We start from the raw sequence: 87,528 nt of genomic DNA on the forward strand, positions 1-87,528 counted from the left end.
CCAGCTGTCGGCGCCCACGAGCGCCGCCGTGGAGGCCGGCGGGCTGCACCGGGCCGACCCGGACTACGCGATCGAACTGGCCGCCTGGAGCGGACGGCACTATTCCCCGGACGGCGTGCCCGCACAGAACACGATCCAGTCGCCTCCGGCTGTCCGCGAGCTGCGTGTCCGCGAATTCGCCGGCGCGCGGCCGGACGACACCGAGGGTCGCGACGGTGCTGTGCTGACTGTGCTGGCCACCGCGGGCGACAGCGCGCTCGATCGCCTTCGGGCGGGCGAAGCCGCCAGCGCGGTCCTGCTGACCGCTACCCGGCTGAACCTCGCGACGTGCGTGTACACCGAACCGATCGAGCTGACCTGCACCCGCGGCCTGATCCGCGACTGCGTCCTCGACGGCCACAGCGAGCCGCAGCTCGTCATGCGCATCGGCTACCTCCCCGAGGGGGCAGCGCCGCTCCCGGCGACACCGCGGCGTCCGCTCGGCGAGGTCGTGCGGCCGTTGGCCCACCCGTACGGCGTCGGTCTCCCGGTACCGGCACAGCTGCGCGGCCGGTGAAGGGCTCGTTACGTTTGCTTCGCGAAGCTTCCCCCACGAATAAGGCCTCCACCCGGATCCGGGTGGAGGCCTTATTCGTGGGCCGTTCAGGCGACGTCGTTCCAGACGTAGTCCAGGCGGTTGCGGACCTCCACCACTCCGGACAGCTCGTGGATCAGCCGCGTCACCGGGGCGATGTCGCTGCGCCGTTCCACGCGCCCCACGACCATCACGACTCCGGCCCGGACCTGCACGCGCACCCGGTCGGGCCCGAGGTTGAGCCGGTCACGCAGCACGCGGTCGGTGATCTCGCGCTCGAGGTCGGCGTCGCCGCGGGTGAAGACCGCCACCAGGTCGCGGCGGGCCAGCACGCCCGCCACCTTCCCGTTGCGCAGCACGAACAACCGGCGGACGCCGGTGCGCGCGAACTCCGCCGCGGCGGCGGCGAGCGTGGCCTCGGCGTCGATCGTGACGGCCGGGCTGGTCATCAGGTCCTTCGCCACGCACGCCGTCGCCTTCCGCGCCAGCCTGCGGTCACGCCACCGGGGCTTGCGGTCCTCCCACAGGTGCGGCAGCAGGTCGGCTTCCGAAACGACACCGACCAGCGCACCCGTCTTGTCGAGGACGCCGACCGCGCTGATCTCATTGCCGGTGAGCAGCTGGGCGATGTCCTTGAACGGCGTGTTCGTGGACACGGTGATCGGGCCGGCGGTCATCACCGCGGATACCATTCCGGTGTTCATGTTCACTTCTCCTTCTCGGTACGGACCACCATGACCGGGCACGACGCGTGGTGCAGCAGGGCCTGGCTCGTCGAGCCCAGCACCAGCCCGGTGAAACCACCGCGGCCGCGGCTGCCGACCACGACCAGCTGCGCGCCGTGGCTCGCCGACAGCAACCGGGAGCGCGGCTTGTCGTGTTCGACCCGGCGCTCGACGTGGACGTCCGGGTACTTTTCCTGCCAGCCGGCGAGCCGCTGGGCCAGCAGCCGCCGACCGGAGTCCTGCAGATCTTCGCCCTGGAAGGCGACGTTGCCGTCGCTGAACAGGCCGGCGGTGTCCCCGTCGTGCCAGGTGTACAGGGCGACGAGCGGGGCACTGCGGAGCGAGGCTTCCTCGTAGGCCCAGGCGATCGCGGCTTCGCTCAGCGGGCTTCCATCGGTGCCGACGACCACCGGGCCGTCGACGGATTCGTTCCCGCGCACCACGACGACCGGGCAATGCGCCTTCGCGGCGAGATCGACATCGGGCGAGCCACTGAACAGGCCCGCCAGCACGCCGACAGGCTCACCGGTGATGAGGATCCGCGCACGCGCCGAAACCTCCAGCAGGCCGGGTATCGGTCCGCGGCCACTGGCCTCAGTGGACACGTTCAGCCCGGGGACGGCGGCTTCGAGGGTCGCCCGCGTCGTGCGCAGCAGCTCGTCGGCGTCGGCCTCCTTGATCCTGAGCCAGTCGGACGGCAGGTACATCTTCCCGCCGAACGCGGCGTCCTCGTAGCCGTAGGCGGTGAAGACGAGCAGCGGCGCGTGCCGGCGGGCGGCTTCCCCAGCGGCCCACAACGCGGCCGCCGCCGCGGTCTCCGAACCGTCCACGGCGACGACGACCGGCGGGTTTCCGGTTGCGCTCATGACCTGTTTCCTCCGGGTTCCGGTGCGTGGATCACGCATCCGACTCGAAGGTAGGCCTCGCCGGCACGCGCACGATGCGGCCGTTCGTCCTCGCCCGCGAGGACCTTTGGCCGCTTCGGCCCGACCGGCCGGAAGCGCACCGTGAACCTGGCGACCGATGGCCTTACGGTCGCGACCCGACAACTACGTCAGGAGCCGCCGATGACCGCACCAACCGGACAGCCGATCGTCGTCGGAATCGACGGGTCGGCCGAGTCCCTCGACGCCGTCCGCTGGGCAGCCCGCACCGCTAGCCGGCGCGGCGCGCCATTGGAGATCGTGCACGCCCTCGACTTCTCGGCCTTGCTCGCCGGCGGGGTGGTGCCGCCGCCCGAGGAGATGAAGGACGTCCTGCGCGACCGCGGCGGCCGGTCCCTGCGCACCGCGGCGGAGCTCGCGTCCGCCCAGGGCGTTCCGGGCGCGACGACCCGGCTCGACCCCGGCCGCGCCGCCCACGCTCTCGTCGACGCGTCCAAGACGGCCGCCCTGCTCGTGGTCGGCTCGTCCGGCAAGGGCCGGCTCACCGGTCTCCTCGCCGGGTCGGTCGCCTCGGCCGTCAGCGCACACGCCTCGTGCGACACGGTCATCGTGCGCGGCGACGCCTGGGACGAGGCCGAAACCGCCGGGCGTCCGGTTCTCGCCGGCATCGACGGCGGCAAGGCAAGCAGCCGCATCCTCGCCGTCGCCCTCGACGAAGCCAAGTCCCGTCACGTCCCGCTGGTCGTCGTGCACGCGTGGGCCGACGACCCGCCACCGCACGAACCCGATCACCCGGAGAACCACGAATCGGTGGCCGGCGCCGGCCACCGGCTGCTGGCCGACCGGCTCGGTGACCACGGCACCGGCGACGTGGAAGTCGACCGGGTCGTCGTCCGGTCGCACCCGCGGCGCGAGCTGATCGAGCGCAGCGACGCCGCCCAGATCGTCGTGCTCGGCGACCGCGGCCGCGGCGGGTTCCCCGACCTGCTGCTCGGCTCCACCGGCCAGGCTCTGCTGCACAACGCGGCCTGCCCGGTGTACCTCGTGCGAACCGCCTGAGGGAGGCGAAAGTCCTCGCGCCCGTGGGCCTTCGGCCCACCGCAACCGGTGTCCGTGGGCCCCCGGAGCGAGGACGATACGGCCCTCGTCGTCCGGCCCGGACCGGCGGAGTCTGGGACCAGACGAAAGTGAGGCACATCATGGACACACACCGCGGATTCGCCCCGGCGGCCACAGCCGAGCCGACGTCCGCCCGCCGCAACCGCCGTGACCGGCTCGCCCTGCGGCCCGCCGGCTGCATCGATCCCCGCTACGCCGATGTCGCCGACCGGCACCTGGCACGCACACTGACCGCGGAAGACCAGTCCGAAGAGGACGGCCTGGACCCGCTGGAGCGCGTCACCTGCCGCACCCACCGCCGCTGGCTGCACGACTGCGTCGCCTCGCCGCTGCACGTCGTCATCATCACCGGCACCCGCTGGTGCCGCGCCTGCGAATGCGCGCTGAACGTCGCGATCGACCAGCTGGCCGGCGACGTCACGGTCCGCTGCCCGTCCTGCGGCGACACGCCCGCCACCCGTGCCACCCGCCAGCTGGTCCGCGCCTGCCGCACCAGCCTCGCCGCGGCGTACGACCGCTGAGCCCGCGATGACGCGCAACCGGTTATACCGCAGCGGTGTCCTGGAGCGGGAGGACTTCCCCGCCGCCGAGGCCGCCCAGCACCTCGCCGACCCCTCGGTGACCCTGTGGCTCGACCTCGACGCGCCCACCGCGGCGGACCTGACGACGCTCGCCGACGAACTCGGTCTGCACCCGCTCGCCGTCGCCTCCGTACTCGACGACGACCACCAGCGACCCAAGCTCGTCCGCTACGACCGGCACTCGTTCCTCGCCGCGTACTCCGTGCGCGTGACCGACGGCGTCCTCACGGCCTCGGAGCTCGACGCGTTCATCACCGACCGCGTGCTGATCACCGTGCACCGGAACGGCACCACCGATATCGACGCGCTCACCGCACGCTGGGACACCACGCCGGACCTGGCCAAGAACGGCACCGCATTCCTGCTCCACGGCCTGCTCGACCACCTCGTCGACGGCCACCTCGACGCCGTCCAGGAACTCGACGAGCAGGTCGAGGAACTCGAAGACCTCGTGTTCGCCGACCGCGTCGACCACATCGACCTGCAGCGCCAGTCCCTGCTGCTGCGCCGGAGCCTCGGCCGCCTGCGGCACCTGGCCGTGCCGATGCGGGAGATCGTCGCCTCCCTGATGCGCCGCGACGACACGCTCCTGCCCTACTTCCAGGACGTCTACGACCACGTCCTGCGGGTGACGGAGTGGACGGAGTCCCTGCGCGAGATGGTCGCCACGATCCGCGAGACGCAGCTGAGCATCCAGGGCAACCGGCTCAACACGATCATGAAGAAGGTCACCAGCTGGGCGGCGATCATCGCGGTCCCGACCGCGATCACCGGGTTCTACGGCCAGAACATCCCGTACCCCGGGTTCGGGCAGGCGTCCGGGGTCTGGGTCTCCACGCTCGCCATCCTGGTCATCTCCGCGACGCTGTACGCATCGTTCAAACGCCGCGACTGGCTCTGAACCCGCCGGGGTGGCCAAAGTCCCCCGGCCGGGGTTCGATCGGCCCTGTCGCCGCCCTCCGCCGCCGCCTGTACTGACGGGATGACGACTGGCACTGCGAAACCGATCCGCCCCGGCCTAGCGAACCGGCTGCTCCTGCGGCTACTCGGCTCCTGGCCGGCGCCGCTGCTGAACGGAACGCTCACCGCCCTGCGGTACCGGCCCGTCACCGCGCCGACGCCGGTCGTGCTCCCGGTGCAGTACGCCCGCGCCGGTGAGGAGATCCTGGTCGCCGCCGGATACCCCGATCACAAGCGCTGGTGGCGGCACTTCCGCCACGGCGCCGGAGCCGATGTCCTGCTCGACGGCCGCTGGGTGGCGGCCGAAGGGCGGCTGCTCGGCGGGGCGGAGCGCGACGCCGGAGCCGAGGCCTATCGCCGCTGCTTTCCCCGCGTCCCGCTGACCGCGGACACGTCGATAGTGGCTTTCACCGCCCCGCCGGTGCCCCTTTTGCGGGGCAGACGCCTGGCTTGGACGTGGTTCCTGGTCGTCATGGCCGCCGAGTTCCTCGGCTTCGCGATCCCGGCCGTCATCGGAGCCGTGACCGCGGGCAGTCCCGCCGCCGTTGCCCTACCCGCCCTCCTGCTGGCCGGCGCGGCCGAAGGAGCCGCACTCGGCACCGGGCAGGCGCTCGTCCTCCGGCGCGCGCTGCCGGCCCTGAACACCCGGCGGTGGGTGGCGGCCACGGCCGGGGCGGCGTCCTTCGCCTACCTCGCGGGTCTCGCCCCGAGCACGTGGGCGGCCGACCTCGTATCCTGGCCGCCGCTGGTGCTCTGGCCGGTGGCCGCCGTTCTCGGCACCGCCCTGCTGCTGTCCATCGGGTTCGCCCAGTGGCTGGTCCTGCGTCGCCACCTCGCCCGGTCGGCCCGCTGGATCTTCACCACCGCCGGTGCCTGGCTACTCGGCCTGGCCGTCTTCCTGGGCGTCACGATGCCGTTGTGGCAGCCCGGCCAGCACCTGGCGTTGATCATGCTGATCGGCATCCTCGGCGGCTGGGTGATGGCGGCGACCACGTCGGCGGTCACCGGCATTGCCCTTCGCCGCCTGCTGGACTGAAGTGAACCGGTGCTCCCGAACGGCCGGCCGCGAGACCGGCCGTTCAGACCATGGTCCGGCGCACGGCCGCACCGAGCGCCGCACCCCACGCCTCGGCCCGGGCCAGCTCGCCGGGCTCCGGGCCGACGTCGATCGGATCCGTGCCGACGAAGAAGCTCTCCGCGGGCGCCACCTCCCGGCACCCGAGCCGGCGCAGCCGCTTGGCCGCCCCCAGCGAAGCCGCTCCGGTGAACACGCGCGGCTTGTCGATCCGGGTGTCGAACGTCGCCACCGAGAGCCCGTCCGGCACCGAGTCGAGCGAGTCCAGCCACTCGCGCACCCCGGTGCGCGAGTGCATCTCGTAGTCCACCTGGTCGGCGGCCGACTTCCGGGTGGCGGCCTGGCTCATGCCGTGCACGTGGGTGGGCGCGCCGACGACGAGCAGTTCGACCCCGGTGAGGTCCGCCGGCGCATCGTCGACGTTCACCACCTCGGCCCCGGCCGACGGGGACAGACCGTCGGCGATGGCCCTGGCCACCTTCTCGGTGGCGCCGAACATCGACTCGAACACGATCACGGTGCGCATCTCCGCCTCCTCAGCGTTCCAGCCGGACCGGCTGGTGGGTCAGTTCTTCGATGTCCCCCGCCGCGCATTCGAACAAGTTGTGCGCCAAGTCGCTCAGCGCGCGGGACGCGGCGAGTTCGTCGCCGACCTCGGGCACGTTCCGGTCGGCCGGGTTGAGCCGGGCGGTCCCGGTTCCGGACACGCGAGTGTCGTCGGCGGTGTGCAGCCGGGCTGTGGCCCGGGTCCGTCCCTCGTCCTCGTCGATGATGATCTCCACTTGCCAGCGCTTCTCGCGCACGAGTCCTCCTCAGGTTTCTTCGGGCACCATTTCGATGGCGCCGCTGGGGCATTCGGCCACGCAGATCCCGCAGCCCTTGCAGTAGTCGAGGTCGATCGCGTACTTCTCTCTCCCCCGGTTCGAGCTTGATCACCGCGTTGTCCGGGCACCGGGTGCCCGGTCGTCAGGTCCGCGCCGACCCGCACGACCCCGTCCGCGCGCTCGACGTCCGGGAGCTTGTCCACAAGAAACAGATCGCTGTCCTGGCCGAAGGCCAGCACGACGCTGTCGGCGGCCAGGCGTTCGAACTCCCCGGTCGGCTGCGGGAACCCGGACTCGTCGAGCCGCATCTTCTCGACCGTGATGCCTTCGGCGTCGGTCGGGATCTCGGTCTTGCCGTTGAGCTTGAGCACCAGCGGCAGCTCGCCCGCGTAGTCCCAGTAGAACTTCTCGGCCAAGCCGATCTGGATGGCGATCCCGTTGAAGCCCCCTTCGAGCGCCAGCTTGAGGATGTGCTTGCGGTGCAGCCGCGTCTTCTTACCGGTGTTCAGCCCGAGCTCGGCCAGTGCGGGTCGGTGAGCCATGACGGCCTCCGGAGTCGCGGATTCGTGGTGTACTCAGCAAATCGGGCCGAGTTCACCACCGCCGCTGGCGAACGCCATCGGTGCCGGGGACGTCGGTCACCGGAGGAAGGGACCATCGGCTCTGCCACTCTCGCACCGACGCGCCGAGACTTCGCGGCATGAAGGTCGACGAACTGCTCACGAAGGCGAAGGACGGGCTGGAGACCAAGATGGTCTACGGCGCGCCGTACGAGGTCGACGGCGTCACGGTGATCGTGGCCTCGGCCGTCGGCACCGGCGGAGGTGGCGGCGACAGCCGCGACGAGAAAGGCCGTTCCGGCGAAGGCGGCGGCTTCGGGCTGTCGGCCAAACCGGTCGAGGCCTACGTCATCAAGGACGGCAAGCTCCGCTGGGAACCGGCCGTCGACGTGAACCGCCTCGTGGCGACGCTGGGCGCGATCGCCGTCGCAGCGCTCTTCGCCGCGACGCGGCTGGCCAAGCTCAAGTACCGCGCCGAGACCGATGAGCGTCCCTGAGCTGGTCCAGCTGGGCCCGGCCCGCTGCCACGCGCTGCTCGCCTCCGTCCCGCTCGGCCGGTTGGCTTTCGTCCGCGACGGGCGGCCGGCGATCCGGCCGGTCAACTTCACCGTGGCGGGCGAAGCGATTTGGCTGCGGTCGGGCCGGAATTCCTGGGCCGACCGGCTCGACGGGCAGCCGGTCACCTTCGAGGCCGACGCCTACGACCCGGCCGGCCACACCGGCTGGAGCGTGATCGTCAGCGGGATCGCCACCCTCACCACCGACGTCGAAACCGTGGCCGCCCAGCTCGGCGCCGACCTGCGCTCGTGGGCTCCCCCACCGCGCGACCGACTGCTGCGAATCAGCGTCGACCGGATCGAGGGCCGCCGGCTCGCCCTCCGGCCGGATGCGGACGACGCGACCGAATCGGCGCCGTCATGACCACCCGGAAGCCGCGCTTTACCGACCGCTAACTCTCCGCTGGCACCCCGGAAACCCGGCAGGACGCGAAGCCCACGCGCGGGCATCATGGCGGCCATGCCGCACCGCGTCCTGCTCGCCGACGACGACCGCGCCATCCGCGAGTCCCTCGTCCGGGCCCTCGACCTCGAGGGCTACCACGTCACCGAGGTCACCGACGGCGTCAGCGCCCTGGCCGCCGCCCGGCGCGACGACTTCGACGTGCTGATCCTCGACGTGATGATGCCCGGCGTCGACGGCCTCGGTGTCTGCCGAGTGCTGCGCGCCGAAGACGACCGGACTCCGATCCTCATGCTCACCGCCCGCGTCGAAACCCCCGACCGGGTGGCCGGGCTGGACGCCGGAGCCGACGACTACCTGCCCAAGCCGTTCGACCTCGACGAACTGCTGGCCCGGCTGCGCGCCCTGTTGCGCCGCACCTCACCCGAGCCGGACGCGCGCCGCACGCTGCGGCTCGGCGAGCTCACGGTCGACCCGGCCGCCCGGCGAGTGTGGTGGCAGGGCACCGAGATCACGTGTTCGAAAACGGAATTCGACCTGCTGGAACTGCTGGTGCGCAACGCCGGGATCGTGCTCGATCGCGCCACGATCTACCAGCGGATCTGGGGTTACGAGTTCGGTTCGGAGTCGAAGAACCTCGCCGTCTACATCGGCTACCTGCGGCGCAAGCTGGAGCAGGCCGGCGCGGCGGAGCTGATCCACACCGTACGTGGTGTGGGCTATTCGGTGCGGCCGGCGTGAACCTGCGCAGCAAGCTCGCGATCGCCTTCGCCGGCGTCGGCGCGTCGGCGGCGATCCTGGTCGGCGTCTTCAGCTACCAGGCCGCTTCCCAACGGATCGACGCCGAACTCGACCGGTCGCTGCTGACGACGTCGGCGGAGGTCGCGGCCGGCGCGACGCAGGTGCTCGCGCCGAGCCCGGTCACCCGCGGCCCCGATGACGACGACCACGACGAGGCCCAGCCGATGGTGGCCCAGGCGATCGCCCCGGACGGCACCACCCGCCCGCTCGGCGGCCGCCCGGTGCGCCTCGACGTCGGCGACGAAGACCGGACACTGGCCGCGACCGGCTCCCTCGGTGACCACCGCTACCGCGACTTCACCGCCGGCCGCGACGACTACCGGGTGACTACCGTCGCCCTGGGACCGGGCCGCGGCGCCGTCCAGCTCGGCATCGACGTCGACGAGTCCCGGCACGTCCTCAAGGGTCTCGCCGCTCGGATCACCGGCGTCAGCGCGCTCGTGCTGGCCGGGGCGGCGCTGGCCGGGTGGTTGCTGGCCCGGCAGATCACCCGGCGGCTGGTCCGGCTGACCGACGTGACCGAGCAGGTCAGCGACGGCCGCCTCGACGACGTCGCCGTGCCCACCGGCGGCCGCGACGAGGTCGGCCGGCTCGCGACCTCGTTCGACCGGATGCTCGGCCGGCTCGCCGACGCCCGCGCCGACCAGGAACGCCTGGTCCAGGACGCCGCCCACGAACTACGCACGCCCCTGACCAGCCTCCGCACCAACGCCAGCGTCCTGCGCCGGTTCGCCGAACTCAGCCCGAAATCCCGCGCACGCCTGCTCGACGACGTCGACGGCGAGACCCGCGAACTGACTCACCTGGTCGACGAACTCGTCGAACTGGCCACCCGCCGCTACGAAGCCGAAGAGCCGGCGCCGGTCGAGCTGCACGAGGTGGCCGAGCGCGCCGCCGAGCGCGTCCGGCGCCGGTCCGGACGGGCCATCACCGTCGAGACCGACGCGTCCGCACTGACCGGCCAGGCGAAGGCCCTGGAACGCGCGATCGCGAACCTGCTGGAAAACGCCGTGAAGTTCGCTCCCGAAGGCCCGATCGAAGTCGACGTCCACAACGGCCGGGTCCGGGTGCTCGACCGCGGCCCCGGCATCGGCGAAGACGACGCGGCCCGCGTGTTCGACCGCTTCCACCGCACCGACGGCGCCCGCGGCCTGCCGGGCTCCGGCCTCGGGCTGGCCATTGTGCGCGAGATCGCGCTGGCCCACGGCGGCAGCGTGTTCGCCGAGCCGCGCCCCGGCGGCGGTGCCGTGGTCGGGTTCACCGTCGGAGCGGATCTTCTCTTACCGAACTCTCACCCCGATCACGTCGACGGCTAACCGGGCTCGGGAAGGGTGGATCTCACCGAGATCATCCCGAGGAGCCCGATGTCCGCCACTCTCGCCGCCCGCATCGCGCGGCCCGCGGTCCACGCGTGGTGGCGGGATGTCGCCGGGCTGACGGCCTGGCTGAGCGTGCTGTTCGTGGCGGCGCTCTGGGTGTCCGGGCGCGGCCTGCAGGACCTCGGCGCCGACTTCTTCACCTCGACCGGACGGCTCACCGGGCTGCTGTCGGCGGACCTCCTGCTGCTGCAACTGCTGCTGATGGCCCGCATCCCGTGGGTGGAGCGCAGCTACGGCCAGGATGAACTGGCCCGCCGGCACCGGCTCGTGGGATTCACCTCGATCACGCTGCTGGCCGCGCACCTAATGCTCATCACCCTGGGCTACGCGGCGACCGACCGTTCCGGCGTCCTGGCCGAGGCGTGGGCGCTGGTGACGACCTACCCGGGCATGCTCCTGGCCGCCGCTGGGACGGTCGCGCTGGGCCTGGTCGCTGTGACGTCGGTGCGCGCGGCCCGGCGGCGGCTGCGCTACGAATCCTGGCACCTGCTGCACCTCTACGCCTACCTCGGCGCCGCCCTCGCCCTGCCGCACCAGCTGTGGACCGGCGCCGACTTCACCGCTTCCCCGGTCGCCACCGCGTTCTGGTGGACCGCCTACGCGGCCGCAGCCGGCGCCGTGCTCGTGTTCCGCGTCGGCCGGCCGGTGTGGCTCAACGCCCGGCACCGGCTGGTCGTCGAGCAGGTCGTGCCCGAAGGCCCCGGCGTCGTCTCGGTGTACCTGACCGGCCGGTGGCTTGAGAAGCTTCCCGTGGCGGCGGGCCAGTTCTTCGTCTGGCGGTTCGCCGGGCCCGGCTGGTCGCGGGGCAAGCCGTTCTCGCTCTCGGCCGCCCCGGACGGGCAGCGGCTGCGGATCACGGCGAAGGACCTCGGCGAGGGCAGCCGCCGGCTTGCCACCCTGCGGCCCGGCACCCCCGCGTGGTTCGAAGGCCCGTACGGCCGGTTGACCGCGAACGTCCGGAAAGGACGGAAGCTCGCGCTGTTCGCGTCCGGCATCGGGATCACCCCGCTGCGCGCCCTGCTGGAGGAGCTGCCCTACCGGTCCGGCGATGCCGTGCTGTTCCTCCGCACCGGCCGGCAGGCGGACCTGCTGTTCCGGCGCGAGATCGAGGACCTCGCCGCCCGCCGCGGGGTGCGCATCCACTACCTGCTGGGCCGGCGCTCGCGCGACCGCGCGTCGTGGCTGCCCGCCGGATACGCCCCCGTGCCCGACGAGCAGGTGCTGCGCCACCTCGTGCTCGACATCGCCGACCACGACGTCTACGTCTGCGGCCCCGATGCGTGGACCGCCGCCGTTCTCGACAGCGCGCGCCACGCCGGCGTCCCCGGCGACCGCATCCACGCCGAACGGTTCGCCTGGTAGGAAAGGACTCTCCCGATGCGCAGGATCGCCATTGCCGTCGCAGCGAAGGTGTCCGTCGTCGTGCTGCTGTTCAGCTACCGCACCAGCACCGACCAGACGCCGGTCGCCACCGGGCGCCCGCTCGGCGGCGGCTCGCAGCCGACCCGCACCACGAGCCCGGCCACACCGGCTTCAGGCGACGGGAACGGCACGTTCACCGGCGACGCCGCCGATACCCGCTACGGGCCGGTCCAGGTGCGGATCACCGTCGCCGGCGGCCGGATCACCGATGCGCAGGCGGTCGAGTACCCCCGGGAAAGCGGCCGGGACGTCCGGATCAACTCCGCCGCGGTGCCCGCGCTGAACGAAGAGGCACTGCAGGCGCAGAGCGCACAGATCGATACCGTCAGCGGTGCCACCTATACCTCCGAGGGCTACCAGCAGTCCTTGCAGTCCGCGATCGACGCGGCCCACCGGTGAGGGCCGCCCACCGGGCACGCCGCTCCTGGACCCGGCCGGTCATGGGCACCCAGGTCAGCCTGCACCTACGAGGCCCCCGCGTGGACACCGATCCCGCGGTCGAACCGGCCTCGGCCGCGGTGTTCGGCCACCTGCGTGCCGCCGACGAGCTGTTCAGCACCTACCGGCCCGACAGCCAGGTCAGCGCACTCCGGCGGAGAGATCTCCCCCGCGATCTCTGGCATCCGTGGGTCACGGAAGTCGTGGCGCTCTGCGAAGAAGCCCGGCAACGCACCGACGGCTACTTCGACCCGTGGCGGCTGCCCGGCGGCTTCGACCCGTCCGGGCTGGTGAAGGGCTGGGCGGCCGAGAACGCCGCGGCCCACGTCACCCGGCTGCCCGGGTTCGACCACTACCTCAACGCCGGCGGCGACATCACCGCCGGCGTCCGCGGTTCCCAAGCTCCGGCGTGGCGGGTCGGTGTCGAAGACCCGGCCGACCCCAGCACCTTCCTCGCCGTGCTGGAGCTGCGTACCGGGGCCCTGGCGACGTCCGGCTCGGCCGCCCGCGGCCCGCACATCGTCGACCCGCACACCGGCCTGCACACCGCCGAGCTGCTTTCGGTGACGGTCACGGGGCCGGCCCTGCTGTGGGCCGACGTCTTCGCCACCGCCGCTTTCGCCCGTGGGGGCGACGACATCGAGCAGTGGGTTTCGGCGCGGGCACCGGGATACGAGGTCGCCGCGCTCGCTCGTGCGCCCTGAACCGGCACCCGCACCGACCATTCCGACACCATCCACAAAGGACATCATGACCACCGTCAACGGCCTGCCCGCCCACATCCTGCTCGTGCACGCCATCGTCGTCTTGCTCCCCCTCGCCGCGCTGCTGCTGGTGCTCAGCGCGCTCTGGCCCGCCGTCCGCCGCAAGGTCGCCGGTCCGAACGCGATCCTGTCCGTCCTCGTCGTGGTGCTCGTTCCGATCACCACCGAAGCAGGCGAATGGCTGGAACGCCGGATCGCTTCGACACCGCTCGTGCGCACCCACACGGAACTGGGCGACACCGCCGTCTACGTCGCGATCCCGGTAGCCGTGCTCGCCCTCGTCGTCTGGTGGCGCCACCGCGAAAGCCTGCAGGGCCCGACGTCCGGCACGCCGAGCGCCGGCTCGACCGCGGTCGCCACCCGCCGGCGCACGTTCCTCGCCCCGGCCTCGACCGCGGTGACGGTGGTGATCGCGGTCCTGTCCATCGCGGCCGCGGGCGCCGCGTGGTACGACGTCTACCGCATCGGGGACTCTGGCGCCCAGGCCACCTGGCAAGGCCAATTCAGCTCGGCCCCGGCACCTCACGGCTTCGAGCGCTGACAGCGCACAACCCCGGCGCCGTTCACCTCTCGAGATCGCGCGCCCCTTGTAGAACCGTCCGCAGCGCCAGCGAGTCGTCGAGGACGACGACGTCCGCGCAGTCTCCCGGCCGCAGCAACCCCAGGCCGCTGCGCGGGAAGAGCTCGGCCGGCGTGCGAGTCGCCGCGTTGACCGCGGCTTCCAGCGGTATCCCTGCCGCGCACGCGTCGCGGATGGCGTCGAGCAGGGTGATCGTGGTTCCGACGAGGGTGCCGTCGGCGCGCCGGGCGGTACCGCCGGACACGGTGAACTCGACGTCGCCGAGCCGGTAGTGGCCATCCGGGCAGCCGCCGGCGGCCAGCGCGTCGGTGACCAGCACGACCCGGTCACGAGCGGCGTGGAAGGCCAGCTGGATCGTCTCGGGCGCCAGGTGGCTCGGATCAGCGATCAACCCGACGATGACGTCGTCGCGGGTCAGCGCGGCACCGGCGATGCCGGGATCACGATGAGTGAAGGGGCGCATTGCGTCGAACAGGTGCGTGACCGACCGCGCGCCGCGGTCGAAGGCTGCGTGTGCCTCGGCTGCCGTCGCGTCGCTGTGACCGCAGGCCACGAGCACACCCGCTTGGACACAGGCACCGACGACCTCCAGCGCGCCGGGAAGTTCCGGTGCCAATGTCACCTGCGTGACCGGCCCCGCCGTGAGCAGCCGCTTCAGCAGCTCGACATCCGGTGCTCTCAGCAGATCGACCGGGTGGGTCCCCGGCCGCGCGAGCGACAGGAACGGTCCCTCCAGGTGTACGCCGAGGATTCGCGCCCCACCCGGAGCCGCCTGCGCCTTGGCCGCCGTCTCGATGGCCTCCACGGTCTGTTCGGGACGGCTGGTGATCAGCGTGGGCTGGTACGCGAGCACACCGGTGCGCGCCAGCTCCCCGCCAGCGCGGGCGTAGCCGTCGACATCGGCGTTCAGGAAGTCGACCCCGGCGAACCCGTTGACCTGCAGATCGACCAGGCCGGGCACGGCAAGCCCGGTCCCGGCCCCGGGAAGGCCGACCGCACTCACCCGCCCGTTCTCGCGATCCACATCGACGTCACCACGCCGGTACACGCCACCGACCAGGGCACCCGCCACACCCAATCGCACGACACGCCTCCCGCCCGGGCACCGTGGGGGGTGCCCCGCTTCGAGCACACTCTCGCCGTCCACCACGGATGCTCGACAGTGCCGGGAGACCTCGTGTGGGAGGACCTACGACATCGGACGTCCACGCTGCCTTCGGCGACGCCATGCGATCCCTCTACGGTGTATCTCGGTAGTCCCTGCTAGGTAGCCGAATTGCACGTAGGCACGAATCCCGAAGACGCCATCGGCTCATTTTCCTTCAGCGGACGGCATCGTGCTCCGCCAGGACGGCGACGCCCTCCAGGCCGCGGGCACCCATCCCCGTCGCGTTCTCCGACTGGGCGATTCCCAGTTCCACCGGCTACGGTCCCTTCGGCTCACTGGCCGACCACGGCACCGTCGAGTTCCTCCTGTCCTTCACCGCCATTGAGTCACAAGCAATGCAGGGCCATGAGGGTGCGGCCGTGGCTGCGCTCGGCGTTGCGGGCCAGCTCGCGTCCGATCCTGGTCGCCATCGCCGCGGTCACGCCGGTGATCCGCTCCTGCCAGGCCGGCGTGTGCGGCGCGTCGGCGTCGTCGCACCCGGTCGGCTGCTCGCCCGGGGTCAATGTCGCCGAGGTCGGCGGCGGTGAGGAACCGGTCCGTGGTGTAGACGCCCGGCTCGCGCTCCCGCAGCGTCACCAGGAACGGCAGATCGGTGTAAGACCGCAGTCGCCGGAGTCGATCTGGTGCGGGGGGCGGCCGTGATCGCCGACCGTCTCCTTCGTCAGGAAGCGGCGGACGCCGAGCAGGGGGCCGTGCCCGGGAACGTGGTCGTTCGCCGGTGCCGCGGGATCTGGATGGCTGAACACGATGACGCGGTCCCCTCAGGCGGGACGGCGACACCACCTGGTGCCCGTCGGACACTGCTCAGCTTCGAGGACGGCGCCGGATCGATCACCAGGCGAATGTCACGCCTCGAATGGACTCTCGTCCTTGGCTCGCCCCGCGCACGACGGCCCGGATCCACCGCGGATTGATGGATTGATAGAATCATCAATCCAGGAGGTGCTCATGCCCGCGAGGTCCCGCACGACGGAGCCGCTGTACCGGATCAAAGCCGACCTGTTCAAGTGCCTCGCGCACCCGACGCGGATCCAGGTCCTCGAGGTGCTGGCCGCCGCCGGTGACGAGGGTGCGCCGGTGACGCGGCTGCTCGAAGTGACCGGCTGCGAAGCTTCCCAGCTGTCCCAGCACCTCGCGGTGCTGCGTCGCACCCGGGTCGTCACCTCGTCGCGGACCGGTAACGCCGTCGAGTACTGGCTCGCCGAACCGCTCGTCGCCGAGCTCCTCGTGGTCGCCCGCGCTTTCCTGATGGCCGGGCTGCGCCCCGGCTCGGAGCAGGTGCGCGCCGCGCGCGAGCTGCCGCCGCTGCCCGGCGCGAGCCCCCAAGCGGTCCTGGACGCGATCGCGGCACGGGTGTGAGCGCCCTCGCGACGGCCCGGGACCTGCTCCCGGGCCGCGGCGACTACGACCTGCAGCCGCGCGTGGTGCGCGCGGACCTGCTCGCCGGGGTCACCGTCGGCGTCGTGGCCCTCCCGCTGGCCCTGGCCTTCGGGGTCAGCTCGGGCGCGGGACCGGCAGCGGGGCTCGTCACGGCCGTCGTGGCGGGGATCGTGGCCGCGGTGTTCGGCGGATCCCCGGTGCAGGTGTCCGGGCCGACCGGCGCGATGGCCGTCGTCCTGGCCCCGATCGTCGCCGCCCACGGGCCGTCCTCGATCGCCCTGGTCTCCGTCCTCGGCGGCCTGGTCGTGCTGGTCGCCGGAGCCGCGCGGCTGGGCCGGCTGGTCGGGTACCTCCCCTGGCCGGTCGTCGAGGGCTTCACGCTCGGGATCGCCTGCATCATCTTCCTGCAGCAGGTCCCCGCGGCCGTCGGCACGAAAGCGCCGGCGGGACAGAACCCGTTCCTGGCCGCGGCGAACGCCGTCGCCCACGCCGTGACCGGTGGAGGCACGGCCGTCTGGACGATCGCCACCGTGGCGCTGGTCGCGGTCATCATGCTGGTGCTGCCCAAGCTGCACCGCGGGATACCGGCGTCCCTGCTCGCGGTCGCCGCGGCGACCGTCGCCGCCGAACTCGTCCACGCGCCCCTGCCGCGGATCGGCGGCCTGCCGAGCACCCTGACCCCCGCGCTGCCGTCTTTCACTCTCGGCGCGGTCGGCGACCTCACCGGGGCCGTCGTCGCGGTCGCCGCGCTGGCGGCCATCGAATCCCTGCTCTCCGCACGCGTCGCCGTGACGATGACCCGCGGCGGGCCGTCGGTCGGGCCGACCCGCCCGGACCGCGAACTCGTCGGCCAGGGACTGGCCTCGATCGCCAGTGGCCTCTTCGGCGGCATGCCTGCCACCGGCGCGATCGCCCGCACCGCGGTCAACGTCCGCTCCGGCGCCCGGACCCGGCTGGCGGCCATCACGCACGCGCTGGTGATCCTCGCGGTGATCTACGCCGCCACCGGGCTCGTGTCGCGGATCCCGCTGGCCGCGCTGGCCGGGGTCCTCATGGTCACCAGCCTGCGCATGGTGCCGTTCGGCACGATCCGCGAAGTCCTCCACGCGAGCCGCTCCAGCGCGGCCACCTTCGCCGTGACCGCACTCGTGACCGTCGCGGCGGACCTCATCCTCGCCGTCGAGATCGGCCTGCTCGTCGCCGCGTTCTTCGCCCTGCGCCACCTCGCCGGCGCCGCCCACACCCGCCGCGACCCGCTGCCCGGCCCCACCACCCCCGGCGACGAGCACATCGCGGTGTTCGGCTTCGAAGGCGCGATGTTCTGGGGCGCCTCGGAACGCATCATCGCCGACATCGCCGACACCGCCGACGACGTCCTCGTCGTCATCCTGCGCCTGTCCCGCCTGCACCTCCTCGATGCCACCGGCGCCAAAGCACTGGGCGAAGCGATCGAAGAACTCGAAGCCCGCGGGATCACGGTGCTGGTCAAGGGCATCCGCCCGCACCACCGGCAGGTGCTGACCGCGACCGGCGCCCTCGGCAAACTCCGGCACGAGAACCACCTGTTCACCGACTTCGCCGAAGCGGCCGCCCACGCCCGGTCACACGTACGACGCGCCCGCACGCCCGATGTCACAGCCGGTACGCCGGGGAAATCCAGGCTGCGCTGACCATCGGCTTCGCCGGGTCCTGGGCTCCACCCCGCGCCGAACCCGTGGCGCTCTCCGGCAGGCGGCGGCCCTGCTCCCGCCGACGGCCGCGGAACGCGTCGCGGCCATCACCCGCTGACCGGGCCCAGCAGGTAGATTTGTCCGGCCGATAAGTAGTTGGCTGCGCGCCAGAAGCTGTCAATCCGGCGGAATTCGTCTTGCTGCAACGTTGTCGAATCTCGGTCGTTCGAGGCGGAGTGCCCGACATTGACAGCCATACACAGTGGTGCGCACCTCTGACGTCCGTGGGTCGTCACCGTTATGGGTGGTCTTCACCGGGAGGCGGTTTTCGTTCGCCCTGGTAGAGAGCCCGGCGTTCACTGCCGATGGTGACCATGGTCCGCTGACCACTGCAGTGTGAACGAGGTCGTCGTACTCTCGCGAGGCAGCGGTTCAGCCTCGTAGCCGGCGCACTCTGCCCCAACGGCCACCGGCCGACGTGGGGCTGGAAGGGTGCACGACCGGTTCGACCTGACGGCCGCGAAGGAGATGTCGAAAATGGCGCTGCCCCGCCCCAGGGAGCCTGACGCGCTCAGGCCCAGGGCCACCGTCGAGGTGTCCCGAGCCGACGCGGTCACCGTCCTGACCGCGCGCGGTGAACTCGACTCCGCGATCACCGGCCCGCTGGCCGATCTCCTCACCGGCGAATTCGAACGTCGGCCACAAGGGTTGATACTGGACGCGTCGGCGGTGACGTTCTGTTCGGCGCGAGCGCTGGCCATCCTGGTCAACGCGGGAGCCGAAGCCCACGCAGCCGGGGTGCCCTTAGCGATCGTCACTCGCCAGCGAGCGATCTTGCGTCCTGCGACGGCGTTGGGGCTGGAGCGCGTCCTGCCGGTACACGGCGATCTGGCCGACGCGTTGGAGCATCTGGCCCGCGTCTCTCCCTAGCACCCGACCGCTGGATCAGTGCGCGGCCGCGGCCGACCGCTCGGCGGCAAAAGGAGCGAACAGCTCGAGCAGCTCGGCGGCCGATAGGGCACCGTGGGACCGCGGTGTCGGCATGGGGGTCTCGCCCCGGTCCAAGCCGAGCATTTCCAGCAACGCGGCCTGGTCCTGGTCGTCAAGAGCGTGCCGCTGCACCACCCGGATCGCACGGTCACGCTCGTGAGCCGTCGGCTGGGTGGTGACAACAAGGTCGAGCATGTCGGTCCTGACGTGGCGATGGGCGCCGGTTCGCGGTATCCGCAGAAGGCTTAGACAGTGGTCAGCGCGGCGTGCCGGTCGAGTTGCCCGCCGAGCCGTGCGAGTGCCTGATCCAGTGCAGCGTCGAAAGTGAGAGCGACGGCGCGGGTGTCGACGTGCCGGCCCCGTACCGAGGCGTGGACATCGGCGAGCACAGCGTCGGGCATTGCCGGGTGCCCGGTCTTCCGGGCCACGATGGTGAGGGCACCGAGCGGGTGCGTTGCACAGAATGCCCGCGCCTGCAGAAGCGCGTCGTCAAGGAGAGTGGGATCGACAACCGGGGCCGATCTCGGCGGAGACCTTCGCGGATGAACTGTTCACCCCTTCACCATGCCTGTCCTCCCCATCGTTACCGCAGGGCCCTTGGTCACCAACCGGCACCGCGGAAGACCCCGTCCGGAATTCCCGCCCCGCCGGCGTGTACTGCACCGGGCGCGGGAACAACGACTCCATCCGAACGGGCAGAACGGCCCGCCGGGTCTTGGCCTTCTCCCCTGCCCCCACCTGCCTGCCGAACGGCACCATCGAGACGCGGGCAGAAGACCAAGGCCCTTTCACCGAACAGGAGGCCGACATGCGGCTCGCCCACCGCACCGAACACCTCGGGCCGGCCCGGGCGGGCGGATTCCCCACCGGGCTGCGTGTGCGTGCACACAGCGGTCAGTTCGACGGCCAGACCGGAGTCGTGGTCGACCACGCACCCGACCTCCGCCCCGGCTCGGTGTGGATCGAATTCACCCCGGGCCACGCACGGCTGGTGCCCGGCTACCGGCTCGACGTCGCCGACAACCCGGAGAACTGACCGGAGAACCTCTGCGTGAGGTCCCGGAGCCGTTCCACCGCCTCGGCCACCTGGTCACCACTGACGTTCACGCCGGACAACGTACTGGCGCGCCCCCAGCACTCGAACTGCTCCGGCCTCCACCATGTCGATGTTCTCGCGCCGGCTCTGCCCACGGAACCCAGACCACGCGTCGGTCCTGGTCATCGAACCGACCACGGGGGCCGCCATTACAGAGCCACCTTCCGTTTTTCCTGGTCTCCCAACACGATGCTCCGTCCGAGCACGACGGCACCGGGAAGACCGGTTGAAATCCCGGGCCTGGTCCTCCACGGCCGGCCCGACGGCCCTTTGCGCACCGCCGCCCACCGCCCGTTCGGGCGGTGGGCGGCAAACGTGCTCTCAGCGGTTGTCGACCGCGCTGTCGGCCTGACCGACGGCAGTGCGGCCGGCTTCGAGCCGGGCGACCGGCACGCGGAAGGGCGAGCAGGACACGTAGTCGAGGCCCACCTCGTGGAAGAACTCGATCGACGCGGGATCTCCCCCGTGTTCCCCGCACACACCCATGACCAGACCCGGGCGTGCGGCCCGGCCCGCTTCCACGGCAGCGGAGATGAGCTTGCCGACGCCGTCCCGGTCGATCGTCTCGAACGGGGACACCGCGAAGATGCCCTCGGCGAGATACGTGGGGAAGAACGACGCCTCGACGTCGTCGCGGGAGAAGCCCCACACGGTCTGGGTCAGGTCGTTGGTGCCGAAGGAGAAGAACTCGGCCGACCCGGCGATGCGGCCCGCGGTCAGGGCGGCCCGGGGCAGCTCGATCATGGTGCCGATCTCGTACGGGAACCTCTCCCCGGCGGTGACCTCGTCCAGGATCCGCCGGGCGCGTCCGGCCATGATGTCCAGCTCCCGCACATCGGCCACCAGCGGAATCATGATCTCCACGAGTGGTTTCCCACCCGCACGGACCCGAGCCGCGGCGGCTTCGGCGATGGCGCGCACCTGCATCTCGTAGAGACCGGGCACGACCAGGCCGAGCCGGACCCCGCGGGTACCCAGCATCGGGTTCTCCTCGTGCAACCGGTCGACCGCGCGCAGCAGGGCTTTCGGCGCGCCCAGCCGGTCGAGTGCCTTGGCCACGGCCACTTCGGCGGTCAACGCGGTGCGGTCGGGCAGGAACTCGTGCAGCGGTGGGTCCAGCAGCCGGATGGTCACCGGCAGCCCGTCCATCTCCTCGAGGATCTGCACGAAGTCTTCGCGTTGCAGCGGAAGCAGTGCCGCCAGCGCGGCTTCACGCTCGGCGTCGGTCTCGGCGACGATCAGCCGTTCGACGAGCACCCGCCGTTCGCCGAGGAACATGTGCTCGGTGCGACACAGCCCGACACCGGTCGCCCCGAGGCGCCGGGCCCGCCGCGCGTCTGCCGCGGTGTCGGCGTTCGCCCGCACCTCCAGCCGCCGCCGGGCGTCGGCTTGCGCGATGATCCGGTCGACCGCCTGCAGCAACGTGTCGCTACCCGGTTCGCGTCGGCCTTCGAAGTAGTCGACGACCGGGGACGGCATTACGGCCAGCTCGCCGAGATAGACCTCACCCGCGGTGCCGTCGATCGAGATCACGTCGCCCTCGGCGACGACCGTGCCGTCCGCGGTCGTGAACCGGCGGTTCGCGACGTCGACGTCCAGGGACTCGGCCCCGCACACGCAGGTGCGCCCCAGCCCGCGTGCCACGACGGCGGCGTGCGACGTCTTGCCGCCGCGGCTGGTGAGCACGCCCCGGGCGTGGATGAGCCCATCGAGATCGTCCGGATTGGTTTCCTTCCGTACCAGGATCACGGCCGCGCCTTCCTCGGCCCGGCGGACCGCATTGGCCGAGTCGAACACGACCTCACCGACCGCCGCCCCCGGTGACGCCGCGACGCCGGTGGCGACGGGCGCGGTCTCGGTGCCGGCGAAGCGCGGGAACATCAGCTGGGCCAGCTGCGCGCCGGTGACCCGCCGCAGCGCCTCATCGGCGTCGATCACACCCTCCTCTCGCAAGGCCTCGGCGATGCGGAACGCGGCGGCCGCGGTGCGCTTGCCGACCCGGGTCTGCAGCATCCACAGCCTGCCCCGCTCGATCGTGAACTCGATGTCGCACAGGTCGCGGTAGTGCTCCTCCAGCGTCCGCATGATCCCCAGAAGCTGCTCGTACGGCCCGGGGTGCAGGTCGGCGAGCCGGTGCAGGGGCAGGGTGTTGCGAATGCCGGCCACGACATCCTCACCCTGGGCGTCGGCCAGGTAGTCGCCGTACACGCCGGGCGTCCCGGTGGCCGGGTCGCGGGTGAACGCGACGCCCGTGCCGGAGTCCTCGCCGAGGTTGCCGAACACCATCGCGCACACGTTCACCGCGGTCCCCAGGTCCTCGGGGATGTGCTCGGCCCGGCGGTACACGTGGGCACGGTCGGTGTTCCACGACTCGAACACCGAGTTGATCGCAAGGTCCAGCTGCTCGCTCGGGTCCTGCGGAAACTCCCGACCCGCCTGTTCGCGCACGATGTCCTTGAACCTGGCGGTCAGCGCCCGCAGATCGGCCGCGTCCAGGCCGAGATCACCGGCGACGCCCTTGGCCTGCTTCGCCGCCCGCAGGGCATCGGTGAAGCAAGCGATGTCGACGCCGAGCACGGTCGTGCCGAACATCTGCACCAGCCGCCGGTAGGAGTCCCACGCCAGCCGCTCGTCCCCCGACCACGCGGCGAGCCCGCCCACCGATTCGTCGGTCAGCCCGATGTCGAGGACGGTGTCCATCATCCCCGGCATCGAGAACCGTGCCCCGGAGCGGACCGAGACCAGCAACGGCTCGTCCACCTGCCCGAGCTTGCGGCCCATCGCCCGTTCCAGGGCGTGCAGGTGCTCCCCCACCTCCTCGGCCAGTCCCTCGGGTGCCGCTCCGGTGGCCAAGTACGCCCGGCACGCCTCGGTGGTGATCGTGAACCCCGGCGGCACCGGCAATCCCATCACGGTCATCTCGGCGAGGTTGGCGCCCTTGCCGCCGAGCAGGTCCGCCATGGACCGGTTGCCCTCGGCGAAGTCGTACACGTACTTGCGCATCGTCATCTCCTGGTCGATGTCCGAAGTAGACCGCTCCCGGCGGCCAGACGGTGAAGTCCGTGCTCCGCCTTTCTCTCCATCGCACCAGGCCAAGGCCGTGCCCGAACACCGCACAACGGTCCACCGCCGGGTGCCGTAGGTCACCGCTCGGAAGGGCTTTGGTCCTCGCCGGTGTGCTCGTCAGCGTGCGCCGGCGGCGGGGGTACCGGCCTGGCTCGGGTCGGCCGGTACTCCCGGGTGACGGATGGACTCCCCGCCCTTGTGCTGGTACAGCCGACCGAACTTGCTCTCCAGCACGCTCTCGAGCTTGCGGATCGCGCCGTGGCACGCGTCGATCACCGAGCCGGCATGATGAGTCACCGAAACAGCGCCATGCCCGGCGAGACGAGCTTCGAGCACGCAACGCCGATCCACCCCGGCGCCGCGAGCAGAGATTTCGTCGCCGAGGTGAACTTCCAAGCGCGTGATCCGGTCGGAGGACCGGGAAAATGCGGACTCGAATTCCTGCTCGACGCGTCGCATCAGGGCATCACTGCCGTGCACGTTCTTGTCGGTGCTGATGTGAATCTGCATGCCCTGATCGTCTTCGCCCCGCGCGAGCCCACCCAGAACCACAGGTCCCCTGCCCGAAGGACCAAAGGCTCCCGATGACCAGCCACCACCACAGGCATTCGGTCCGCTGGACGTGGAATCGTCCACATCACCTGGCCAACCGGCGCGTCGTGCTCACGGCGGTTCGCGCCGGTCATCGCATCGCGAAAAGCGTGCTCACCACTGGTGACCTTGTGCCCTTTCCAGTCCTGGCAACCCGAGGGGATCCTCACAATGAACCTTCTGCTGCACAGTGCGCTCGGGGCGCACCAGTGGCGTGGACGGCCGTGTGGCTTTCCGGCTGACGAATATTCGAACACGACCTTCAAAAGGACTGACGATGGTGGAAGCAGACGTCCGGCCGATCGTGGTGGGGGTGGACGGTTCGACCGCCGCGACCCACGCCGTGAGCTGGGCAGCGCAGGAGGCGGTCCGGCGAGATCTGCCGCTGGTGATCGTCCACGCCTGCGCGCTGGTGCCGGTGGCCGTGCCCTATGCGGAAGCGCTGGTGCCCGCCTACCACCGCGCGCAGCTCGAGTACGGCCGCGAGTGGCTCGATGCGGCGGAGTCGGCGGCGCGGGAGGCCGCGCCGGACGTGCATGCGAGCACGGATCTGGCCCGCGGCTGGGCGGCCGAGCAGCTGATCGCCCGCTCGGCGTCGGCGGAGCTCGTCGTACTGGGGTCACGGGGCCTGGGCGGGTTCACCGGCTTGGTGGTGGGGTCGATCGCCGTGGCGGTGGCCACCTACGGCCATTGCCCGATCGTGGTGGTCCGCGGCGCCGACGCCCGGACCGAGCCGCGGCACGAGGGGCCGGTGGTCGTCGGCGTGGACGGGTCACCCACCAGCGCGGCGGCGATCCCGTTCGCGTTCCGCGCCGCCGCCTCGCGTGGCGTGCCGCTGGTCGCGGTGCACACCTGCCTGGACCTGCCACTGGGCGGCTTCGGGGAGATCGGCGTGGACGTGGACTGGGACGTCATCGAACGCGAGCAACGGGCGCTGGTCGGCGAGTGGCTCGCCCCTGCCCAAGCCGAGTACCCGGACGTGCCGGTGGAGCTGGTCGTCGCCCGGTACCGGCCCGCTCACACACTGCTCGAACAAGCCGAGAACGCCCAGCTGGTCGTGGTCGGCTCCCGCGGCCGGGGTGGCTTCCGCGGTCTGCTGTTGGGTTCCACCAGCCACGCCCTCATCTACCACGCCGCCTGCCCGGTGGCCGTCGTCCCACCCCGACCGTGACCGGCCGGGAACGCGGTGCCGGAGAAGGCCCTTTGCTGACCGGTGACCGCACTGCGCCGCCGGCGGTTTCGCAGCCGTGGCGGCTGGAAACGACCGAAATCTCGGCGCGGCTCGGCGTGGACCCCGCCCAAGGCCTGGACGCAGCGGAGGCGGCACGCCGGCTCGCGGCCGCCGGACCGAACCGGCTGGCCGAGCCGGCGGCCCGGCCGTGGTGGCAGGCGCTGGTCGCACAGGTCGCCAATCCGCTGAGCGTGGTACTGGTGCTCGCCGCCGTGCTGGCCGGCGTGGTCGAACGTTCGTTCCGGGAAGCCCTGGTCATCGGGCTGGTCCTGGGTCTCAACGGCGTGCTGGGGTTCTTCCAGGAACGCCGCGCCGACCAGTCCGTGGCCGCCCTGCGGGAGATGTTGAGCCCCTCAGCGCGGGTTCGTCGCGACGGACGTGTCGTGGAGGTACCCGCCACCGACCTCGTTCCCGGCGACGTCGTGCTGGTCGAAGCGGGTGACCGGATCCCCGCCGACGGACGGGTGCTCGCCCAGGTCACCCTCGAGACCGACGAGTCCGGCCTGACCGGCGAGTCCGTCCCGGTCGCCAAGACCGGCAAGGCTCTGCCCGGCGACGTCGGTCTGCCCGACCGTGCCTGCATGGCCCACATGACGAGCATCGTCACCCGAGGCCGCGGCGAAGTGCTGGTCACGGCCACCGGCATGACCACCGAGATCGGCAAGGTCGCCGGTCTGCTGCAGCGCACCGAAGCCGTCCGCACCCCGCTGCAGCGGCAGCTGGACAAGCTCGGGGTACGGCTGGCCTACCTCGCCGGGATCGCGGTCATCCTGGTCGCGGTGATGCAGTTCGTCACCGGCAGCGGCTTGGGCGAAGTGATCACCCTCGCCGTCGCACTGGGGGTGGCGGCCATCCCGGAGGGCCTGCCCGCGGTCGTCACGGTCACCCTCGCCCTGGGAATGCGTCGGATGGCCCGGCGGCAGGCCATCGTCAAACGCCTCACCGCCGTGGAAACCCTCGGCTCGACCACGGTGATCTGCACCGACAAGACCGGCACGCTCACCCTCAACCAGATGACCGCCCGCTCGTTGTGGCACGCCGGCCGCCGGTACCGGATCGGCGGCGAGGGCTACCGCCCCGACGGCACGATCACCGCTGAAGACGACGGGCCGGTGCCCGATCTGCGCGATGTGCTGGTGCCTGCCGCCTTGTGCAACGACTCCGTCGTCCACGACGGCACGCTCGTCGGCGACCCCACCGAGGGTGCCCTGGTCACCCTCGCCGGCAAAGCCGGGCTGGACGTCACCGCACTGCGCCAGGCCGCCCCTCGCGTCGCCGAGATCCCGTTCGACTCCGGCCGCAAGTACATGGCCACCTTCCACCGCCACGGATCCGGCGTGCGGGTGTGCGTCAAGGGCGCCCCGGACGTCCTGCTCCGCCGCGCCACCCACGTCCGCTGCGCCGACGGCGACCGCCCGCTGGACGAGCAGCGGTACCGCGAAATCTCCGCGGTGCTCGAGGAACTCGCCGGCCGCGGCGAGCGCGTGCTGGCCATCGCCGTCGCGGACATCGACCACGCCGACACCGACGCCACCGCGACTCCGGAGCTCCCTGAAGAGCTCGTTCTCGTGGGCCTGATCGGCATCCTCGACCCGCCCCGCCCAGAGGCCGCCGACGCGGTCGCCGAGTGCCACACCGCCGGCATCGACGTCAAGATGATCACCGGCGACCACCTCGCCACCGCGACCTCGATCGCCCGCGCCCTCGGCATCACCGGCCGCGGCATCACCGGCGAGGACATCGACCGGCTCGACGACGACGCCCTCGAACAGGAGGCACCCGGCGTCGGCGTGTTCGCCCGCGTCGCCCCCGAACACAAGATCCGCATCGTGCAGACGCTGCGACGCCACCACGAGACCGTCGCCATGACCGGAGACGGCGTCAACGACGCTCCCGCCCTCAAAGGCGCCGACATCGGCGTGGCGATGGGCATCACCGGCTCCGACGTGTCCAAAGAGGCCGCCTCGATGGTCCTCACCGACGACAACTTCGCCACCATCGTCGGCGCGGTCCGCCAAGGCCGCACCATCTACGACAACATCGTCAAGTTCGTCCGCTTCCAGATCAGCACCAACCTCGCCGCGATCCTCACCATGGTCGCCGGATCCGTGGTCTTCCTGTCCGAACCCGCGGTGCTCACCCCGCTGATGTTGTTGTGGGTCAACGTCATCGCCGACGGACCACCGGCACTGGCCCTCGGCCTCGAACCCGCCCGCCGGGCCGTCATGCACGAACCACCCCGGCCGCCGGGCGCGCACATCCTCACCGGAAGCCGTCTCGCCCGTATCGCCGGCACCGGCGTGCTCATGACCGCCGGCACCCTCTACGCCTACTGGCTCGGCCTCGACCGCGGCACCGGCACCGCGCAAACCTTGGCCTTCACGACCTTCGTGCTCTATCAGGTCTTCAATCTCTTCAACGTCCGCGACGAAAACGCCACGGTGTTCGGCCCGCTGCTGCTGCGGAACTGGCGCCTCTGGGCCGCCCTCGCCGCTGTGCTGGTCCTGCAGATCTGCGCGGTCTACGTTCCGGCCGCGCAGGAACTGGTCGGCACGACCGCCCTCACCGCCACCGATTGGGTCATCGCCACCACGCTGGCGGCCACCGTGCTCGGCTTCGAAGAACTCCGCAAAGCGCTACGTCGCCGCCGTACCCCGATTACTCCCAACGATCGTGGTCCCGGCGAAAGCGCGCCGCCGGTACGAGTTTGACGAGCTGGACCACCACCGCAATGGACACCACTGCTACAACGGAGATCAGTTGCACGGCGATGCTGCCGCCGGTGGAGACGCCGACGATGTCGACGGGGCAGCTGACGCGGACTGCCCCTCGCCGGCACCGAAGTGCCGGTAATCGAAGACCAGGACCGCCACGCCTCGGGCGGCGAACCGTCGCGCGGAGTCCGGCGGCCCAGCCGGCGGCCGGCCGCACATCGCGAACCGGCGACCAGGAACGGCACCTCCTCCGTCCGCACCACCACAGCTTCCCGCTCGAGGGTCATGACCGCTTCCCCAGTTCCTCGGGCTCCGCCGCCAACGCGAAGTAGCTCTCTTCCTCCTGGACGAAGTGCAGACTCAGCACGGCGGACAGGCCATACAGGCCCGACAGCAGGTCGTCGACCTGGCCGGGGCCGATCCGGCCGGCGGATCCGGCCAGTTGCAGGTGGTGGCCGAGGCGGTGGGTGAGCCGCTCGATCTCCGCGTGCGCCCGGCTCATCGTCGCGGTCGCTTCCGGCCCGCCCAGCGGACCCGCGAGAGCTGGGTAGAGCTGGGTTTCTTCGGCCCGTTCGTGCGGCAACACCCGCTCGCACAGCAGCGTGTGCACGCGCTGCAGCTCACGCAACGCTTCCGGAGTCGGGCCGGCGGCCAGCAGGTCGGCGGCGTCGCGTACCGCCGGGATGATGCCGCGCAACTCGTCGTGCTCGGCGGCGAACCGGTGCAGCAGCTGCTCGGTGGCCGGGGCGAGCGCAAGCCCACCGGCAGGCTTGCCACGCAAGGCCCGCAGCGCGTTGAGGATCACCGCGACGTCGATGCCTTCCTGCAGCAACGCGCCGGCGGCGGGTGGCAGCCATCCCACGGCGGCGACGGCCATCGCCGCGAGCGACAGTGCCATGCCGGTCATGGCGCTCTGCACGGCGATGCGGCGGGCGCGGCGGGCGATGTCCATCGCGTCGGCCAGCCGGTCCAGCCGGTCGGTGGTCAGGACGATGTCGGCGGCCTCCGACGACGCCGTGGAGCCGCGCGCGCCCATGGCCACGCCCACGTCGGCCGCGGCGAGCGCGGGCGCGTCGTTGACGCCGTCACCCACCATCACCGTCACCTCACGCGCGCGTTCCTCGCGGACGGCGCCGACCTTGTCGGCGGGCGTCTGGTCCGCACGCACTTCGTCCAGGCCCAGCACGGTGCCGATCTCCTGTGCCGGTTCGCGGCGGTCCCCGGTCAGCATGACCAGCCTGCGCAACCCCGCGCCGCGCAGCCGCCGCAGGGTGCGAGGAGCGTCGCGCCGCAACGGGTCACGCAGCAGTACCGCCCCGACCACCGCGCCGTCGATCGTCAGCCATGCGACCGCGGCCCCGTCCAGCCTTGCCCGGCTCTGCACCGCCACCGTCCACGGCTCCTCGCCGAGCGGTCGTCCCGGCTTGCCGACCTCGATCCTGCGGCCATCGACCGTCGCGCGTGCACCCCGACCGGGCTCTTCGACCACGTCCTGGGGCAGCGACAGCGCCAGGGTGCGGGCGCGGGCTTCGGCCGTGATCGCTTCCGCCAGCACGTGCGGGGACAGCTGGTCCACCGACGCGGCCAGCCGCAGTACCTCGTCCGGCTGCCAGTCCGGTGCGGCCGCGATCTCCACGACGGCGGGCCGCCCGGTGGTGAGCGTGCCGGTCTTGTCCATCACCAGCGTCCGTGCGCGTCCGAGCGTCTCCAGGGCTCCGCCACCGCGGATGATCACCCCGAGCCGGGAGGAGCGGGACAGCCCCGACACGATCGCGACCGGCGCGGCCAGCAACAGCGGACACGGCGTGGCGACCACCAGCACGGCCACCGCGCGCTCCGCGGAGCCACTGACCAGCCACGCCAGCCCCGCCACCACGAGCGACAACGGCAGGAACCAGGCGGCGTACCGGTCGGCCCACCGCACCACCGGGGCGCTCTCCGCGCCCGCCTGCCGCGCCAGCCGCACGATGCCCGCGTACGTGCTCTCCTCCGCAGTGGCAGTGGCCCGTAGCTCGAACGCCGCTCCGGCGTTGACCACCCCACTGCGCACCGGATCGCCTGCGGACCGCTCCACCTGCAGCGGCTCGCCGGTCAACACCGACTCGTCCAGAACCGCGAACCCACTGTCGACGACGCCGTCGGCCGGAACGACCTCGCCCGGGCCGACGACCAGCAGATCCCCGGCCGCCACTTCCGACAACGCCACCAGGGTGACCGTGTCGCCACGCCGCCGACGCGCCGACCGGGGCGCGTGCTCCAGCAACGCCCGCAAATCGTGCGACGCCCGTCGCTCCGCCGCGGCGTCCAGCGCCCGGCCGGTCGCCAGCATCACCGCGATCAGCGCCCCGGCCACGTACTCACCGACCGCCAGGGTGCCTACCAACGCCAGCACCGCGATCAGGTCCACCCCGGCCTGCTTCCGCCGCAGCGCCGCAACCACCCACCACACCGCAGGCAGCACCGCCATCAGCGTCCCGGCCGCCCAGCACACGTCGGCGACCACGTCCGCGCCCACCAACCAGGCCACCCCGCCGGCAAGCAGCGCGCCCACCGTGGCAACCAGCAGCGCTGGCTCCGCCCACCTGCGCACCCATCGCGCTGACTCGCCGACTTCGATCACCGAAGGCCTCCCGTGCTCTTGACCGACCGCGGTCTCCATCCGACCGCGCGAGGCCACGAGCAGCTAGGGCAACAAACCACCGATCCGAAGGTCCTTCGCCCGACCCGGGCGGCGCGCGTCAGGGCCGTGATGAGGGTTTCGGGCGGCCGATCGAATATCTGACGTTCACCACGGAAGACTCCCGCCGAGGCCTGACGGGCGTCAGCTGACCGGGCTGCGGCGCTCTCTCCCGCAGCGCGGAGTTTTGCCCTCCGGACCGTGAAACACCGGAGATCCCCGCTGCAGGCCAGCCTGGTCACGCACATATGGGCGGCACATCCACACCATCGCACCCGGCAGCCGAAAGGAACACCGTGAGCAGACGCAGGTTCGACATCCGCCCAATTTTCCTCAGCACCGGCGCGCTCCTGGCCGTCACCGCATGCGACCCAGGAGCCGGCACCACCAGCCCTTGCACCACCACGGGGTCCCGTGTCAACACCACTGGCAACGTCATCGGCTCCGACAACCGCATCGCCACCGACGCCGACCCACACCTCAGGCCCCGCGACCGCGGCCCCGGTCAAGCAGTGCACGACCGCCACGCTGAACTGGGGCAAGGCGACATGGGCGCCGGGAACTACGTCGCCCCCGTCCTCCTCACCAATACCGGCGAGCCCTGCCGGATCACCGGCTTCCCCGGGGTTGTCCTACGACGCCGAACCCTGCGAGCCGACCCCCGTGACCGGCCCGCGGGTGTACCTGCCGGGCAACACCGTGCTGCTGCCCGAACCCGACGCTCACGCCTGCGCCAAGCACATGCCGGACCAGCGGCCACTTTGGTGTCCGCCCGGTGGAGCGCGCTACCGGCGCGAATTGAGAACGAAGGGTGATCGCCGATCAGCCGGCTGCGACGCCACCACTCCCGCTACGGCCGCAACCGTTGCCCAGCGCCACCGCCACACCGACGGCGAGGGGTCGGTCCTCGCCCTCGCGCCGCGGTACGGGAACGGTCCAGGTCAGGTGGGTGCTGCCATCCGCGCCGGTGCTGCGCCCGAGCGTGCCCGCACCGCTGCGGCACCCGTTCGACGCCGGCGTAGCCGGGCAGCCCGCAGCAGCCATTGTGACGCCGTTGTCGACGACATCGAGGGTGAGCAGTTCCGACAGGATGCTGATCTGGATCTCGACAGCGGTGGCGTCGGCCTGCCGCGTGATCGCCGACAGCGCGTCCTCGACGATCGCCACCGCGTCGTCGGTGACACCGAGCGGAACAGCTGCCAGGCTCCCGGTGAAACTGGTCTCCACCTCGAACCCGAGCACCGACGACGCGGTGTCGATCACGGTCATCAGCCGCTCGCCCAAGTTCTCCGTCTTCTGCGAGCGGGGATCGAAGTCGTAGACGGTGGACTGGATGCGCCCGATCGTGTCGTCGAGGACGGCGATGTAGGACTTGAGCCGGTCCCGCACCGCCGGGCGGGTACTCGCGCTGGCCAGGCCCTGCAAGCCGGTCGCGACAGCGTGAAGTTTCCCGCTCACGTGCTCGTTGAGCGAGGACCCGATCCGATCGTGCTCGTCGACGATGCGCACCGCCTGCTTCTCGACGCGGGCGCGCTGGAGCTCGATCGCGACCCCGGCGTGGCTGGCGAACCCGGCGAGATGCGCCATGTCCGCTTCGGTGAGCCCGCGCCGCCCGGCCAGCCGGGCCACGCTCAGCGCGCCGATAGCGTGTTCGCCGGCGGACAGCGGAACCACGACGACCGAGCCGATCGGTACCGGAAGGTCGGCGAAGCCGGCGGCGGCGTAGTCGTCGGTCAGGCTGGGGACCCCGGACCGCACGACCTGCCCGGCGAGGCTGCCGTCCAGCTCCACCCCGGTGCCGAGCACGCACCCGGCCAGCACCCCGATCGCCGCGGTCACCTCCAACCGCCCGGACTCCGAGAGCAGGGCGAGCGTCGCGAAATCGGCGGACGCGCCGTCCTGGGCATGACGCAGAACCATGTCGAGCGGATGCTCGTCGTTCCCGGCGAACAGGCGCTGCGTGATCTCCGTCGAAGCGGCCAGCCACCTGCGGCGTTGCTCGGATTCGTCGAACCGGCGCGCGTTGTCGATCGCCACCCCGGCCGTCGCCGCCAGCGCCACGGCCAGTTGCTCGTCCTCGTCGCTGAATTCACCGTTCGCGCTGCCGGTGAGGTAGAGGTTGCCGAAGATCCGGTCACGGATCCGGATCGGCACCCCGAGGAAACTGTCCATCGGGGGATGGCCCGGCGGGAACCCTGCCGCGTCGGGATGGCTGTTGAGATCGGTCAACCGGATCGGCTCCGGCCGTCGGGTCAGCAGCCCCAGGATCCCCCGGCCCTGCGGCAGTTCACCGATGCGGTCGATCACCTCGGCGTCCATCCCGGTGTGGACGAACTCGTCCAGCAGCCCGTGCTCACCGATCACACCCAACGCCGCGTAACGGGACTCCACCAGCTCACTCGCCGCGGTCACGATGTGCTGCAGCACGACCTGCAGGCTCAGATCACTGGCGACCATGGCATGGGCGCGCAACAACGCCCGCAGCCGCCCCTGTGTCGCCAGCACGTCCTGCGCACGGGCCGCGACCTCGCCGAGGAGCTTCTCCAGCTCCATCCGCGGCAAATCCGGGAACGGCAACGCCAGCGGACCGAAATCGTCCAGCCGCTGACCATCCTGAAATCCAGCGCCGGGAATTCTGCTCATGTCCTGCTCGCATCCCGTTGACCGATCTTGCGTCAGCGGGGTCTGGACCGACGTCACCAGCACTGATGAGGCCGGAGGACCGGCCACCCTTTCAACCTACGCCCCTTCACCAGGCAAGGGAACTCCACTGTGACGACAGGGCCGGCTGGGTGTGAGTAGGCAGTGGTTCCCAGCCGACGAGCGCGGCGACAACCGGACCATGGCCGGAAGCCGAGGGACACGACCTCTTCGGTGAGCGGCCGACCTTCCGCACAGAATCGACGATGGCGTTTCGCCCGCAGACGGGCGAGGCTCTGCTCATGCATCCAGACACCGCACGACGAGCCCCGCCCAGCCGTCTAGCCCGACTCCGGACAGGTGAGGCCTATGACCGCTTCATCCGGTGGGGCGAACTGCCGATGCTCGCCCTCTCACTCGTCTTCCTCGCCGTGCTCGTCATCCCGGTACTCGACGAGACACTGCCGACCGGCTGGCTGACCGCGCTTGCCCTGACCGACACCGTCATCTGGGTAACCTTCGCAGTCGAGTACCTGGTTCGACTCTTCCTCGCGCCCCGGCCGGGACGGTTCTTGGTACGCCACATCCCGGACCTGATCGTCATCGTCGTACCGGTCTTGCGGACGCTGCGGATAGCCCGACTCGCGCGACTGGTTCGGTTCACTCGCTCGGGCGCCATCGCCCTGCACGCCACCCAGCGCGCCCGATCCCACCTCCACGTCAGAACAGCGATTCAGATCACCGCGACCGCGATCATCGTCATGTTCGTCGGCGCGGTCGGCATGCTGGATGTCGAACGGCACGCCACCGGCGCCAACATTCACACCTTCGGCGACGCCGCGTGGTGGGCTTTGACCACCCTCACGACGGTCGGCTACGGCGACCGCTACCCGGTCACCACCGACGGCCGATCGATCGCCGCTGTCGTCATGCTGACCGGGATCGCCGTATTGGGAGTGGTCACCGCGTCGATTGCCGCCTGGTTCGTGGACAGACTGCAAACCGTCGAGCAAACAGAAGCAGACCAGTCCAAGCACGACCAACGTGTCGAGGCAACCCTCGCCGAGGTGCTGGAAAAGCTTGCCGTTCTGGAGAACCGTTTGAACGCCGGCCACCTGCCATCCGACGCCCAGCCAAGCAGGCGATCAAGTCTTTCAGAGCACCTCCATGACTAGGTCGAACGTCGGGAGGGGTACGTCGATGCCATCGCACCGCAATTGCTCGAACGTACAGCAAGATCGCTTTGTTAGATTCCTTCGCGCGACGATGGGTCGACGTGGACGCCCTCCTGGGGCTATTGCGCCAAGCGTGCGAAACTACGCCCACCGCGGCGAGGTCCGAGAAGTCCCCCAAACCGCTGGCCGGAGGCGGCTCCTCAAGGACCTCTTCCACGAGCTCATCCATCGTCGGCCGCCTGTAGGGACCTTGCCCGGCGGCGGCTTCATCTTCTACCAAACGAACCTCGTCTCAAGCGAACGACGTCAGCTGGTGACGGTGGGACAACGGTGGCTGTCGCCGCCAGCGCTGCGATACGCTCGTTCGCCATTGCCAGCCGGGCTACGCCTCCGCCCGGTGAGTCCGACGCCGGTCATGCAGCCCAGTGCCCTGGTCCGATCGCGCCGTACTCGTCGCGCACTTCGATCGGCCGGCTCGCATCACCAACCTCAGCACGCAAGACAATGACGTCCTCATGGGCGATCAGGTGCAACGGCATACCGGCCTCGCGCTGTTTGCGGATGAAGTCGCGCTGGAAAAAGCTGCCTCGTGCGACCAGCTCGGCGTCGGCCAAGCGGGCGAGCAGGGCGACGCACCGCTCGACCGGCACGAGTCCAGCCGCGACGCCGCAGGCGATGACCTGGGAAGGTAGATCGATCAGCTCAGCGTGCTCGCGCCACGGCCGGACCGTGATCGCCACATGGCCGCCCGGGCGCAGGACGCGGGCGCAGCCGGTGAGGATGCGGGTGAAACCGGCGAGCAGGCGGTGGTGGCCGATGTTGGCGAGGTTGCCGCGGTCGAGTGCGCTGCCGTATCGGTAGTGGCGCTTGCTGACCTTGTCGACGCCGGCATCCCGGTTCGTGCTGACCAGGCCGTGCACCGACGGGCCGTACGGCGGCGAGGTCACGACCAGAGCGACCTGACCGGCGTACTCGCCGGGCAGGAGGGCTTCGAGCTGGCGGGCGTCGCCGCGGACGACCCGGCCGTCGTGGTCGTGGCCGCGCTTGCGGGCGAAGCGGAGGTTCGCGCGGGCGATGTCGGCCCAGTGCGGCTCGTACTCGACGCCGACGGCGCGCCGGCCGAGATCGATCGCCTCGACCAGCGTGGTGCCGATCCCGCACATCGGGTCCAGCACCACCTCGCCAGGTTTGGTGTAGTGCTCGATGGCGTGCGCGGCGACGGCGGGCAGCATCTTGGCCGGGTGCGCGGTCGACTCCGGCACGTACCGGTCCTTGCGCTGCGCGGCCGGCGAGGCCTGCGCGGTCGCCCACACCGACACCGGCAACCTCCCGAAGTCCGTCGGAGCGTCGGTGGGCGGCGTGGTGTCGAGGGCGTCGATGAACGCGCGGGACAACGGCATGGTCGGCTCGTCGGCCGAGGACGTCGGGGTGGTCGGCGGTGTGGTGGTCACGGCGGTGCACCTGCCTTTCGGTCGGCTGGTCATCGGAGGTCTTCCGGCTGTGCGGCATCGGCGTGAGCTTGGGCGAAGACGAGGACGTCGCCGTGCGCCCGCGAGTGCGTCATCAGCCCGCCGAGTTCTCGGCCGCCGGGTGCGAGGTCGGTTCGGTCCGTCGCGGTGGGCAGCTGCAGGCGGCCGTTCCGGATTGGGGTGTGGAGGGTGACGATGTGCTGGAGGTAGAGCATGTCGGCGTTTTGCGCGGCCGCGATCATCGGGCCTGACGGGTCGGTCAACCTGCCGCTCGACCAGTCGCTGTGGGTGTAAACGGCGAGGATGCCGCCGAAGGCGAGGACCTGGGCGGCCGCGATCGCCAGCGTGTCGACCGAGCCGTCGGCGCCGTGTTCCGGCGGCAGCGACGTGATGACCAAGTCGACTCGCTCGACGGCCACCGAGGCTGACGTGGTGTCGCCGCTCGTGGACGCGTCGTCCGTGGTCTGCGATTCGAGCTTGGTGATCGCGGGGTGGCGACCGAGCGCGTGCACGGCATCGAGCGCGGCGTCCAGTTCGCCGACGTGCTCTGCGCGGCTCGCGACCCCTTCAGTGGCCGGCCATGGCGCGAGCAGGACCCGGGCGCCGGGTGCCGAGAAGCTGGTCGTGATGGTCTCGATGATCGGCACCGGCCAGGTGGCTGCCGGGTCGATCGGGTCGGGCCCGGCCGTCCACACCGTCGGCGGAATCGGTGCCAGCTCGCGGGTGGTGGCCGGTCGTTTCGGGGAGCGGCGAGTGCGACTGCCCGAGTCGGCGGGGTCGGGTGCGCCCGGGTATGGGATGCCGTTGGCGGGCCGAGTGCGCTGCGGGTGGGTCGAGTCGTCTCGATTGGACGGCCGGTTGGCCGAGGACGGTGGGCGTCGAGTCACGAGCGGAACCTCCGGAGGCGGGCCACCGACCGATCGAGTCGGGTGGCTTCTGCGCGGTCGCCGGCTAACTCCGGGAACGAGGCCGGCAAGAGACACCGTCACGCGGAATCCGTGTTTCCGTCCGGCGTCCGATCTCCGTGGCGAAGTCCGGGCAGGTCCGCCGCCGGATCGGAGCCGCGATTTCGAGGCGGGCATGCAGGCGTGAAACGGCTTTGAAGCGGCTTTGGCACGCCTCTGAACTGGGCTTGAAGCGGTTTTGAGGCGCCCCGGCGGGCTTCCTGGCGACGTCACCTTCCGCTCGCTCAGGAGTGCCGCCATGGACCACCCCTCGTCACCGAAACACCCCGCCCCCGAGCCTCCAGCGCGTCCGCGTGGCGAGCCCGGTGTGTTCGATACCGCCCGCGCCGCGTTTGCCTGGTTGGTCACCGGACCGCACCCGGTCGCCCTCGACGGCCGCCAGGTCCGCGGGCTGCCACCGCGGCTCGTGCCGTTGGACGAAGTCGGCAAGCTGACCGTCGCGAAAGGATGTCCACAGCAGACGCGGGACGCGGTGTGGAGCGCTCTCGTGACGCGGTCGCGTGCCGAGGGCGGCACGTGGACGGTCGCGTGCGTCGGGCTGGCGCTGCCGGTGCTGCTGCCGGTCGCGGCCAAGCTGACCAGCCGGTTCCGCGGCGAGGTCCACGACATCCACGCCGCGGTGCTGACCGGCTTCCTCGAAGCCCTCGCCAACGTCGACCTCACCCGGCCGGCCATCCTCGTCCGGCTGCGCTGGGCCGCCTACCGCGCCGGCCACCGCGCCTTGCGTGAGGCGCTCGACGCCGCGGCCCCGGTCGCCGACCTCGGCGCTCGCGCGCCCGGTCCGGAGCACGCCGGCGGACACCCCGATTTTGTGCTGCTCGCCGCCGTCGAGGCCGGGGCCCTGACCGCCGCCGACGCCGCGCTGATTGGCGACACGAGGTTCGGCGAGCTGTCGCTGGCCGAGGCGGCGCAGGCCCGCGGCCAGACGTACAAGGCGACCCAGCAGGCCCGGCACCGCGCCGAACGCAAGCTCGCCGATTACCTCGACACCCTCAGCGAGCGCGACCTCGAAGCGCGCCCGAAGAGGCGGCGCAACGTCGCCAGCGAGCCGGAGAAGACGCGGCGTCCGGTGTCTCCCCGGCCGCCGAATTTCGGAGTTGGTGACCGCGGGACGCGAGTGCCCGCCTGCCCTCGCCCATCCCGGTCCACGTCGGAACCGGGTGCCGTTCAGGAGGCGTCCTCATGCGACTGATCTCGCACCGCCCCGGTCACCGCACACCCGTCCGCCTGCCGCCGAACCGGCACGATACCTATGCGACGGCCCGAGTGCTCGCTCGCGCGACGAGTTGCCGCCAGCGCGGTCCTGTGCCGAAAGCTCCTATCTCTCCAGCGCTATCTCGTCGGCGCCCGGTCATCTTGCTCGGCTGCACGCTGGCCATCGCCACGTTCCTGCTCGGTGGTTCCGCGGCGCACGCGGAGACCGTGCAGTACGTCGCGCTCGCGCAGTCCGTCGATCAGGTCCTGTCGAATATCCGCTCGTGGATCATGGGCATCCTCGCCGGCGTCGCGCTCGTCTTCCTGACCATCGGCGGCCTGCGCTACCTGATGGCGTCCAACGACCCCGGCGAGATCGAGAAGGCCAAGGGCGCGTTCAAGGCCGCCGGGATCGGGTTCGGTCTCGCCGCGCTCGCGCCGCTCGTCGTCGAAATCCTCAAGACGATCGTCGGCGGGGTGTAGACGATGTCCGTCCACGCATCACGCCGCATGGTCGCACCCGGAAATTCCATCCGGCCGTCGCGACGCTGCCGCTCGTTCTGGCTTGTCGCCGTGGCGGGGTTGCTCGTGGCGGTGCTCGGCGGTGTCACGTCCAGCGCAGCCGCCGCCAGCCCGGGACCGACAGCTGCAGTCCAGCTCGCTCCAGCACAGCCGCCGCTGCCGCTACCACCCAACCCGGGATGCGAGCCGGGTTCCGCGGAACCGGCCTGCCACCTTCCAAGCACGAGCTCGGTCCCGTCGATTCCGGCGACTCCCCTGCCGCCGATCACCGAGCTGCCTGCTCCGCCGTCGTGCTTCCCCGGGGCGTTGGATCCCGGCTGCGCGCCGGCCACCAGCTCGCCGTGTCAGGGGCCGAATTGCATTCCGCAGCCGTCCACGCTGGTGCCGAGTACCCCGCCGCCGGCTCAGGTCCCGGACGGCGCCGGTGGCGATGCTGCGGAGTGCGGCCTGACCGACCTCACCAGCTGCATGGTCGTCGCCGCGAGCGCGTTGCTCGCCGCGGTCGTCGCCGCCGGGATGAACCCGCTGCTCGATCTGCTCGGCAAGACGCTGCTGACCACTCCGGAGCCGGATCAGCTGCCCGGCCTGGGCGCGGTGTGGGTCGGCTCGTGGCACATTCTGCTCACCGCCTACGTGATCCTGGTGTTGCTGGCCGGGCTGATCATCATGGGCTACCAGACGCTGCAGGCCCGCTACACCGTCAAAGAACTCGCGCCCCGGCTCGTTGTGGGATTCCTTGCCGGGACGCTCTCGCTGTTTCTGATGACCAAGGGCATCCAGGTCGCCAACGCGCTCTCGGCCGCCGTGCTCGGCGAAGGCGTCGACCCGGCTCAGATGACCCACAGCTTGATCACGATGGTGCAGGGCTCCCTGCACGGCGGCAGCATCTTCCTCGGGATTCTCGGGCTCGTCTTGGTGGCAATGCTGCTGGTCCTGCTGGTCGTGTTCGTCGTGCGGGTGATTGTGACGATCCTGCTGGTCGCCGCTGCGCCGATCGCGCTGATGTTCCACGCCCTCCCCCACACCGAAGGCATCGCCTACCTCTGGTGGAAAGGCACCAGCGGGGTGCTGGCCATCCAGGTCGGTCAGTCGTTGACGCTCGTGGTCACCGTGCGGGTGTTCTTCGCGCCGGGCGGGTTCACCATCTTCGGGCCGTCGCTGTCGTCGCTGATGAACCTGCTGCTGTGCATAGCGCTGATGTACGTGCTGATCAAGATCCCGTTTTGGTTTCTCGCCCCGCTGCGCTCCGGGCGCCCCTCGCTGCTCGAGCGGGTCGCGCGCGGCGTGATCGCCTACAAGACGATGGGCCTGCTCGCCGGCGCCGCTGGTGCTCGCGCAGCGGGACGCCCGCGCGTCGGCAGGTCGAGCGCGCCACCGGATCCGCCGGCGACGCGGTCGGGGCAGTTCATGCTGCCGATGCGGCTGCGCCGCACCACCAGCCCGATCCGCAGCCCACGACGCGGATGGGAAGAACTGCCGCGGGCCGGTGCGCTCGACGGGACGCCGGTTCCCGGCCAGCTGTCGTTGTTCGCCTCGCATACTCGCGAGGGGAAACCGGCTATGCGTGCCAACCGGCACGCGCTGCCGCTGAAGGATTTGCCGAACGCGTTGCCGGCCGATCAGCTCGGGTTGCCAATGACGGTGCGGCGCGATCCCGACCGCGTTCCGCGGCGCACCCTCGCCGACGACCTCGCCCACCCAGTACCGGTTCGGCCGCCGCGCCAGCCGGGTCTGCTGATGCCCGACGGGCGGATCAACCGCAACGCCCGCCCACCCGCGACACTGCCGAACGCCCTGATCCCGCCGAGCGCGGGAATGCTGCCGATTCACCTGCCGCCGCAAGCCGCGCGGCCCGCCCGGCGCAGCCTTGCCGACGACCTCGACGACCACGGCCGAACCAACCGGGCACCGCAGACCGGGCCGGGTCTGATCACGCCGTCCGGGCAGATCAACCGCGGGGCCCGCGCTCACCGACGCCCCGCGCCCGACGCATTCAGCGGCAACCGGCCGCTCGCGTCCGGGCAGTACCCGCTCCCGCTCGGCCTCCGCCGCCAACCGAAATCCACACCGCCCACGCCGTCCGCGCCCACGCGGAAACCCGCCGGCAACCAGCTGCCACTGCCGGTGAGCCTGCCGCTGCGGCGCGGCCCGAAGTCGAAGTGAGGTCGCCAGGTCATGTCCCATCCCGTGCGCATTCCCGCCGACGTCGACCGACCCGACCGCGTGCTCGGTCCGCTGACCGCGCGGCAGCTGGCGATCCTCGGCGTCACCGGCCTGCTGCTCTACGCCCTCTACAACGCCACCCGCAACCTCATCCCGCTACCGCTGTTCCTGGTCTTCGCGGTGCCGATCGCGCTCACGGTCACCGTGGTCGCGCTCGGACGCCGCGACGGAATCGCCCTCGACCGTCTACTCGTGGCGGCGGTCCGCCAGCGGTTCACCCCGCGCCACCAGGTCTCGGCCCCGGAGGGTGTCCAGGAAGTTCCGGCCTGGCTGGCCGCTGAGCGGGGACGGGATGACGTGGCGCCGACGCCGTTGGAGTTGCCCGCGCGCGGTGTCGACAGCGGAACGACCGCCGGCGTCATCGACCTGGGCGACGACGGGCTCGCGGTGATCGCCGCCTGCTCGACGGTCAACTTCTCGCTGCGTACCCCCGCCGAGCAGGAAGCCCTCGTCAGCGCGTTCGCCCGCTACCTGCACTCGCTGACCGCCCCCGTCCAGTTCCTCGTCCGGGCCGAGCGGCTCGACCTCGCCCCGCAGATCAACGAGCTGCGCGACCGCGCCGGCGGGCTCCCCCACCCCGCGCTCGAAGCCGCCGCGCACGACCACGCGGACTACCTCGCTCACCTCGCCGAGCACGCCGACCTGCTGCGCCGCCAGGTCCTGCTCGTCCTGCGTGAGCCCACCCGGCCGGCTGTTGGCAGCAGCGTCGGTTCGGCGCTGGGACGGCTCCGCCGCGACCCGACACCCCGAGCGATCGATCCGGCTGCGCGCCAGGCCGCCGAGCAGCGACTCCTCCGGCGCCTCACCGAGGCGGTCGAGCTACTCACCGCGGCCGGGATCGCCGTCACCGCGCTGGACGCCGCGACCGCCACCGGAGTGCTGGCCGCCGCCTGCAACCCCGACACCTTCCTCCCACCCTCCGCGACGCTCGCCGGCGCCAGCGACATCGTCACCGCCGCGGCGAGAGCCGACCTCTACGACGACGAGACCGAAGACCGGTGACCGCAATGTCCAGGACCCAACACCGCAGCTCGACGGCCGAGGCGTTCACCCCGGACGCGCTGTCGATCAGCAGCCGCCACCTCGAAGTCGGCAACGAATGCGTCGCCTCCTTCGGAGTCACCGGCTACCCGCAAGAGGTCTACCCAGGCTGGCTCGCGCCACTGCTGACCTACCCCGCCCGGCTCGACGTCTCCGTGCACGTCCAGCCGGTCGACCCGATCACCGCAGCCAGCGGGCTGAAGAAACAGCGCGCCCGGCTGGAGTCCTCCCGCCGCCACCACGCCCGCCACGACCAGCTCGACGACCCCGATCTCGACGCGGCCGCCGAAGACGCCGCCGACCTGTCGCGGCGCATCGCCCGCGGCGAAGGCCGACTGTTCAAGTTCGGCCTCTACCTGACCATCCACGCGCCCGACGAGGAATCGCTCGCCGAGGAGGTGTCGGCGCTGCGATCGCTGTGCGCGTCGCTGCTGCTCGACGCCAAACCCGCCACCTACCGCTCGCTGCAAGGCTGGGTCACCACGCTGCCGCTCGGACTGGACTCGCTCGGTCTGAAAAGGACGTTCGACACCGCCGCCGCGTCCGCCGCATTTCCTTTCACATCACCCGACCTGCCCGCGGTCGATCCGACGTCGACCTCGCCGAGCGGTGTCCTTTACGGCTACAACGTCGGCTCGCAAGGATTGGTGCACTGGGACCGGTTCGCCTGCGACAACCACAACGCCGTGGTGCTCGGCCGGTCCGGCTCGGGCAAGTCCTACCTGGTCAAGCTCGAAACCCTGCGCAGCCTGTACCGGGACATCCAGGCGTTCGTCATCGACCCCGAAGACGAATACGCCCGCCTCGCCGCGCAGGTCGGCGGCGCCTACGTCCACCTCGGCGGCGGAGGGGTCCGACTCAACCCCTTCGACCTGCCCATCCACACGACCGCGGCCGGACGCCGGACCGCGCCGCAGGACGCGCTGACCCGACGGGCTCTGTTTCTGCAGACCGTGCTCGCGGTGTGCCTTGGCGCCGAGCTGACCGCCGGCGAACGTGCCGTCCTCGACGCCGCGCTCACGACGACCTACGCGAACGCCGGCATCACCACCGACTCCCGTACTTGGACTCGACCAACACCGTTGATGCGAAACCTGCGCGACGTTCTCGCCGCCGCAGGCGATGCCGTAGCCGCGGAACTCGCTGCGCGGCTGCACCCGTTCGTCGACGGCGCCTTCGCCGACCTCTTCTCTGGCCCCACGACCACCACACCGGACGGTCACCTCGTCGTGTTCTCCCTGCGGGACCTACCCGACGAACTCAAAGCGATCGGCACGCTGCTGACCCTCGACGCGATCTGGCGACGGGTGTCCAACCCGGCCGACCGGCGCCGGCGGCTGGTGGTCGTCGACGAGGCATGGCTGCTGATGCAGTCGACAGAGGGGGCGAAGTACCTGTTCCGGATGTCGAAGACCTTCCGCAAGCACTGGGCCGGCCTCACCGTCGCCACCCAAGACATCGACGACGTCCTCGGCAGCGACCTCGGCCGCGCCATCGTGGCCAACGCCGCCACCAGCGTGCTGCTACGCCAGTCCCCGCAAGCGATCGACCAGATCGCCGCGACCTTCAACCTTTCGGAAGGCCAGCGACAGTTCCTGCTCACCGCCGACCGCGGCCAAGGCCTCCTCGGATCCGGCACCGAATGGGTCGCCTTCCAAGCACTCGCCTCACCGACGGAGAACGTCCTCGTCACCACCGACCCGGCCGAGCTCGCCGAGATCGCCCAGGACTTCGGCGACACAACCGCGCTAGATGACGTTGTCGACCTGGGCCCAGCCGATTCGGAGGTCGGATCATGATCCGGCGGGGATGGGTCGGCGGCTACCTGACCGATCCGCGGAGCGCGGTGCATCAGCTGCTCGCGGAAGTCCTCGACGTGGCGTTGAGCTGGGGCCCGATCGTCCTTCCGACGTTGGCCATCGTCATCGCGGGACAGGCCGTCGGCCGGCGCTGGTGGCGAGGCCGGTGCCACACCGCGCTGCTCACCGACGCGCGGTGCGTCACCGTGCTCGCGCCACCGACCGTCGATCCCGCCGGCGGTGTCCTGCTGTGGTCCAACCTCGTCGGACTGCTGCGACCGAGCTGGCGACGCTGGTTCACCGGCCAGCCACACCTCGCCTGGGAGTACCGGTTCTCCGAACACGACGTCACCCTGCGGCTGTGGGTCCCGGGCGTGATCCCGCCAGGTCTCGTCGAGCGCGCAATCGAGTCCGCGTGGCCCGGCGCCCACACCCGCACCGTCACCGCCGATACGCCGTTGCCTGAGCCCAAGACCGGCCAGCGCGCCATCACCGTCGGCGGCCAGCTGCGGCTCGCGCGGCCCGAGGCGTTGCCGATCCGCACGGGGTTCGACGCCGATCCGATCCGCGGTCTGCTCGGCGCGCCGGTCGGCCTCGGCCGCGACGAGTACGCCAGCGTGCAGATCCTCGCCCGGCCGGTGACCGGCCGGCGGGTCAGTCGAGCTCGGCGCGCGGCTCGGCGAGTGCATGCCGGCGCGTCCGGTCGGCTCCGCGGCCGCGTCCTGGACTTGATCACGCCCGGTGGCGCGGCGACTCGGCCCGGGCGAACGCGCGATGCCCGTCGGATCAGCCAGGATCCGCAGCTGTCGCTGGAGTACTCCGCGCAGAACCGGGCCATCGTCAGCAAGCAACGCGGCTCCCAGTACGAAACTGTCGTCCGCTACGCCGTCACCACCCACCTCCCAGTCGACGCCACCGACACCGACGTCCGACGGGCCCGGGACACCGCCCGAGGCCGCGCGCACGCCTTGGCCGCCAGCTTCGCCGCCTACACCGAGCACAACCACTACACCCGGACCCGCCTTCACCACCCCGCGCGGGCACTGGAGTCTCGGCGCCTCGACCGCGGTGATCTGCTCTCCGTTCCCGAGCTGGCGGCGATCGCGCACCTGCCGGTCGACGCCGAGATCCCCGGCATCGAGCGCGCCGGCGCGAAGGCCGTCGCGCCACCGCCAGGTGTCGCCGTTCCCGGGCCCGAGGTCAAGCCGCTCGGGGTCGCCGATTCCGGCCATGCCCGCCCGGTCGGGCTGCGCGTGCCGGACGCCCGCCACCACCTGCACGTCCTCGGCGCCACTGGGTCCGGCAAGTCGACGCTGCTGGGCAACCTCATCCTCGCCGACGCCGACGCTCGCCGCGGCATCGTGCTCATCGACCCCAAGGGCGACCTCGTCACCGACGTCCTCTCCCGCCTACCAGCTCAGGCCGCGGACCGGGTCGTGCTTTTCGACGCCGACTCCCGCCAACGCCCGCCCTGCCTCAACCCCCTCGAAGGCGGCGAAACCGACCGCGAAGTCGACAACCTCGTCTCCGTGTTTCGCCGCGTCTACTCCGCGTTCTGGGGCCCGCGCACCGACGACCTCATGCGCGCCGCCTGCCTCACCCTCCGTGCCCAAGACGGCGTGCCCACCCTCGCCGATCTCCCCAAGCTGCTGACCAGCGAAGCCTTCCGGGCACGGATCGTCGCCGGCCTGACCGACCCGGTCCTGGCCGGGTTCTGGGAGTGGTACGACGAACTCACCGAGTCCAGCCGCAGCCAGGTCATCTCCCCATTGATGAACAAGCTCCGCGCCTTCCTGCTGCGGCCGTTCGTCAAGGACGCCATCGCCGGCGGCCGCTCCACCGTCGACATGAACCAGGTCCTCGACGAGGGCGGGATCTGCCTGGTCCGGATTCCTAAGGGCTCGCTCGGCGACGAGACGACCCGGCTCGTCGGGTCTCTGGTCGTCGCCCGGACCTGGCAGACCACCACCGGCCGGGCCCGCGTCCCGCAGCGCGAACGCCCGGACGCCTCGCTGGTCATCGACGAGTGCCACAACTTCCTCAACCTGCCCTACCCGATCGAGGACATGCTCGCCGAAGCCCGCGGCTTCCGGCTGGCCATGACGCTCGCCCACCAGCACCTCGGCCAGCTCCCCCGCGAACTCAAGGAAGGCATCTCCACCAACGCCCGGTCGAAGATCTTCTTCAACGCCTCCCCCGAGGACGCCCGCGAACTCGCCCGCCACACCGCACCGCGGCTGTCCGAACACGACCTCGCGCACCTCGGCGTCTACCACGTCGGCGCCCGGCTTGTCGTCAACGGCGCCGAGACCGAGCCGTTCACGATGACCACCTCGCCGATGCGTCCCGCCGTTCCCGGCCGTGCCAAGGACATCCGCGCTGCGCTCCGCAAGAGCCGGCCGTCGCCGTCGAGGCCCGCGGGTACCACGGCTCCACCGGCGCAGGACCGCAAGACCGACCCCCGCCGTGCCCAGCTCTGACGTCCAGTTAGGAGGTCCCCTTTGATCACCACGACGACACGCCAGCATCAGCTCCGGCAGCATCTCCCCGGGCGGACAGCAGCACGTGCGGCGGGCTCCGTCGAGCACCAGGCGGCGCTCGCGACCCGCCTCACCGCCCGGGACAAATGGCTGCTGGCCCTGCTTTACGAACACCGCGTCCTGACCTCCGCCCAGATCCAGAACGCCGCCTTCCCGTCCAGCCGCTCGACCCGCCAGCGTCTGCGCGAGCTGTACCTCTGGTGCGCCGTCAGCCGGTTCCAGCCCTTCCGCCAGCTCGGCTCCGCACCGATGCACTACGTCCTCGGGCCCGCCGGCGCCGCCGTGCTCGCCGCCGAGCACGGCCTGGAGGTCAAGGACCTCGGCTACCGGCACGACCGCGCGATGGCCATCGCCCACAGCCAGCGCCTCGCCCACACCATCGGCGTCGGCGACTTCTTCACCTCCCTCATCGCCCGCAGCCGTGACCCCATTCGAAGCGGTGAGGGGGTCACGGCCTGGTGGTCGGAGACCCGCTGCGCCCGCCACTTCGGCGACCTCGTCATCCCCGACGCCTACGGCCGCTGGCACAGCACCACCGGCGAGCTCGAGTTCTTCCTCGAACACGACACCGGCAGCGAGTCGCTGACCAAACTCGCCCGCAAGCTGCTCGCCTACGCCCGGCTCGCCGACTCCACCGGCATCGCCACCCCGGTGCTCTTCTGGCTGCCGACCAGCCGCCGCGAGGCCGGCGCACGCTCAGCGCTCGCCCGCATCCACGCCGAGCTCGACCGAACCGGCGACGTCCCCGTCGCCACCGCGGCCGCCGACCTCCTCAACTCGGATACAGCCTGCCCGAGCCCCGCCGTCGAGGTCTGGCTCCCCCTCAACGCGACGTCCGCGAAGCAAGCTTCCCCGCGGTACGAGCTCGGCGAGCTGACGCGCGCCTGGCCAGCCCTCGCTCCGGCGGCGGCCTCTGACCTTGACGACGCGATCGCCCCGACGTCCGGGCAGGCCATGGCCTATCGGGTGCCGCCGCCCGTTCCCAGCCCGCCGGATGCCACGCCCAGTCGAACTCGCCGTCCTGGGTCTTGATCACGCGAGGAGTGCTTCATGGGGTCGAAGATCGCGGTCGGTGTCGCCGTTGTGCTCGCGATGCTTCCGGTGCTGCTGGGAGCCGTGCCGCAGGCCATCGTCACCTCGTTCACCGCCGACGGCAGCATGACCTGCACGCCCAGTGGAACGACTACCGGCACGGTGCCTGGCTATGGAGCTGACCAGCTCGCCAACGCGGCGATCATCACCTCGGTCGGAAAGCAGCTCCAGGTCCCCGAGCCCGGCTGGATCATCGCGGTCGCGGTCGCCATCCAGGAGTCGACCCTGCGCAACCTCGACCACGGCGACCTGGACAGCCTCGGCCTCTTCCAGCAGCGCCCCTCCCAGGGCTGGGGCACTCCCCAACAGGTCATGGACCCGACCTACGCGGCCACGCAGTTCTACCGGCACCTGCAGGCCATATCCGGGTGGCAGGAGGTGAGCCTCAACGACGCCGCCCAGGCCGTCCAGCGGTCCGGGACGCCGAACGCGTACGGCCAGCACCAGTCGGCCGCCCAGGCCATCGTGGCCGCGGTCGCCGGGGTGTCGTGCAAGAATGCCGGCGCCGGGGACTGCGCGAACATCGTCGCGCCGACGCCCGCTGCGCTCACCGCTATCAACCACGCCTGCGGGCAACGCGGGCTGCCGTACATGTGGGGCGGCAACGGCCCCGAGTACGGGGACGCCGGATTCGATTGCAGCGGCTTGACCCGGGCCGCGTACGGTGCCGCCGACATCCCGTTGCCACGGACCTCGCGCGAGCAGTACGCGGCCGGACCGCACGTGCCCACCGGCGCTCCGCTGCTTCCGGGCGACCTTGTCTTCTACGCGACCGCCGGGCGCGTGCACCACGTCGGCCTGTACATCGGCGGCGGCAACATGATCGACGCGCCCGACTTCGGACAGACCGTCAAGGTGGAGCCGTATCGCCATCCCAGGGACGACTATGTCGGCGCGACCAGGCCAACCGGGCTTCGTTGAGGCTTGGCACAAGCACTTCTGGGCGAAAGATGTGTCTTGTTTGGACGAACGCTTGACATGAATCGACTGACGGAGCGTCCATAGATGTGTAGCCCGAACTACCGGATGCGCACCGGCGGGCCAACGCCCCGGCCGGGGCATGACCATCCACCGCTTCCTCCGAAACGGAGCTGTCATGCCCGAAACCCAGAACACCCAGCCGAACGACACCAAACCCGAAGCCGCGGAAACGAAGGTTCGCCGCGCCCTGAAAGCCCATCCCGGCGAGACAACCGCGAACCTGGCCACCGCAGCTGGAGTCGGGCGCTCCACCGCTTCGAAACTCCTGTCCCGCTGGGCTGCCGAAGGACTGGCGACCCGGACCACCGGCAAGGACCAGTCGGTGCCCGTCACGTGGACGTGGTGCGACGAACAGAACGGCGACGCTGTCGATGTCGCCGAGACTGGTGACGACGCGGCTACCACGACAGCGCAGGAGACGACGGCCGCGGCCGGAGACGCTGATGAACCAGAGGCCGTCTCCTCGCCCTTGCCTGCGCCCGCATCCACCGCTGCTGCCGGTCCGGCAGCCTCAGAAGTTCCGACAGCGGATACGTCGAAGAAGGAGCGACTGCCGAAGGGCGCGCTTTACGAACTGGTGAAGGAGTTCCTGTACGAGCATCCCGGCGAAGAGTTCGGGCCCGCCAAGATCGGCACCGAGCTGAGCCGATCCAGCGGTGCTGTGAACAACGCCCTGGAGAAGCTCGTCACCCAGGGCCTGGCCACGAAGACGTGCGAGGCGCCGAAGCGCTTCACATCCAGCTGATCCTGCAGGCACAACGTCGGATGTGCGGTCCGGTCGCCACCTCGGCGACCGGACCGCATCGTTGACGGCAGGGCCACGACGAACAACCGGAAGGCACGGTGACGGCCCGAAATCCTGGTCAACCTCGCGACCAGTCAGTTGACCCCCTGCTCGCGGGTCCAGCTCGTACCGGCAGGATGGCGCTGCGGCACCAACGCGCAGAGATCGAACGTTATCGCCCCTAGACAGCCGTAACGTTGGGCCGCGCGAGATCGTCGTCTACTTCGACAGCGGCATCGAAACCTGCGGTCAACTCCGGATGGAGAACACGTGAAACGCCGTTCCGAACATCGTCGCTTGTTGGCCCTGCCGACTACCTGGCTCTTCGAACGTCGCGGCAATCTGGTGGCACAGCCCGCTACGTGGCTCTTCCTGGTGTCCTCGATCGTCATCGTCGCCGGCTTTCGCCTGGTGCTCGGCACCGACGATTGGGCTGGACTCGGTCAGTGGGTTGGCGGGCTCGGCGCCCTCTACGCTGCCGGCGTTGCGCTCTACATCGCAAACGGCGATAGGAGACGTGAGCGCGTGCGCGAAGACGAGCGGTTTCGAACGCACGCTCACTACATCCGGGCTGAGTTCGCGACAAAGACGATGCTCGCCGAACGCACCCGTATCCAGATCGTGAACAGCGGTAGCGATCCGGTTATCGACGCCCGGCCCGTCGCGTTGCACCCTCGCGACCATCCATCTCGCCCACTGCTGGCGATCAAGTCGGACGACGGCCCCTGCGTGGTGCTGCCGGGTGAGCCGGTGATCCTTTCCTGGGGACCCGAGACGGCAGTCGAAGTCCCCGAAGATGCCGCGCCGCACTACTTCGCCGGGCTGATCGAAATCGAGTACCGCGACCTTGGCGACAACGTGTGGCGCAGGATCGGTAGCCGCCCCCCGACGCGACGGCCCTACAGGTAGAGCCCTGGCTAAAGGGCAACTTGGTCCCAAGGGTCCCGCGGTCGTCGAGGCTGCTGTCGCGGCGGTGGTGAGCCATCGATAAGCCTTGCGGGGCCAAGCGATTCTCGCCCAATTGACCGCAAGCGGCAGCATCCGACGCGGTCCGGTTGTCGTATCGACAACCGGACCGTGTCGTACTCAGTCACCTTGTGGAGGCTACTTCCGGCGGCGGATGGAGCGCGTGCGTCCGGCCGTACCGTGGCCGCCCTTGGGCGTCCACAAAGAACAGCTGACCGGCGTATCGGTCGAACTTGCCGAGCGGAAGATGCGCACGGCCATGTCGTTCCAAGGTGGCGAGGGCTTCGGCAGCAACCTCGTCGCGGCCGGTTGCGTCGTGTGGCCCGGCGAGTGCGGTGAACCGGATGTGCAGCAACCACACCGGAGGCTCGTCGCCCCACAAGGGCCTGATGGTCGAGGCGCTGACCGTGATCTCGACATACTCAGGAACGCGCCCGGCGACACGTGCGGCGAGCAGGTCTTCGTGGACGCGATGGGCGAACGTGCCGAATGCGTCGCTGCTGGCGGAGTCGCTGGACGGACTTCCGTCGATCCATACACCAGGCTTCCAGCCGTCTTCGATGAGCACGGGTGCCTCCTTCATGAGGATTCCGTCGATTCGTCTTATTGACAGGGCTTCCACCCGGCGGCATGCCGGGCCGTGTCCATTCCGTACTACAGGAAGAAGTCCTCTTCGCTCGCGAGGTCTTCACGACTGAAGCGGGCGAGTCCGGCCGCTTCGGCCATCGCGTTCAGAGTGGACAAGGCGGAACCGTCGAAATAGCCGCCAGCGCCGACTTCTTCGGCGGCTTCGTCGTCCAGCATCGAAAGGGCAGCGATGACTGCGGCCTTCAACTGGTCGAAGGTGAGCTCTCCGACACGTTCGGCGATCCGATGAGCGGCGACGGTGGTCATCAACAAGGCAACGGGGCCTGTAGCCGCTGTTTCGGTCATTGTTTTCTCCTCGGGTGGTATAGGTGACTTTCGGGTAGATCTAGCGGCGGGCGGCACGGAGTGCGGCGGTGGCCGCGTGGCCAATGGCGCGAGCGGCGGTCGTGGGGTCGGTCAGCACGTGGACGGTGGCCCCGTCGAGCGGGGTGTCGGCCGGGCTGGTGATCAGCCACAGCACCGCGCACCCGGACGCGCGCAACCGGTCGAGCTTCTTCTGCCCGTCGTGGCGCGGTGTCGCGCGGTACTCGCCGTCGGACACGATGACCACGAGCCGGGCCGCGCCGGGGCGGGACAGGCCGAGGGAGCCGTCGAGGGCGTCGAGCGCTCGGGGAATGTCCTCGTAGTTGTCGTTGGCGCGAAACTCGGTGACCTCGGCGGGCGGCTTGCCCGGGTGGGTCAGCGGGCGCACGTGGTGGCCAAAGATCACGCTCGCGGCCTCGGCGGCCACCCGGGTGTGCCGGGCGGCGTTGGCCAAGATCCAGGCCGCCGAGGCCACGTGAGCGCGCGCCCACCCCATCGAGCCCGACACGTCGCACGCGATTCCGACCCGCAGCGGCGGCACGGTGACCGGTTTGCGAATGGTGCGGGTGAACGGCTCGGCGGTCACCACGGCCCCGGCAGCATGCTGGGCTTCGGCGGCACGTACGCCGCGCATCCGCAGTCGTCCCGGCGGCACCTCCGACGTGGAGCGCACGGCGACGCGTTCCCGGGTTCCGGCGGTGTCCAGGGCCCGCGCGAGTACCCGCGCAGCCGTGCACTCCTCCGGCGTGGGCGGCCGGGTGCCCGCCGTCAGGGTGTCGCCGTCAGGGGGACCGCCAGTGCTGAACACCCGCCGCGCAACCCTTCCCGCTTTCCTCTCGGCGGCCTCTTCGCATTCCTTCGCGGCAGCGGCGACGGCGGCCGGGTCCTCGGGTGCCTTCTCCCTCGCGACCTTCGCCGCCACGCCACCTAGCACGGCCGCGATCGCATCCGCTAACGGTGACGGGGTGGCGGGTGCGCCGGGTCCCGGCGACCCGCCCGATGGGTCTGAGGTCCCGGACGAGGCCGGCGGCGAGGCCGAGTCCGACCTGTCGGGGTCGGTGCCGAGAATCTCGCACCACTGCCGCCCCAGGTCGAGCATGTCCTCGCCCGCGTCGTCGGCGGTCCGTAGCGCCTGCCGCCACACTGCCCGCAGCTTGCCGAGGACTTCCGCGCCGAGCACGTCCTCGACGACCCGGGCCACGGGGTAGACCTCGGCGTGGGTGAGCACCCCGCCGTCGGCCCGTCCCAGCAGGAGCGCGGCGGACCGCGCGGCGTCGGCGGGAGTCATCTTCGGGGCGGTGGCGGGGTCGGCGTAGAGGTGCAGGTCGGTGGCGACGATGCCTTTCACGCACGCCCGGAGCCAGTGCCGGTCGTCCGGGCGGCGGCGGATGTGCGCCGCTTCCATCCGGGGCTCTTCCAGCAGCATGGCGGCGGCGACCACGGCGGGCGGAGCGTCGTCCGGGGGTTCCCACGCGGTGTGTTTGGCGTGTCCGCACTCGTGGGTGAGGGCACCCCATGCCGGGGCGTAGCGGGGGCGGTCGGACAGGTTGGCGGGGTCCACGGTCGCGGGGTCCACGCCGAGGTGGTCGCCGTCGACTTCGATCAGCGCGCGGTGCGGGTAGAAGCAGGCGGGGGCACCGCCGCCCGCGCCGGGGGCGACGCTGACGACGAGGTCGTCGCGGTCGGCGATTACGGGGACCTCGTCGGCGAACGCGGCGGACAGGGTCAGCCATTCCGGGCGGGCGGGGAACACGGCGGCACCGGTGGCGGCCGGGTCGGCGGTGAAGTGGATGCTCATGGCGCGGGTCCTTTCGCGACAGTTCGCGGGTCGTGGTGTGGGTTCAGGGTTTGGCGGTAATGCGGGCTCCGAGGGCGAGCGGGGTGACGGTCTTGCCGAAGACGTCGCGCACCACGGCAGCGACGGTGACGCGGTCCTCTTCCGGCGCGATGCCGACCAGGTTCCCGGCGGCGGCGTCGAGGTCCCACGCGTCGGCGAGCTTCTTGAACGCCAGCAACTCGCGCAACTGCGGGGCCCACCCGATCTCGCCCTTCTCCTGCCGGGTCGCGAGATTGCGCGCCACCCGCACGGCCTTCTTGTCGACCCCGAACTGTTCGGCGAGGGCGTAGTCGCTGGAAACCTGGATGTGCACCGAGAACCGGGAGGACAGCGCGTCGGTGAGGATCGCGCCGTGCACGCCGGGGTTATGCCCGGCCACGACGTAGAACCCGGGAGCGGCCTTGACGACTTCGCCGCCGTTGGCCTTGACGACGATCTCGCGACGTCCGTCCATCGCGGGATAGACCACGGCGAGCACGGTCGGCGGGATCAGGGTCGCGTCGTCGATGAACAGCGGCACCCCGGCGCGCATCGCGCGGACCAGCGGCCCGTGGACGAACACAAAGTCGCCGTCGGGAGTTTTGGTGTAGTCACCCACCAGATCGGCGACCACGGTGTCACCGTCGCCCTGGACGGTGAGGCAGTCGTTGAACGCCGCCTCCACCACCGAGGTCTTTCCGGTGCCGGGTGGGCCGTACAGCAGGGCGGCGACCCCGGCGTCGCGTAGCCGCTGCAGCGCGGTCACGTCGGGCATGCCGGACAGGAGTCGGGGGTGGTAGTCCATGCCGTTCGGACGTTTCACCGGGCCGGTGACCTTGCGCGCCGGTCGCGTAGTGGTGCCACCGGTTGCGGACGGGGTGGGCGTGGCGGGTGCAGTGCTGGCGGTTTTCGGGCGTCGTGTGCGGGGTGTAGGTGACGGGGCCGGGGTGACCGCGGGCGCGGCGGCGGATGCCGTGGTCGCGGTGGCCCGATAGCTCACCGGAGCCATGGTGACGACTTCGGCTTGCCCCCGCTCTGTCAACGCTTGGCACGCGTTCCCGACCGCACCCGATGACCGGTTCAGGGTGCGCGCGATACTGCCCGGGGTGTGGGCGGTCGCGGGGTCGTCGGTGAGAACTTTGGCGACCATCGCACGAAGTTCGCCGTTACGGAGCCGGGTCGCGGTCACACCCGCCGGGGTGGTCGGGCCCGGAGCGGGCGGGGTGGGCGTGGTCATCGCGGGTCTCCCTTTCAGACGTGACGGGTGGCCGGTAGTTGTCACGGCCAGCGCAGCAGCAGTTTTGATTTCCGGATTTTCCGGTGACACAACAAAAGTAGCTCGACAATCCGGCTCCGCGCAATACTTTTCCGCACCCCATTCGGGTGGCGCATTTCGCACCAATAAAATGGATTTCGGATCGCCTCGTCAAACCGTTTGCGCAGGTCAGCGGACGACAAGGCCGCCGGCGACCGCTTCGAGACACGGAAGTGAATGTAAATTTCTTTTGCAATGAAATGAGCAGGGATAGCGACTGCGGACACGAGGTGAGACAACCATGAGAGCGGAGTTGCGGGAACATGAACGCAGAAGCCTGGCCGACGAGGCGGGCCTGATGTGCTTACCTGCTTGTCGCCAAGCGAGTCTGGGATATCGGCGGATCCCCTCATAGAGCGACTGACCAGCACGTATGCAGTCCAAGGGAGGATCCGCCTTAGCCGGCCCGCGGAGCACCAGGGCGATCGGCGGGCGCACGGGAACCCCCGGCGGCCGCCGGGCAGCCGAGGGTCGGCTTCCCAGCTCGATGGGCACCCGCGAAGGAGCCACCCGGGGTGTCGGCGCGGCGCCGTGTCCGTCCACGTCAAGCGTCGCAGGTGTTCGACGGCTACGTGAGTAATGACGGCGACTTTGAACGGAAACACCAGGAGGCTTTTCTGCGCGATGATGATCAGTAGGTCGACACTAACATCCGTCACCGTTGATCAGCTATTTCGGCGTCGAGGTATTTAAACCGTACCGGCACGACGGTTCAGTCTTTGATGCCCGCGATACCGAAATGAAGTCCTCGAAGGCGCTCCGCGAGCTCGATCGTCGCGGATGTCGGCGTTTCGTCTATCTCGGCAAGACGTGCTTCCAGTAGGCGCAGCGTTCTGGTTATCGCGTCGTGTCGGCCGAGGTTGTGTTCGAGTCGCATGATGTCGCGGTAGAGCAGCTCGTTGTGCGGGTCGAAGTCTCGCGCTGATTCGAGCAGCTCCAGCGTGGATTCGGGGTCGCTGTGAACCCGGTCGCGAGCGAGGGCTGCGACGGCGTCGAGGGCGTCGCGGCGTATTCCTTCCCGAAGTGCGGTGATCCATTCGGCTTCGACGCCGGCCGCCAGCTCGCCGCCGTAGCTGGCGACGATCGCGGCGTTGGCGATAGCGCGCTGCTGCTCGTCGGTCGTGGTGCGGCGGCGAGCGATTGCATCGGCGAAGGACCAGTAGTCGACCTCGACGACGGCCGGCTCGAGCCGATACCTGCCGTGCTGGGCGACCACGAGGTCGCCGATGTCCGGGGACGTGGCTTTGTGGAGGGTGCTGCGGAGGCGCGACAAGACGGTGCGCAGCACCGCGGCCGGGTCCTGCGCTGGGCGGCTGGCCCACACGCTGTCGATGATCGCGGCCCGCGGAACTCCGTGCGGATGCAGGGCGAGGTAGAGCAGCAGCTCCCACAGCCGCCGTGACAGCCTGCCGGTGATTTCGACGGTATGGCTGGGGCGCGTGACGTCCGGTCGCCACGACAACATCGGCTGCCCGAACACCGCCAGCACCAGCGGCGTGGCCGCGTCGTGCCGGGTGTCGACGGTCAGTGCCGTGACTGGCTCGGCCTTCGCGTCTGCTTGAGCGGGGTCGGGCGGGTCTGCGATCTCCAGCCCGTGGGTGGGCTCGAGGGCAGGTTCGGGGTGCTCATCTTGAGCGCCGTGTGCAGCGTCGAAGAGGGCGAATAGCTCGCGGGTCGCGGATTCGGGGAGGGAGAAGGCTCGCCGGCCGCGCAGCGCCTCACCCGTACCGGGTGAAGTTGCGGTGATAGTGCCAGCGGCATCCACGTAGACCGTGACACCTGGAAGCCACTGGCCGAGCAGCAGCGCGCTCATGGTCGAGGAGTCTTCGGCGAGGGCGTGCTGTAGTCGAGTGCGATTGGGTTCGCCTGCCGGCGCGTCGGCCAGGAGGATTCGCCGCAAGTTCTCGGGCGGCTCCTGGTTGTCGAGGCGTGCGAGCGCGGCGGCGAGGTCGTCGACAGCGTGGACGCAGGCCGGTAGTTCGGCGCCTGGCTCCGGGACGCCGAGCAGGCCACGCAGGTCCGCGGCGGGCGCGACGACCTCGAAGTGGCGGGTGGAGGTCATGGCCGTGAGCAGGAGTGCGCGGGCCGCGGCGTGGCTGCCGGGGCCGATGAGACCGAGGCCGTGCGTGGCTGCGAGGTCCAATGCCAGTTCCGCGGCTGCCTCGTCTGCGGGCTCAGCCAGCTTGAGCCGCGTGTCCGGCTCGGGAAGGTCGCCGTCCGCTTCGTCGTCGGTGACATCGAACTCGTCGAGTCCGGTTTGGGCGTGCTGGTGTGCCAGGTGTAGCTGGTAGACGACCGGGGCGACGGGCAGGTCGTCGCCGCGTCGGCCGCTGCCGGGCCGGTAGCCGGCACGGTGACGTCGTCGGGCGACCAGCAGCGTTGCGCTGATCGCGCCCGCCAGGCCGAGGCCGACGTAGACGCCGGGCTCCCATGACGAGCCGGGGTCCGAAGCAGCGGCGGGAGGTGCCGCCGGGCTCGGCGGGGAGGCAGCTGCGGGCTTCGTTGGGGGCAGCTGGCGCTGCGGTGGTGCGGGGGCAGCGGGTTTGGGCGTCGGCGGTAGGTGGATCCGATCCCCGGGGTGAATCAGGCTTGGTGAGGTCAGGGGGCGACCGCCGGGCTGGGTGCTCTCGGCGTTCAGGCGCCAGATCTCCGGCCAGCGGTTGCCGTCAACGAGGCGGCGTTGCGCGATCCGGTACAGCGAATCGTGGACACCGTCCTGGGGCGGACGCACCAGCTCGATGTCCTCAGGGCGGCCGTCGACATCCGATGGCGCGGTGACCGACGAGCTCGTACCGGCATGGACCGCGCTGCTTCCGCCGGAGGCAGCGAGCGCGGTGCGGCTGACGAACGACACGACAACGGTGGTGATGAGCACCGCCGCGACCCGGCGGAGCGGGCTGCCACGCCAGGCTGGGTCCGGCCGGCCGGTGGTGCGGACGAGGTCGCGCGCGCACCGGGCGAGCTCGACGAGGAATGCAGCCCACAGTAGCCACGCTCCGCACGCGAGCGCGTCGAGCAGCAGACTTGTCGACAGTGGAGCCGTCAGCACCTCGCCGAATTCCGCCATGGTGGGCAGGTGATGTGGAAGGGGCCAGCCGATGAACCGCACCAGCGCCCACGGCAGCCCGGCACACAGCCCGGACAGCAGCGCGAGCGCCACTCCAGCCTGCAGCAGCCGCCCTGCGCCAAGCACGAGAGCACGACGAGGTCGCCGCCGTCCGGTCTGCCGTTCTGCAGGCACAGCTCAGCGTCGCTCGCCCTGGACAACCGAGGGCCGCACACCGGCCGGCGTCGGCCCCGGTCGAGGTTCCGCCGGTGCAGGTGTCGACGAGGTCCCGGGCTGAGTCTCCGGTTTCGGGCGGCGGCTACCGGGCGGTCGACCGCGCCGGGCGCGAGGCTTGCCGGCTGTCATCCAGCTGGTGAGGTCGGCAGCCGGAACGTCGGTGAACTCGGCCAGCTCGTCGGTCCCGATGACGTCCGCGGCGGCCGCGATAATCGTGCCGAGCCGGCGTTCGATGTCCGCCAGCTGCTCGACGAGTGTGCTGCGACGATGCGCGAGTTCGCCGACCTCGCGCGCTGCCGCGGTCCTCCTCGCGCTCTTCTCTGCGTCGACCTTCTCGACGCGCCTCTCGATCTCGTCGGTCGTGATCATCGTGCTCCTCCTTCGTTGGTCAGGGCTCCGGTGCATGAAATGTCGTGAGTTTGCTCGGCGATCGCAGACCGAGGTCAGGACCTTGACCTGGTAGAGGCGGGCTCGCTCGATCACGTGGAGAATCCGACCGAAGGTCGAGATTCCTGACGGGATGCCGATGTTGTTGGCAGATTTGTCTCCCAATGAACAGGCGTGCCCGTGGCGCTGGCTGAGGTGCGGTCGTTGGGTCCGCGCGGCGGTTGCGCACCGCCGAGACCCGCTGCGGGTCTATCTCGACTACCGCGCCGCCCGCTGGCCGGCCACGGCGAACCCACACCTGTTCATCCAGTACCGCCGTGCCAACCACCTCGGCCCGGTCCAGATCGAGTGGCTGGCACACCGACTCGGGCTGTCTACCCAGGCACTGCGGGAAGACCGCATCGTGCACGAAGTGCACGCCAACGGCGGCGAGGTCCGCCGCCTGTGCGGCCTGTTCGGCTTGTCCATCAGCGGCGCTGAACTCTACGCAACCGTGCTCGACGTCAGCGATCCCGGCGAGCCGAAGACCCACCCGTAGCCCTCCGCGACCGGTGCAGGTCTGATGAGAGCCGACTCCGCCGACCGCGAAATACAGTGGGCCACGCCACCGGCGGCGTGATCGAATGCATCGGTGAACGAGGACTGGGCTCAGCAGCGCGAGCAGAGAGATGCGGCACGGCGTGCGGCGATGATGGCGCTGCCCACGGTCCGGGCCCGTCACCACGCCCAACTCATGGCGCCGCAGCAGGGTGACGTGCGGGTATCCGCGTCGGTCGGCCCATCGGGCGAGGTTGTGGCGCTGTGGTCGGCAGCCGAGGACCTCTCGGCGTTGACATCGACCACAACACAGCCGGGATGGGCCACGTTTCCCGATCCCCAAGCGCCGCGACCCGCCACGGCACGAGTGACCGTGCACGCACCGGACATGGCTGTCGCCGCTCGCATTCCCAGTCTTCCGCTGGCGCACCCCTCGGTGCAGCCGCTGCCCGGCGGCCACGTCCTGGTCGTGGGCGCCCGGTGCCAGTGGCGGCCAGACGGCCCGGACCGCAACGCGATCGTGTACGACTCCACCGGAGCGGTGCTGAGCGAACACACCCTCGGCGACGGCATCGAACACGTCCAGACCACCCGCCGAGGCGAGATCTGGGTGGGCTACTTCGATGAAGGAGTCTACGGCAACTACGGCTGGGGCGATGCGGACAATGAGCCGCCCCTGGGATCGTGTGGGCTGACCCGCTTCTCCGCCACTTTCGCCCAGGAATGGCGATACCCGTCGCACGAGGACAACACGTGGGGCGCGATCAGCGACTGCTACGCACTCAACGTCGACGGCGACACAGCATGGACCTGCTACTACACTGATTTTCCCATCGTACGGATCCACAATGGCACAGTGACTGGATGGCACAACGACATCCATGGCGCCAAGGCCCTCGCCGTAGGTGGGTCTCACATCGCGCTGTATGGCGGTTATGGGCCCTGCCATGACAGGCTGGTCGTAGGTGTCCTGAGCGACGATCGACTGAACGTGACCGGCGAGTATCGGCTCGTCCAACCCGACGGGCAGCCACTGCCCGCGACAGCGCAGGTCGTCGGCAGAGGTTCTGACCTCCACCTTCTCGTTGACGACAACTGGTTGCGGCTCAACATCGACGAAATCCCCGTCGAACCGTCGCACTGAGCCAGATGGGAACGCCGTGGCCAGCCGATTCTGGTGAGAGCACGAGCCAGTTCGGGAACTCTGGGCATGTCCTACAGCTTCACAAATGCCGTGCACGTCAGTTCCCGCCAATCCCTGCTTCAGAATTCGCGAACCCACGGTCTTCCTCGGTGACGCCGCGCTGGGGGTGGGCTGCTCCGCTGCCGTGGGCGCTGATCGACAGGATGCCGATGAGCGACAGCAGCTGGGTGCGCTGGCTGGTTGTGACGGTGACGGTCACGGTGTCGACCGTGGCCGTCACCGTGCCTGTGGCCCCGATTCCGGCGAGGTACTGGCGGGCGAGGCCGTCGGCTTCTGCGGGGACCAGCCGGACCTCGCCAGTGGCCCGGTAGGCGGCGAGGTCGATCGCTTGCGCGCCGGCACGTGCGGCGGACTCGGCCTGGCCGGTGGCTTGGACCTTCGCGGCGAGCGCGAGGCCGCCGTCGAGCCCGAGGCCAGCCAAGACCACGAGTCCGAGCACCAGCACCACGAGGAACGCCGAGACCTGGCCGTCCTCTGCTCGCCACCACGCCACACGGCGGATGCCCATCACGCGCCTCCGGTTGGCTGGGAGCGGTAGGTGTCGACGACTTCGCTGGCCGTGGCGCTGAGCGTCCGGCTGCCGGGGACTCCGAGGACGAGCGCCTGGCCGAAGTCGACGGTGCAGCGGACGCTGACGACGACGGTGCGTCCCGGGCTCGCCGAGGTCGTCGTGCTGACCGCGGCGTCGCGGCAGACCAGCCCGGCGCGCGCCAGCGCCGAGATGGCGGTCGCTTCCGCCGCGGTGACAGCTGCCGTCGGCGTGCGCTGCAGGCTCGCGGCGCGCGCGGCCTGGTGCGCGGCGTCGTCGAGCCGCAGCCGCGCGTCGACGCCGCGATGAACGACCACGGCGACGAAGACCAGCAGCATGACCAGGACCGGCGCGATCAGGACCGCCTCGGCGGTCACCGAGCCGCGCTCGCCGCGCCACCAGCCGGCCGCGCGACGGGGCTGTGCCGCGGTCATGGAACCGGCTCCGCGAATGGCAGTTCCCACGGGAACCGTCCCGCGCCTGTCAGGTCGCGAGCTGCGGTGACGTACGCGAAGACGGACTTCGGCAGCTCCTCGGCGACCTCGACCATCGGGCGGATCGACGCGGCGTGCAGCTCGGTCTGGACGGCGCTGGTGTGCTCGACGAGCTCGGCGTGGCGAAGCTTGGCTTCCCATTCTCGGGTAAGCGTGACGCACCCTTGGAGGTGGAAGACCAGCTCGTCGAGCAGAGTGTCGAACTCGGCGATCACTGTGGCGGTCGTGGCCGCGAGGTCCGCCTCGCCCGGTATTGCGGCGAGCCGTGCGGCGTGCCGGCGAGCAGCGGCTGTCCGGGTCAGGCGGGTCAGCGCGTCCCAGACCGCGTGGTGAGCTCGGTCGGGCAGCTCGGGGTCGATCCAGTTGCGTGCCGGGGTGGCATGGAGTTCGCCGGTGAGGTCGATCAGGAGTCCGGCCGTGTGGTGCGCCGCTGCGCCGAGGTCGGCGAAGTCGTCACTGCGGAGGAAGAACTCACCGGGAGACCGCTCCAGCGGACAGCACCGTCCGTGCTGATGCTGGTGATCGGTTGGGAGACAGGCCGCGGTGATGCCCGCGTCGCAGAGGCCGCTGAGCACGAGCGCGATGGCACCGCCGACCGTTAACGCGCCGCCGAGGGTCTCCGCGGCTCCCGTACCCAGAACCAGCGTAAGGACCAGCAGCCCTGCTACGCAGCGAGTCGAGAGAAGTCGCGCGAGGAGGGCGCGAAGGACCTGCCAGCGCCACCGGTTCGTTGTGACAGTGGGGTTCCACAGCATGATGTCCGGGCCGTCGGCGAAGTCGCCGACAGTCACCGCATCCGGCTTGTGCAGCAGTGACATGGTTTCTTCCACTTTCGATCAGGCGTCCGGCACGAACCTTTCGACCTCGCCTGCAGTTTCTGCGTGCACGTGCAGGTGCACACCGGGCAGAACAGCAACGGCCTCGCCCTGCACGCTCACCGACACCGAGGTCGCGGTCCGCGCCACCTCGACGCGCGACGACCGCAAGGGACCGCGTACGAGGTCGTCGAGCAGCCGTTGGGCGGCGGTCTGGCCGGCCGCGGCTGTGCCGTCCTGGGTACGCGCGGCGGCGATTCCCTCGGCGGCGGCCGCTTGCGCGACGTGAGTCGCGTGTGACCAAAGGGCGAACTGCACGATCGCCAACAACGCCAGCAACAGCAGCGGGGTCGCGATCACCATCTCGGCGGTGACCGCTCCTCGATCCCCTGCCAGCGCGCGCCCGACGCGCCGCCGACCGCGGCCGGCCAGTGTCGATTTCACGTCAGCCGCCGAGGTCGATGCTGTTGGCCTTGGCGGTCAGCTTGGCGGCGATGATCGCGATCAGCGCAATGGCGAGCACGGCCATGAGCGCGGTGACGATGACCGTGGTGGTGATCTCGCCACGGCTGTTGTCTTTTCGCAACAGGAGCACTCGGGCGGAGATCAAGCTACAGAGGGTTCGGCAGTAGGTCAGCATAATGTCTCCTGTGGATGGTCAGAGTCCGTTGAGGACCTGGGTGACAGCCGGGTAGGCGATGAATCCGAGGAAGCCGAGGAACAGCAGCGTGACCGGCAGGGCCATCCGTTCGGTCGCGGCTTGAGCGTCGGCCTCGGCGTCGGCGACCAGGTGGGTGCGCAGCGCCGCAGCTTTCGCGGCCAGGGAGGTTCTGACCTTGGCGCCTTCGGTGCCGGCGAGTGAAATCGACGCGGCGAGCTCGGCGAGCTCGGCGACGTCCAGTTCTTCCCCGAGCCGCCGCAACGTCGTCCACGGCGCGGTGCGGGTCAGCTGAGCGGCGTCGAGGGCGCGGCGCAACTGGCCGAAGGCGCCGCCGCGACCGACGTCCGCAGCAGCTAGGAGCGCCGCTTCGACACCGGAGCCGCCAGCGAGGGTGATCCAGACGAGGTCCAGGAACGCTGACAGCGCGGCGCGGAACTGTGCACGTGCTCGCGTGGCCTTGCCGCGGACCTCGATTTCGGGAGCGATGAACCCGGCTGCCGCGCCCACGAGTGCGAGCACCAGCGGCACTTCGAAACCGAGGGGCACGCCGAGGACCGCGAGCAGGCCTTGCAACAGCAGCGGCGTCAGCAGACCGGCGCAGGCCAGCAGCGCCTTCATAGCCAGGTGGGTGTCAGCGCCGCGGCCCACGACACGGAGATCGCGAGCCAGCTGACCTCCGGGTAAGCCGAGCGCGCGCAGGCTGGGTAGGAGAGGCCGGGCCAGGGCGGTGGCCCATGGTGTCTCGGTGACCGCCGCGACCGAGCCGATGTCGTCCGTCGGGTCGGCGAACCTGCCCCGAAGCGTGGCTTGCGGCGGGATAGCCCAGATCACGACCAGCCAGAGGCCGAGGCCGGCTCCGAGTCCGAAGAGGATCGCGGCGGTCATGCGCGATCACCGCCCCACGACGCCGCGGTGGCAGTGGTCGGTTCGGGCTCGGGCGGGTCGGCCAGCGAGAGCACCCGGGCGGTGGGGCGGCCGGCGGCGATCCGGGTCAGCCAGGCGAACCCGCTGCTGAACAGCGCGCCGATGATGAGCAGGACGGCCTGGCCGAGCGGGCTGTCGTAGGCGGTGAGGTAGGCGCGGTTGAGCACCACGACGCCGATGGCGAACGCGATCGTGGTGGCGACGACGACCCGCACCGAGGTGCGGGTGCGGGTGCGGCCGGTTTCCACGCGCATCCGCATCGCCGCCTGCGCTCGCGCGGTTTCCGCCAGCGAGCCGAGCAGGTCGCCGAGCTGGCGAGCGTGGTGTTCGGCCGCCAGGACCAGCGAGGCGATGACCAGGTCCGCGGTCGGGTCGGCCAGCTCCTCGGCCAGACGTCGCAACGCCGGCGCGAGCCGATGCCCGCTCCGCAGCCGCGCCGCGAGGCGGCCGACGTCCTCGCGGATCGCTGTGGGTGCGAGCGGGGCGGTCGCGAGGATCGCCTGCTCGAGGCCGGCCGCGGCCGAGAGTGTGTCGCGCAGCATCTCCGTCCACGACGCCACGGCTTCGATCCGCGCGACCCGACGAACGTGCGCACGGTCGGGCCCGACCAACGCGGGCAAGAACCACGCCGCGGCCGCGGCAAGGACTCCCCCGACGACCCAGCCGGTCATCGCGCCGGCCAGCAGGCCGACGCCGAGCGCCACGCCCGATCGGAGCACGAAGGTTCGATCGGCTCGCCGCCATGCGCTCCGGGCGGTCAGCGCGCCGGACGGTAGCTGCGGCTGGCGGAAGCCGACGATGACGAGGAGCAGGCCCACGGCACTGCCGAGTCCGGTGAGGCAGCCGATGAGGGTGCCGGTCATTTCGCCCACCACCCCTCCGGCGCGGCAAGGAGGTCCGGGTCGAATCCGGCGTCGACGAGGTCGTCGAGCGTGTCCGCACGCAGCGCGCCCGCGACCGGACGCGCTCGGAGGCCCGAGCCGGGGCGGTAGACCTCGTTGGAGACGATGGTTCCGCCGTCGGCGTCGACGACCTCGCGGATCGAGGAGACGACCCGGGTCGTGCGATCGGCTGCCTTGGCCAGGTGCACGACGAAGTGCACGCTGGAGGCCACCAGCAGCGCGGTCGCTTCCAGCGAGAGCCGTTCGGCGCCTTGGGCGGCATACGACGCCAGCCTGGTGAAGGCGATCTTCGAGCTGCTCGCGTGCAACGTCGCCATCGAGCCGTCGTTGCCCTGGGACATCGCGTTGCACATCGGAATGACCTCGGGCCCGCGGATCTCGCCGACGATCACGCGGTCCGGGGACATCCGCAGGCCCCAGCGCACGAGCTCGGCCTGGCTGATCGCGCCCGCGCCTTCGACGTTGGGCTGGCGGGCCTGCAGCGCCGTGACGTCGGCGTGCAGGCGCGGATCGAGTCCGAGGCCGAGCTCGAAGGCGTCCTCGATGGTGACGATGCGCTCCAGCGGATCCATCTCGGCCGCCATCGCCCGCAGCAACGTCGTCTTGCCATACCCGGCACCGCCGGTGATCAGGACGTTCTTGCGGGCCCGCACGAGCGCGCGCAAGAACCGCTCGAGGCCGACGTCGAGGGTGCCGTGGCGCCGCAGCTGGGCAAGGCTGGTGGTGAGGTAACCGTGACGGCGGATCGAGCACGCCGTGACCCCGCCGGCGGTGAGCCCAAGCACCGCGAAGAGGCGCTCGCCGCCTGGCAGCTGGAGGTTCAGCGCGGGCGAGCCGCGGTCGAAGCGGCGTTCCTCCGAGGACGCCCGCGCAGCGAGGGTGCGGACGAGGTCGGTCAGCTCGTCGTTCGAGGCGGCGACCGGGGCGACTTGGGCGCGGGTGCCGTCGGCGTACTGGACGAAGACGCGGTCGAAGCTGTTCACGTTGATGGTCTCCACAGCGGGGTCGTCCAGCAGTGGCTGCAGCCCGCCCAGCCCGAAGACCTCGTCCAGCACCGCTTCGACGAGCAGCGCCTCGGCTTCCGGTGCCAGCAGTACCCGTCCCGCTTGCAGCTCGGCCTCGCTGTGCGCGGCCACCGCGGCGCGGAGAACGTCGCGGGCCCAGTCGCGGCGCCGCACTGCGGTCATCGGCTCCGTTGCCGCGCCGGCCCGGCTCGGCAGCTCGTCGGCGAGCGTGCGCCGCAGAAACTCCCGCAAGCGTGCTTCCGGGCCGGAGTCGGTCGCCGGCTCGGGCCGGCGGTGTTCGTCGAGAACCGTCATGACCGGATGTCCTTCCCGGAAGATCTGGGTTGGGGGTGGCCGTTGTGCACGGCTGGCGGAAGTACGCGGACGCCGGACGCCGCCGTGGGCTGGGCAGGCACTCCCGGCACCTGCTGCACGAAGTCCGGGACGGGCTGGGACGGCCCGCGAGGGGACCCTTTGGACAGGGCCTGAGCGACGACGCTCGCGACTCGGATGAGCCCACCTGTTCGCCGTCGGCCGGTGGCTGCTCGGCCGGTGTACCGCGCGGCTGCGCTCGGGTCGTCGGGAATTCGCGCCATGACCGGGATACCCAGCTCGCGCTCGACGGCGTGGGTTGAGTGTCCGTGCCCGGCGAGCACCAGACATGCCCGGGCAGCTGTGTGGCCCAGCTCGTGAACGCGGGTGGCGAGGTGGGCAAGCTCGTCGCTGTAGGTGCCGGAGATCAGCAGCAGGACATCCGCGTGACGGATCACCGCTTCGGCGGGCGAACCCGGGTCCAGGCGGCCGCAGTCGGCGAACATCGTCACCGCCGGCCGGTGGGCCGTGCCGTAGAGCGGCGAGTTCGGCAAGGTCAGGGTGCTCAGCGCGGCGCGCGCCTGCTGGCCTCCCGACGGGCCCGGCATGACCTGGATGCTGCCGGGAAGCGGTTGGGTGTGGTTCCAGATGACGTCGGGATCCACTGGCTGTCGAGCAGCCGCGGCGAGACTGAGCAGGCCAGGCGATGTGGTCAGGCCGAATCGCTCCGCGAGGTCACCGCCGGCGGGATCGCACTCGACGACCACGCGACGGACGTCGGCCGGCCAGCTCGCGGCCAGGGCGAGGGCGAAGGTGGTGACGCCCGGCGAGCCCTTCACGCTGGCGAGAGCGATCAACATCAGCGCTCACCGCCCGCGAGCATGACCAGCGACACCTGGCCGACCGGCACCCGGGCGACCGCAAGCGCGGCATCGCCCAGGAGTTGCAGCGAAATCACGGTGGTCTGGTCGGACTCCGCTTTGGCCAGCCCGATCACGGTGGCAGGCCACATCTGCCCGCTCTCTGGTGCCGACGGCGACGAGACAGCTTGCGACGATGGCGCGGTGACCACGACGAGGGCCGGCGCTCCGGCTGCGACCTCGAGCGGGAACTGCCCCGGCTTCAGCGCGACCGCCACGATGGCGTGGCCTGCGGCAGGGACCGCGGCCGGGCCGACGCTGCCCGGGGTGAGCAACGCTCCCGGGCTGAGACTCGTCGCCATCGGCCGGCCGAGCACGGCGGTCACTTGCTCCGCCGGCACGGTCGCGATCGTGTCGGCGGCCGCGATATCGACCTCGCGGACGTCGCTCCGCTCCAGAACGTGTCCGACGCTCAGCGCCCGGGCGACAGCCAGCACTGGGACCCGGCCCTGCGCGCTGGTGGTCCACCACAACGCGCCGCCGACGGACGCGAGTACGAGCAGGACACCGACGAGCAGGTGCGGCAGACGACGTCGCGCCCGTCGACCGGTCGACACCGCGGCCAGTCGGCCTTTCTTCCCCAGCCACGACACGGAACCGGTCTCGGTTCCCGCACCATGGTCATCGGTACGGATGCTGGTCACGAGGTGCCTCCCAGGCATGGTTGAGCCACGCCGTGCACCTCATGGCAGCTGGTGCACAGCTCAAAGCGGGGATGTGGATGCGAACCCGCTGTCGACAGCCGGTTCGGTTGGTCAGCGGCGCCCGGTACCGAGCGCCTGGATCTCGGCAACTCGGAAAGCTGCCGCCGCCGACGTGGTCAAGTCGGGGAACGTGCCGCTCGCTCCGGCTCCGGACCAGGTCACAGTCCAATGGATCGTCGCTCTGACCGGAAACTGCTGGGCGGGTGCTGTCGCCGACGACCGGCGATAGGTGTGACCGCAATCAGGGGACGCAGCCGAGGCGTCTCCCCCGGCCTCGAACGGGGTTCCCGGGCCGGAGCAGGTCACGGTGTCCCCATCGCCCGTCGACCAGGAGACGGACTTCGGTGTCGCCACCGCTGTCACCGATACACCAGGAACGGCCGCCGTCGCCTGTCGCGTTCCCCAGCTGTCGCGGTCCAGCCACAGCCAGGTCGGCAGGCTCACCAGTTTGTCGCCGGGCGGGTTGGCTTCGATATGCGGAGACGGGAAGCGCAGCCGAGTTCGAGCTTGCTCGGCCAGTTCCTGCGGAGAGGGCAGGGCCGTTCCAGCAGGAGCCGCCCCGTCGGGGAGCCAAATCGGCGCTCGGTACAGACCATCGTGAAAACCCGGACCGGTACACCGGTAGACGTACCACGCTCCACCCTGCTGTGCGGCGAGCTTGCTTGCGCGTGGAAGCGGCGCGGACGCGAGAACGACTGGCGGAACAGCTCGCGCAGCACCGCGGAACGCAACGGTCTGGATGCCGTCGGCCGGAGGCTGGAAATTGCTCCGGACGTACGAGCAGTCCGCCACGGGCGAGTTGCCGCCGACGATCCGGTCACCGGGAAGCGGGGTGGACTTTCCACCGCCGCCTTTCCGGCTCGGCTCGTCCGGCACCCGGCCGTCGCCTCCCGGTGCCTTTCCGGTTTTCCCGGCTCCGAGTTGGCAGTAGGGCGATGGCTCTTGGGCACAGTCGACAGAACCCCAGCCACCCGCCGACGCGCTGGCCGCCGGACTCAGCAGCAGGGTGACGATCACTCCGCCGACAGCCGGAGCTCGCGTCAGCATGTCCCCACGTCCTGAATCGCGAAGTCGACGACCTTCCAGGAGCCGTCTACGGCCTTCTTGACCTTCGCGTCGATGTGGCGACGTCCGCTCGGCCCGTCGTCGGCCTGCCGGCCGGTGTCGGCACGGTACTTGAGCCACTGGCTGTCGTCCCCGCAGTCGACGATGTCGACCGTGGTCGGAGCAGCCGGGGGCTCGACGGACTCAACCATCGGATGGTTGACCGGTTTCCCCTTGGTGACGAGACCGTTGTAGTGGTCGGCATAGAGACCGCGCGAAATCCTCGACAGGGCGTCGCCCGTGGCGTTCAACGCGAGCTTCGGCGATTGCCAGTCCGAGGTCAGGGCGGCATCGGCCATGTCACCCCACATGCCGAGGTACGCCGCCACCGCGCGCTCTTTCGCTTCGTCTACCGGCTGGGGTAGCACGCTCCTCGTCGCCGCGGTACTCGAAGGCATCGGTGGTCCACTCGGCGCGGTGGAGCTGCAGGCTTCGAGCAGCAACACCAAAGAGACACCGATGGCGCCGTGACGCAGATTCATGAGGTCCCCTCCCTTGGGAATGATCAGCTGGCCGCCATGTCGCCGACACCACCTCCCTAGAAGTTCACTCGTTGGTGGGACGAGCAGTGCGGTCGGCCAAAGAGCTGGCCAGCATTGCTTCGTGGGGAGAGGCATCAGCGACAACTCGGCGGCGCCACTGTGAACGGTTGGCCTGCCATCATCAGCGCGGTAGCGGGCTTCGGTCTCGGGGCCGGGGGGAAGCCTGATCACCAAGCGGTTCTCCAGTCGACCGACGCAGATCGCGTCGTCGTGGTGGTTTGGCGCGTTCGTCACCGCACTGGTACTCGCGATCCTCGCCTGGCGGGCCGGCTCCCGGGGCGAACTGCCGGTCTACGCCTTCGTACTGGTACTCGGAGTTCCGTTGTCGATCATCGACTGGTTCGAACATCGTTTACCTCGAATCGTCGTCGTGCCGCAGCTGGCGGGCGCCGCACTCGGTCTCACATTCCTGTGCGCGGCGCGTTCGGACCCTGGCACCGGGCTTCGTGCGCTGTGGGCGATGCTCGCGGGAGCAGGCTTCTACCTGCTGCTCGCAGTTCTGGTCGAAGGCGGTGTCGGCTCTGGAGACGTTGGCCTCGCGGCCGTGGTCGGTCTGGTTACCGGTTGGTCCGGCTGGGCCGAGCTGGCCGACGCGGTTGTGCTCGCGTCGCTCATCGCGTTGGCCTTTCTGCTCGTACCGCGCAACCGAGCGAGCCGGGCTGTGCCGTTTGGTCCGTGCCTTCTCGCGGGGATGACGGCGATGCTCACGGTCGCCGCCTGATTTCGCCGACAACAGCGCGTCGTTCTTCGGGGACGAACGGCAACGACCGCCCTGCACTCCTCTCGCACGAGAGCGTCGCGCCCTGTGGCATCACGCGGGGCCGTAGTACCCCGGGCCGCACCCCACTCCACCGTTCCACCAAGCGCCGATCACCCGCCAGCGGATCACGGGCTGGATGTTCGTGGTTCCCGGCCCGACGCAGTAGTGATACAGGTTGAAGAAAATGTCCTGAACGTCGAGCATTACCGTCGACCCGGAACCGTTATCACAATGGACATACTCGCCTCCACCGATGTAGCCGCAACCAGCGGATTCCAACCTCTCCGACACTGGCAGAGCTGACGCTTCCATCGCCACGGAACAACCGATTGACACAACGACCGCCCCGATAACGGAAGCGCGCCGAAGATACGTCGAAATGGACATCTGCTTCTCCAAAGGTCTCGAGTTCACCAGAAGGCCACGCAGGTGTCAGCGCGACCGGACAGGTGGAACATCCGAAGAGTGCGGCGGAGCGGTCACAGACCGCTAACCGCGCACCGTTCCCGATGTCACCCGTCTGGTGTCACAGACTGAGCGATGATCACTTTCAGTACTCGACCGTCCACCTCGCGGACGATCTTGCTCGCGGCGTCCCGCGACTTGCCTGTCTCGAAGCTCCCGCGGCGCTACCCTCGTTGCCGAGGGGTACGTATCCGTCGCTCGGTGCTTCCATCCCAGGATCTGCTGGAGCGACCGCGATTACCAGGGGGTTTCTGTTTTCATGTACAAGAAACATGAAACATGGGGACCGGAAGTCGAGAGCCGAAAGACTTTCGGATCCGAACTTCGAGATGCGCGAATCGCTCGCGGGCTTTCACTGACTGAACTGGCCGCTCGCACTCACTACAGCCGGGCTCACCTCGCCAACGTCGAGCATGGCCGTCGCGCCGCGACCACGGAGCTGGCTGAGGCTTGCGACAACGCACTCGAAGCCGATGGCGAACTGCTGGCCCTGATTCCGCATCCACGCCAGAGCGATTCGCAAGCCGCGGTAAGTCACCCCGCACAACTGCCGGCGGCGCCAGGCCGGTTTGTCGGGCGAGGCGCTCAGCTGTCGGCCCTCGACGCGGTCTCGGGTAAAGCAGACCGGCTGTCGATCGCGATCGTCCACGGGCCACCCGGAGTCGGCAAGACGACCCTGGCCCTCTACTGGGCCCATCGGCAGATCGACCGCTTCCCAGACGGCCAGTTGTTCGCGGATCTGCGCGGCCACTCGGGACACCAATCACCGGCGAGCCCCGCCGAAATCCTGGAAGACTTCTTGATTTCCCTGGGACTGACTCCCGCGGACGTACCTTCCACAGAGGAGAAGCGAGCCGCGCTGTTTCGCACGATGACACACGACCGCCGCATCCTCGTCGTGCTCGACAACGCGGTTTCTTCGGACCAAGTACGTCCTCTACTCCCCGGCGCGGCCGGCAGCACGGTCCTGGTGACGAGCCGGGTCATGCTCACCGCGCTGGTCGTACGCGCGGGTGCGACGCAGCTGGCCCTAACCCCCTTCACCTCCGACGATTCGCTCCGTTTGCTACAGGAAGTCGTGGGCTCGCGGGTCGACGATGAGCCGGCGGCGGCGCAAGCCGTCCTCGACCGATGCGGCCACCTCCCGCTCGCTGTGGCGGTCGCCGCGGAACGGATCGCCGCGCACCCCATCCGGCTGTCCGAGCTCGCCGAAGACCTCGCCGAAGAGCGCCAGCGGCTCGCCGCTCTCGCATCGGATGAGGACGCCGATGTCCGGGCCGTCTTCTCCTGGTCCTACCGGGCGCTGCCGACTTCGGCAGCGCGGATGTTCCGGCTGCTCGGCCTGCACCCTGGTAAAGAGATCAGCATTCCTGCAGCCGCGGCGCTCGCCGACATGCCGCCAGACCAGGCAGCGCACCTTCTTCGCACACTCGCCACGTGCCACCTCGTCGAAGAGGCCGGCCGGGATCACTTCTGGCTGCACGATCTGCTCCGGGTCTACGCATCCGAGCAAGCCCTCGCCGTCGACGCCGCCCAAGAGATCGAGCGAGCTCAAGCACGTGAGCTGTCGTGGTACCTCGACACCGCCGCCGCGGCCGGGCGCGCTCTCGAGCCGTTCCGGCCGCCGACCTCCGATACCGCGCTACCTGGCTACGCCGAGGCGTTCTCCTGGTGCGAGCAGGAACTGGCCAGCTTTCCATCGGTGGTCGGACTTGCTCTCAGGATCGGGCGCCCTGATCTTGCATGCCACCTTTCGCAAGCGCTCTTTTCCTACTTCCACCTCCGCAAGCCGTGGACGATCTGGGAACGCACCTACCACCTGGGCTTGGAGGCCGCGGTCAAGCTCGGCGACCCCTGCCTGCAGGCGGACATGCTGACCGGCCTCGGCCTCGTCGCACTCGGCTTGGGAAACCCGGAAAACGGCCGCGATGCGTTTCGCCGAGGACTGGACCTGTTGGAAAACGAAGGGGAACCGACCAGGTCGGCGTGGTGCCACATCGGCATCGGGCTCGCGCACGCGGACATGGAGGACGTCAGCATGGCCAGGAACGCGCTGGAGCGCGGCATGGTGATCCACCGCGAACAGAACGACCGGCACGCAGAGTCGGTGGCTTTGGTGCATCTTGCCGACCTTTGCCGGGGAGAGAAGCACACCGAAGACGCGCTCCGGTACGCCGATCGCGCGCTGTCCCTCTGCAGGTCCATCGACGACAAGTACGGCGAAGGGCTCTCGCTCTACCAACTGGGAACAACCTACCTCGCCGCCGGCATGCTCGACGACGCGCTGCACCGGCTCGAAGAAGCCCTTTTCGTCCAACGAGCCGCGCATGACGACAAGGGGCAAGCCGACACCCTCTGGGCTCTCGCGCGAACGTGGATTGCACGCGGCGACAGCACCATGGCGCGCTGTCGGCTCGAAGAGGCCGCGACCATCTTCGAACAGCGGGGCGATCCCGCCGAAGCCGTCGTGCGCGCCAGCATCGCCAACCTGGAAGACGGGACAACCCATTGACTTCGAGCGTCTTTTCCCACCTAAGTCTCGACGGCACGATGGTCACCGATCCCGCCGCGACGGCCTTCGCGGCGGCCGACTTCGGCGGCATCGTCAACCACCCACCTCGCGCGGTTCTCCGCGCCGGGTCCATAGCCGACATTGAAGCCGTCCTGCCCGTCGCTGCGGCCAACAACATCGCCGTCGTGCCCCGCGGGTGCGGCCACACCAGCCTGGGACAGGCGCAGGTGCTCGACGGCCTGGTCATCGACCTGACCGCCCTGAACGAGGTTCACGATCTCACCGAAGGCCAGGTGACCGTCGACGCAGGCGCGACTTGGAACTCACTTCTCGCCCGCACGCTCAAGCACGGGCTGACCCCGCGCGTCCTCACCGACTACCTGGGAACCTCTGTCGGAGGCACGCTGTCAGTGGGCGGAATCGGCGGTACCAGCCATCGGTACGGGGTCCAGACGGACAACGTGCTCGCGCTCGATGTCGTCACGGCCGACGGGGTACTCCGCCACTGCTCACCAACAGAGCTACCCGACCTCTTCCACGCCGTGCTGGGAGGCTTCGGTCAGTGCGGCGTCATCGTGCGCGCCACCCTGCCGTTGATCCCGGCACCCGCGCGCGTGCGGCGCGTCAAGGTCTACTACCCCACCATCGACGAGCTGCTCGCCGCTCAACGCCGCCTGCTCGCAGCCGGCCGATTCGACTTCCTGCAGGGCGAGATCCTGCCGACCCCGGACGGCTGGGTGTACATGCTGGACGTCGCCTCGTATTACACGCCGCCCCAAGGGCCCGACGACGACCTGCTCGTTACGGGGATCGGCTTCGTAGCTGCCCGCGACAAGATCGAGGACTTGAGCTACTGGGAGTTCGCCACCCGCCTCGACGAGACCGTGACGTACCTCGAGAGCACCGGCGAATGGCAAGCCCCGCACCCGTGGCCCAACTTGCTGCTGCCCGATGCGGAGCTCGACGCGTTCACGAGCGAAATCATGGCCGACCTCGAACAGGCCGACCTGGGCGCGTCCGGCCTGATCCTCATCTACCCGATGACCACCGCGGCGTTCGGCACCCCGCTCTTCCGGATACCCGAAGGCAGCACGGTCTACCTGGTCGCCGGGCTTCGCTTCGCGACAGACGCAACGAAAGCCCAGGAAATGATGGCCGGAAACCGGCGGTGGTACGACTCCGCGGTCAGCGTGGGCGGCGCCAGTTACCCCACTGGAGCCATCCCGTTCACCAGTGCCGACTGGACACGCCACCTCGGTGCGGCGCAGGCAGCGCTCGCCGAGGCGAAATCTCGATATGACCCGTCGAACCTGTTCCCGCGCCGTTTCGCTTGATCCGACCGGGCTCACCACCGAGCCAAGGTTCACACGCCAGCACGACCGCGACCATCGGCGGGCCCCATCGGCACCTGACTGGTCCGAAAAAGGATCGCCGCAGGACCACACCGATGTCCCTAGCCAAGGCCGTCAGGAGGGTATGCATGCCGAGCACTCAGCTTCACCCGATCCAGCCAACAGCACGCCGACGCTGGCACGAGCTTCACGTCCCCCGGCCCGGCTGGCCGCTGAGCAAGCAGGAGCAAACCCCAAACGGCGCCACCGGCGAGGGCACGGGGCGCCGCTCGCGACGACTTGTCCGGCGCTGGCGGTGCGCGAGGTCGCTTCCGTGTTCACCCGATCATGGTCGGCCAACCTGGACACACCTTGGGATGCCGCTCAGAGCCACACACACAACACGGCGATCAGCGCGCAAGAGGTCTCGATCCTCGCGCGCTGATCGAGTGCTGGTCCTCCGCACCTGACAGCCAATAAGGCGTTCAGCCGAGGCCCTACCGTCCGATCTCTCGGAGTAGCGCTCGCCAAGACCGTCCCGAAAAGGCCAACTGCCCCTCCTCCGGCGCCTTGCTGTCCCGGACGTCGACCACCGAACCGGGTTCGACGTCGAGCCGCACCTCGACACAGTCACCTTTGTCCGGGCTGTAGCTCGACTTGAACCACTTGCCTGGTTCGCGCCGTACCGTCATCCCTGCTCCAATTCCTGTCGAACCTCCGCGATGAGCTCCACGGTGGACGCGGGACTCATCGCCTTTTCTCGCACCGCATCGGCGGCGCGCCGGTGCCGTGCGATGTCTTCTGGCGAGCGCAGTGTCAGGCCACTACCGTGCAATTCCAAGCTCACGATCGGCGGGGCCTGATCAGACTCGATGAGCGTGAAGCTGCCCACGAGCAGTGGCGACCAGCCGGCCGAGTACGGCACGAGCCTGAGTTCGACGTTGGGCAGCTCACCCATCTCCATGAGGTACTGGAGCTGATCAGCCCACACGGCCGGCCCGCCGATGCGATACCGGATCGCGGCCTCCCCGAGCACGACCTCAAGTCGCGCCGGGTTCCGGCGCGTGATCAGGTCACGCCGGCCGATCCGGGTCAGCACACGCTCCTCGATCTCTGACTCTGGCACACCGGCCTCGTGCATCTGCGTGCGAATCGCGTCAGCGGTCTGCAACACGCCGGGGATTACGAGCGGCGCGAGGTGCGTGACTTCGGTGGCGGTTCGCTCCGCGGCGAGCAGCTCTGCCAGTTCGGCGCGCCGCTCCGGCAGCGTCACCGAGAAACGGCGCGGCTGGCCAACACCCGCAGCAAGCGCAAGCAACCGGTCAGCCTCCTCACCCTCGATCTCCAATGCGTCGATGATCGCCTGCACGTCGTCCACCGACGGCGTCCGCTCGCCGCTTTCCCAGCGCGAGACGAGCCCCGCACTGGTCTGGCCGATGAGCGCACCGAGCCTGCGCTGCGAGACGCCGCGAAGATCGCGCGCAGCGCTGATCGCTTCGCCGAGCGGAGAGGCCGCGTATTTGCGGGTGATGCCAGCCATGCATCAGATGCTACGACAGCCAACAAGCAGGTTGAGCGGTAGGCATCGACAGCAGCAGTTCACCCCATCGGGTCCTTGCGCCCACCGAACACTAGCGATGACACTGATGCGCATCAGTCGTCATCACCTGTCATCACTTGACAGCGGCGAAAGCAGCCTACCGGGGAGCGGATCGTGTCCGAACTCAGCTGGATCAGACGCGTCGTCATCCCGGCGCGAAGTCTCGACGGCTCAGCGAGCCAAGCCGTCGTCGGCGTGTTGGCGACGAATGACGGCCCGAAGCGTGCGGTCATGGTCGGCCACGACGGTGACCCAGTCGTCTTACCGCGGCAAGCCATGGCCGAACTCGTCAGTCACGCCCGCGCAGTGCTGACCGAGAACATCCCCGAGGACCGAGCATGACAGCCACGTCTTCGGCTGGTCGGGCTGCTCCAAGACGCTGCAGATGTCGCCGTTTGCCCGGGAATCACCTCTGATCAGCCCGGCCGGTGCGCTTGCCCCCGACCCAGCGCACCGGCCGGGTGTTCCACGTTCCTTCCGATCCAGCTTGACCGCGGAGATTTCACGATGGCTACAGCACCTACGAGACGCCGGACTCCCCCACGCCTGTTGTGGGTTACCGAGGCGTCGACCGGCACCAACCACCTCGTCACGGACACTGCTTTCGTGGACGGAATGCGAGCCGCCGGCTCGTACCGCGGGATCTGCGGTGCCCAGTTCTCGGCTGCGCCGATGATTTCTCCTTCGCGCTCGACGTGCCCGGGATGCCGTGGGTGCCTTGCTGTCGATCGGACCTCCTGCCGAAGCAAACCACATGGCACCTCATGGTGGCGACGCCTGCGACGGCACAGCTCCCGGCACTTTCGACGGAGGAACGCCGCCACTTCACCGTGTGCGGAGGCACCATGACCGCCCCTGATCGGTGGGACGAAGCTGTCATCGCTCGGGAGATCGGCAGCGCGGCCATCAGCGAGTCGCGCAACGACGGCTGGGAATGGCGCGCCACGCCGGCTGGTTCGGACGAACCCAAGTTGTTGGTCGGCCGCCGGACGACCCATGCTGACCACGACGTCGTGCGCATCGAGATGTTGAAGACCTCATCGCACGCGATCGGGACCCGTTTCGCCATGGACAACTGGGCTGATCCGACGATGTGGCGCACTGAACTATCCCGGGATGGTGGAGCACGGTGGCGTCAACCTCAATCACCTGGCCGTCCGAAACCGACCTGGCCTTCGCAGAACACCCGGACTATGTCCGCCTCTGCAGGGTTCTCGTCGGGCTGCACCGACTCTCCGATCGGGACAGACCTGTCGTCATCTCTGGAGCTGGGATGACCCGCGACACCCAGAAGCTCGTCGACGTTCTCGAAGCGACACAATTGCGAATTTCCCTGCTTGTCGTCCAGCTTCGAGACGGCACCGCAACACCGGACGAACACCACAAGCTCGCTGACGAGGTCGGCGAACTACCCGATCTGCTCCGCTCCCACGGCGATGACATCGCTGCCGGGATCATCCGCGCAGACCACGACATGGAACGAGAATGCGCATGACTAAAGCAAGTCCTTGCCTTCCGGCTCTGCTCGCCCTGAGTGCCTGCTTGCGTGAAGCCCGAACCTCAGAAGGACTTGGGCTGCGCAGGTTGGCAACCAAGCTGGGTGTCTCGGCCCAAGCTTTGTCCCTCTGGGAGACAGGAAAGCGCGCTCCGGCGATCGAGGACGTGGCTCATATCCTCGGGTTTCTCCGAGTCAGCCCGGCGGAGTACAACCGGGTCATGCGGCTCCGGCGCCAGCTCGACGACCCGGTTTCCATCGGATCCCTCGACGCGGGCTCGGCCAGCCAGCGGCGAGCCTTGGAGGAGCTCGCGGTCCGCACCTTCGAATGGGCACCGCACGTAGTCCCGGAACCGCTCCAAACACCGGAGTACATCCAGGCGATCGCCCAGGATGCGGCGGGGCAGGTTGACCTCGACCAGGCGATCTTCGAACACCAAGTCCGGCAGCTCGACCAGGGCTGGACCGGCCACCGCACCGTTCTGGTGGGTGCTGCGGCCTTGGTCCCGGCGATCGAACCGCAGCTACAAGCTCTTCGGGCAGCCGCCGACCTTCCTGGCCTGGCGATCAGGATCGTCCCTCCGAGCGCGGCGAAACAGACCGATCCCTTCACCATCTACGAAGGCCGGGGGAAAGTCTTCACCGTCGCGTTGCGACACCAGGACAACATCATCTTCGTCAGCGAACCCGACGCAGTCCAGAGCTACCGCTCGACGTTCAAAGCTCTCGAACGCCGGTCAGTCACCTGCGCCGACTTCCGGTCTCCCTGATCGGGGCATCGCGATGGCCGCACTGATCTACCTCGACGCAGAGACCGTTCACCCAGTCATCAACGGCGAGTGGCACCGGCTTGCGGGAGCACTCGAAGCGGTAGAAGCGATCACCACGCTGTGCGGTATCTCCGACACTCCGATGTTCATGCCGTTGAGCGAACGACGAAGCCACGGCATTCCCCGGCAGTGCGACGTATGCGACACGATTTACCGGCGGGGCCACGGCATCCCGCTACGACGGGACCGGCTCAACGGCCGTCGGGCCGCTCAACAGTGAACCGACGCATCGAGCTGACCGACCTGCCAAGACGGCAGCAGGCGTTTCAGTCCGGGCTGATCTCTTGACGGTAGAGCAGCTCGTAGTGGTGCGCGCCCTTGATCAGCACTGAGGCTTCGACGGGTCGCTGCCGGTCGCTGTAGATCGTGCGCAACTGCCGGATCACGGGTGTTCCTTCGGGTAGTTCGAGCGTCTCGGCTTCGTCCACCGTGGGTGGGCGGGCCGAGATGCGGTCGACGAAGCTGCGTTGCGGAAACCCGAGATCAGCCAGGACGCGCGGGGCGCCGCCGGGAATCTTGGCGCGCTTGGCCAAGCTCGTGCCGGCGGCGATCTCGACCGGGTAGCAGGAGACCGACAGCTCCACCGGCTGCTCGTCGTGAACGAGAATCCGGCTCCGGATGATCGCGGTAGCTCCAGCAGTCAGTTCCAGGGCTTCGAGCACGTCGGCATGAGGGACGACTTCCTCGACCGTGACCAGGCGATAGCGGAATCGGCCGGGTTCGGGGGCGATGTAGGCGGTGGCGTCGATGACGAACGGCTGACGATCGCGGACGTAGACGCCTTTGCCGACGCGGCTGTCGAGGAAGCCTTCGGCCTTCAACGTCGACAAGGCTCGTTGGATCGTGGCGTTCGCGGCGGCGTAGTGGGCGACGAGTTCCGCGGTCGAGGGGAGCTGAGCGCCGGCAGCGAGGTCGCCGCGCATGATCCGGTCGCGCAGCTCGGCGGCGATCTGCTGGTGCCGCGGCCGGACGTCACGCGTGCGGGGCAAGTCCAGCTCCTCGGTGCTTGGTGATCACGGGGTCAGCTCGTAGCGTAGGCGCCGCCCCTCGGCGACCATCGTCATGACGCTCGCCTCGACCGCGACGCCGTCTTGGTCGAACAACACCCGCGACAGCTGCAGCACACACGCCGGATCATCCAGGTGCAGCTCGGACTGCTCCTCGGCGGTCGCCAGGCGAGCGACCACGTCCTCCCGAACCCGCTGCGGCTGATGTCCGAGCTCGGCCAGCAGCGCGACAGCGCCACCCCGGATCTTCCGGGGCTCCGCCAGCCGAGTGCCCCTGGCGAGCGCCGGCGGGTAGTAGGACTCGACGAGTTCGACCGGGTGGTCGTCGAGCAGCATGACGCGGCGGCGGAGGATCACCGGCTCGCCGGCGTCGAGTCCGAGGGCGTCCGCGACCGCTGCGGAGGCCGGAACCTCGCCGGCTTCCACAAGCCGCTGCGTACCGGTACCGCCGTGTTGTGCTGCTTCGGCGCCCCAGGCGTCACCCGGCTGCCCACTCACGTACGGCATCGACACGCTTGTCCAAGCGCTGTCGCCGACCATCTTCCGCGCCCTTTCATCCCGCTGCATCACCACCGTGACGATAACCCGACCTGCTGCGTGCCGTTGACCGCCACGCCGCCGATCTTGTCACCTTTCGGATATCGAAGTAAGGTCGCAAACAATCGTCGGCTGCTACGAAGGAGACGCCCGTGGACATCGCCTTCGATCTCACACCGGATGCCAACCCGCTCGCTCCGGCCGGCACCCAGTTCGCACTGGCCGGAGCGACTTTCACCGAGCGCCGCGACGACGTCGCCTCTCCCGTCGGCGTACGGCCGTTCGGCCTTCGACGCGCCACGCCGGCCGGGCCGGGCGTGACCTTGCCCGCGTGGCGGTACGACCCGGAGACCCAGAAGGCGGTCGACGCGACCGGACAGCCGCTGATCGACCTGCCGTGGATGGGGCCGCCGACGGCGAACACCACGTCGAGCGTCGACGGCGAAGACGGCCCCAGCGCCGAGGACTGGAACAACGACTGATGACCGTGCTGATCCTCGCCGCGGAACACGACTTCAGCGCCGACCGCATGATCGCGGCACTGGAGCACCGTGCCGTCCCGGTGGCGCGCGTGGACACCGCCTGGTTCCCCCAGCACACGACCATCGACGCGCGCCTGGACAACGGACGCTGGGTGGGCACCCTCGTCACCAGCGGGCGGACCATCGACCTGCAGGATGTCCGCTCAGTCTGGTACCGCAACCCCTCGGCCTTCGACTTCCCGGCGGCACTATCGGCGACCGAACGGCACTGGGCGATGAGCGAAAGCAAGCTCGGCGTCGGCGGCGTCCTCACCGCCCTGCCCGTGCTGTGGATCAACCACCCGGCCCGCAACGCCGACGCCGCCTACAAGCCCGTTCAACTGGCTGTCGCGGCCCGGTGCGGACTGACGGTCGCCGACACGCTCGTCACCAACACCGCGGCCGCGGTCCACCGGTTCGCCGCCAGCGGCGCGACAGTGACCAAAGCGTTCGGCGCGGCGGCGATCATCGAGAGCGGCGGCCGCAAGACGACCTTGACCCACCTGCTCGACGCCGCCGACCTCGCGGACCTTCGCGGTGTCGAGGTGAGCGCGCACCAATTCCAGCGCTGGATCCCCAAGGCCTCCGAGGCACGCCTCATCGTCGTCGGCGACCAGATCTTCACCGCCGCGATTCACGCCGGCAGTGCCGCCGGCTACCTCGACTGGCGCAGTGACTACGGCGCCTTGCACTATGAACGCATCGACCCGCCGTGCGACGTTGTCGCCGGCGCGCTGGAGTACTGCATCGAGTTCGGCCTGCTCTACGGCGCCTTCGACTTCGTCATCCGGCCCGACGGCGCATGGGTGTTCCTCGAATGCAACGCCACCGGCCAATACGGCTGGATCGAAGACGCCATCAACGCCCCCATCACCGACACCATCGCCGACCTCCTCGCCAAGGGAGCCGCATGACAGCCGGTTGGCCGGAACTGGCCCACGGCCTGGCCGACCAGCTCGCCGACGGCGGCGTCCTGCGCTCCCCGGCCTGGCGCGCCGCCCTCGAACAAACTCCGCGGCACGTGTTCGTCCCGGCGTTCCACACCCAACGCGCCGACGGCACCTGGGCGACCACCACCGACGGCGATGACCGGTGGCTCGAACAGGTCTACCGCAACCAGCCCCTCGTCACTGCGCTCGCCACCACCACTGCCGGCCACCAGGTCACCATCTCCTCTTCCACCAAGCCCGGCTTGATGATCCGCATGCTCGAGGCCCTGGACATCCACGATGGACACCACGTCCTCGAGATCGGCACCGGAACCGGCTACAACGCCGCCCTGCTCTGCCACCGCCTCGGCGACCAGCTCGTGTACTCCGCCGACATCGGCGCCGACCTCGTCACCGCCGCCCGCCAACGTCTCGCCGGCCTTGGCCACGCCCCCGTCCTCGCCGTCACCGACGGCACCGCCGGCCTGCCCCAGCACGGCCCCTACGACCGGATCATCGCCACCTGCTCCGTCCCGGAAATCCCCTGGGCCTGGGCCGAACAACTGCGCCCCGGCGGCCTTCTGCTGGCCGACCTCAAACGCACCATCCACGCCGGCAATCTCGTCCTGCTGAAACGGCACGACGATCGCCTGGAAGGCCGGTTCCTCCCCCACTGGGCCGGCTTCATGGCCATCCGCCACACCGACACCGCACCCGAAACCCACCAGCCCCCGATCGACCCCGACACCGGCACGCCGACCACAACACAGATCGACCCGCTGCCATGGACCTCCCCCGTCCCCTGGTTCCTCGCCCACACCGACCTCCCAGCGGAAATCGGCTTCGGCTACCGCGGCGCAGGCCCCGAATGGGCCGTCTTCACCGCACCCGACGGCTCGTGGTGCACCGTCCGAACACAACCCGACAACCACGGGCAGCGAGACGTACTCCAGAACGGACCGACCGCAATCTGGGACCGCGTCGAAACCGCCACCCACGCCTGGACCCGGCTCGGCCGGCCAGACTGGGAGCGACTCGGCCTCACCGTGTACCCCGACCGGCCGCACCGCGTCTGGCTCAACCAGCCCGACAGCCAAAACCATTGGGACATGCACAGCTGACGACCGCGATCACCCCGAAGCCCAGCCGCATCCAGCAGTGAACACACAACCGAACGCAAGGCACACCGGATGACCTTCACCAGCAACCCGCCCCTGCGGGTCGGCGCCCGCATCCTGCTCCTCAACCCCGCCGACGAAGTCCTGCTCGTCCACGCCCGCGACCCCGACGCCCCAGACCACCACTGGTGGGAACTGCCCGGTGCCGGCCAGGTTCCCGGCGAGAAGCTCGAGGACACCGCCCGCCGCGAGACCGCCGAGGAAACCGGACTCGTGTTGGACGTGATCGGCCGCAAGCTCTGGACGCGCGAAAGCAGCTTCATCTACCACGGCCGAAAACACCACCGCCTCGACCACGTCTACCTCGCGCGCATCGAGGACACCGCGCCGCAGGTCGCCCTCCGGCACACCGCCAACGAGCGCGCCAGCCTCATCGAGCGCCGCTGGTGGTCGAGCGCTGAACTCTCGGAGTGCGCAGACAAGCTCCTGCCAGCTGAGCTGCCGGGCCTTCTGCAGACACGCTTCCCGACCGCTCCTCCGGCACTCACCGCTTGAAATACGGCTGGCTTGCGCGATAAGCAAGAGGCGGTCGGTCGGGTTGTCAGACGGCACCCGCAGATACCACCTTCCGGCGCCTGCCGCGCAAGAGGGCCCTGGCGCCGACCCGACAGATCGAAACACTGGCAGGCGCGGCAGCTGAGCGCCGCGCCGCAGCGTTCGCAGCGGCCATGGCCCGCTACCTCGCCGTCGCTGAGCTGCGGAACCGGTCGAACCAGGTGGCGACCGAGCGCTTGTATCCCTCCGGCATCGCAGCGCAGGCGCTTGGTGCTCGGCGAACTCGGCGATCCGGCTGTGCTCGTAGCTCAGGACCGGTGCCGCCGTGGACATGGTCGTGCAGCCGTAGGTCACGATGAACACGTCCTTGTTCGCCACCGCTATGTGGTAGACCAAGGCATCGAGGATCCCGACGACCTCGACGGAGAGCCCGGTTTCCTCGGTGATCTCCCGAGCAACGGTCTGCTCAGGCGTCTCGCCGGGCTCGATCCGGCCGCCCGGCAGCTCCCCACTCGTCGCGCTCGTTGTGCACCAGCAACACCCGGTCATCCCGGACCAGCACTCCCTTGATCGAAACCGGGTAGCCCCACTCCGCCACCAGCACCAGCTCCCCTGCCGACTGACACCGTGCGTTACCGACCGTAGCATCGGATGCACTGCTACCCTCTGTCACCAGCAGTGCTGCGATACCGGTCACCTCGGCCCCGCCCACCACCTAGTCCTTGTAGGGGCACCGGGGGGTGTGTCCCTAATGACTACTGAACGAGCTGATGAGGATGCCTTCTGGCGGCCGCGTAGGTCTTGATCCGCATGAGGCCTTCTTGCTGCTCGTTCGGGCGGGTGGGCCGGGTGTGCTTGGTGGACGTCTTGGGTGTCCCTGGGCTTGTGGGCCCTCCTGATAGAGCGGCGCGACCGGCGTGTCCGCGTCCCACCCGTTCCCCTGATCGGGCAGTTTGTTCGTCGTCCGAGCCCGTTCGCGCGGAGGACACCCCAGTGACCGGGAACCGTCGAGTTCTCCGTCGAGACCGGTGCCCGCGCGGATCGCTGGGATCGCGAACGGCTCAATCGGAGGTCAGGCCACAGAGCCTCGTCATTAGGGTGCCGCGCGTTCTCGCCAGGGCATCTGAGCAGCACAAACAGCTAGCCGAGAGGAAAGCTTGAGAGTGAAGGTGTTCTGCGGGATCGACTGGGCCGAGGACCACCACGACGTCGCCCTCGTCGACACCGACGGTGCCCTGGTGGCCAAGCGCCGCATCGACGACTCGGCCGAGGGCTTCGCCGAGCTACTGGCCATGCTCACCGACGCCGGCGACACAACGACCGACCCGATCCCGGTGGCGATCGAGACCCCGCGCGGCCTGCTGGTCGCCGGCCTGCGACAGACCGCGCGGCGGGTCTACTCGATCAACCCGATGGCGGTGGCTCGTTATCGCGAGCGACACAGCGTCTCGCGGAAGAAATCCGACCACGTCGACGCGATGGCCTTGGCGAACATCCTGCGCACCGACGCCCACGCGCACCGGCCGCTGCCTGCCGACAGTGAACTGGTCCAGGCCGTCGCAGTGCTGTCCCGCGCAACCCAGGACGCCATCTGGCGGCGATCCCGCGCCACGCAGGAACTCCGCGCCGTGCTGCGCGAGTACTACCCCGGGTTCCTCGCTGCGTTCGCCAGGGGCGGGGCCACCAACCTCGCGAGTGCAGAAGCGCGCGTGGTCCTGGCGCTGGCGCCGACACCCGCCGCCGCGGCGAAGATCACCAAGGCACGCATCGCCGCGGCTCTGCGTCGGGCGGGCCGCCAGCGCGGCATCGACGCCCTGGCCGCACAGCTGCTCAACGACCTTCGCAAGCCGCAGTTGCGGCAGCCACGGGTGGTCGAGGAGGCGTTCGGCCGCCAGTCCCTCGCGCTGCTGGCCACCCTCAACGCGGAGTGCGCAAGCGCGGACCAGCTCACCGAGTCCACCACCGCAGCGTTTCAGCAGCACCCGGACTACGCGATCATCACCAGTTTCCCGGGTCTCGCCGATCTGTCCGGCGCGCGCGTCCTGGGCGAGATCGGCGACGATCGCGCACGCTTCACCGATGCCCGCTCACTCAAGGTCACATTGTTGTGTCTAATGCAACGCTATGGCGTCTGATGGTGGGCTCGACGGCTCCGCGCGGCCGGCGCCGGCCAGCGGCCCACGACCGCGCGGATACTGTGTCAGCTGGTCGCCGACGGCGTCCCGGTTGCCCACCATCAGCTGGACGCGCCCTTGTCTAGTGTCTACCTAGCTGTGGCGTTGCTGGTTCCAAACGCCAAGCGCGGATGAACTCTTCCTTCATCTTAGCGATAGCATTTGGCTTGAGGTGAAGTAATTCGACTGTAATGTACTGCCAGTGCTCAAGCTTTAAGGCTTCTACAATTGCGTGAATATTGCTTCGGCAAGAACTCCGGCGAGTAACTGACACCAAGGTTCGCGCTCGCCAGTACTGATCGGAAATGGAGGACGCAATCTTCTCTGCGTATTCATGGTCGCCAGCGTCGGCTATTGCCGTTGCCACCCTATTTAATGCCGCTGTTGAAGAGTCACCTGAAGCCCCTATGGAGTGGGCGATCAATTCTGCGCGCTTGCAGTTTCCCGATTTAGCCACCGCCTCGGCTATCCATGTCAATGCGCTCGCCCGCTCGAGACCTACGAAAGAAATGGAGCGAGCGATCGCCTCGGCTTGACCGAAAAGGGCCTCGGCGCGTTCGCGGTCGCCGGCGTCGGCTAGCGCCCGGGCTACGGAAGCCAGCGCCTTTGCCCGGGAGCTGGGGTCGGTGATGGAGCGGGCGACCGTTTCGGCGCGTTCGCGGTCGCCGGCGTCGGCTAGCGCCCGGACTACGGAAGCCAGCGCCTTCGCCCGAAAGCTGGGGTCGGTGATGGAGCGGGCGACCGTTTCGGCGCGTTCGCGGTCGCCAGCGTCAGCTTGTGCTCGGACTACGGAAGCCAGCGCCTTCGCTGGAAGGTCGCGCCAAGAGGAAGTGATGGAGCGGGCGATCGCCTCCGCGCGTTCGAAATCTTTGGTTTCGGCCATCGTCTCGACTATGGACGCCAGCGCCTCAGTTCGGTCATTGTCAGATGTGAAGGAGCGGGCGATCGCCTCAGCTTGTTCGTGCTGTCCCGTCTCGGCTAACGCCTGGGCTACATGTGACCGAACCCTTGTCCGGTGGTCGCGGTCGGGAATGGAGCGCATGGTTGCCTCGGCTTGCTCAAGGAGGTCGTGAGCGTGGCGGCCCACCCGGCACGCCGCCTTGGCCAGCGATGCCAGGGCTTCGATCCGGTAATCGATGGAGATGATGGAGCGCGCGATCGCTTCGGCGTGTTCGTAATCATCGACATAGGTCAAGGCCCCGGCAACCCTCGCTAGGTTGACCGACTGACCGTGAGGGTCGGTGATGGAGTAGGCGATCGCCTCCGCTTGGTCAATGAAACCGCGAGCAAGTCCGAGAGCGCCACCTTCGGCCAGCAACCTCGCTACCCACATCAGCGTACGAACCTCGCCGCCCTGATCAATGGACGAGCGGGCGATCGCCTCGGCTTCGTCGATGAGGTCGTGGGCCCGTCGGAGGTCACCTGTTTCAGCTACTGTCCTGGCCAGACATGCGAGCATCCACCTCCGCAAAAGTGGAGATGAGCGGGCGATCGCCTCAGCCTGGTCAAGCAGGAAATGGGCACGGCGGAGGTCATCTGCTTTCACATGAGCCTCTGCCACCGATATTAATGCAAATACTCGCTGATCAGATTCAGTGATAGAGTTAGCAATAGTTTCGGCGCGATCGCGATCTCCGACTCTAGCTGCAGCCTCGGCCACCGAAGCCAATGCCTGCGATTGTTCCTCCTCTAATCTGAGGCCGGTAATCGAGCGGGCTGCAGTCTCGGCTTCGTCAAGGAGGTTGCGGGCGCACTGAAGATCACCGAGTGCGGCTTCCACCTCAGCCTGGGACGCCAAGACCAGAGCTCGATATTGGAAGTCGGCGACAGAGCGAGCGATCACCCTTGCGCGCTCATGTTCGCCACCCCTGGTCATCTCCTTAACTACTGAGGCCAATGCCAATGCCTTATTGCGATCCATTCCAATAGAACGGGCAATTTCCTCCGCCTTCTGGTGATTGCCGAGGCTGGCTGCCACTCTTGCAACCAGGGCTAGAATTGGATCCCGATCCCGATACTCCTTTATAGAGCGAGCTGCGGCCTCAGATTGATTGAAGAACTCGCTTGCTCGGTGACTACCTGTCGTCGATAGCGAATGAGCAATCAAAGCGAATGATTCAGCGCGAATGCTCAGTTCCGGTATGGAGTTGGCAAGCGATTTTGCCCTGTCGACTTTGCCGACTGCAGCCCAGGCTGCTGGTAGCCCTGGCGGGATATCATCATTGCGTTCAATGAGAAAGTCGCGGTGGATGGCCAGACGAATCATTGCGACGATGTCTGGATTCTTGCGCGTGGCGATAACGACTTGGGCTTTGTTAATCTCAGTTAGCGCGATAGCATCGCCTCCTGAAATTTGGAGCAGCCTGTCTTGGCGGAGAGGATCGGCGGCAAGTTCCGTCATCCGTCCCCAATCGTCGGATTCGTGAAGCATATGGAAGTAGCCGCGTAAAAGGTACTCAGGGGTCCCGATTGGCCAGCCTCGACTTCGGCACTGCTCGGCCCAGACGTGTACGCGGTCGCGATAGCTCGCGACGCGATCGGCGCCCAGCCACGTTAGAGCCGTGACCTGCAGGTCTTCGTGACCGAGAAGGAAGACATCTGGTCCGTCGGGCCGGAAGTGGCTGCCGAGAGCGGTGAAACTGCGTCCAGTAACAGTGTGCAAGTGTTCGTAGATCCTCCGCTCCGGCCATCCGGTCAGCTCTGCGATATCTGGCGCAGACAATCCACCGCCGGCGGCGACCACGAGCCCGAGCAGGTCCTGCTCGGCAACCGAACCGCGTAGCAACCGCTTCAGCTCACGATCCATCTCCACCTGAATCGCTCGAGCCTCTGCTGAAGGCCTCAGGTGTCGGATCATCTTGTCGTCCCGCAGTGGGTGATGGTCAGCCACATCGGCAGGGATGGGTGGATTCAGGCGGCCGGTGACAACAACCCGCATCCCTGCGGGGAGGTCGGCGGGCAACAGAGCCGCGACGCTGTGCGAGTCCGGCCCATCGTGTACGCCACGGTCTTCGTCCAGGCCATCCACCAGGAGTACGAAGTGTTCGCCGCGCTGATCGCAGGCTTCGGCTGCTTCGGCGAGTAGCCCCAGCAAGTGCGCTTCCCTGTTCGACTCAGTCAAGAAGGGCGGCAGAGTCTCACCTAGCACTGTCAGTAGCTGCTCCATCACGTTGTCGATGAAGGCATTGCGATCGTTCTGCGCGGCAAGCCGTGCGGTGATGAAGAACGAGACGACTCGGACGCCCTCGGGCGGATGCATCACGAACCAAGACATCAGTGCCGACTTGCCCGACCATGCCCTCGCGCGTAGGTACAGATAGCTGCCCGCGGTTTCTGGCGATGTGCAGAACTCGGCCAGCTCTCTCAGCTCGGTCTCCCGGCTTAGTAGCTGGTGCGGCGCGATCCGCTGGACCTGCTGCCGGTAGCGGGTCTTGACTGGAACGCCAGTCAGGAGGTTGACGTCTCCGACATGGACACCGGAATTCGCGTACCCATTCGTCGCGGTGGCCGCGCCGCTCCCGGTCACAGTGGCCCGCGTCTTGCGATCCGTCGTTCCTCCTCGTTCAGTACGGCTGTGGGGCTGACCCGGTTTGACGGACAGGGTCGTTGAGGTGGTCAGGCTACCTGGCGGGTGGCTTCGTAGGTGTTGGGACTGAGGTAGCCGAGGCTG

85 protein-coding genes and 1 pseudogene (1 of these 86 running past the window's edge) are annotated in these 87,528 nt (G+C 69.6%); 46 read left to right on the top strand and 40 right to left on the bottom strand.

The genetic code is table 11. The features are described from left to right. Window positions 1–556, top strand: the 3' portion of a protein-coding gene (locus tag AB0F52_RS38950) for a hypothetical protein (RefSeq protein WP_360182004.1). The gene continues 470 nt to the left of window position 1, outside the view; the window shows 556 of its 1,026 coding nt (coding positions 471–1,026); the start codon falls outside the window, past its left edge; its stop codon occupies window positions 554–556. An 86-nt stretch (window positions 557–642) separates the two neighbouring features. Here AB0F52_RS38950 and AB0F52_RS38955 read toward each other — a convergent pair whose 3' ends face one another. Together AB0F52_RS38955 and AB0F52_RS38960 are read right to left on the bottom strand one after the other, a co-directional pair. Further along, window positions 643–1,278, bottom strand: coding sequence for a CBS domain-containing protein (locus tag AB0F52_RS38955; RefSeq protein WP_360182007.1), 636 nt, complete (start codon window positions 1,276–1,278; stop codon window positions 643–645). Between the two features lie 2 nt (window positions 1,279–1,280). Beyond that, window positions 1,281–2,165: a universal stress protein gene (locus tag AB0F52_RS38960; RefSeq protein ID WP_360182010.1), complete on the bottom strand. Its 885-nt coding sequence runs from the start codon at window positions 2,163–2,165 to the stop codon at window positions 1,281–1,283. A 201-nt stretch (window positions 2,166–2,366) separates the two neighbouring features. Between AB0F52_RS38960 and AB0F52_RS38965 the strand changes: the two genes are divergently transcribed. The 4 genes from AB0F52_RS38965 (at window position 2,367) to AB0F52_RS38980 (ending at window position 5,879) form a co-directional block, all read left to right on the top strand. Then, the gene (locus AB0F52_RS38965; RefSeq protein WP_360182012.1) at window positions 2,367–3,242 is read left to right on the top strand and encodes a universal stress protein; all 876 of its coding nucleotides are present in this window, start codon (window positions 2,367–2,369) and stop codon (window positions 3,240–3,242) included. A 140-nt stretch (window positions 3,243–3,382) separates the two neighbouring features. Then, window positions 3,383–3,823, top strand: coding sequence for a hypothetical protein (locus tag AB0F52_RS38970; protein WP_360182015.1), 441 nt, complete (start codon window positions 3,383–3,385; stop codon window positions 3,821–3,823). 7 nt (window positions 3,824–3,830) lie between these two features. Beyond that, on the top strand, window positions 3,831–4,784 hold the full coding sequence (locus tag AB0F52_RS38975; protein WP_360182018.1) for a magnesium transporter CorA family protein: 954 nt from the start codon (window positions 3,831–3,833) through the stop codon (window positions 4,782–4,784). An 81-nt stretch (window positions 4,785–4,865) separates the two neighbouring features. Continuing rightward, window positions 4,866–5,879 (top strand): hypothetical protein, encoded by a 1,014-nt coding sequence (locus AB0F52_RS38980; RefSeq protein WP_360182021.1) that lies wholly within the window; start codon window positions 4,866–4,868, stop codon window positions 5,877–5,879. A 43-nt stretch (window positions 5,880–5,922) separates the two neighbouring features. Here the strand turns inward: AB0F52_RS38980 and AB0F52_RS38985 are convergent, their stop codons facing one another. The 3 genes from AB0F52_RS38985 to AB0F52_RS38995 are packed head-to-tail and all read right to left on the bottom strand — an operon-like array spanning window position 5,923 to window position 6,817. Continuing rightward, on the bottom strand, window positions 5,923–6,444 hold the full coding sequence (locus AB0F52_RS38985) for a flavodoxin domain-containing protein (protein WP_360182024.1): 522 nt from the start codon (window positions 6,442–6,444) through the stop codon (window positions 5,923–5,925). A 10-nt stretch (window positions 6,445–6,454) separates the two neighbouring features. Further along, on the bottom strand, window positions 6,455–6,721 hold the full coding sequence (locus AB0F52_RS38990; RefSeq protein ID WP_360182027.1) for a DUF1876 domain-containing protein: 267 nt from the start codon (window positions 6,719–6,721) through the stop codon (window positions 6,455–6,457). 9 nt (window positions 6,722–6,730) lie between these two features. Beyond that, window positions 6,731–6,817 carry a 4Fe-4S binding protein gene (locus AB0F52_RS38995; RefSeq protein WP_360182260.1) on the bottom strand — a complete coding sequence of 29 codons (87 nt, stop codon included), beginning with the start codon at window positions 6,815–6,817 and terminating at the stop codon, window positions 6,731–6,733. 29 nt (window positions 6,818–6,846) lie between these two features. Here AB0F52_RS38995 and AB0F52_RS39000 point away from each other — a divergent pair, with 29 nt between their 5' ends. From AB0F52_RS39000 to AB0F52_RS39040, 9 genes are all read left to right on the top strand, one after another. Beyond that, window positions 6,847–7,446, top strand: a complete 600-nt coding sequence (locus AB0F52_RS39000; protein ID WP_360182030.1) for a hypothetical protein — start codon at window positions 6,847–6,849, stop codon at window positions 7,444–7,446. After that, window positions 7,443–7,799, top strand: coding sequence for a sporulation protein (locus AB0F52_RS39005; RefSeq protein WP_360182033.1), 357 nt, complete (start codon window positions 7,443–7,445; stop codon window positions 7,797–7,799). The genes AB0F52_RS39000 and AB0F52_RS39005 overlap by 4 nt, the downstream gene beginning before the upstream one ends. Continuing rightward, a complete protein-coding gene (locus tag AB0F52_RS39010; protein WP_360182036.1) occupies window positions 7,786–8,223 on the top strand; it encodes a pyridoxamine 5'-phosphate oxidase family protein in 438 nt (145 codons plus the stop codon). Before AB0F52_RS39005 ends, AB0F52_RS39010 begins: the two co-directional genes overlap by 14 nt. Before the next feature lie 87 nt (window positions 8,224–8,310). Then, entirely contained in the window at window positions 8,311–9,003 is a 693-nt protein-coding gene (locus AB0F52_RS39015; RefSeq protein WP_360182039.1) for a response regulator transcription factor, read from the top strand. Then, entirely contained in the window at window positions 9,000–10,379 is a 1,380-nt protein-coding gene (locus AB0F52_RS39020) for a HAMP domain-containing sensor histidine kinase (RefSeq protein WP_360182042.1), read from the top strand. The genes AB0F52_RS39015 and AB0F52_RS39020 overlap by 4 nt, the downstream gene beginning before the upstream one ends. A gap of 48 nt (window positions 10,380–10,427) precedes the next feature. Beyond that, entirely contained in the window at window positions 10,428–11,804 is a 1,377-nt protein-coding gene (locus tag AB0F52_RS39025; RefSeq protein WP_360182045.1) for a ferredoxin reductase family protein, read from the top strand. A 15-nt stretch (window positions 11,805–11,819) separates the two neighbouring features. Continuing rightward, on the top strand, window positions 11,820–12,263 hold the full coding sequence (locus AB0F52_RS39030) for an FMN-binding protein (protein WP_360182048.1): 444 nt from the start codon (window positions 11,820–11,822) through the stop codon (window positions 12,261–12,263). Between the two features lie 41 nt (window positions 12,264–12,304). Then, the gene (locus AB0F52_RS39035) at window positions 12,305–13,006 is read left to right on the top strand and encodes an FAD:protein FMN transferase (RefSeq protein WP_360182051.1); all 702 of its coding nucleotides are present in this window, start codon (window positions 12,305–12,307) and stop codon (window positions 13,004–13,006) included. Between the two features lie 46 nt (window positions 13,007–13,052). Then, on the top strand, window positions 13,053–13,607 hold the full coding sequence (locus AB0F52_RS39040) for a hypothetical protein (RefSeq protein WP_360182054.1): 555 nt from the start codon (window positions 13,053–13,055) through the stop codon (window positions 13,605–13,607). Window positions 13,608–13,629: 22 nt separating this feature from the next. Here the strand turns inward: AB0F52_RS39040 and nagA are convergent, their stop codons facing one another. Then, a complete protein-coding gene (gene nagA / locus AB0F52_RS39045) occupies window positions 13,630–14,730 on the bottom strand; it encodes an N-acetylglucosamine-6-phosphate deacetylase (RefSeq protein ID WP_360182057.1) in 1,101 nt (366 codons plus the stop codon). A gap of 410 nt (window positions 14,731–15,140) precedes the next feature. Further along, complete coding sequence (locus AB0F52_RS39050; protein ID WP_360182060.1) at window positions 15,141–15,317, bottom strand: hypothetical protein; 177 nt, start codon at window positions 15,315–15,317, stop codon at window positions 15,141–15,143. Window positions 15,318–15,762: 445 nt separating this feature from the next. Between AB0F52_RS39050 and AB0F52_RS39055 the strand changes: the two genes are divergently transcribed. The 3 genes from AB0F52_RS39055 (at window position 15,763) to AB0F52_RS39065 (ending at window position 18,794) form a co-directional block, all read left to right on the top strand. Beyond that, a complete protein-coding gene (locus tag AB0F52_RS39055; RefSeq protein WP_360182063.1) occupies window positions 15,763–16,173 on the top strand; it encodes a metalloregulator ArsR/SmtB family transcription factor in 411 nt (136 codons plus the stop codon). Then, on the top strand, window positions 16,170–17,864 hold the full coding sequence (locus tag AB0F52_RS39060; RefSeq protein WP_360182066.1) for a SulP family inorganic anion transporter: 1,695 nt from the start codon (window positions 16,170–16,172) through the stop codon (window positions 17,862–17,864). The genes AB0F52_RS39055 and AB0F52_RS39060 overlap by 4 nt, the downstream gene beginning before the upstream one ends. A 492-nt stretch (window positions 17,865–18,356) precedes the next feature. Then, the gene (locus AB0F52_RS39065) at window positions 18,357–18,794 is read left to right on the top strand and encodes an STAS domain-containing protein (RefSeq protein ID WP_360182069.1); all 438 of its coding nucleotides are present in this window, start codon (window positions 18,357–18,359) and stop codon (window positions 18,792–18,794) included. 15 nt (window positions 18,795–18,809) lie between these two features. Here the strand turns inward: AB0F52_RS39065 and AB0F52_RS39070 are convergent, their stop codons facing one another. Next, window positions 18,810–19,049 (bottom strand): hypothetical protein, encoded by a 240-nt coding sequence (locus AB0F52_RS39070; RefSeq protein ID WP_360182072.1) that lies wholly within the window; start codon window positions 19,047–19,049, stop codon window positions 18,810–18,812. A gap of 50 nt (window positions 19,050–19,099) precedes the next feature. Beyond that, window positions 19,100–19,282 carry a hypothetical protein gene (locus tag AB0F52_RS39075; protein WP_360182075.1) on the bottom strand — a complete coding sequence of 61 codons (183 nt, stop codon included), beginning with the start codon at window positions 19,280–19,282 and terminating at the stop codon, window positions 19,100–19,102. Between the two features lie 380 nt (window positions 19,283–19,662). On the opposite strand from AB0F52_RS39075, the gene AB0F52_RS39080 reads away from it, so the two are divergent. After that, window positions 19,663–19,890, top strand: a complete 228-nt coding sequence (locus AB0F52_RS39080; protein ID WP_360182078.1) for a hypothetical protein — start codon at window positions 19,663–19,665, stop codon at window positions 19,888–19,890. Between the two features lie 381 nt (window positions 19,891–20,271). Here AB0F52_RS39080 and ppdK read toward each other — a convergent pair whose 3' ends face one another. Continuing rightward, a complete protein-coding gene (gene ppdK, locus AB0F52_RS39085) occupies window positions 20,272–22,953 on the bottom strand; it encodes a pyruvate, phosphate dikinase (protein ID WP_360182081.1) in 2,682 nt (893 codons plus the stop codon). A gap of 180 nt (window positions 22,954–23,133) precedes the next feature. After that, window positions 23,134–23,526 (bottom strand): HPF/RaiA family ribosome-associated protein, encoded by a 393-nt coding sequence (locus AB0F52_RS39090; RefSeq protein WP_360182084.1) that lies wholly within the window; start codon window positions 23,524–23,526, stop codon window positions 23,134–23,136. A 358-nt stretch (window positions 23,527–23,884) separates the two neighbouring features. Between AB0F52_RS39090 and AB0F52_RS39095 the strand changes: the two genes are divergently transcribed. Together AB0F52_RS39095 and AB0F52_RS39100 are read left to right on the top strand one after the other, a co-directional pair. Continuing rightward, window positions 23,885–24,778, top strand: a complete 894-nt coding sequence (locus AB0F52_RS39095) for a universal stress protein (protein ID WP_360182087.1) — start codon at window positions 23,885–23,887, stop codon at window positions 24,776–24,778. 32 nt (window positions 24,779–24,810) lie between these two features. Continuing rightward, on the top strand, window positions 24,811–27,549 hold the full coding sequence (locus tag AB0F52_RS39100; RefSeq protein ID WP_360182090.1) for a cation-transporting P-type ATPase: 2,739 nt from the start codon (window positions 24,811–24,813) through the stop codon (window positions 27,547–27,549). A 286-nt stretch (window positions 27,550–27,835) separates the two neighbouring features. Here AB0F52_RS39100 and AB0F52_RS39105 read toward each other — a convergent pair whose 3' ends face one another. Further along, on the bottom strand, window positions 27,836–30,103 hold the full coding sequence (locus tag AB0F52_RS39105; protein ID WP_360182093.1) for a heavy metal translocating P-type ATPase: 2,268 nt from the start codon (window positions 30,101–30,103) through the stop codon (window positions 27,836–27,838). Between the two features lie 948 nt (window positions 30,104–31,051). Beyond that, complete coding sequence (locus AB0F52_RS39110; protein WP_360182096.1) at window positions 31,052–32,872, bottom strand: GAF domain-containing protein; 1,821 nt, start codon at window positions 32,870–32,872, stop codon at window positions 31,052–31,054. Window positions 32,873–33,135: 263 nt separating this feature from the next. Here AB0F52_RS39110 and AB0F52_RS39115 point away from each other — a divergent pair, with 263 nt between their 5' ends. After that, window positions 33,136–34,044: a potassium channel family protein gene (locus AB0F52_RS39115; protein ID WP_360182099.1), complete on the top strand. Its 909-nt coding sequence runs from the start codon at window positions 33,136–33,138 to the stop codon at window positions 34,042–34,044. Window positions 34,045–34,457: 413 nt separating this feature from the next. On the opposite strand, the gene AB0F52_RS39120 is transcribed toward AB0F52_RS39115, so the two are convergent. Then, window positions 34,458–35,528 carry a DNA methyltransferase gene (locus AB0F52_RS39120; RefSeq protein WP_360182102.1) on the bottom strand — a complete coding sequence of 357 codons (1,071 nt, stop codon included), beginning with the start codon at window positions 35,526–35,528 and terminating at the stop codon, window positions 34,458–34,460. Then, window positions 35,525–36,400 carry a hypothetical protein gene (locus AB0F52_RS39125; RefSeq protein WP_360182105.1) on the bottom strand — a complete coding sequence of 292 codons (876 nt, stop codon included), beginning with the start codon at window positions 36,398–36,400 and terminating at the stop codon, window positions 35,525–35,527. Before AB0F52_RS39125 ends, AB0F52_RS39120 begins: the two co-directional genes overlap by 4 nt. A 385-nt stretch (window positions 36,401–36,785) precedes the next feature. Between AB0F52_RS39125 and AB0F52_RS39130 the strand changes: the two genes are divergently transcribed. From AB0F52_RS39130 to AB0F52_RS39175, 10 genes are all read left to right on the top strand, one after another. After that, window positions 36,786–37,670, top strand: coding sequence for a sigma-70 family RNA polymerase sigma factor (locus AB0F52_RS39130; protein WP_360182108.1), 885 nt, complete (start codon window positions 36,786–36,788; stop codon window positions 37,668–37,670). A gap of 161 nt (window positions 37,671–37,831) precedes the next feature. Next, on the top strand, window positions 37,832–38,155 hold the full coding sequence (locus AB0F52_RS39135) for a pilin (protein WP_360182262.1): 324 nt from the start codon (window positions 37,832–37,834) through the stop codon (window positions 38,153–38,155). Window positions 38,156–38,662: 507 nt separating this feature from the next. Further along, entirely contained in the window at window positions 38,663–40,357 is a 1,695-nt protein-coding gene (locus tag AB0F52_RS39140) for a hypothetical protein (protein WP_360182111.1), read from the top strand. Window positions 40,358–40,369: 12 nt separating this feature from the next. Then, complete coding sequence (locus AB0F52_RS39145; protein WP_360182114.1) at window positions 40,370–41,419, top strand: PrgI family protein; 1,050 nt, start codon at window positions 40,370–40,372, stop codon at window positions 41,417–41,419. A 5-nt stretch (window positions 41,420–41,424) separates the two neighbouring features. Then, window positions 41,425–43,257 (top strand): DUF87 domain-containing protein, encoded by a 1,833-nt coding sequence (locus tag AB0F52_RS39150; RefSeq protein ID WP_360182117.1) that lies wholly within the window; start codon window positions 41,425–41,427, stop codon window positions 43,255–43,257. After that, window positions 43,254–45,737 carry a DUF87 domain-containing protein gene (locus tag AB0F52_RS39155; RefSeq protein ID WP_360182120.1) on the top strand — a complete coding sequence of 828 codons (2,484 nt, stop codon included), beginning with the start codon at window positions 43,254–43,256 and terminating at the stop codon, window positions 45,735–45,737. Before AB0F52_RS39150 ends, AB0F52_RS39155 begins: the two co-directional genes overlap by 4 nt. Window positions 45,738–45,758: 21 nt before the next feature. After that, window positions 45,759–46,829, top strand: coding sequence for a replication-relaxation family protein (locus AB0F52_RS39160; protein ID WP_360182123.1), 1,071 nt, complete (start codon window positions 45,759–45,761; stop codon window positions 46,827–46,829). Window positions 46,830–46,847: 18 nt separating this feature from the next. Continuing rightward, window positions 46,848–47,810 (top strand): C40 family peptidase, encoded by a 963-nt coding sequence (locus AB0F52_RS39165; protein ID WP_360182126.1) that lies wholly within the window; start codon window positions 46,848–46,850, stop codon window positions 47,808–47,810. 175 nt (window positions 47,811–47,985) lie between these two features. Then, a complete protein-coding gene (locus AB0F52_RS39170) occupies window positions 47,986–48,615 on the top strand; it encodes a helix-turn-helix domain-containing protein (protein WP_360182129.1) in 630 nt (209 codons plus the stop codon). A 309-nt stretch (window positions 48,616–48,924) separates the two neighbouring features. After that, the gene (locus AB0F52_RS39175) at window positions 48,925–49,563 is read left to right on the top strand and encodes a hypothetical protein (RefSeq protein WP_360182132.1); all 639 of its coding nucleotides are present in this window, start codon (window positions 48,925–48,927) and stop codon (window positions 49,561–49,563) included. A 181-nt stretch (window positions 49,564–49,744) separates the two neighbouring features. Here the strand turns inward: AB0F52_RS39175 and AB0F52_RS39180 are convergent, their stop codons facing one another. The 7 genes from AB0F52_RS39180 to AB0F52_RS39210 form a co-directional block, all read right to left on the bottom strand. Continuing rightward, the gene (locus AB0F52_RS39180; RefSeq protein WP_360182135.1) at window positions 49,745–50,188 is read right to left on the bottom strand and encodes a hypothetical protein; all 444 of its coding nucleotides are present in this window, start codon (window positions 50,186–50,188) and stop codon (window positions 49,745–49,747) included. 86 nt (window positions 50,189–50,274) lie between these two features. Next, window positions 50,275–50,553 carry a hypothetical protein gene (locus AB0F52_RS39185; protein ID WP_360182138.1) on the bottom strand — a complete coding sequence of 93 codons (279 nt, stop codon included), beginning with the start codon at window positions 50,551–50,553 and terminating at the stop codon, window positions 50,275–50,277. 40 nt (window positions 50,554–50,593) lie between these two features. Further along, window positions 50,594–52,369, bottom strand: a complete 1,776-nt coding sequence (locus AB0F52_RS39190; protein ID WP_360182141.1) for a vWA domain-containing protein — start codon at window positions 52,367–52,369, stop codon at window positions 50,594–50,596. A gap of 43 nt (window positions 52,370–52,412) precedes the next feature. Continuing rightward, complete coding sequence (locus AB0F52_RS39195) at window positions 52,413–53,210, bottom strand: AAA family ATPase (RefSeq protein ID WP_360182144.1); 798 nt, start codon at window positions 53,208–53,210, stop codon at window positions 52,413–52,415. Window positions 53,211–53,665: 455 nt separating this feature from the next. After that, window positions 53,666–53,929 carry a hypothetical protein gene (locus tag AB0F52_RS39200; RefSeq protein ID WP_360182147.1) on the bottom strand — a complete coding sequence of 88 codons (264 nt, stop codon included), beginning with the start codon at window positions 53,927–53,929 and terminating at the stop codon, window positions 53,666–53,668. Between the two features lie 485 nt (window positions 53,930–54,414). After that, window positions 54,415–56,862, bottom strand: a complete 2,448-nt coding sequence (locus AB0F52_RS39205) for a BTAD domain-containing putative transcriptional regulator (RefSeq protein ID WP_360182150.1) — start codon at window positions 56,860–56,862, stop codon at window positions 54,415–54,417. Between the two features lie 84 nt (window positions 56,863–56,946). Then, complete coding sequence (locus AB0F52_RS39210) at window positions 56,947–57,354, bottom strand: hypothetical protein (protein ID WP_360182153.1); 408 nt, start codon at window positions 57,352–57,354, stop codon at window positions 56,947–56,949. A gap of 151 nt (window positions 57,355–57,505) precedes the next feature. Between AB0F52_RS39210 and AB0F52_RS39215 the strand changes: the two genes are divergently transcribed. Continuing rightward, entirely contained in the window at window positions 57,506–57,910 is a 405-nt protein-coding gene (locus AB0F52_RS39215; protein ID WP_360182156.1) for a hypothetical protein, read from the top strand. Between the two features lie 93 nt (window positions 57,911–58,003). Next, the gene (locus AB0F52_RS39220; RefSeq protein ID WP_360182159.1) at window positions 58,004–59,053 is read left to right on the top strand and encodes a hypothetical protein; all 1,050 of its coding nucleotides are present in this window, start codon (window positions 58,004–58,006) and stop codon (window positions 59,051–59,053) included. 97 nt (window positions 59,054–59,150) lie between these two features. Here the strand turns inward: AB0F52_RS39220 and AB0F52_RS39225 are convergent, their stop codons facing one another. The 11 genes from AB0F52_RS39225 to AB0F52_RS39275 form a co-directional block, all read right to left on the bottom strand. Then, window positions 59,151–59,621, bottom strand: a complete 471-nt coding sequence (locus tag AB0F52_RS39225) for a pilus assembly protein TadG-related protein (RefSeq protein WP_360182162.1) — start codon at window positions 59,619–59,621, stop codon at window positions 59,151–59,153. Beyond that, a complete protein-coding gene (locus AB0F52_RS39230) occupies window positions 59,621–60,076 on the bottom strand; it encodes a TadE/TadG family type IV pilus assembly protein (protein WP_360182165.1) in 456 nt (151 codons plus the stop codon). The genes AB0F52_RS39225 and AB0F52_RS39230 overlap by 1 nt, the downstream gene beginning before the upstream one ends. After that, window positions 60,073–60,954, bottom strand: coding sequence for a hypothetical protein (locus AB0F52_RS39235; RefSeq protein ID WP_360182167.1), 882 nt, complete (start codon window positions 60,952–60,954; stop codon window positions 60,073–60,075). Before AB0F52_RS39235 ends, AB0F52_RS39230 begins: the two co-directional genes overlap by 4 nt. 18 nt (window positions 60,955–60,972) lie before the next feature. Beyond that, a complete protein-coding gene (locus tag AB0F52_RS39240; RefSeq protein WP_360182170.1) occupies window positions 60,973–61,395 on the bottom strand; it encodes a TadE/TadG family type IV pilus assembly protein in 423 nt (140 codons plus the stop codon). A gap of 1 nt (window position 61,396) precedes the next feature. Then, a complete protein-coding gene (locus tag AB0F52_RS39245) occupies window positions 61,397–61,561 on the bottom strand; it encodes a hypothetical protein (RefSeq protein ID WP_360182173.1) in 165 nt (54 codons plus the stop codon). A 48-nt stretch (window positions 61,562–61,609) separates the two neighbouring features. After that, window positions 61,610–62,497 carry a type II secretion system F family protein gene (locus tag AB0F52_RS39250; RefSeq protein WP_360182176.1) on the bottom strand — a complete coding sequence of 296 codons (888 nt, stop codon included), beginning with the start codon at window positions 62,495–62,497 and terminating at the stop codon, window positions 61,610–61,612. Then, window positions 62,494–63,399, bottom strand: coding sequence for a type II secretion system F family protein (locus AB0F52_RS39255; RefSeq protein ID WP_360182179.1), 906 nt, complete (start codon window positions 63,397–63,399; stop codon window positions 62,494–62,496). Before AB0F52_RS39255 ends, AB0F52_RS39250 begins: the two co-directional genes overlap by 4 nt. Further along, window positions 63,396–64,757 carry an ATPase, T2SS/T4P/T4SS family gene (locus AB0F52_RS39260; RefSeq protein WP_360182182.1) on the bottom strand — a complete coding sequence of 454 codons (1,362 nt, stop codon included), beginning with the start codon at window positions 64,755–64,757 and terminating at the stop codon, window positions 63,396–63,398. Before AB0F52_RS39260 ends, AB0F52_RS39255 begins: the two co-directional genes overlap by 4 nt. Next, window positions 64,754–65,614 carry a carbon monoxide dehydrogenase maturation protein gene (locus tag AB0F52_RS39265; protein ID WP_360182185.1) on the bottom strand — a complete coding sequence of 287 codons (861 nt, stop codon included), beginning with the start codon at window positions 65,612–65,614 and terminating at the stop codon, window positions 64,754–64,756. Before AB0F52_RS39265 ends, AB0F52_RS39260 begins: the two co-directional genes overlap by 4 nt. Further along, window positions 65,614–66,318, bottom strand: coding sequence for an SAF domain-containing protein (locus AB0F52_RS39270; protein WP_360182188.1), 705 nt, complete (start codon window positions 66,316–66,318; stop codon window positions 65,614–65,616). The genes AB0F52_RS39265 and AB0F52_RS39270 overlap by 1 nt, the downstream gene beginning before the upstream one ends. Before the next feature lie 1,100 nt (window positions 66,319–67,418). Then, the gene (locus AB0F52_RS39275) at window positions 67,419–67,964 is read right to left on the bottom strand and encodes a hypothetical protein (RefSeq protein WP_360182191.1); all 546 of its coding nucleotides are present in this window, start codon (window positions 67,962–67,964) and stop codon (window positions 67,419–67,421) included. Window positions 67,965–68,346: 382 nt separating this feature from the next. Here AB0F52_RS39275 and AB0F52_RS39280 point away from each other — a divergent pair, with 382 nt between their 5' ends. Further along, complete coding sequence (locus AB0F52_RS39280; protein ID WP_360182194.1) at window positions 68,347–68,745, top strand: prepilin peptidase; 399 nt, start codon at window positions 68,347–68,349, stop codon at window positions 68,743–68,745. Between the two features lie 90 nt (window positions 68,746–68,835). Here AB0F52_RS39280 and AB0F52_RS39285 read toward each other — a convergent pair whose 3' ends face one another. Further along, complete coding sequence (locus AB0F52_RS39285; protein WP_360182197.1) at window positions 68,836–69,171, bottom strand: DUF6355 family natural product biosynthesis protein; 336 nt, start codon at window positions 69,169–69,171, stop codon at window positions 68,836–68,838. A 337-nt stretch (window positions 69,172–69,508) separates the two neighbouring features. On the opposite strand from AB0F52_RS39285, the gene AB0F52_RS39290 reads away from it, so the two are divergent. Continuing rightward, entirely contained in the window at window positions 69,509–71,761 is a 2,253-nt protein-coding gene (locus AB0F52_RS39290; RefSeq protein WP_360182200.1) for a tetratricopeptide repeat protein, read from the top strand. Between the two features lie 38 nt (window positions 71,762–71,799). Beyond that, a complete protein-coding gene (locus AB0F52_RS39295; RefSeq protein ID WP_360182203.1) occupies window positions 71,800–73,095 on the top strand; it encodes an FAD-binding protein in 1,296 nt (431 codons plus the stop codon). A 494-nt stretch (window positions 73,096–73,589) separates the two neighbouring features. Here AB0F52_RS39295 and AB0F52_RS39300 read toward each other — a convergent pair whose 3' ends face one another. Together AB0F52_RS39300 and AB0F52_RS39305 are read right to left on the bottom strand one after the other, a co-directional pair. Continuing rightward, window positions 73,590–73,784, bottom strand: a complete 195-nt coding sequence (locus AB0F52_RS39300; protein WP_360182206.1) for a DUF397 domain-containing protein — start codon at window positions 73,782–73,784, stop codon at window positions 73,590–73,592. Then, entirely contained in the window at window positions 73,781–74,632 is an 852-nt protein-coding gene (locus AB0F52_RS39305) for a helix-turn-helix transcriptional regulator (RefSeq protein WP_360182209.1), read from the bottom strand. Before AB0F52_RS39305 ends, AB0F52_RS39300 begins: the two co-directional genes overlap by 4 nt. A 174-nt stretch (window positions 74,633–74,806) precedes the next feature. Between AB0F52_RS39305 and AB0F52_RS39310 the strand changes: the two genes are divergently transcribed. The 5 genes from AB0F52_RS39310 (at window position 74,807) to AB0F52_RS39330 (ending at window position 77,237) form a co-directional block, all read left to right on the top strand. Continuing rightward, window positions 74,807–75,034 carry a hypothetical protein gene (locus AB0F52_RS39310; RefSeq protein WP_360182212.1) on the top strand — a complete coding sequence of 76 codons (228 nt, stop codon included), beginning with the start codon at window positions 74,807–74,809 and terminating at the stop codon, window positions 75,032–75,034. A 503-nt stretch (window positions 75,035–75,537) separates the two neighbouring features. Continuing rightward, entirely contained in the window at window positions 75,538–75,969 is a 432-nt protein-coding gene (locus AB0F52_RS39315) for a hypothetical protein (protein ID WP_360182215.1), read from the top strand. After that, a complete protein-coding gene (locus tag AB0F52_RS39320; protein ID WP_360182218.1) occupies window positions 75,966–76,187 on the top strand; it encodes a hypothetical protein in 222 nt (73 codons plus the stop codon). The genes AB0F52_RS39315 and AB0F52_RS39320 overlap by 4 nt, the downstream gene beginning before the upstream one ends. After that, a complete protein-coding gene (locus AB0F52_RS39325; protein WP_360182221.1) occupies window positions 76,184–76,957 on the top strand; it encodes a Scr1 family TA system antitoxin-like transcriptional regulator in 774 nt (257 codons plus the stop codon). The genes AB0F52_RS39320 and AB0F52_RS39325 overlap by 4 nt, the downstream gene beginning before the upstream one ends. Before the next feature lie 13 nt (window positions 76,958–76,970). Further along, on the top strand, window positions 76,971–77,237 hold the full coding sequence (locus AB0F52_RS39330) for a hypothetical protein (RefSeq protein ID WP_360182224.1): 267 nt from the start codon (window positions 76,971–76,973) through the stop codon (window positions 77,235–77,237). 46 nt (window positions 77,238–77,283) lie between these two features. Here the strand turns inward: AB0F52_RS39330 and AB0F52_RS39335 are convergent, their stop codons facing one another. Together AB0F52_RS39335 and AB0F52_RS39340 are read right to left on the bottom strand one after the other, a co-directional pair. Continuing rightward, window positions 77,284–78,006: a GntR family transcriptional regulator gene (locus AB0F52_RS39335; protein WP_360182227.1), complete on the bottom strand. Its 723-nt coding sequence runs from the start codon at window positions 78,004–78,006 to the stop codon at window positions 77,284–77,286. 24 nt (window positions 78,007–78,030) lie between these two features. After that, the gene (locus AB0F52_RS39340; protein WP_360182230.1) at window positions 78,031–78,531 is read right to left on the bottom strand and encodes a UTRA domain-containing protein; all 501 of its coding nucleotides are present in this window, start codon (window positions 78,529–78,531) and stop codon (window positions 78,031–78,033) included. Between the two features lie 182 nt (window positions 78,532–78,713). Here AB0F52_RS39340 and tgmA point away from each other — a divergent pair, with 182 nt between their 5' ends. The 4 genes from tgmA (at window position 78,714) to AB0F52_RS39360 (ending at window position 81,684) form a co-directional block, all read left to right on the top strand. After that, complete coding sequence (gene tgmA, locus AB0F52_RS39345) at window positions 78,714–79,043, top strand: putative ATP-grasp-modified RiPP (RefSeq protein WP_360182233.1); 330 nt, start codon at window positions 78,714–78,716, stop codon at window positions 79,041–79,043. Continuing rightward, window positions 79,043–79,996, top strand: coding sequence for an ATP-grasp ribosomal peptide maturase (tgmB, locus tag AB0F52_RS39350; protein WP_360182236.1), 954 nt, complete (start codon window positions 79,043–79,045; stop codon window positions 79,994–79,996). The genes tgmA and tgmB overlap by 1 nt, the downstream gene beginning before the upstream one ends. Further along, window positions 79,993–81,132, top strand: coding sequence for a methyltransferase domain-containing protein (locus tag AB0F52_RS39355; protein ID WP_360182239.1), 1,140 nt, complete (start codon window positions 79,993–79,995; stop codon window positions 81,130–81,132). Before tgmB ends, AB0F52_RS39355 begins: the two co-directional genes overlap by 4 nt. A 69-nt stretch (window positions 81,133–81,201) precedes the next feature. Further along, on the top strand, window positions 81,202–81,684 hold the full coding sequence (locus tag AB0F52_RS39360; protein WP_360182242.1) for an NUDIX domain-containing protein: 483 nt from the start codon (window positions 81,202–81,204) through the stop codon (window positions 81,682–81,684). 181 nt (window positions 81,685–81,865) lie between these two features. On the opposite strand, the pseudogene AB0F52_RS39365 reads toward AB0F52_RS39360, so the two are convergent. Further along, a pseudogene (locus AB0F52_RS39365) lies at window positions 81,866–82,246 on the bottom strand (NUDIX hydrolase). 601 nt (window positions 82,247–82,847) lie between these two features. On the opposite strand from AB0F52_RS39365, the gene AB0F52_RS39370 reads away from it, so the two are divergent. After that, window positions 82,848–83,819 carry an IS110 family transposase gene (locus tag AB0F52_RS39370; protein WP_360182245.1) on the top strand — a complete coding sequence of 324 codons (972 nt, stop codon included), beginning with the start codon at window positions 82,848–82,850 and terminating at the stop codon, window positions 83,817–83,819. Between the two features lie 121 nt (window positions 83,820–83,940). On the opposite strand, the gene AB0F52_RS39375 is transcribed toward AB0F52_RS39370, so the two are convergent. After that, window positions 83,941–87,384: a hypothetical protein gene (locus AB0F52_RS39375; RefSeq protein ID WP_360182248.1), complete on the bottom strand. Its 3,444-nt coding sequence runs from the start codon at window positions 87,382–87,384 to the stop codon at window positions 83,941–83,943. Between the last annotated feature and the right edge of the window lie 144 nt (window positions 87,385–87,528).

This window comes from Amycolatopsis sp. NPDC024027, from assembly GCF_040638975.1.
GTDB lineage: Bacteria > Actinomycetota > Actinomycetes > Mycobacteriales > Pseudonocardiaceae > Amycolatopsis.

Excerpts from the sequence above, each read along its gene's own strand:
- AB0F52_RS38955 (WP_360182007.1), bottom strand. The coding sequence starts at position 1,278 with ATGAACACCGGAATGGTATCCGCGGTGATGACCGCCGGCCCGATCACC.
- AB0F52_RS38960 (WP_360182010.1), bottom strand. The coding sequence starts at position 2,165 with ATGAGCGCAACCGGAAACCCGCCGGTCGTCGTCGCCGTGGACGGTTCG.
- AB0F52_RS38965 (WP_360182012.1), top strand. The coding sequence starts at position 2,367 with ATGACCGCACCAACCGGACAGCCGATCGTCGTCGGAATCGACGGGTCG.
- AB0F52_RS38970 (WP_360182015.1), top strand. The coding sequence starts at position 3,383 with ATGGACACACACCGCGGATTCGCCCCGGCGGCCACAGCCGAGCCGACG.
- AB0F52_RS38975 (WP_360182018.1), top strand. The coding sequence starts at position 3,831 with ATGACGCGCAACCGGTTATACCGCAGCGGTGTCCTGGAGCGGGAGGAC.
- AB0F52_RS38980 (WP_360182021.1), top strand. The coding sequence starts at position 4,866 with ATGACGACTGGCACTGCGAAACCGATCCGCCCCGGCCTAGCGAACCGG.
- AB0F52_RS38985 (WP_360182024.1), bottom strand. The coding sequence starts at position 6,444 with ATGCGCACCGTGATCGTGTTCGAGTCGATGTTCGGCGCCACCGAGAAG.
- AB0F52_RS39005 (WP_360182033.1), top strand. The coding sequence starts at position 7,443 with ATGAAGGTCGACGAACTGCTCACGAAGGCGAAGGACGGGCTGGAGACC.
- AB0F52_RS39010 (WP_360182036.1), top strand. The coding sequence starts at position 7,786 with ATGAGCGTCCCTGAGCTGGTCCAGCTGGGCCCGGCCCGCTGCCACGCG.
- AB0F52_RS39015 (WP_360182039.1), top strand. The coding sequence starts at position 8,311 with ATGGCGGCCATGCCGCACCGCGTCCTGCTCGCCGACGACGACCGCGCC.
- AB0F52_RS39025 (WP_360182045.1), top strand. The coding sequence starts at position 10,428 with ATGTCCGCCACTCTCGCCGCCCGCATCGCGCGGCCCGCGGTCCACGCG.
- AB0F52_RS39030 (WP_360182048.1), top strand. The coding sequence starts at position 11,820 with ATGCGCAGGATCGCCATTGCCGTCGCAGCGAAGGTGTCCGTCGTCGTG.
- AB0F52_RS39035 (WP_360182051.1), top strand. The coding sequence starts at position 12,305 with ATGGGCACCCAGGTCAGCCTGCACCTACGAGGCCCCCGCGTGGACACC.
- AB0F52_RS39040 (WP_360182054.1), top strand. The coding sequence starts at position 13,053 with ATGACCACCGTCAACGGCCTGCCCGCCCACATCCTGCTCGTGCACGCC.
- AB0F52_RS39055 (WP_360182063.1), top strand. The coding sequence starts at position 15,763 with ATGCCCGCGAGGTCCCGCACGACGGAGCCGCTGTACCGGATCAAAGCC.
- AB0F52_RS39070 (WP_360182072.1), bottom strand. The coding sequence starts at position 19,049 with ATGCTCGACCTTGTTGTCACCACCCAGCCGACGGCTCACGAGCGTGAC.
- AB0F52_RS39080 (WP_360182078.1), top strand. The coding sequence starts at position 19,663 with ATGCGGCTCGCCCACCGCACCGAACACCTCGGGCCGGCCCGGGCGGGC.
- ppdK (WP_360182081.1), bottom strand. The coding sequence starts at position 22,953 with ATGCGCAAGTACGTGTACGACTTCGCCGAGGGCAACCGGTCCATGGCG.
- AB0F52_RS39090 (WP_360182084.1), bottom strand. The coding sequence starts at position 23,526 with ATGCAGATTCACATCAGCACCGACAAGAACGTGCACGGCAGTGATGCC.
- AB0F52_RS39095 (WP_360182087.1), top strand. The coding sequence starts at position 23,885 with ATGGTGGAAGCAGACGTCCGGCCGATCGTGGTGGGGGTGGACGGTTCG.
- AB0F52_RS39110 (WP_360182096.1), bottom strand. The coding sequence starts at position 32,872 with ATGAGCAGAATTCCCGGCGCTGGATTTCAGGATGGTCAGCGGCTGGAC.
- AB0F52_RS39115 (WP_360182099.1), top strand. The coding sequence starts at position 33,136 with ATGGCGTTTCGCCCGCAGACGGGCGAGGCTCTGCTCATGCATCCAGAC.
- AB0F52_RS39120 (WP_360182102.1), bottom strand. The coding sequence starts at position 35,528 with ATGACCAGCCGACCGAAAGGCAGGTGCACCGCCGTGACCACCACACCG.
- AB0F52_RS39140 (WP_360182111.1), top strand. The coding sequence starts at position 38,663 with ATGGTCGTCGCCGCGAGCGCGTTGCTCGCCGCGGTCGTCGCCGCCGGG.
- AB0F52_RS39145 (WP_360182114.1), top strand. The coding sequence starts at position 40,370 with ATGTCCCATCCCGTGCGCATTCCCGCCGACGTCGACCGACCCGACCGC.
- AB0F52_RS39150 (WP_360182117.1), top strand. The coding sequence starts at position 41,425 with ATGTCCAGGACCCAACACCGCAGCTCGACGGCCGAGGCGTTCACCCCG.
- AB0F52_RS39155 (WP_360182120.1), top strand. The coding sequence starts at position 43,254 with ATGATCCGGCGGGGATGGGTCGGCGGCTACCTGACCGATCCGCGGAGC.
- AB0F52_RS39165 (WP_360182126.1), top strand. The coding sequence starts at position 46,848 with ATGGGGTCGAAGATCGCGGTCGGTGTCGCCGTTGTGCTCGCGATGCTT.
- AB0F52_RS39170 (WP_360182129.1), top strand. The coding sequence starts at position 47,986 with ATGCCCGAAACCCAGAACACCCAGCCGAACGACACCAAACCCGAAGCC.
- AB0F52_RS39185 (WP_360182138.1), bottom strand. The coding sequence starts at position 50,553 with ATGACCGAAACAGCGGCTACAGGCCCCGTTGCCTTGTTGATGACCACC.
- AB0F52_RS39190 (WP_360182141.1), bottom strand. The coding sequence starts at position 52,369 with ATGAGCATCCACTTCACCGCCGACCCGGCCGCCACCGGTGCCGCCGTG.
- AB0F52_RS39210 (WP_360182153.1), bottom strand. The coding sequence starts at position 57,354 with ATGATCACGACCGACGAGATCGAGAGGCGCGTCGAGAAGGTCGACGCA.
- AB0F52_RS39215 (WP_360182156.1), top strand. The coding sequence starts at position 57,506 with ATGCCGATGTTGTTGGCAGATTTGTCTCCCAATGAACAGGCGTGCCCG.
- AB0F52_RS39225 (WP_360182162.1), bottom strand. The coding sequence starts at position 59,621 with ATGGGCATCCGCCGTGTGGCGTGGTGGCGAGCAGAGGACGGCCAGGTC.
- AB0F52_RS39230 (WP_360182165.1), bottom strand. The coding sequence starts at position 60,076 with ATGACCGCGGCACAGCCCCGTCGCGCGGCCGGCTGGTGGCGCGGCGAG.
- AB0F52_RS39235 (WP_360182167.1), bottom strand. The coding sequence starts at position 60,954 with ATGTCACTGCTGCACAAGCCGGATGCGGTGACTGTCGGCGACTTCGCC.
- AB0F52_RS39250 (WP_360182176.1), bottom strand. The coding sequence starts at position 62,497 with ATGACCGCCGCGATCCTCTTCGGACTCGGAGCCGGCCTCGGCCTCTGG.
- AB0F52_RS39255 (WP_360182179.1), bottom strand. The coding sequence starts at position 63,399 with ATGACCGGCACCCTCATCGGCTGCCTCACCGGACTCGGCAGTGCCGTG.
- AB0F52_RS39260 (WP_360182182.1), bottom strand. The coding sequence starts at position 64,757 with ATGACGGTTCTCGACGAACACCGCCGGCCCGAGCCGGCGACCGACTCC.
- AB0F52_RS39265 (WP_360182185.1), bottom strand. The coding sequence starts at position 65,614 with ATGTTGATCGCTCTCGCCAGCGTGAAGGGCTCGCCGGGCGTCACCACC.
- AB0F52_RS39275 (WP_360182191.1), bottom strand. The coding sequence starts at position 67,964 with ATGAATCTGCGTCACGGCGCCATCGGTGTCTCTTTGGTGTTGCTGCTC.
- AB0F52_RS39285 (WP_360182197.1), bottom strand. The coding sequence starts at position 69,171 with ATGTCCATTTCGACGTATCTTCGGCGCGCTTCCGTTATCGGGGCGGTC.
- AB0F52_RS39290 (WP_360182200.1), top strand. The coding sequence starts at position 69,509 with ATGTACAAGAAACATGAAACATGGGGACCGGAAGTCGAGAGCCGAAAG.
- AB0F52_RS39295 (WP_360182203.1), top strand. The coding sequence starts at position 71,800 with ATGGTCACCGATCCCGCCGCGACGGCCTTCGCGGCGGCCGACTTCGGC.
- AB0F52_RS39300 (WP_360182206.1), bottom strand. The coding sequence starts at position 73,784 with ATGACGGTACGGCGCGAACCAGGCAAGTGGTTCAAGTCGAGCTACAGC.
- AB0F52_RS39305 (WP_360182209.1), bottom strand. The coding sequence starts at position 74,632 with ATGGCTGGCATCACCCGCAAATACGCGGCCTCTCCGCTCGGCGAAGCG.
- AB0F52_RS39315 (WP_360182215.1), top strand. The coding sequence starts at position 75,538 with ATGACCGCCCCTGATCGGTGGGACGAAGCTGTCATCGCTCGGGAGATC.
- AB0F52_RS39320 (WP_360182218.1), top strand. The coding sequence starts at position 75,966 with ATGACCCGCGACACCCAGAAGCTCGTCGACGTTCTCGAAGCGACACAA.
- AB0F52_RS39325 (WP_360182221.1), top strand. The coding sequence starts at position 76,184 with ATGACTAAAGCAAGTCCTTGCCTTCCGGCTCTGCTCGCCCTGAGTGCC.
- AB0F52_RS39330 (WP_360182224.1), top strand. The coding sequence starts at position 76,971 with ATGGCCGCACTGATCTACCTCGACGCAGAGACCGTTCACCCAGTCATC.
- AB0F52_RS39340 (WP_360182230.1), bottom strand. The coding sequence starts at position 78,531 with ATGCCGTACGTGAGTGGGCAGCCGGGTGACGCCTGGGGCGCCGAAGCA.
- tgmB (WP_360182236.1), top strand. The coding sequence starts at position 79,043 with ATGACCGTGCTGATCCTCGCCGCGGAACACGACTTCAGCGCCGACCGC.
- AB0F52_RS39355 (WP_360182239.1), top strand. The coding sequence starts at position 79,993 with ATGACAGCCGGTTGGCCGGAACTGGCCCACGGCCTGGCCGACCAGCTC.
- AB0F52_RS39360 (WP_360182242.1), top strand. The coding sequence starts at position 81,202 with ATGACCTTCACCAGCAACCCGCCCCTGCGGGTCGGCGCCCGCATCCTG.